Annotated in this window: 112 protein-coding genes, 4 tRNA genes, 2 pseudogenes, 1 riboswitch and 1 other annotated feature (1 of these 120 only partly in view); of the genes and pseudogenes, 54 read left to right on the top strand and 64 right to left on the bottom strand. The window is 45.7% G+C overall.

Annotation, left to right across the window (positions count from 1 at the left end; all coding sequences use genetic code 11):
- Positions 1 to 97 precede the first annotated feature (97 nt).
- Entirely contained in the window at positions 98 to 658 is a 561-nt protein-coding gene (locus MO387_RS00855; RefSeq protein WP_006082509.1) for a DUF4136 domain-containing protein, read from the bottom strand.
- 178 nt (positions 659 to 836) lie between these two features.
- On the opposite strand from MO387_RS00855, the gene MO387_RS00850 reads away from it, so the two are divergent.
- The 4 genes from MO387_RS00850 to ruvX all read left to right on the top strand — a co-directional run bounded on the left by MO387_RS00850 (position 837) and on the right by ruvX (position 2,747).
- Positions 837 to 1,154 carry a hypothetical protein gene (locus tag MO387_RS00850; protein WP_107946894.1) on the top strand — a complete coding sequence of 106 codons (318 nt, stop codon included), beginning with the start codon at positions 837 to 839 and terminating at the stop codon, positions 1,152 to 1,154.
- Positions 1,155 to 1,332: 178 nt separating this feature from the next.
- A complete protein-coding gene (gene yciH, locus MO387_RS00845) occupies positions 1,333 to 1,662 on the top strand; it encodes a stress response translation initiation inhibitor YciH (RefSeq protein WP_107946893.1) in 330 nt (109 codons plus the stop codon).
- Positions 1,663 to 1,728: 66 nt separating this feature from the next.
- Positions 1,729 to 2,292 carry a YqgE/AlgH family protein gene (locus MO387_RS00840; protein WP_006082512.1) on the top strand — a complete coding sequence of 188 codons (564 nt, stop codon included), beginning with the start codon at positions 1,729 to 1,731 and terminating at the stop codon, positions 2,290 to 2,292.
- Positions 2,293 to 2,321: 29 nt separating this feature from the next.
- On the top strand, positions 2,322 to 2,747 hold the full coding sequence (gene ruvX, locus MO387_RS00835) for a Holliday junction resolvase RuvX (protein ID WP_006082513.1): 426 nt from the start codon (positions 2,322 to 2,324) through the stop codon (positions 2,745 to 2,747).
- Between the two features lie 85 nt (positions 2,748 to 2,832).
- Here ruvX and hemH read toward each other — a convergent pair whose 3' ends face one another.
- The 4 genes from hemH to MO387_RS00815 all read right to left on the bottom strand — a co-directional run bounded on the left by hemH (position 2,833) and on the right by MO387_RS00815 (position 6,765).
- Positions 2,833 to 3,846, bottom strand: coding sequence for a ferrochelatase (gene hemH, locus MO387_RS00830; RefSeq protein WP_107946892.1), 1,014 nt, complete (start codon positions 3,844 to 3,846; stop codon positions 2,833 to 2,835).
- 32 nt (positions 3,847 to 3,878) lie between these two features.
- Positions 3,879 to 4,418: a glutathione peroxidase gene (locus MO387_RS00825; RefSeq protein WP_037392614.1), complete on the bottom strand. Its 540-nt coding sequence runs from the start codon at positions 4,416 to 4,418 to the stop codon at positions 3,879 to 3,881.
- Positions 4,419 to 4,605: 187 nt separating this feature from the next.
- The gene (locus tag MO387_RS00820) at positions 4,606 to 5,718 is read right to left on the bottom strand and encodes a PilT/PilU family type 4a pilus ATPase (RefSeq protein ID WP_028761282.1); all 1,113 of its coding nucleotides are present in this window, start codon (positions 5,716 to 5,718) and stop codon (positions 4,606 to 4,608) included.
- A gap of 9 nt (positions 5,719 to 5,727) precedes the next feature.
- Positions 5,728 to 6,765 (bottom strand): type IV pilus twitching motility protein PilT, encoded by a 1,038-nt coding sequence (locus MO387_RS00815; RefSeq protein ID WP_006082517.1) that lies wholly within the window; start codon positions 6,763 to 6,765, stop codon positions 5,728 to 5,730.
- A gap of 35 nt (positions 6,766 to 6,800) precedes the next feature.
- Here MO387_RS00815 and MO387_RS00810 point away from each other — a divergent pair, with 35 nt between their 5' ends.
- The 8 genes from MO387_RS00810 (at position 6,801) to MO387_RS00775 (ending at position 13,921) form a co-directional block, all read left to right on the top strand.
- Entirely contained in the window at positions 6,801 to 7,499 is a 699-nt protein-coding gene (locus MO387_RS00810; protein WP_107946891.1) for a YggS family pyridoxal phosphate-dependent enzyme, read from the top strand.
- 215 nt (positions 7,500 to 7,714) lie between these two features.
- Positions 7,715 to 8,533 (top strand): pyrroline-5-carboxylate reductase, encoded by an 819-nt coding sequence (proC, locus tag MO387_RS00805; protein ID WP_006082519.1) that lies wholly within the window; start codon positions 7,715 to 7,717, stop codon positions 8,531 to 8,533.
- Between the two features lie 48 nt (positions 8,534 to 8,581).
- Positions 8,582 to 9,130, top strand: a complete 549-nt coding sequence (locus tag MO387_RS00800; RefSeq protein ID WP_107946890.1) for a YggT family protein — start codon at positions 8,582 to 8,584, stop codon at positions 9,128 to 9,130.
- The gene (gene yggU, locus MO387_RS00795) at positions 9,130 to 9,429 is read left to right on the top strand and encodes a DUF167 family protein YggU (RefSeq protein WP_012587167.1); all 300 of its coding nucleotides are present in this window, start codon (positions 9,130 to 9,132) and stop codon (positions 9,427 to 9,429) included. Before MO387_RS00800 ends, yggU begins: the two co-directional genes overlap by 1 nt.
- 131 nt (positions 9,430 to 9,560) lie before the next feature.
- Entirely contained in the window at positions 9,561 to 9,995 is a 435-nt protein-coding gene (locus MO387_RS00790) for a DUF4426 domain-containing protein (protein ID WP_006082522.1), read from the top strand.
- A 139-nt stretch (positions 9,996 to 10,134) separates the two neighbouring features.
- Positions 10,135 to 10,752, top strand: a complete 618-nt coding sequence (rdgB, locus tag MO387_RS00785; protein ID WP_011847370.1) for an RdgB/HAM1 family non-canonical purine NTP pyrophosphatase — start codon at positions 10,135 to 10,137, stop codon at positions 10,750 to 10,752.
- Positions 10,752 to 11,918, top strand: coding sequence for a radical SAM family heme chaperone HemW (gene hemW / locus MO387_RS00780; protein ID WP_107946889.1), 1,167 nt, complete (start codon positions 10,752 to 10,754; stop codon positions 11,916 to 11,918). Before rdgB ends, hemW begins: the two co-directional genes overlap by 1 nt.
- 152 nt (positions 11,919 to 12,070) lie before the next feature.
- Positions 12,071 to 13,921 carry a DUF885 domain-containing protein gene (locus MO387_RS00775; protein WP_107946888.1) on the top strand — a complete coding sequence of 617 codons (1,851 nt, stop codon included), beginning with the start codon at positions 12,071 to 12,073 and terminating at the stop codon, positions 13,919 to 13,921.
- A gap of 679 nt (positions 13,922 to 14,600) precedes the next feature.
- Here MO387_RS00775 and MO387_RS00770 read toward each other — a convergent pair.
- The 5 genes from MO387_RS00770 to trmB all read right to left on the bottom strand — a co-directional run bounded on the left by MO387_RS00770 (position 14,601) and on the right by trmB (position 19,018).
- A complete protein-coding gene (locus tag MO387_RS00770) occupies positions 14,601 to 15,542 on the bottom strand; it encodes a LysR family transcriptional regulator (RefSeq protein WP_006082526.1) in 942 nt (313 codons plus the stop codon).
- A gap of 450 nt (positions 15,543 to 15,992) precedes the next feature.
- Positions 15,993 to 16,814, bottom strand: coding sequence for a YggN family protein (locus MO387_RS00765; protein ID WP_107946887.1), 822 nt, complete (start codon positions 16,812 to 16,814; stop codon positions 15,993 to 15,995).
- 193 nt (positions 16,815 to 17,007) lie between these two features.
- On the bottom strand, positions 17,008 to 17,922 hold the full coding sequence (glsB, locus tag MO387_RS00760) for a glutaminase B (RefSeq protein ID WP_107946886.1): 915 nt from the start codon (positions 17,920 to 17,922) through the stop codon (positions 17,008 to 17,010).
- Positions 17,922 to 18,248, bottom strand: a complete 327-nt coding sequence (locus MO387_RS00755) for a YggL family protein (RefSeq protein ID WP_006082529.1) — start codon at positions 18,246 to 18,248, stop codon at positions 17,922 to 17,924. The genes glsB and MO387_RS00755 overlap by 1 nt, the downstream gene beginning before the upstream one ends.
- 53 nt (positions 18,249 to 18,301) lie before the next feature.
- Positions 18,302 to 19,018 carry a tRNA (guanosine(46)-N7)-methyltransferase TrmB gene (gene trmB, locus MO387_RS00750; RefSeq protein WP_107946885.1) on the bottom strand — a complete coding sequence of 239 codons (717 nt, stop codon included), beginning with the start codon at positions 19,016 to 19,018 and terminating at the stop codon, positions 18,302 to 18,304.
- A 199-nt stretch (positions 19,019 to 19,217) separates the two neighbouring features.
- On the opposite strand from trmB, the gene mutY reads away from it, so the two are divergent.
- Positions 19,218 to 20,324 (top strand): A/G-specific adenine glycosylase, encoded by a 1,107-nt coding sequence (gene mutY, locus MO387_RS00745; RefSeq protein WP_107946884.1) that lies wholly within the window; start codon positions 19,218 to 19,220, stop codon positions 20,322 to 20,324.
- Between the two features lie 2 nt (positions 20,325 to 20,326).
- Complete coding sequence (locus MO387_RS00740; RefSeq protein ID WP_006082532.1) at positions 20,327 to 20,605, top strand: oxidative damage protection protein; 279 nt, start codon at positions 20,327 to 20,329, stop codon at positions 20,603 to 20,605.
- An 88-nt stretch (positions 20,606 to 20,693) separates the two neighbouring features.
- Here the strand turns inward: MO387_RS00740 and MO387_RS00735 are convergent, their stop codons facing one another.
- Both MO387_RS00735 and MO387_RS00730 read right to left on the bottom strand, forming a co-directional pair.
- On the bottom strand, positions 20,694 to 21,269 hold the full coding sequence (locus MO387_RS00735) for a YceI family protein (RefSeq protein WP_006082533.1): 576 nt from the start codon (positions 21,267 to 21,269) through the stop codon (positions 20,694 to 20,696).
- 4 nt (positions 21,270 to 21,273) lie between these two features.
- Positions 21,274 to 21,825 carry a cytochrome b gene (locus MO387_RS00730; RefSeq protein ID WP_006082534.1) on the bottom strand — a complete coding sequence of 184 codons (552 nt, stop codon included), beginning with the start codon at positions 21,823 to 21,825 and terminating at the stop codon, positions 21,274 to 21,276.
- A gap of 389 nt (positions 21,826 to 22,214) precedes the next feature.
- On the opposite strand from MO387_RS00730, the gene MO387_RS00725 reads away from it, so the two are divergent.
- The 4 genes from MO387_RS00725 to MO387_RS00710 all read left to right on the top strand — a co-directional run bounded on the left by MO387_RS00725 (position 22,215) and on the right by MO387_RS00710 (position 23,112).
- Positions 22,215 to 22,290 (top strand) — tRNA-Phe (locus MO387_RS00725).
- Positions 22,291 to 22,310: 20 nt separating this feature from the next.
- A tRNA-Thr gene (locus tag MO387_RS00720) sits at positions 22,311 to 22,386 on the top strand.
- 567 nt (positions 22,387 to 22,953) lie between these two features.
- Positions 22,954 to 23,029: transfer RNA gene (locus MO387_RS00715), tRNA-Phe, on the top strand.
- A 7-nt stretch (positions 23,030 to 23,036) separates the two neighbouring features.
- Positions 23,037 to 23,112, top strand: a tRNA-Thr gene (locus tag MO387_RS00710).
- 256 nt (positions 23,113 to 23,368) lie between these two features.
- Here MO387_RS00710 and MO387_RS00705 read toward each other — a convergent pair.
- Entirely contained in the window at positions 23,369 to 23,554 is a 186-nt protein-coding gene (locus tag MO387_RS00705) for a hypothetical protein (protein ID WP_006082535.1), read from the bottom strand.
- 153 nt (positions 23,555 to 23,707) lie between these two features.
- On the opposite strand from MO387_RS00705, the gene MO387_RS00700 reads away from it, so the two are divergent.
- Entirely contained in the window at positions 23,708 to 24,052 is a 345-nt protein-coding gene (locus MO387_RS00700; RefSeq protein WP_107946883.1) for a DUF3634 family protein, read from the top strand.
- A 95-nt stretch (positions 24,053 to 24,147) separates the two neighbouring features.
- On the opposite strand, the gene MO387_RS00695 is transcribed toward MO387_RS00700, so the two are convergent.
- The 12 genes and pseudogenes from MO387_RS00695 to MO387_RS00645 all read right to left on the bottom strand — a co-directional run bounded on the left by MO387_RS00695 (position 24,148) and on the right by MO387_RS00645 (position 34,565).
- Entirely contained in the window at positions 24,148 to 24,378 is a 231-nt protein-coding gene (locus tag MO387_RS00695) for a hypothetical protein (protein WP_006082537.1), read from the bottom strand.
- Between the two features lie 294 nt (positions 24,379 to 24,672).
- Positions 24,673 to 25,218, bottom strand: a complete 546-nt coding sequence (locus MO387_RS00690) for a DUF3833 domain-containing protein (protein ID WP_107946882.1) — start codon at positions 25,216 to 25,218, stop codon at positions 24,673 to 24,675.
- Positions 25,206 to 25,751, bottom strand: a complete 546-nt coding sequence (locus MO387_RS21305; protein WP_325050877.1) for a chalcone isomerase family protein — start codon at positions 25,749 to 25,751, stop codon at positions 25,206 to 25,208. The genes MO387_RS00690 and MO387_RS21305 overlap by 13 nt, the downstream gene beginning before the upstream one ends.
- Before the next feature lie 21 nt (positions 25,752 to 25,772).
- A pseudogene (locus tag MO387_RS21300) lies at positions 25,773 to 26,345 on the bottom strand (DUF2878 domain-containing protein); the annotation flags it as partial.
- Positions 26,346 to 26,426: 81 nt separating this feature from the next.
- Positions 26,427 to 27,713: a cyclopropane-fatty-acyl-phospholipid synthase family protein gene (locus MO387_RS00680; protein WP_107946881.1), complete on the bottom strand. Its 1,287-nt coding sequence runs from the start codon at positions 27,711 to 27,713 to the stop codon at positions 26,427 to 26,429.
- A gap of 1 nt (position 27,714) precedes the next feature.
- Positions 27,715 to 28,539 (bottom strand): DUF1365 domain-containing protein, encoded by an 825-nt coding sequence (locus MO387_RS00675; protein ID WP_006085722.1) that lies wholly within the window; start codon positions 28,537 to 28,539, stop codon positions 27,715 to 27,717.
- A complete protein-coding gene (locus MO387_RS00670) occupies positions 28,536 to 29,786 on the bottom strand; it encodes an FAD-dependent oxidoreductase (protein WP_107946880.1) in 1,251 nt (416 codons plus the stop codon). The genes MO387_RS00675 and MO387_RS00670 overlap by 4 nt, the downstream gene beginning before the upstream one ends.
- Positions 29,783 to 30,583: an SDR family NAD(P)-dependent oxidoreductase gene (locus MO387_RS00665; protein WP_107946879.1), complete on the bottom strand. Its 801-nt coding sequence runs from the start codon at positions 30,581 to 30,583 to the stop codon at positions 29,783 to 29,785. The genes MO387_RS00670 and MO387_RS00665 overlap by 4 nt, the downstream gene beginning before the upstream one ends.
- On the bottom strand, positions 30,583 to 31,029 hold the full coding sequence (locus MO387_RS00660) for a nuclear transport factor 2 family protein (protein WP_107946878.1): 447 nt from the start codon (positions 31,027 to 31,029) through the stop codon (positions 30,583 to 30,585). The genes MO387_RS00665 and MO387_RS00660 overlap by 1 nt, the downstream gene beginning before the upstream one ends.
- 23 nt (positions 31,030 to 31,052) lie before the next feature.
- Positions 31,053 to 32,555, bottom strand: coding sequence for a deoxyribodipyrimidine photo-lyase (gene phrB, locus MO387_RS00655; RefSeq protein ID WP_107946877.1), 1,503 nt, complete (start codon positions 32,553 to 32,555; stop codon positions 31,053 to 31,055).
- Complete coding sequence (locus MO387_RS00650; protein ID WP_107946876.1) at positions 32,542 to 33,552, bottom strand: MerR family transcriptional regulator; 1,011 nt, start codon at positions 33,550 to 33,552, stop codon at positions 32,542 to 32,544. Before MO387_RS00650 ends, phrB begins: the two co-directional genes overlap by 14 nt.
- A 59-nt stretch (positions 33,553 to 33,611) precedes the next feature.
- Entirely contained in the window at positions 33,612 to 34,565 is a 954-nt protein-coding gene (locus MO387_RS00645) for a DUF523 and DUF1722 domain-containing protein (RefSeq protein ID WP_107946875.1), read from the bottom strand.
- A gap of 314 nt (positions 34,566 to 34,879) precedes the next feature.
- Here MO387_RS00645 and MO387_RS00640 point away from each other — a divergent pair, with 314 nt between their 5' ends.
- Entirely contained in the window at positions 34,880 to 35,386 is a 507-nt protein-coding gene (locus MO387_RS00640) for a hypothetical protein (protein WP_107946874.1), read from the top strand.
- 24 nt (positions 35,387 to 35,410) lie between these two features.
- On the opposite strand, the gene MO387_RS00635 is transcribed toward MO387_RS00640, so the two are convergent.
- From MO387_RS00635 to MO387_RS00625, 3 genes are read right to left on the bottom strand one after another with little or no spacing between them, the layout of a single operon-like run.
- Positions 35,411 to 35,695, bottom strand: coding sequence for a cation transporter (locus MO387_RS00635; RefSeq protein ID WP_106649907.1), 285 nt, complete (start codon positions 35,693 to 35,695; stop codon positions 35,411 to 35,413).
- Entirely contained in the window at positions 35,692 to 36,009 is a 318-nt protein-coding gene (locus tag MO387_RS00630) for a hypothetical protein (RefSeq protein ID WP_325050876.1), read from the bottom strand. The genes MO387_RS00635 and MO387_RS00630 overlap by 4 nt, the downstream gene beginning before the upstream one ends.
- 16 nt (positions 36,010 to 36,025) lie before the next feature.
- Positions 36,026 to 37,168: a transglutaminase domain-containing protein gene (locus MO387_RS00625; protein WP_107946872.1), complete on the bottom strand. Its 1,143-nt coding sequence runs from the start codon at positions 37,166 to 37,168 to the stop codon at positions 36,026 to 36,028.
- Positions 37,169 to 37,923: 755 nt separating this feature from the next.
- On the opposite strand from MO387_RS00625, the gene MO387_RS00620 reads away from it, so the two are divergent.
- Genes MO387_RS00620 through MO387_RS00610 form a run of 3 tightly spaced genes read left to right on the top strand, consistent with a single transcriptional unit; the run spans position 37,924 to position 41,084 of the window.
- Positions 37,924 to 39,000, top strand: a complete 1,077-nt coding sequence (locus MO387_RS00620; protein ID WP_107946871.1) for a porin — start codon at positions 37,924 to 37,926, stop codon at positions 38,998 to 39,000.
- A gap of 9 nt (positions 39,001 to 39,009) precedes the next feature.
- The gene (locus MO387_RS00615; protein WP_107946870.1) at positions 39,010 to 39,420 is read left to right on the top strand and encodes a phosphate ABC transporter substrate-binding protein; all 411 of its coding nucleotides are present in this window, start codon (positions 39,010 to 39,012) and stop codon (positions 39,418 to 39,420) included.
- 44 nt (positions 39,421 to 39,464) lie between these two features.
- On the top strand, positions 39,465 to 41,084 hold the full coding sequence (locus MO387_RS00610; protein ID WP_107946869.1) for a methyl-accepting chemotaxis protein: 1,620 nt from the start codon (positions 39,465 to 39,467) through the stop codon (positions 41,082 to 41,084).
- 140 nt (positions 41,085 to 41,224) lie between these two features.
- On the opposite strand, the gene MO387_RS00605 is transcribed toward MO387_RS00610, so the two are convergent.
- The gene (locus MO387_RS00605) at positions 41,225 to 42,496 is read right to left on the bottom strand and encodes an amino acid permease (protein WP_107946868.1); all 1,272 of its coding nucleotides are present in this window, start codon (positions 42,494 to 42,496) and stop codon (positions 41,225 to 41,227) included.
- Positions 42,497 to 42,752: 256 nt separating this feature from the next.
- Here MO387_RS00605 and MO387_RS00600 point away from each other — a divergent pair, with 256 nt between their 5' ends.
- The 3 genes from MO387_RS00600 to MO387_RS00590 are packed head-to-tail and all read left to right on the top strand — an operon-like array spanning position 42,753 to position 45,145.
- The gene (locus MO387_RS00600) at positions 42,753 to 43,136 is read left to right on the top strand and encodes a RidA family protein (RefSeq protein WP_107946867.1); all 384 of its coding nucleotides are present in this window, start codon (positions 42,753 to 42,755) and stop codon (positions 43,134 to 43,136) included.
- A 24-nt stretch (positions 43,137 to 43,160) separates the two neighbouring features.
- Positions 43,161 to 44,435, top strand: coding sequence for an L-serine ammonia-lyase, iron-sulfur-dependent, subunit alpha (locus MO387_RS00595; RefSeq protein WP_107946866.1), 1,275 nt, complete (start codon positions 43,161 to 43,163; stop codon positions 44,433 to 44,435).
- Between the two features lie 50 nt (positions 44,436 to 44,485).
- Positions 44,486 to 45,145: a PAS domain-containing protein gene (locus MO387_RS00590; RefSeq protein WP_006085738.1), complete on the top strand. Its 660-nt coding sequence runs from the start codon at positions 44,486 to 44,488 to the stop codon at positions 45,143 to 45,145.
- Positions 45,146 to 45,224: 79 nt separating this feature from the next.
- On the opposite strand, the gene MO387_RS00585 is transcribed toward MO387_RS00590, so the two are convergent.
- On the bottom strand, positions 45,225 to 46,805 hold the full coding sequence (locus tag MO387_RS00585) for a hypothetical protein (RefSeq protein ID WP_107946865.1): 1,581 nt from the start codon (positions 46,803 to 46,805) through the stop codon (positions 45,225 to 45,227).
- Between the two features lie 227 nt (positions 46,806 to 47,032).
- Positions 47,033 to 47,947: a DUF368 domain-containing protein gene (locus tag MO387_RS00580; RefSeq protein WP_107946864.1), complete on the bottom strand. Its 915-nt coding sequence runs from the start codon at positions 47,945 to 47,947 to the stop codon at positions 47,033 to 47,035.
- A gap of 224 nt (positions 47,948 to 48,171) precedes the next feature.
- Here MO387_RS00580 and MO387_RS00575 point away from each other — a divergent pair, with 224 nt between their 5' ends.
- Positions 48,172 to 48,672 (top strand): DUF4442 domain-containing protein, encoded by a 501-nt coding sequence (locus MO387_RS00575; protein ID WP_006085741.1) that lies wholly within the window; start codon positions 48,172 to 48,174, stop codon positions 48,670 to 48,672.
- A gap of 216 nt (positions 48,673 to 48,888) precedes the next feature.
- Here MO387_RS00575 and xapA read toward each other — a convergent pair whose 3' ends face one another.
- Positions 48,889 to 49,716: a xanthosine phosphorylase gene (xapA, locus tag MO387_RS00570; RefSeq protein ID WP_107946863.1), complete on the bottom strand. Its 828-nt coding sequence runs from the start codon at positions 49,714 to 49,716 to the stop codon at positions 48,889 to 48,891.
- Positions 49,717 to 49,852: 136 nt separating this feature from the next.
- On the opposite strand from xapA, the gene MO387_RS00565 reads away from it, so the two are divergent.
- From MO387_RS00565 to MO387_RS00545, 5 genes are all read left to right on the top strand, one after another.
- Positions 49,853 to 50,770: a LysR family transcriptional regulator gene (locus MO387_RS00565; RefSeq protein ID WP_107946862.1), complete on the top strand. Its 918-nt coding sequence runs from the start codon at positions 49,853 to 49,855 to the stop codon at positions 50,768 to 50,770.
- A gap of 65 nt (positions 50,771 to 50,835) precedes the next feature.
- Positions 50,836 to 51,273: a nucleoside deaminase gene (locus MO387_RS00560; protein ID WP_107946861.1), complete on the top strand. Its 438-nt coding sequence runs from the start codon at positions 50,836 to 50,838 to the stop codon at positions 51,271 to 51,273.
- 167 nt (positions 51,274 to 51,440) lie between these two features.
- Positions 51,441 to 52,646, top strand: coding sequence for a DUF418 domain-containing protein (locus tag MO387_RS00555; RefSeq protein ID WP_199908794.1), 1,206 nt, complete (start codon positions 51,441 to 51,443; stop codon positions 52,644 to 52,646).
- 28 nt (positions 52,647 to 52,674) lie between these two features.
- Complete coding sequence (locus tag MO387_RS00550) at positions 52,675 to 53,214, top strand: DUF1294 domain-containing protein (protein ID WP_107946860.1); 540 nt, start codon at positions 52,675 to 52,677, stop codon at positions 53,212 to 53,214.
- 82 nt (positions 53,215 to 53,296) lie between these two features.
- Positions 53,297 to 53,764 (top strand): Sbal_3080 family lipoprotein, encoded by a 468-nt coding sequence (locus tag MO387_RS00545; protein ID WP_012587132.1) that lies wholly within the window; start codon positions 53,297 to 53,299, stop codon positions 53,762 to 53,764.
- 74 nt (positions 53,765 to 53,838) lie between these two features.
- Here the strand turns inward: MO387_RS00545 and MO387_RS00540 are convergent, their stop codons facing one another.
- On the bottom strand, positions 53,839 to 55,188 hold the full coding sequence (locus tag MO387_RS00540) for a TIGR00366 family protein (protein WP_107946859.1): 1,350 nt from the start codon (positions 55,186 to 55,188) through the stop codon (positions 53,839 to 53,841).
- Between the two features lie 234 nt (positions 55,189 to 55,422).
- Here MO387_RS00540 and MO387_RS00535 point away from each other — a divergent pair, with 234 nt between their 5' ends.
- A complete protein-coding gene (locus MO387_RS00535; protein ID WP_107946858.1) occupies positions 55,423 to 55,893 on the top strand; it encodes an FKBP-type peptidyl-prolyl cis-trans isomerase in 471 nt (156 codons plus the stop codon).
- Positions 55,894 to 55,993: 100 nt separating this feature from the next.
- Here MO387_RS00535 and MO387_RS00530 read toward each other — a convergent pair whose 3' ends face one another.
- Both MO387_RS00530 and MO387_RS00525 read right to left on the bottom strand, forming a co-directional pair.
- Positions 55,994 to 58,600, bottom strand: coding sequence for a glycosyl hydrolase family 18 protein (locus MO387_RS00530; protein WP_242325936.1), 2,607 nt, complete (start codon positions 58,598 to 58,600; stop codon positions 55,994 to 55,996).
- A gap of 114 nt (positions 58,601 to 58,714) precedes the next feature.
- A riboswitch (cyclic di-GMP riboswitch) is annotated at positions 58,715 to 58,803 on the bottom strand.
- Between the two features lie 311 nt (positions 58,804 to 59,114).
- Positions 59,115 to 59,900, bottom strand: a complete 786-nt coding sequence (locus MO387_RS00525) for an ROK family protein (RefSeq protein ID WP_071938317.1) — start codon at positions 59,898 to 59,900, stop codon at positions 59,115 to 59,117.
- Between the two features lie 382 nt (positions 59,901 to 60,282).
- Between MO387_RS00525 and MO387_RS00520 the strand changes: the two genes are divergently transcribed.
- Positions 60,283 to 62,070 (top strand): aminopeptidase P family protein, encoded by a 1,788-nt coding sequence (locus MO387_RS00520; protein ID WP_242325935.1) that lies wholly within the window; start codon positions 60,283 to 60,285, stop codon positions 62,068 to 62,070.
- A gap of 240 nt (positions 62,071 to 62,310) precedes the next feature.
- Here MO387_RS00520 and MO387_RS00515 read toward each other — a convergent pair whose 3' ends face one another.
- On the bottom strand, positions 62,311 to 63,576 hold the full coding sequence (locus MO387_RS00515) for an HD domain-containing phosphohydrolase (protein ID WP_242325934.1): 1,266 nt from the start codon (positions 63,574 to 63,576) through the stop codon (positions 62,311 to 62,313).
- A gap of 594 nt (positions 63,577 to 64,170) precedes the next feature.
- Between MO387_RS00515 and MO387_RS00510 the strand changes: the two genes are divergently transcribed.
- Positions 64,171 to 65,739 carry a methyl-accepting chemotaxis protein gene (locus MO387_RS00510; protein WP_242325932.1) on the top strand — a complete coding sequence of 523 codons (1,569 nt, stop codon included), beginning with the start codon at positions 64,171 to 64,173 and terminating at the stop codon, positions 65,737 to 65,739.
- A gap of 408 nt (positions 65,740 to 66,147) precedes the next feature.
- Positions 66,148 to 67,449 carry a DEAD/DEAH box helicase gene (locus tag MO387_RS00505; protein WP_028761337.1) on the top strand — a complete coding sequence of 434 codons (1,302 nt, stop codon included), beginning with the start codon at positions 66,148 to 66,150 and terminating at the stop codon, positions 67,447 to 67,449.
- A gap of 233 nt (positions 67,450 to 67,682) precedes the next feature.
- On the opposite strand, the gene MO387_RS00500 is transcribed toward MO387_RS00505, so the two are convergent.
- A complete protein-coding gene (locus MO387_RS00500; RefSeq protein ID WP_107946853.1) occupies positions 67,683 to 68,573 on the bottom strand; it encodes a hypothetical protein in 891 nt (296 codons plus the stop codon).
- A 360-nt stretch (positions 68,574 to 68,933) separates the two neighbouring features.
- Between MO387_RS00500 and MO387_RS00495 the strand changes: the two genes are divergently transcribed.
- The 4 genes and pseudogenes from MO387_RS00495 to MO387_RS00480 all read left to right on the top strand — a co-directional run.
- Positions 68,934 to 69,581 (top strand): peroxiredoxin-like family protein, encoded by a 648-nt coding sequence (locus MO387_RS00495; RefSeq protein WP_107946852.1) that lies wholly within the window; start codon positions 68,934 to 68,936, stop codon positions 69,579 to 69,581.
- 132 nt (positions 69,582 to 69,713) lie between these two features.
- Positions 69,714 to 70,349: a DUF2913 family protein gene (locus MO387_RS00490; RefSeq protein WP_107946851.1), complete on the top strand. Its 636-nt coding sequence runs from the start codon at positions 69,714 to 69,716 to the stop codon at positions 70,347 to 70,349.
- A 174-nt stretch (positions 70,350 to 70,523) separates the two neighbouring features.
- Positions 70,524 to 71,276, top strand: coding sequence for a transporter substrate-binding domain-containing protein (locus MO387_RS00485; RefSeq protein WP_107946850.1), 753 nt, complete (start codon positions 70,524 to 70,526; stop codon positions 71,274 to 71,276).
- Positions 71,277 to 71,286: 10 nt separating this feature from the next.
- Positions 71,287 to 71,472, top strand: a pseudogene (locus tag MO387_RS00480) (hypothetical protein); the annotation flags it as partial.
- Positions 71,473 to 71,587: 115 nt separating this feature from the next.
- Here the strand turns inward: MO387_RS00480 and MO387_RS00475 are convergent.
- The 3 genes from MO387_RS00475 to MO387_RS00465 all read right to left on the bottom strand — a co-directional run bounded on the left by MO387_RS00475 (position 71,588) and on the right by MO387_RS00465 (position 74,711).
- A complete protein-coding gene (locus tag MO387_RS00475) occupies positions 71,588 to 73,366 on the bottom strand; it encodes a flotillin family protein (RefSeq protein WP_107946849.1) in 1,779 nt (592 codons plus the stop codon).
- A 36-nt stretch (positions 73,367 to 73,402) separates the two neighbouring features.
- Positions 73,403 to 74,038: a YqiJ family protein gene (locus MO387_RS00470; protein ID WP_006085764.1), complete on the bottom strand. Its 636-nt coding sequence runs from the start codon at positions 74,036 to 74,038 to the stop codon at positions 73,403 to 73,405.
- Between the two features lie 106 nt (positions 74,039 to 74,144).
- Positions 74,145 to 74,711 (bottom strand): DsrE family protein, encoded by a 567-nt coding sequence (locus tag MO387_RS00465; RefSeq protein WP_107946848.1) that lies wholly within the window; start codon positions 74,709 to 74,711, stop codon positions 74,145 to 74,147.
- A gap of 63 nt (positions 74,712 to 74,774) precedes the next feature.
- Between MO387_RS00465 and MO387_RS00460 the strand changes: the two genes are divergently transcribed.
- The 5 genes from MO387_RS00460 (at position 74,775) to MO387_RS00440 (ending at position 78,169) form a co-directional block, all read left to right on the top strand.
- Positions 74,775 to 76,280 carry a carboxypeptidase M32 gene (locus MO387_RS00460; RefSeq protein ID WP_107946847.1) on the top strand — a complete coding sequence of 502 codons (1,506 nt, stop codon included), beginning with the start codon at positions 74,775 to 74,777 and terminating at the stop codon, positions 76,278 to 76,280.
- A 194-nt stretch (positions 76,281 to 76,474) separates the two neighbouring features.
- Positions 76,475 to 76,972, top strand: coding sequence for a GNAT family N-acetyltransferase (locus tag MO387_RS00455; RefSeq protein ID WP_107950158.1), 498 nt, complete (start codon positions 76,475 to 76,477; stop codon positions 76,970 to 76,972).
- The gene (locus MO387_RS00450) at positions 76,969 to 77,319 is read left to right on the top strand and encodes a DMT family protein (RefSeq protein WP_006082592.1); all 351 of its coding nucleotides are present in this window, start codon (positions 76,969 to 76,971) and stop codon (positions 77,317 to 77,319) included. Before MO387_RS00455 ends, MO387_RS00450 begins: the two co-directional genes overlap by 4 nt.
- Positions 77,320 to 77,348: 29 nt before the next feature.
- Positions 77,349 to 77,606 carry a DUF2960 domain-containing protein gene (locus MO387_RS00445; RefSeq protein WP_107946846.1) on the top strand — a complete coding sequence of 86 codons (258 nt, stop codon included), beginning with the start codon at positions 77,349 to 77,351 and terminating at the stop codon, positions 77,604 to 77,606.
- Between the two features lie 53 nt (positions 77,607 to 77,659).
- A complete protein-coding gene (locus MO387_RS00440) occupies positions 77,660 to 78,169 on the top strand; it encodes an RDD family protein (protein WP_006082594.1) in 510 nt (169 codons plus the stop codon).
- Positions 78,170 to 78,282: 113 nt separating this feature from the next.
- On the opposite strand, the gene lptG is transcribed toward MO387_RS00440, so the two are convergent.
- Positions 78,283 to 79,341, bottom strand: coding sequence for an LPS export ABC transporter permease LptG (gene lptG / locus MO387_RS00435; RefSeq protein ID WP_006085768.1), 1,059 nt, complete (start codon positions 79,339 to 79,341; stop codon positions 78,283 to 78,285).
- Complete coding sequence (lptF, locus tag MO387_RS00430; RefSeq protein ID WP_012197435.1) at positions 79,338 to 80,450, bottom strand: LPS export ABC transporter permease LptF; 1,113 nt, start codon at positions 80,448 to 80,450, stop codon at positions 79,338 to 79,340. Before lptF ends, lptG begins: the two co-directional genes overlap by 4 nt.
- Before the next feature lie 243 nt (positions 80,451 to 80,693).
- Between lptF and pepA the strand changes: the two genes are divergently transcribed.
- From pepA to MO387_RS00405, 5 genes are all read left to right on the top strand, one after another.
- Entirely contained in the window at positions 80,694 to 82,202 is a 1,509-nt protein-coding gene (pepA, locus tag MO387_RS00425; RefSeq protein ID WP_012197436.1) for a leucyl aminopeptidase, read from the top strand.
- Positions 82,203 to 82,658: 456 nt separating this feature from the next.
- On the top strand, positions 82,659 to 83,702 hold the full coding sequence (locus MO387_RS00420; RefSeq protein ID WP_107946845.1) for a diguanylate cyclase: 1,044 nt from the start codon (positions 82,659 to 82,661) through the stop codon (positions 83,700 to 83,702).
- A 247-nt stretch (positions 83,703 to 83,949) separates the two neighbouring features.
- Positions 83,950 to 84,447 carry a DNA polymerase III subunit chi gene (locus MO387_RS00415; protein WP_006082599.1) on the top strand — a complete coding sequence of 166 codons (498 nt, stop codon included), beginning with the start codon at positions 83,950 to 83,952 and terminating at the stop codon, positions 84,445 to 84,447.
- A 20-nt stretch (positions 84,448 to 84,467) separates the two neighbouring features.
- On the top strand, positions 84,468 to 87,344 hold the full coding sequence (locus MO387_RS00410) for a valine--tRNA ligase (protein WP_107946844.1): 2,877 nt from the start codon (positions 84,468 to 84,470) through the stop codon (positions 87,342 to 87,344).
- A gap of 348 nt (positions 87,345 to 87,692) precedes the next feature.
- Positions 87,693 to 88,142 (top strand): cytochrome c, encoded by a 450-nt coding sequence (locus MO387_RS00405; RefSeq protein WP_006080801.1) that lies wholly within the window; start codon positions 87,693 to 87,695, stop codon positions 88,140 to 88,142.
- 75 nt (positions 88,143 to 88,217) lie between these two features.
- Here MO387_RS00405 and MO387_RS00400 read toward each other — a convergent pair whose 3' ends face one another.
- Positions 88,218 to 88,910: a cytochrome b/b6 domain-containing protein gene (locus MO387_RS00400; RefSeq protein WP_107946843.1), complete on the bottom strand. Its 693-nt coding sequence runs from the start codon at positions 88,908 to 88,910 to the stop codon at positions 88,218 to 88,220.
- Between the two features lie 299 nt (positions 88,911 to 89,209).
- Between MO387_RS00400 and raiA the strand changes: the two genes are divergently transcribed.
- Positions 89,210 to 89,566 (top strand): ribosome-associated translation inhibitor RaiA, encoded by a 357-nt coding sequence (raiA, locus tag MO387_RS00395; RefSeq protein ID WP_006080799.1) that lies wholly within the window; start codon positions 89,210 to 89,212, stop codon positions 89,564 to 89,566.
- Between the two features lie 1,661 nt (positions 89,567 to 91,227).
- Positions 91,228 to 91,344: a sequence feature (Phe leader region), on the top strand.
- A 41-nt stretch (positions 91,345 to 91,385) separates the two neighbouring features.
- Entirely contained in the window at positions 91,386 to 93,380 is a 1,995-nt protein-coding gene (locus MO387_RS00390; protein ID WP_107950156.1) for a chorismate mutase, read from the top strand.
- A 165-nt stretch (positions 93,381 to 93,545) separates the two neighbouring features.
- Here the strand turns inward: MO387_RS00390 and MO387_RS00385 are convergent, their stop codons facing one another.
- The 11 genes from MO387_RS00385 to ffh form a co-directional block, all read right to left on the bottom strand.
- Complete coding sequence (locus MO387_RS00385; RefSeq protein WP_107946842.1) at positions 93,546 to 94,850, bottom strand: sodium:proton antiporter; 1,305 nt, start codon at positions 94,848 to 94,850, stop codon at positions 93,546 to 93,548.
- 43 nt (positions 94,851 to 94,893) lie between these two features.
- Positions 94,894 to 95,229 carry a hypothetical protein gene (locus MO387_RS00380; RefSeq protein ID WP_006080796.1) on the bottom strand — a complete coding sequence of 112 codons (336 nt, stop codon included), beginning with the start codon at positions 95,227 to 95,229 and terminating at the stop codon, positions 94,894 to 94,896.
- A gap of 162 nt (positions 95,230 to 95,391) precedes the next feature.
- A complete protein-coding gene (locus MO387_RS00375) occupies positions 95,392 to 96,558 on the bottom strand; it encodes a hybrid-cluster NAD(P)-dependent oxidoreductase (RefSeq protein WP_107946841.1) in 1,167 nt (388 codons plus the stop codon).
- Between the two features lie 132 nt (positions 96,559 to 96,690).
- Positions 96,691 to 98,355 carry a hydroxylamine reductase gene (gene hcp / locus MO387_RS00370; RefSeq protein WP_107946840.1) on the bottom strand — a complete coding sequence of 555 codons (1,665 nt, stop codon included), beginning with the start codon at positions 98,353 to 98,355 and terminating at the stop codon, positions 96,691 to 96,693.
- 216 nt (positions 98,356 to 98,571) lie between these two features.
- Entirely contained in the window at positions 98,572 to 99,711 is a 1,140-nt protein-coding gene (tyrA, locus tag MO387_RS00365) for a bifunctional chorismate mutase/prephenate dehydrogenase (RefSeq protein ID WP_107946839.1), read from the bottom strand.
- Positions 99,712 to 99,738: 27 nt separating this feature from the next.
- Positions 99,739 to 100,830: a 3-deoxy-7-phosphoheptulonate synthase gene (locus MO387_RS00360; protein WP_006085074.1), complete on the bottom strand. Its 1,092-nt coding sequence runs from the start codon at positions 100,828 to 100,830 to the stop codon at positions 99,739 to 99,741.
- Between the two features lie 260 nt (positions 100,831 to 101,090).
- Entirely contained in the window at positions 101,091 to 101,444 is a 354-nt protein-coding gene (gene rplS, locus MO387_RS00355; RefSeq protein ID WP_006080791.1) for a 50S ribosomal protein L19, read from the bottom strand.
- A 34-nt stretch (positions 101,445 to 101,478) separates the two neighbouring features.
- Complete coding sequence (gene trmD / locus MO387_RS00350; RefSeq protein ID WP_006080790.1) at positions 101,479 to 102,225, bottom strand: tRNA (guanosine(37)-N1)-methyltransferase TrmD; 747 nt, start codon at positions 102,223 to 102,225, stop codon at positions 101,479 to 101,481.
- A 15-nt stretch (positions 102,226 to 102,240) separates the two neighbouring features.
- Entirely contained in the window at positions 102,241 to 102,771 is a 531-nt protein-coding gene (rimM, locus tag MO387_RS00345; RefSeq protein ID WP_006080789.1) for a ribosome maturation factor RimM, read from the bottom strand.
- 20 nt (positions 102,772 to 102,791) lie between these two features.
- Entirely contained in the window at positions 102,792 to 103,043 is a 252-nt protein-coding gene (gene rpsP, locus MO387_RS00340; protein WP_006080788.1) for a 30S ribosomal protein S16, read from the bottom strand.
- A 218-nt stretch (positions 103,044 to 103,261) separates the two neighbouring features.
- Positions 103,262 to 104,635, bottom strand: a complete 1,374-nt coding sequence (ffh, locus tag MO387_RS00335) for a signal recognition particle protein (protein ID WP_006080787.1) — start codon at positions 104,633 to 104,635, stop codon at positions 103,262 to 103,264.
- 289 nt (positions 104,636 to 104,924) lie between these two features.
- Here ffh and ccsA point away from each other — a divergent pair, with 289 nt between their 5' ends.
- Both ccsA and MO387_RS00325 read left to right on the top strand, forming a co-directional pair.
- Positions 104,925 to 105,713 carry a cytochrome c biogenesis protein CcsA gene (ccsA, locus tag MO387_RS00330; RefSeq protein WP_006080786.1) on the top strand — a complete coding sequence of 263 codons (789 nt, stop codon included), beginning with the start codon at positions 104,925 to 104,927 and terminating at the stop codon, positions 105,711 to 105,713.
- 99 nt (positions 105,714 to 105,812) lie between these two features.
- Positions 105,813 to 107,087, top strand: coding sequence for a CNNM domain-containing protein (locus MO387_RS00325; protein ID WP_006080785.1), 1,275 nt, complete (start codon positions 105,813 to 105,815; stop codon positions 107,085 to 107,087).
- A 100-nt stretch (positions 107,088 to 107,187) separates the two neighbouring features.
- On the opposite strand, the gene MO387_RS00320 is transcribed toward MO387_RS00325, so the two are convergent.
- The 10 genes from MO387_RS00320 to MO387_RS00275 all read right to left on the bottom strand — a co-directional run.
- Positions 107,188 to 107,709, bottom strand: a complete 522-nt coding sequence (locus tag MO387_RS00320; RefSeq protein ID WP_107950154.1) for an Mpo1-like protein — start codon at positions 107,707 to 107,709, stop codon at positions 107,188 to 107,190.
- Positions 107,710 to 107,918: 209 nt separating this feature from the next.
- On the bottom strand, positions 107,919 to 108,302 hold the full coding sequence (acpS, locus tag MO387_RS00315; RefSeq protein ID WP_071939194.1) for a holo-ACP synthase: 384 nt from the start codon (positions 108,300 to 108,302) through the stop codon (positions 107,919 to 107,921).
- Complete coding sequence (pdxJ, locus tag MO387_RS00310; protein WP_012588260.1) at positions 108,302 to 109,039, bottom strand: pyridoxine 5'-phosphate synthase; 738 nt, start codon at positions 109,037 to 109,039, stop codon at positions 108,302 to 108,304. Before pdxJ ends, acpS begins: the two co-directional genes overlap by 1 nt.
- Before the next feature lie 70 nt (positions 109,040 to 109,109).
- Positions 109,110 to 109,820: a DNA repair protein RecO gene (gene recO / locus MO387_RS00305; RefSeq protein WP_107946838.1), complete on the bottom strand. Its 711-nt coding sequence runs from the start codon at positions 109,818 to 109,820 to the stop codon at positions 109,110 to 109,112.
- Positions 109,821 to 109,848: 28 nt separating this feature from the next.
- Positions 109,849 to 110,865, bottom strand: a complete 1,017-nt coding sequence (era, locus tag MO387_RS00300) for a GTPase Era (RefSeq protein ID WP_107946837.1) — start codon at positions 110,863 to 110,865, stop codon at positions 109,849 to 109,851.
- Complete coding sequence (gene rnc / locus MO387_RS00295; RefSeq protein ID WP_006080779.1) at positions 110,862 to 111,542, bottom strand: ribonuclease III; 681 nt, start codon at positions 111,540 to 111,542, stop codon at positions 110,862 to 110,864. The genes era and rnc overlap by 4 nt, the downstream gene beginning before the upstream one ends.
- A 1-nt stretch (position 111,543) precedes the next feature.
- Positions 111,544 to 112,461 (bottom strand): signal peptidase I, encoded by a 918-nt coding sequence (lepB, locus tag MO387_RS00290; RefSeq protein ID WP_107946836.1) that lies wholly within the window; start codon positions 112,459 to 112,461, stop codon positions 111,544 to 111,546.
- Positions 112,462 to 112,644: 183 nt separating this feature from the next.
- The gene (gene lepA / locus MO387_RS00285; RefSeq protein ID WP_006080777.1) at positions 112,645 to 114,435 is read right to left on the bottom strand and encodes a translation elongation factor 4; all 1,791 of its coding nucleotides are present in this window, start codon (positions 114,433 to 114,435) and stop codon (positions 112,645 to 112,647) included.
- Between the two features lie 181 nt (positions 114,436 to 114,616).
- A complete protein-coding gene (locus tag MO387_RS00280) occupies positions 114,617 to 115,075 on the bottom strand; it encodes a SoxR reducing system RseC family protein (RefSeq protein WP_107946835.1) in 459 nt (152 codons plus the stop codon).
- Positions 115,076 to 115,085: 10 nt separating this feature from the next.
- Positions 115,086 to 115,343 carry the 3' end of a MucB/RseB C-terminal domain-containing protein gene (locus tag MO387_RS00275; RefSeq protein WP_107946834.1) on the bottom strand. 675 nt of this gene lie beyond the right edge of the window, so only the last 258 of its 933 coding nucleotides appear in the window; the start codon falls outside the window, past its right edge; the stop codon is at positions 115,086 to 115,088.

Raw genomic sequence — 115,343 nt, 5'->3', positions numbered from 1 at the left:
ACTGCAGATCATCTAATCGAATGGGCAAAACGCATAAAAATCAGCCACAAAAAAGCGGCCCTCTGGCCGCTTGATTTTCATTCAAACTGAGTCAGAACTACTTAGTGTCAGGCTTAGGGGGATAATTTGCCATCACACTGCCCACCGCTTGATTGATGATCTGTACTCTTTCTTCTGGGGTATTTTTGTCGCGAATGGTATCGGCAACAGAACCACGCCAGATAAGCTTAGTCGTTTTATTATCAACTAAATCAATAATCAGCGTACCAACTTCATATTCTCTCACTGTAGTTTGGGTCTGCATATTGCCGCCCCAACCCCATCCTGGACCATAGTATGGGTTGTAGCCAAAATTACTATTGAAGGTATCAACATTGATTTTCTTGTCGACTTTGGTCAGGTAGTTAACCAATACATCAGCGTCTTTCGCATCGACTAATGTCATGCCTTTACTCGCTAACTGGCTATTAACCGCTTCTCTTACTCTTTGATCCATCAAGCCATCAAGATGATATCCGGCAGAATCGGCTTTCTGAGCAACCCAAGCATAGGTTTTATATTGGGTAAAATTGGCGCTAGGATCATAGTCCCAGCCAGACTTCATCGAGCTACAGGCACTTAATGCCAGCACGGCTAAAGCTACAAAAATATTTTTCATCTTAATTTCCTCAGATGTTCGAACCGAACAAAGACAAGTATCAGAGATATGAATTTAGCTTACAGAGCAATCATCTGATCTACAACTCAATTGATTAAAAAGCAGCATCTCATTCAGCTTGACTTCAGCAAAACCAAAGATGATAATGATTATCAATTGAGATTAGAGGGGTAATGAAATGTACTGGTTTATTAGCGCGTTTTTGGTTGCATCAGCCATTTTTTTCCTTGCGCCAGAAAAAATCTCACTCGAGGCAAATAACGCCAAGATAAAGCGCCATTTGCCTGTCAGCTTACTGATTTTACCTCTTCTTGTACTTGGCTGGTTGGTCATAGATACCGTCGCGAATGGCACTAATTATGCGACAGTCGCCGCATTCGGCTTTGTAACCACCGCCTGCTTAATTGCGCTACCTAAGCTGCATAAATTTATTATGCCCAGCGCCTTACTGACAGCAGTAGCGCTGATCGTCATGGTCTTTATGCGCATGAATTAAAACGGCGGATAACGCTCTCTTTTTCAAAAATATGCTTACTTCCCTGCAAAGAGTTAGCATTTTGTTCAGACCACTTAAGGATAATCCTCAAGTGGTCTTTTTTTACCTCCCAGAACCCCTGCAAATTTGATAAACTCAACGGGTATAAGTCATCTTTTAACACCAATGAATGAAATCTATGAAAGCAGATCCTAATGTATCCTTAGTGTACAGCACCGACAAAGGCCGTATTAATGCAGAGCCCGTCACTAAAGCGATTCCTGAATCCGACGGTATAGTCAGGATCCATAGAGACAGTAAGGGCCGCAAAGGCAAAGGCGTTTCGATTATCTCAGGCCTAGGTCTCGATGAAATCGCGTTAAAAGCAATGGCTCAAACCCTTAAAAAACAATGTGGTTGTGGTGGCACGGTAAAAGATTTCACTATTGAGGTCCAAACTGATAACCGCGAGCAATTAAAGCTATTGCTTGAGAAGCAGAACTACAAAGTTAAATTAGCTGGCGGTTAATCTCGCCCGACTTAGCAATATAGCAGCATGCTAGATCAACTTAGCCACATCGAACGGAGTAGTTTAATGGAGAGTTTGCAGAACCATTTCTTAATTGCCATGCCTTCACTGCACGATACGTTTTTTGAACGCTCAGTCATCTATATCTGTGAACATGATGCCAAAGGCGCCATGGGACTGGTGATCAATAAACCGCTCGGTATCGAAGTTAATTCGCTATTAGAACAAATGGATTTGCCAGCTGAGCAAGTCTCCACCGATTTAGCGTTCAATGCCAATGTCATGATGGGCGGACCCGTTTCCCAAGATCGTGGCTTTGTACTGCATACCTCTCAGCCCTATTGGGCCAACAGCACAGATCTGGGTTGTGGTTTAATGCTAACTACCTCACGCGATGTGTTAACCGCGATAGGAAGCAACAGATCGCCAGAGAAATTCCTCGTCGCCTTAGGATATGCTGGATGGAGCAAAGATCAGCTCGAACAAGAGCTTGCCGATAATTCTTGGCTAACGATTCCAGCAACCAATGCACTCTTGTTTGACATTAAACACGAAGACCGTTGGCCACAGGCCAGCCGAGCTCTTGGATTTGATGCTTGGCAGGTTTCAGCTCAAGCGGGTCACGCTTAAGCCTATTTCTTAATATAAGTCAGCACACTATGAATTCGAAAACCGTATTAGGCTTTGATTTTGGCACTAAAAGTATTGGTGTGGCTATAGGCCAAGAAATCACCGCCAGCGCCACGCCATTATTGTCAATCAAAGCCGTCGATGGGATCCCCAACTGGGATCAGATAGGCGATTTAATCAAAGAATGGCAACCCGACCTAGTGGTTGTTGGTCTGCCCTTAAACATGGATGGCACTGAGCAAGATATGACCCACAGGGCGCGTAAATTTGCGAACCGTATCAATGCTAAGTTCAAAGTCAAAATAGCCACTCAAGATGAGCGATTAACCACTACCGATGCTAAGGCAAGATTATTCGAGTTAGGCGGATTCAAGGCGCTCACCAAAGGCCAAGTCGATGCAGTGTCTGCCGTACTAATTATCGAAAGCTACTTCGAAAATAACTTCAGCAAGTAATGCCACAATAAAAAACCATATAAAAAGAAAAGGATAAGTTGCCTTATCCTTTTCAGTTTGATGTTTAACCCGATAAATTACCGGATCAAAAATGTGGCTTCACTAAGTTGGCCATCATAGTAATGTGCGCATCATCATCGTTTAGTGCAGCAATGTAACGGAACTTCTCACCACCCGCCTCGGCAAAGAGATGACCATTCTCACCAACAATTTCTTCCAGCGTTTCTAAACAATCGGCGCTAAAAGCGGGGCAAACGATAGCAATATCGCGCACGCCTTGTTGCGGCAACGCTTTCAAAGTCGCATCGGTATAAGGTTGTAGCCATTTGGCTTTACCAAAACGCGATTGGAATGTCATCACAAACTCATCTTTACCTAACCCAAGCTTTTCGGTAACCAGTCGAGTCGTTTTCATGCAGAAGCAATAATAAGGATCGCCTAAATGCAAATTACGCTCAGGCATACCATGGTAAGACAACACCAATTTTTGCGGTTTACCATGGGCTTCAAAATCAGCCGTGATCGAACTGGCTAAAGCATTAATAAAATCAGCATTATCATGATAAGTATTAATAAAATGCAACGATGGAATATAGCGCCATTTAGACAACTCTGCCGCAATCGCATCAAAAGCAGAACCCGTAGTGGGCGCCGCATATTGAGGATACAGAGGTAACACCACGATTTTATCAATGCCATTTTGATGCATAGTTTGCAAGGTAGTGGCAACCGATGGACTGCCATAACGCATTGCTAAATGGACAGAAACATCATGGTTATCGGCGTTAAGTTTATCCGCTAACTTCGCCGTTTGACGTAAACTAATGTCCATTAACGGTGAGCCGGCCGCTGTCCATACCTTCTGGTATAACGCCGCCGATTTTGCAGGGCGTACCCGCAAAATGATCCCGTGTAAAATCATCATCCACACTAATTTAGGGATTTCGACTACACGGGGATCTGCTAAGAACTCAGCAAGATAACGCCTAACAGCCGATGCTGTGGGTGCATCTGGCGTACCTAAATTTAATAACAGCACGCCCACTTTGCCGCGCTGTCCGTGTCCAACTTCTTTGGATAAGCCTGAAAATTTAGCCAATACAGCCTCTTAATTAATAAATACTTATAAGATTAAAGTACAGATTCTATTGCTTGCTTAAGCTCTTCGCTATCTGGCTTCACTTTAGAATTGAACTGTTGCACAACCGCGCCATCGCCGCTAACGACATACTTATAAAAATTCCACTTAGGCGCACCGGTTTTTTCGGCTAAGTATTTAAATACGCTATTGGCGTCACTGCCACGCACAGCTGAAGTCGACAGCATAGTGAAAGTGACACCGTAATTGATGTAACACACCTTAGCCGTGTCTTTCTCATCATTTTCTTCTTGGAAAAAATCATCCGATGGGAAACCAATAACCACTAAGCCTTTGTCTTTATAGTTTTCATGCAATGCTTCGAGCGCTTTAAACTGCGGGGTATAACCACAGTTACTCGCAGTGTTAACAATCAACACTGGCTTTCCCTGAGTCAATTCACACAGATTAACTGTCTCTTCAGAATGTAATTTTCGTACTTCAAGGTTCAAATACTCGGGACAAGTGGCCGCCATAGCGCCAACACTCATCAAGCTCGCTGTCATAGCGAATATCATAGGTAATTTTTTCATTGCTTTCTCCTTTACCGGTACATTACGTAAACGTACTAGGTAAAGATCATATTGAATTAAAAAATAAAAGCTATGGTTAACGACCGCATAGCGATGAAGTAAAACCGATTGAGCTGAACGAAAATCTAACGACACCAACAAAAAGCAGCCCATAAAGAGCTGCTTAACCTAGAACCTGACTCTCGCGTTAGTCCATGTCTAAGGTGACACCTTCCATAAAGCCTGAGCCCGTGGATTCTTTATTCTGCAATTTAATCATCAAACGTAAATCGTTCGGTGAATCAGCATGGTGCAGCGCATCGGCGTAACTAATCTCGCCATCGACATAAAGTTTGAGCAAGGCTTGATCGAACGTCTGCATGCCCTGCTCATTCGATTTGGCCATGGTTTCTTTGAGCAAATGCAGCTCGTTCTTCGCAATTAAACTCGCCACCCTTGGGGTGTTGATCAATACTTCAATCGCGGCGCGACGCCCTGTGCCATCAACTTTAGGGATCAATTGTTGCGCCACAATACCGCGTAAATTCAATGATAAATCGAACAATAACTGTTGATGCTTACTCTCAGGCACGAGATGCATAATCCGGTCTAACGCTTGGTTGGCGTTGTTGGCATGCAAGGTTGCCATACAAAGGTGACCCGTTTCAGCAAATGACAGCGCAAACTCCATCGTCTCTTGGGTACGTATTTCACCAATCAAGATCACATCGGGAGCTTGGCGAAGGGAGCTTTTTAGCGCCGCATCGAAAGATTCAGTATCTATGCCCACTTCACGCTGGGTGATAATGCTTTTTCTGTGGTCATGAACGAATTCAACCGGGTCTTCAATAGTCAAAATATGCCCACGGGCATGACCATTGCGATAACCCACCAAGGCCGCCAAGGACGTTGACTTACCCGTTCCCGTTCCGCCTACCATAATGATGAGGCCACGTTTGCTCATCACCAGATCTTTTAGAATAGGCGGCAATTTTAAATCATCGACATCAGGGATTTTAGTCTCAATACGGCGCATCACACAGCCAGGCGATTCACGCTGCCAAAAAGCGCTCACCCGAAAACGACCTAAATCCTTTGCCGCAAAAGCGAAATTACACTCACGAGTGGAATGAAACTCTTGCTTCTGGGCCTCAGTCATTAACGACTCAACAAAATCCAGTGATTGTGCTGGTGTAAACGCACTTTCTGCCAATGGACGCAATTCACCGTCAATCTTGGCACTCGGCGGAAAACCCGCTGTGATGAACAAGTCGGAGGCTTTGCGCTCAACGATCACTTTTAAAAACGGACGAACATCCATCATAAATCCTTAAAATGTCGCTTGTTTATTCGAACTCTTCGCCATTGCATCTTCACGGGTGATAAGACCGCGATTGACTAAATTCTGTAAACATTGCTCTAAGGTCTGCATTCCGTGGGCCATACCAGTTTGAATCGCCGAATACATCTGCGCCACTTTGTCTTCACGAATAAGGTTACGGATAGCGGGAGTGCCCATCATGATTTCATGGGCGGCGACACGGCCTCCACCAACCTTTTTAATCAGGGTTTGCGAAATAACCGCTTGCAGCGATTCCGACAACATAGTGCGCACCATGTCTTTTTCACCGGCGGGGAATACGTCGACCACACGGTCAATCGTTTTCGCGGCAGAAGTAGTATGCAAGGTACCAAACACTAAGTGGCCTGTTTCAGCGGCGGTCATCGCCAAACGGATGGTCTCAAGGTCACGCATCTCACCGACTAAAATCACGTCTGGGTCTTCACGTAGTGCGCTTCTAAGCGCCGCATTAAAGCTGTGGGTATGGCGATGAACTTCACGTTGGTTAATCAAACATTGCTTATTTTGGTGAACGAATTCGATAGGATCTTCAATGGTTAAGATATGATCATGTCGATTTTCATTCACGTAATCCACCATAGCGGCAAGTGTGGTACTCTTACCCGACCCCGTAGGTCCAGTCACTAGCACCAATCCGCGAGGGAAACTGGCAATTTTTTTAAAAATTTCCGGCGCACCCAATTGCTCAAGTGACAAAATGTCACTTGGAATGGTACGAAACACAGCCGCTGCACCACGGGATTGATTGAATGCGTTAACACGAAAGCGTGCAAGATTAGGGACTTCGAACGAGAAATCGATTTCTAAATGTTCTTCGTAGTCCTTGCGCTGCTTATCATTCATTATGTCGTACACTAGGCTGTGTACGCCTTGGTGATCGAGCGCGGGCAGGTTAATCTTTCTCACTTCACCGTCGACACGGATCATGGGAGATATCCCTGCAGAAAGGTGTAGATCCGAGGCTTTGTGTTTTACACTAAATGCCAATAACTCAGTGATTTCCATCGTTTGGGATATCCTTGCAACTAGATAATTACATCATGACAACAATAGCAGACAGACTCGCAATCGCCCAGCGCAGGATCGCACAAGCGGCGCAAAAATGTGCACGCCAACCTAGCAGTATTCGCTTACTTGCCGTCAGCAAGACCAAACCTATTGAAGACATTATAGCAGCCTATCAAGCCGGTCAGCGTTGCTTTGGCGAAAACTATGTCCAAGAAGGCGCGGAGAAAGTTACCGCACTAAAGGGGGATTTTCCGGACATTGAATGGCACTTTATCGGGCCACTCCAATCCAACAAAACCAACATAGTCGTCCAGCATTTCGATTGGATGCACACAGTCTCGCGCGACAAAATTGCCCAACGTCTCAATGACCAACGTCCAGCTGAATTAGCGCCATTAAACGTCTGCATTCAAATTAATATCAGTGCTGAAGACACAAAATCTGGCATAGATGCGGCGCAAATGCTGCCACTGGCCGAGCTAATCGCTCAGCTACCTAATCTCGCACTGAGAGGCCTAATGGCAATCCCAACGGCTACTGCAGATACTGAGTTACAGCTTAAAGAGTTTTCGATGTTAAACAATCTATTTCAAGAACTTAAATCACATTACCCCAGTGTAGACACGCTTTCCATGGGGATGAGTAATGACCTAGATGCAGCGATTAGCTGTGGTTCAACTATGGTGCGTATTGGCAGTGCCATTTTTGGTGAGCGCAATTACGCTGCGTAAACTCACTCGAGGCATGAAGTTCGAGGTCAGTGTGTGAGCTTGACCTTGTTTTTAGCGCTTTATGCCCAAATACTGTATTAAAGATCACGACATTTAAGTTCAATTAGCGAGAGTCAACTAATCTGGCTCTGACATTCAAATGACTAACCGTTTTATCATCTTGATTTAAGGTGAGTCTGTTACAAATTAACGGTTAACACACTGAAGAGAATCAAATGGATCAACAGAAAATCTGCTTTATCGGTGCCGGCAACATGACGCGCAGCATCATCAGTGGCCTAGTTCATAGCGGCTATCCTGCTCAACTCATCCAAGCGACCAATCCTAGCCAAGGTAAACTCGACGCACTAAAAGCCGATTTAGGGATTTTGGTTTCTCAAGATAATTTAGCCGCAGCGCAAGCTGCCGATGTCATAGTGCTGTCGGTAAAACCTCAATTGATGCAGCAAGTGTGTGAAGCATTACAAACCGTCGATATGTCGCAAAAGTTAGTCATCACTATTGCTGCAGGCATTAAAGCAAAACGTTATACCGATTACCTGGCGCAGGATATTAAACTTATTCGCGCTATGCCCAACACACCGATGCAGATTAGTGTGGGCATGACAGGCCTCTATGCGCCTCAGGCTATTTCTACCGAGCAAAAAGCCATTTGCGATCGTTTGATGTCCAGCGGCGGCGAAATTGTGTGGGTTAATGAAGAGTCAGAATTAGATCAAGTGATTGCACTATCGGGCAGTTCACCGGCTTATTTCTTTTTGCTAATGGAGTCTATGATAGATGCAGGCAAAGAAATGGGAATGGATGAAGACAAAGCCAGAACTTTAGTGCAGCAAGCCGCGCTCGGCGCTGCTATGATGGCAAAGCAAAATCCACAACTGACCTTAGGTAATCTAAGGGAGAATGTCACCTCAAAGGGCGGGACCACCGCACAGGCGCTGGCGACATTTGAAGCTGCGGATATGCGTGGTTTAGTAAAAAAAGCCATGGAAAACTGTATTAAACGTGCAGAAGAAATGGCTAAGACATTTTAATTTCCACTAACGCGTTTTTATATCGGACTTTAATAGGTAGAAATCTCGATGAATGCATTTACCTTTTTAATCACCACACTATTCGACTTATATTTGATGGTGGTGATTTTGCGGATTTGGCTGCAACTGGCAAGGGCGGATTTTTACAATCCTTTTAGCCAATTTATTGTCAAAGCGACTCACCCGCTCATCGCGCCAATGCGCCGTATTCTGCCTTCCTTAGGACGGTTTGATACCGCATCATTCGTCCTCGCGTTGCTGGTCGTGATGGTCAAAGTACTGCTGATCAGCCTTATCGCGGGCGGTGGCATAGACATACTGCTTTTTTTGATGTTTGCCGTCGTATCTGTGATCAAAAAAGCAGGGGTCTTGCTGTTTTGGATGCTGTTGATACGCGCAATATTGAGCTGGTTTAACCAAGGCTATAACCCCATTGTAATGGTCATGGGTCAGTTAACTGAACCCATATTAGCGCCAATCCGCCGTATCATACCGCCAATTGGTGGCTTAGATTTATCGGTGATGTTGGTGATTATTGGTATGAATTTCCTCAATATGTTACTTGCCCAATATATCCCTTATTGGGCTGTGATCTAATGAGTGCAGTGACTTTGCAGCAAGGTGACTTGCTGCTTAATCTCTACATTCAGCCTAAGGCCAGCCGAGATCAAATTGTAGGACTGCACGGTGATGAGCTAAAAGTAGCCATCACTGCGCCGCCTATTGATGGCAAGGCCAATGCCCATTTAAGTAAGTACTTAGCAAAAACCTTTAAAGTCCCAAAGAGCGACATTCATATAATGAAAGGTGAACTTGGCAGGCATAAGCAAATCCGCGTGATTGACCCAAAGATCATCCCAAGCGTCATTACTGAGCTGATGGGACAAACTAGCTGAGCTAATGCTGTTGAAAGGCTAAAAACCAAAAAACTTCTTTGAATGCGGTTAATTTATCGATAAACAGATAAACATAAACAATAGTCACAGCGACCTATACTCAAACATTCCCTAATATGAGGTATCCCATCATGTTCCGTAATATTCTGGCTGTATTAGCCCTCACCGCTAGCCTTTGTGGTGTTGCAAACGCAGAGCAAAAAGAAACTGTCGGCAATTTTGACATTCATTACATGGCACTTGGCAGTACATTTTTAACACCTAGCATAGCCAAATCCTATGGCATTCAGCGCAGTAGCTATACAGGCATTATCAACATTGCGGTGTTAGATATCAGCGAAGCGAATAAACCCGCAGTACCCGTTGAAATTACCGGTGTCGCCAACAACTTATTAGATGCTCGAATCAACTTAACCTTCAAAGAGATCCGTGAAGGTGATGCGATTTATTATATTGCCGAAGTCCCTTACCGCGATGATCAGGAGATCAACTTCAATATCGCGATCAAGCATGGTAATCAATTAAATACCAACTTGCAGTTCAAGCAAAAATTCTACGTTGAATAAGCCAAGCTGAGATTACCGCAAGACATAAGTAACTTTGGGACGGTACAAGTCTGTACCGTCCCGCCCTTTTCCTGTCCTTTAGCTCGCAGCTTGGGTATCATTGCCGCAGTATAAGTCGCCTCAATGATATAGGTGTTCCATGCAACAAATCGTCCTCGCCAGTGGCAACAAAGGCAAACTCGCCGAATTCGATCAAATGCTCGCCAGCTACGGTGTCACTGTACTGCCGCAGAGCCAATTTAATGTCAGCGAAGTGGCCGAAACGGGCACCACTTTTGTCGAAAATGCCATTATCAAAGCCAGGCACGCTGCCGAAATCACCGGACTTGCGGCCATTGCCGATGATTCAGGTTTAGAAGTGGATTTACTCCAAGGCGCTCCCGGCATTTATTCAGCGCGTTACGCGGGCGAAAATGCCAAAGATCAAGACAACGTATTGAAACTACTTGAGACATTAAAAGACCAGCCAGCACCTCGCAGTGCGAGATTCCAATGCGTACTGGTATATATGCGCCACGCGAAAGATCCAACCCCAATTATTTGCCAAGCCGCATGGGAAGGCCAAATCGACTTTAACCAACGTGGCGACAATGGCCATGGTTACGATCCGATTTTTATCCCTGAAAATTATCAATGTAGCGCGGCGGAGCTGAGCAGCAACGAGAAAAATGCTTTAAGCCATCGTGGTAAAGCCCTAGTGCAACTCATCGCCGCCATGCAAGCCCAAGGCGTGTTAACTGGCGGGAATGCACAATAATGTCGTCAACAGCCATGACTACTGCGATGAAGCTCGAACTGCCGCCACTCAGTCTGTATATCCATATTCCTTGGTGCGTACAAAAGTGTCCTTACTGCGACTTTAACTCCCATGGTCAAAATGGTGAGCTGCCACAGGAGGCCTATGTTGATGCGCTATTGGAAGACTTACGCCAAGACTTACATCTCGTCCAAGGGCGGCAGATCCATACCATCTTTATCGGTGGCGGCACACCATCCTTATTCGATGCTTTGCAAATCAAACGCATACTCGATGGTGCTAATGCGCTAATCCCCTTTAGTGACAATATCGAAATCACCATGGAAGCCAACCCTGGCACCTTGGAACACGATGACTTTAGTGCCTATCGTGCAGCAGGTGTTACCCGTTTATCTATCGGTGTGCAGAGTTTTTCTAAGGATAAGCTCAACTTACTTGGACGTATTCACGATCAAAACGAGGCACAAGTCGCCGCCCAAAAAGCCAGTCAAGCGGGATACTTAAGTTTCAACCTTGATTTAATGCATGGATTACCGAACCAAAATTTTGCTGAAGCCATGGCCGATATCGACACGGCAGCGGCGCTCAATCCGCCCCACCTGTCTTGGTATCAGTTAACGATTGAGCCCAACACCCTATTCCACTCAAAACCGCCGCAGTTGCCCGATGACGAAGCGCTCTGGCATATCTATGAGCAAGGTCAACAAAAGCTGGCCGCATTAGGGTATGAGCAATACGAAATATCCGCTTATGCGAAACCCGGTTACCAATGTAGGCACAATCTCAACTACTGGCAGTTTGGTGATTATCTAGGCATAGGCTGTGGCGCCCACGGTAAAGTGACGCTGCCAGAAGAAAACCGCATTTTACGCACGGTAAAAATTAAACATCCCAAGGGATATCTGAGTGCCAGCAACTACACCTTCGAATCGATTGATGTGGCAGAGGAAGATCGCGCGCTTGAATATTTAATGAATCGCCTGCGCCTGATGACACCTATCCCTAAGCAAGAATTTGAACTGCGTACCGGACAACACAGAGACACATTGACCGAAGGAATGGAAAAGGCCAAACAACGCGGTTTACTCACAGAATCCGCTGAACATTGGCAATTAACCAGCAAAGGTCACATGTTTGTTAATGATTTACTGACACAATTCTGCTAAGCCTGCCGTTAAAATAGCTATATAAATAATGTGTTAGTGGTCAATAGTGTAGTTTAACACTATTACTGCTAACACATTTTCTAACATTAATATCCATACATTCTTGTCCAGCTTCTTTAGAATTGATGCAACTCAATCCAGGAAGCCTGATCATGCCAATAAAAACTAAAATCAGCTTAGTCGCACTGACCCTTTCAGCTCTACTGACCATTCCCGCATATGCAGCATCAACTTCGCCAGCCTTACACAGTGCAAGCGAACCTATGAATGCAGTGGTGCAAACCGAGTCAGACAAAGCCAATGCGTTGTTCGAAACCATCTTCATGGAAAACATCATGGCGAGCCCCATTTCGCAAACCTATATGGGGATCAAGCAAGACTATGATAAATGGGATGAACTGGGTGATGCCGCCGATGATAAAGCCCTAGCGCGCACGAAAAAACAACTGGCGCAGGTCAATCTGATTGATGCGGCCAAACTCGATCCACAAACAAACCTCAGCCTCACCTTACTCAAACAAAATCTGCAAAATGACATCGAAGATGACCAATGGCGCTACCATAATTACCCTGTAAATCAAATGTATGGCGGCCACTCTATGATAGCCTCCTTCTTGATTAACCAACATCAAATCACAGATATCAGCGATGCCAAGGCCTATATCAGCCGCTTAAATGGCGTGCCCAAACGTTTAAGTCAATTACAAACAGTATTAGAAGTTCGCGCTGACAAAGGCATTATCGCGCCTAAGTTTGTATTCGCTTATGTGATTTCAGACAGCCAAAACATCATCAAAGGTGCGCCTTTTGATAAGGGCGACGACAGCGCGCTACTCGCAGATTTTCGCCGTAAAGTGAACGCATTAGCGATTCAAGAAACAGAGAAGCAAGCGTTAATAAAGCAAGCTGAGCAAGCACTAGTGACTCAAGTCGAGCCCGCCTACAACAAGCTCATCGATTATATAAAAACGTTAGCGGCCAAAGCTGACGACCGTGATGGTGCGTGGAAACTCCCTAATGGCGCAGCCTTCTACAACAATGCCTTAGCTCGTACTACTACGACAAACATGACCGCCGATCAAATCCATGACTTAGGGCTTTCTGAAGTGGAACGTATCCACAACGAAATGCGCGCCATCATGAAGAAGGTCAATTTTAAAGGCGATTTACAGCAATTCTTTAGCTTTATGCGTGACGATCCCCAGTTCTACTACCCCAATACCGCCGAAGGTAAAGCCGCTTATTTAGCAGAGGCGACTAAGCTCATCGACAACATGAAATCGCGCTTGGATGAAGTGTTCAAAGTAAAACCTAAGGCCGCCATGATAGTCAAACAGGTTGAAGCCTTTAGGGAAAAATCTGCGGGTAAAGCCTTCTATGAACAACCAGCCCCGGATGGTTCTCGACCCGGCAGTTATTACGCGAATCTGTATGATATGAAAGCCATGCCGAAATACCAAATGGAGGCACTGGCCTATCACGAAGGTATTCCGGGTCATCACATGCAGATCGCCATTTCCCAAGAACTGCAAAATATTCCTAAATTCCGCAAGTTTGGTGGTTATACCGCGTATATCGAGGGTTGGGGTTTATATAGCGAATCTTTCCCGAAAGAAATGGGACTCTACGCCGATCCCTATTCTGACTTTGGTCGTCTAGCAATGGAGCTATGGCGTGCATGTCGCTTAGTCGTAGATACTGGTATCCACGCTAAAAAGTGGACCCGCGAGCAAGGAATTGCCTATTACGTGGACAATACGCCCAATGCTAAATCGGATGCGGTGAAAATGGTTGAACGTCATATCGTTATGCCATCGCAAGCGACAGCCTATAAAGTAGGTATGATTAAACTACTAGAGCTAAGACATAAAGCAGAGCAACAGCTTGGCAGTCAATTTGATATCCGCGACTTCCATACGCTAGTACTTGCTAACGGCGCATTGCCACTGGACGTGTTAGAGCAACAAGTCGATCTCTGGATAGCCAGCAAGAAAAAGGCCTAATGCACTAATGCTTTAATGCTTTAATACCTAAGTGCTTAGTCGTGAAGCACGGTTAACTTGCTTCGCGACTAAAGCGACATAGGTGAATGCCTTAGCTACCCCCAATAAAAAAGCCACTCGAAAGTGGCTTTTTTATTGGTACCATTATCCCGTTAGATAACAGAACCTTTCTCACTGTGGGTCACTATATTTGTTGTATTAATTTATGCTTTAGCACTCGCCTTCACATCACTTAACACACAGTTGCGACTTTAGGGTACAGGGAGACAAAACTTGTGCCTAAAGCTGTAAACCATCAATAAAAAAATTACCTCAGCGATAAGGCTGAGGTAAACCAAAAACTAGGATGATGGTTTAAAGAGCCAACATTGTTTTAGTTCTCAAACTTCTGTTGGCTGTGATCCAAAACTGCATAAATGCCGACCTGTACACAAAAATTGAAAGGGGTCATTTCCAATAAACGTATAGGACTCAGGTCATTCCGAATCAACTGCCACCATTGTATTCAATTAAGAACAGAGTTCAAGGATGTTATAAAAAACTGCTTTAGAACACCCTAAAAAATCATTCGCAAATGTACCCAACAACTCAATCTAAAGTATTGATTTTAAATGGCCACAAAAGTACCTGTTCAATTTAAAATCACATACAACTAATTTTGAGAACAATGTTTCCTATTTTACTGACGTTTACTGAATAATTCGACATAGGGCGCATCCCAATACGGCGGCGTTCCTATGTGATCTTTGATGAATTCGATAAAAGAACTGACCTTAGGTGCTAAGTGCTTACGACGGGGATAAACCGCCTGCAATGGCAGATGGTGGGTCAATTGCCAATCCTTCAGTAAAGGCACTAATGTCCCTTTGGCAATTTCATCTTCCATCAGATAACTCGCAAGATACACAACCCCAAGACCACTGATTGCGGCGGATTTTAATGCGGGTGCGTTATCAACCCTGAAATTGCCCGATACGCCAATTTCACAGTAATCATCACCCTTCTTAAATTGCCACATGCTGTGCTCGTGCCACTCGCCTTGATAGACCAAACAATTGTGGTCAACTAACTGCTCAGGTCGAGTTGGTTCACCATGTTGAGCAATATAGCCAGGAGAAGCAACTAACAGGAATTGGCACTTCATCAGAGGTCTAGCAACCATGCCAAGCGGTAATTGCTCCGACATAGTTAACAGTAAGTCTAAGCCTTCACTCACTACATCTACTTTATGGTCCAGTAAGCTCACTTGTAGCTCAAGCTCAGGATGTTTTGCCATAAAGGATGGCAGCGCAGGAATGATATGCATCACCCCAAAGGATTGGGAAATCCCTACCTTGAGCACACCGCGAGTTGCATCATTTAAGTTATGCACGCTGGCTATCGCTTGTTCAGCGTCACGCAGCAATTCTTCACCTTGCAGATACAGCAAATGCCCTGCTTCAGTCAGGCTTAAGCTGCGGGTGGTACGTTGGATTAATTGAACACCAAGTCTATGTTCAAGATCGGCGACTTGTGTACTGACCTTAGACTTAGAGATCCCAAGCCTTCTTGCGGCGGCACTAAAACTACCTGCTCTGGCCACATGAGTAAAAATCGCAATAGGTTCTAACAGTTCTAACATGGAAGTCGCCTTAAGCTGTTTACGACAATGATATTAACTTTCGGTGAATAGCAGTGGTTAGCGTAATCATCGCTTAAAAATAACCATAGCATTGATATCTCGCATTAAAGTGATGTAACGCAGAGATTTAGACCGAAAAAGTCCACTAAAGTAGGGTGTTATATCTGACTGATATGCCAGCTTTTAATTATATTTTAAGAGTATACCAAATATTCGTCTCTAGACTGTAACATTCCGAACTAAATCGCTGCAAGCCAAGCCTAGACGCCACATCGACTTTATCCTCATAGCTTTCGCTACTAAGAATTAGCCAATAAAAAAGCCCCTAGGCGATAAATTGACTAGGGGCGTAGCATTCAAATTTGACTCATGCACAAGGAGATAGAAGTTATTGCAATTAAAACTCAGGGCTATTCACTAAAACTATTAGCAAAGGACGATTACCAAGAATTATTCACGCAGCTCCTTGGTTGAGTTTTGTGTCAAAGCATAAGGCGCGAGTTCTGGTACTTCTTGGCGTAATTGATTTTCAAGCACTAACAGATTTTCAAATCGGTCGCATAAACGATCAGCCTTAGCTTCCAGTCCCTTAGATTGACTCTCAATTTGTTGCTCAATATCTTGGCCTAAGTTGTCCATTTTCTTGGAGAAGGCATCCATCTTGGCCTCAAAACTATCACCGTCACCCGACATGATTTGGCCACCTATAGTCATCATAATAGTGCCGACTGAATTCTGAACAATTTGCTCCATTTCCTGCTCGAATTCGTCATTAAAGGTGTTCTGCATCGAGTCTTCCGTCGCACCGAGATAGAAGCTATCGCCATTACGGTAGGCCACTGAATCAACGCGCTTTTGGACACCTGCCATCATTTCATCGAACTTAGCACCGGCCGCATCGCCCATTAACGGCGTTAACGCCATGCTCACAGCTTGCGAAGCTAATGCGACGGCCTCGTTCACGACTTCAATCACTTCAGGCACTTGCGTCGACACTTCATCGGCATATTGAGTCACTAACTTTTTTTGCTTATCGGTTAAGCTTACTTGTTTGCCTTCAACAAATAACTTATCGACTTCGATGCGATACTTTTCTGTGCCCTTCTCGCTCATGACTAATTTTTTAGGCTCAACCATTACGTCATAATTTAAAGAGACTTCACAGCGGTCATCGACGTTAGGTTCAGTTTGCGCTTGCGCCAACTGTAGGCCAGATGTTCCTAAAATCACCCCGGATAACGCAAATCCAGTTAATAACTTATTTAATTTCATGTTGTTCGTCCTTTAATCTGAATAATTCGATAAACCTAAACTACTGAATAGCTTATAGTAGGAGATTAGCAGGAGACGTGCCAACTTTATAACAGTATGATTATGTTGAATTTAGGGAAGTTAGCACTAAAAGGTAATTAGCGAAATTCGCTAACTTTTAGTCTGATAGTGCTAATAAAAACCTGAAGTAAAACTAGAAAATGGAACGACCAAGGCGTTGGCTTAAATGCTCAAGCATGGCGGTGCCAGCAAGCGAATTACCATTGCCATCGAGTTCTGGCGACCAAACACAAATCGACAGCTCCCCAGGAATAACGGCAATGATGCCGCCACCGACGCCACTTTTACCTGGCATACCGACACGATAGGCAAACTCGCCCGCACCATCGTATAGGCCCGAAGTCGCCAACAGGGCATTAAGCTGCCGAGTTTGCACCTGAGAGATAAGCTCAGTCCCAGTTATGCTTTTGCCGCGATTAGCCAAGTACAACATGGCCTTAGACAAGTCAGCACAATTCATCTTCAAAGCGCAATAATGAAAATAGGTGCGTAGCACAGTATCAACATCGCCTTGAAAATTACCAAAGGACTTCATCAAATAAGCGATAGCCGCATTGCGCGCACTATGTTGATATTCAGAATCTGCCACTTGTTTGTCGAAACACACTTTATCGTTTTGGCTGAGTTGCCTGACTAATTCAAGCATTCTGTGTTTAGGTGCACCTAAACGACTCTGCAATAAGTCAGCAATCACTAACGCGCCCGCATTGATAAAGGGGTTGCGTGGCTTGCCACGTTCTAGCTCGACTTGGACTAAAGAGTTGAATGAATGGCCCGAAGGCTCTTTGCCAACACGGCTCCAAATTTCGGCTTCTTCATATAAAGTTAACGCTAAGGTTAAGCTGAAAACTTTGGAGATACTTTGAATCGAAAACGGCTCAAGGTAATCGCCCGCACCTAAGGTTTCGCCATCAATCGTTGTAACGGCAATGCCTAATTTGCCAGCATCAACGCTGGCCAGTGCGGGGATATAATCTGCAACCTTTCCTTGGCCGAGCAAGGGTCGAACTTTGTCGACCACTTCCTCAAGTAATGCCAACTCGGGCATTAACCCCACCAAATGTCGTACAGTTCGCTAACTTCAACCTGAGACACTTTTTGGTTCGCCCAGAATGCCTTAACTGCAGCAATATCTTCTTCGGTACATTTGCCGATCGTTTGGGTTGCGATAATGCCTTCCCATTCGATGTGACCGCCGCCATGGAAACCTAACTTACGGGTTTCGATCACTTCATCGATAAATTTATCAACAGTTGCATCGATATCGGCTTCTGATACTGATGCATCAAAAGTCCAAGCCATATCAAAACCTAACTCTTGGAATTCATCAACGCGCATTTTCTTACGTAAACGACGGCTACGATTAGTTGCCATAGTGACTTTCCCCGTTGTGTTAAAAAACTAATTAATCAATTGAAATATCTAGATTAAGCAATACGCTCAAACATCAGATCCCATACACCATGACCCAGTCTATGGCCGCGGGCTTCAAACTTTGTCAGTGGGCGATGATCAGGACGCGGCACCACAGTGCCATCACTCGACTGGTTTTGATAACCAGGAGCTGCTTGCATCACTTCTAACATATGCTCGCTGTATTCTTCCCAATCGGTTGCCATATGGAACACGCCGCCAATTTTTAGCTTGCGACGGATCAGTTCAGCAAATTCAGCTTGTACGATACGACGTTTATGGTGACGTTTCTTATGCCAAGGATCGGGAAAAAACAATTGCACTCGGGCTAATGAACCGTCGGCAATCGCATGTTCTAATACTTCCATGGCATCATGATGATACACACGTAAATTAGTCACACCCGCAATGGCGGCATCGCTTAAGCAAGAACCAACACCCGGTTTATGCACTTCAATACCAATAAAATTTTGCTCTGGTGCGTCTTTAGCCATTTGCACTAAAGAGGCGCCCATGCCAAAGCCAATTTCCAGCACAGTATCGGCTTCACGGCCAAAAACATCGCTCAGGTTCAGTGGCGCTGGGCTGTAATCTAAGCCCATTGTTGGCCACTGGCTTTCAATAGCTTGGGCTTGGCCTTTAGTTAAGCGACCTTCTCTTAGGACAAAGCTTCTGATCTTACGCAGATACTTGCCTTCTTCATTAAATTCAGCGGTAGTGACTTCGCTCATTTTTGCCTCGTCTAGTGGACAGCACCATCATAAAAGAAGGGCATTATCCAAAGTTCAACATACAGTGCAAGCACTAATGGGGCGAAAGTATACCAAGATTATTTGAGAGTGCGAATTTAGCAGTGATTTTCGGCTTTTTAGCCCTTATCCACTTGTCTTTGAGCTTGTCTAAGAAGATAACTGCCGCTACACTGCGCCGATGAAATCTACAGCCTCCTTCGCCACACGTATCGTCTCTTGGTACGACAATCACGGTCGTAAAACACTCCCTTGGCAGCAAGATAAAACCCCATATAGCGTATGGGTTTCTGAAATCATGCTGCAACAAACTCAGGTTGCGACTGTTATTCCCTATTACCTTAAATTTATGGCGCGTTTTCCCGATGTGTTAGCACTTGCTAACGCGCCAGATGATGAGGTGTTACATCATTGGACTGGCCTTGGGTATTACGCTAGGGCGCGTAATCTGCATAAAGCGGCCAAGATGATCCGTGACGATTATCATGGAATATTTCCAACAGATTTTGAACAAGTACTGGCTCTGCCGGGTATTGGTCGCTCGACAGCAGGCGCGGTATTGTCACTGTCTCTTGGCCAGCATCACCCGATCCTCGACGGTAACGTCAAACGGGTGTTAGCACGACACGGCGCTATCGCCGGTTGGCCGGGGCAAAAAACGGTCGAAGCGCAGCTTTGGCAGCTGACTGATGCCGTTACACCGCAGCAAGATATTCAGAAATATAATCAAGCCATGATGGATATCGGCGCCAGTATTTGTACTCGTAGCAAACCTAACTGCGCAGCTTGCCCTGTAGCGATTGATTGCAAAGCTCAGCTGATTGGCCGACAAACCGATTTCCCCGGCAAGAAGCCTAAAAAAACCATACCGACCAAAGCGGCGTGGATGTTAGTGCTAATGCAAGACAACCAAGTGTTTTTAGCTAAACGTCCGCCAGCGGGAATTTGGGGCGGACTTTGGTGTTTCCCTGAGTTTGCCACCCAAGCCGCACTTGAAACCCACCTCGAAGAGCAAGGGATTGATGCGCAGCAAATCGAATGGCTAACTGGCTTTAGGCACACATTCAGCCACTTCCATTTAGATATTCAGCCCATGATGCTTAACTTAGATAAAACTCATGGCGATAAAACCCACGTCAATAAACAGAGCATGGGCGCTGTCATGGAACAAAATCAGTCTCTCTGGTATAACATAAGTCATCCTTCCAAAGTGGGACTCGCCGCCGCCACCGAGCGCGTGCTAGCCAATTTGGGATCACTCGTTCAATCCGCAGTCAGTAAGGAATAATCATGGCGCGTACAGTCAATTGCGTATATTTAAATAAAGAAGCCGACGGCCTAGACTTTCAACTGTATCCAGGTGATTTAGGTAAGCGCATTTTTGATAACATCAGCAAAGAAGCTTGGGGCCTATGGCAAAAAAAGCAAACCATGCTGATTAACGAAAAGAAACTCAACATGATGAATGTTGATGATCGTAAGTTTCTTGAAGAGCAAATGACCTCTTTCCTCTTTGAAGGTAAAGAAGTAGAAATTGAAGGTTTTGTGCCTGAAAAAGACCAAGATTAATTTTTGTCGTTCACTTAACGATAAAGCTTACAAAAAAGCGCCTTTCGGCGCTTTTTTGTTTATTCATCTCGTGAAGAATAACTGAGCGTTACTTACGCACGCCTTCAACCACAAGATCTAACTCAACATGGCTTGATGCTGGGCCTAAATCCATTTTGATACCGAAATCTTTCATCGCAAACGTGGTTGTGCCAGTAAAACCTGCACGGTAGCCACCCCAAGGATCTTGACCTTCGCCCACTGCATGGGCATTGATCGCTAATGGCTTAGTGACACCATTTAAGGTTAAGTTGCCGTTAATCACTAAGTCGCCATTACCTTTATCTTCAACTGTCGTTGAGGTAAACGTCGCTTGCGCAAACTTACTCGTGTTTAGGAAATCGGCGCTACGAATATGCTTGTCACGCTCGGCGTGGTTTGAATCCACACTAAGCGTATTTACTGTCACATTCACTTTAGCCGCAGTGGGTTTAGCCGCGTCATAGCTAAAGTCGCCGCTAAAATCATTAAAGCGACCAACGACATAGCTATAACCTAAGTGACTCACTTTGAAAGTAATAGAGGCATGCGCTCCTTCACGGTCAATGACATAGTCCGCCGCTGAAGCCGCCATCGGAGCCAATAGAGATGCACCAATCAGTGCGCTTAACAGTTGCTTTTTCATTGTATTATCCTCGATTAAATTTAATCATTTTGAGTAAAGTTGCGTCTTTATCGATAAAGTGATGCTTTAACGCACCTGCTGCGTGGATTACCACGAGTGCGATTAAGCTATAAGCTGCGTATTGGTGGATATCGCCTGCTATATCAGCTTGGTTTTCAAAAAAAGGTCCAAATCCTGGTAGTTCAAACCAGTCAAACACCATAATTCCTCGGCCTTCTGCCGTTGAAATAAGAATGCCGGCACACATGATCACCAGCAGCAATACATAAATAGCTAAATGCGCAATATGAGCCGCCAGCCTCTCCCAAGGCTTATGATTCGCCTCTGGTACGGGCTTAGGATTCACTAAGCGCCACAACAAGCGGAATAACGTCACTGCCAAGAGTAAAATCCCGACGCTCTTATGTAGATGTGGCGCTGTCTTGTACCATGCGCTGTAGTAGGTTAACTCCACCATCCACACACCTACCGCAAACAACCCAATGACGACGATCGCACTCAGCCAATGAGTCACAATTGCGGTTATCCCATAAGCCAACTTACTATTTCGAAACATACTGCGACTCCGTATTCGCGTTTTCTTCATGCCATCCATGAAATAATATTCATTATCATAAGTCTAATTTTAAAAACTAAAATCAGTAAAAATCGCTCATATCTTTCTAAATTTTAGAAAGTAAGCAGGAAACTAGGATTTATGAGCATAAATCTATAGTAAACATCAGTATCCTTCTAACTTGAAAACTACAGTCAACGAATGAAATTGACCTGAATCCGCTGAATAAGAGATAAAAAACAAGCAAGATGCACATTAAACCGCCGAACGAGTTATTTATTGGGAAAAAGCACTTGCAGAGGTGAAACTCCCTAGCTAATATAGCCGCACTTCGAACGAGACGGCTCAGCCAACGAGTTCTAAGTAGTTAACTAACGCTTAGTTTAGTTGCCCGAATAGCTCAGTCGGTAGAGCAGAGGATTGAAAATCCTCGTGTCCCTGGTTCGATTCCGGGTTCGGGCACCATTATTTTGCAGTAAAGTTTAGCCGGCATAGCTCAGTTGGTAGAGCAACTGACTTGTAATCAGTAGGTCCCGAGTTCGACTCTTGGTGCCGGCACCATATAAACAACGAAGCCACTCAAACGAGTGGCTTTTTTGTATCTGTTTTTTGTATTTGAAATTTGTATCTGAAATTTGAAGTGTTTAGTACAAAGCGCAACTGACTTACTCTCGATAATACCGGTAGGTTTTGAGATAGACTTTTGGTCGTTCAATTCATGCCAGTTCAAAATCATAGTTGCAGACAAACATAGCTACGAAAATCTGCTGTCGATAAAAGTACCTAACACTCACTAAACTTCGCCATCAGACGATATTCCCCTCCCCTTCGCATACATTGCATGCCTTAAGTGTTAATTTTCTTTCTTAAAACATAGATTAAACGAGCACTGAAGTTAACCTTATCAGTCTAAAGGCAAGGCTATCGTCACTAAAATGCTGAAACTTTCAGCGACTCAATATGAGTAAAGTGGAAGAATCAAATAAATGTTCGATTTTTGTTTAATAGTTAATCAGTCATTTAAAAAGGGCTTGCACAGCCAAAGCGAGCACTATATTATACGCGCACTTCGAACGAACAAGGTCTTTACGACTTAGTTTGAAGTAGTTAACTAACGCTTAGTTAGTTGCCCGAATAGCTCAGTCGGTAGAGCAGAGGATTGAAAATCCTCGTGTCCCTGGTTCGATTCCGGGTTCGGGCACCACTATTTAGCCGGCATAGCTCAGTTGGTAGAGCAACTGACTTGTAATCAGTAGGTCCCGAGTTCGACTCTTGGTGCCGGCACCATATAAACAACGAAGCCACTCAATGAGTGGCTTTTTTGTATCTGAAATTTGAATTAGTTCAAAGCAAAGTGCAACTGACTTACATCAACACCAGCAGTTTGTGTTGCTTGCCCTAAAAAAAACTCACTATCGAACCCCGCCTTACTCAAGGACTCGATAAATTGCGTAAACAGAGCATCAATACTCTCCATATAAAAAAGCCACTCATTGAGTGACTTTGGGCTCTTATACAAACTATCAGATCAAGCAGCTCGCGCTTATTTAATTAGCTCGAGTGGCATAGGCCTATCACCGGCTTGAACTTGGTGTTGAACATGGCGCCACCCTTGAGTGAGCTCACTAAGATGTGCTTTTCTCTCGGGGAATTGCGCAGAAAGTTTTTCGATAACATCGATTTGCTTCTTACACAATAATGACCAACGATCTGCATTTGATAAGTACATGGCGTTTTCCTTAACTGAGGGGTTACTTTTCCTTAGCCAGTTAAGTCTAGGCGGGAATGATTTTATTGCCAATTCAAAATTGCGTGTTAGCGCACTGTTAAAACAAGTCACTCAGGAGTATCTTTGACCTATAAACATAAAATAGGAGGCGTTATGACAGCCGATATTTTCAAACTCATTTTTGTCGCTATTGGTATATTTCTCGTTTACAAACTGATATTTGGTGGCAAGAAAGGTCTGACTATTTTTGAAATGCATTTTAAAGATGGTCGCATGACTCAGCATAAGGGCAAGATCCCCGAACGATTCGAGCGGGAATGCCGCCACATTGCTAAAGCAGAAAAACTGACGTGTACTGTTAGGGCTGAAAAATCTGGAGATGTACGCTTACATATTTCTGCCAACGTGAGTGACAATGAGAAGCAAAGGATACGTAATCTGTTTCCGTTTGAATATTATGACAAAAAGTCGATAGATAACAGTCGTCAAGCAGGCTAGTTCTTCGCCTTTCCCCTAGCAACCTCAATACTTAACCCTCAATGCTTGTTGAAGGTTAAGTATTGAGGTTGCTGCGAGTCCCTAACCCACTCTTCTTATTTAAACTTAACCGGATACCTAGGTTTTAAAAAATCGGATTCTAAACGACCATCTTCCCTCGCATCTCGAATACGGCGTTCATTATCTTGCACCATAGGATCGCTGGCTGGTTGATAGGGATCGGCTTTTGTCTCAGCTTGTTCCTCAAACATAACGTCAAAAGATGAACAAGCCGTTAACGACAAACTCAACAAGGCCCCCCATAGAACTAAGTGTTTTTTAATCATTTATCTATACCAACTTAAACTCGAAATAATTAAATTAATAAACAATGAGTTACACCAACATGACTCTCATATTTATCACTTTATGCCGCTAGCAAAAAAATGCCTAGCAGCCACTTTGGTTTGAGCTGAATACTTTAGTGCAGACAAAAGGTGATTATTAGTCAAGCTATACTGTTTAACTCAAGTTAAGCCTTAATGAACATGTAAGCCATAATAGGCCTAGTTAATCCAAGACAAACTGAGATAAATGTAATTAAGCTAAGCTAAGCCAACCTAGGCAAAAATTGGCTCATGTTATTTTTGGATCACTAAAGTCACCTGGGCGACTGTGATGCCAAATTTAATAATATCGCTCTGATTTATAATGGTATTGTCATTCACTAAGAACATCCAATCGTCGAAATGAACTTGGTATTCATCTCCATCCACGGGTAATAACATATCGTATTTCCAACGTAGCGCGCTACCACTGGATTGACCATCGGCGGTGCCGATAATGTCACCTGCAGTTCCCGAGTATCGCCCTTCCCCTAACGCTTTAATGCGCCACACACGAGTTTGAGTTTCGCCATCATCATAAACAAACCATTCATTAATGACGCCCTCGTTTCCCTGCCAACTGGCTTCCATAGTGACATTGAATTTACGGATCACTTTGCCACTAAAATCATGCACTATTCCAGACGCTTTTAATGGCCCATTAAAGAATGATTCCAACACCAGTGTAGGATGAGTATCTTTATAATCCGTCACTTCCACCGATGAGCAACTCGATAGCAGCCCTATCATTATTAGGCCTAACAATAACTTTTGACCGATAAGTCGTGTTAACAATCGCATGGTTTTTCTCCGAGTAATTGCGCCCGCAAACTCGGACGGCTAGTGTCTTTCGATAACCAAATCGCTAAAAATGCCTCAGCAAAATTAGCATCTTGGATAATATCGAGTGGTTGATGATTAAAGAAAAACTGGCTCGTTTGCCCATCCATAACCTTAAAACTTAAATGGTCGCCCTGCTTCACATCGGGCCAAGTGGCGGTTAATAAACTGAGCCAACGCTGGATATCCTTTTCGGCAAACTTTAGATGCTGCCATTGATCTTTTGTCGCTTCTAACAGATCTTCAGACTCTATATCTCGATAATATTCAATATCTAGCAGCAGAGGATATTGCCCCTGTTGATAACGGCCAGTTACCGTCATCAGCCTCGCCTTATACAAACTAAACCACAGCCAATCCATTTCTGTGCGGCCCACTTCCTGAAAAGTCTGCGTCACATCTGCGGCATCATTCAGCTCGATAGTAATGTTTTCAAAGTTAGATGTTTTCGCCTCTAATGGTTTTAAAGGTGCAATCAACAAACCGAGCGCCAATAAACTTAAGCTGCTGAAATTAAAAACAGTAAAGGAGCGAGCCTTAGTGCTTCGATTAAATCCATAGGGATTAGCAAGTTGGATTAAAAATGGCAGCAAGACTAGCCAAACAAAAAATAACACCACAGCAGAAATGACATTGCCGTAGGGCAAAGTCACCGCATTAAACTGCGCGCCCGCTACATAGCTTAACGTGCCAAATATTCCTCCGAGTAACGCCTGCAATATCAGCGGTAAGGGTCGCATAAACGCTAAGCTATGATTTAAACTCAAGCCAAAGTGCAGCCATAAACAGCCAAGCCACCAAGGGAAGGCAGCAAACTCGAACAGGCCTAAAACCGACAGCACAGTGTCAATGCCGATCCCTAGGGCGGCAACCTTGAGCATTAATCGCAAATCCGCTTGACGATACTGGCGCTTACCCGACGAGGACAACAGGATAAAGTGAAGCAATAATAAAGGTATAGTTAGCAGCAGTGACAAGTTAAGCCAAAGCACACTAGACCACCACACAGCCTGAAAACTCAGGGCGTTATAGAGTATAAAACCCTGATGTTTAGGCAGATGCCGAGAGTTAGCTAACATTGACTTCATCTTTGCCTCACTTTTATCTTGCTACAACTACAGCGACAATTTCATTTAAACGGATGCACCTAAACGAACTACTCTCAACGGCTAATCTAACCGGATTGCCGCAGGAACAGCTTGGCTAGGCTGACTATTGCCTAGAACGCGATAGTCCGGACGTACGGCAACTAAATGCACTGTGCTTGTGGTGCGTTCTAAAAATCCACCTTCACAATAACTTAGGTAGAATTTCCACATGCGGATAAAGTCTTCGCCATAACCTAAGGTTTGGATTTCACCCACAGCATGATCGAAATTCTCATGCCAATGCCTCAGCGTTTTAGCGTAATCGAGCCCCATATCATTGAGCGACCAGACCACCATATCCGTCTGTTTGGCAATGTGACCGACCATTTGACTGACAGAAGGTAAACAGCCACCGGGGAAAATATAGCGCTGAATAAAATCCACACTTTTGCGATAGCTGTCGTAACGTTGATCGGCAATCGTTATCGCCTGTAGCAGCATGCGCCCATGGGGTTTTAACAGTGATTCCAGCTTTTTAAAGAAACCCGGTAAATATTCATGCCCTACCGCTTCAATCATCTCGATAGAAACAACCCTGTCGTATTCCCCCGTCAGATTGCGATAATCCTCGGTCAACAGTGTCACTTTATCGCTCAGTCCTTCGCGTTCAACGCGCGCTTTGGCATAGGCGTATTGCGCATCAGAAATCGTCGTCGTTGTCACGTGCACGCCATAATGCTTGGCCGCATAAATAGCCAGTGCCCCCCAGCCAGTACCAATCTCAAGCAAGGTTTGACCTGGCTGTAAATCGAGTCGTTCGCAGATAGTCATCAACTTAAACAACTGCGCTTCCTGCAAGCTGGCTTCCTCATGGGGATAAAGCGCACTCGAGTACAACATTTCACGGTCGAGAAACTGCTCGTACATGGCATTTCCCAAATCGTAATGGGCGAGAATATTGCGCTTCGAGCCCTCTTGAGAATTGCGATTCAGCACATGCTTAACACGGTTTATCGTGCCCGTTAACCAAGAAAACTTAGCTTCAATCCTATCGAGTAAGGCTAAATTACGGGCAAACAGTTGCACCACTTTAGTGAGATCAGGACTCGTCCAATGGCCTTGAATATAAGCTTCACCGGCACCAATGGAACCTGAAAGCATGATTTGACGATAAAAACTGGGGTGTTTAACCACCAGCGTGGCGTGTAAATCGGTATGACTTTCACCAAAACGATAGCTCTTATCGCCCTCAACTAAGGTCAAGCAGCCGTGGGGCAGACTTTCCAACGCCTTAAGCAAGACTTTACGCGCAATACTGTCGGGTAGTTTTCCTGTGGCGACTGAGGTTTGCGAAGCCGTATTTTCCATATTATTTCTCCATCTGAGCTGGATGCGGCACAAAGGGCACACGTTTGAAGAAGAGTTTCAGCGCTTGCCAATAAATCCCGAAGAAGATCTTGAGAGTCATAAAAGGAAAGCGAAACAACAGCGTCCGTAAATTGGCCGCCGTGATCGGTTGGCGTTTCATCACAAGATTGGCATTAAACAATTTTTTGCCATTTTCCTGCATCGACTTGTTTTCAATACCAATATTTAAGTCTTCCCTCGGCGCAGACACATGCCAGAGATAACGCATATCTAGGGTCATAAAAGGGGAAACATGAAACACTTTGTCAGAAGGTTTGGGCGCAGCTACATCCACTAAATAGCAATGGCGTTGATCCCAAGGCGTGTTACTCACTTCGGCCAACATGTATAAAGGCGTTTGATCTTGATAACAAAAATAGAAATTTACTGGGCTGAAATACACACCAAAATGACGGATCTGACCCACAAACAGAACTCGGTCGCACAGCTTATCAGCACCTAACTCGGCCACTTGAGCCAATACTCGACTCTTAAGCGCCGCGGCGCTTGGATCGGCTACGGCAACTTCGCTGTTATCATTGGATTTAGTCGTAAAAGACGTTAAATAGTCTTTAGGATTAAATCTCAGTAAAGCGCGGCGCTGGCTGGCAAAAATTCGCCCCATGGCACTGATCCTATCGACTTCATCTAAGTCAATCGCCAGCAGCGCCATGGCATAACTAAAGCTGTGTTTAATCGGCGTAAAACGGCTGTGGGATACAGTGCCGTAATAAATGCCGCTATTGAGCTCTGTCATATTTAAGCTTGTCACATTTACATCGGTCATAGGCTGACACCAAAATGGGCGCACACATCCAGTGCACTGCGAACACCATCTTCATGGAAACCATTGTGCCAATAAGCTCCAGCAAAATGGGTATGATTTTGCCCGGATATTTCCTCACGGCGGCCCTGCGCCTTAAGGCTAGCTTCGTTAAACACTGGGTGGGCATAATTGAAGCGGCGTATCACTTTCGCCTCATCAATCAACTCAGACTGATTTAAAGTGACACAAAATGTCGGCGCGGATGCTGGCAACTGCTGCAGTATGTTCATGTTGTAAGTCACTGAAGCTGGACGTTTTAGGTTTCCATCTAGCCGATAGTTCCAACTCGCCCAAGCCACTTTTCGCTTCGGTAAGATGCTGGTATCCGTGTGCAGCACCACATCGTTATTCTGGTAGCTAAGATCGCCTAAAATGGCACGTTCTGTTGGCGTGGGGTCGTTTAACATCCGCAGTGCTTGATCGCTATGGCAGGCTAAAATCACCTCATCAAATTCCAACCATTCACCGTGGACTTGTAACTTCACCCCATTACCATGGCGTTCAATACCTGTCACGGGGGAGTTTAGGCGAATATTGTCTTTAAAGGGCGCAATAAGATCTGGAATATAGCTGCGCGAGCCGCCTTTTAGCACATACCACTGGGGCCTATCACTGACATTTAATAAACCGTGGTGTTGGAAGAAGCGAATAAAAAACTTCAACGAAAACGCACGCATATCTTCTATGCTCGAAGACCAAATTGCCGCGCCCATGGGCAAAATATAGTGCTCGGCAAAAAAGCGCGAAAAGTTTTCACTGTCTAAATAATCACCTAAGTTGCCTTCAGGGTAAATATCCTCTTGATAGAGTCCCTTACAGCCTTTATTGAAGCGTAGAATTTCTCTTAAAAAGGCCCAAAAGCGCGGATTCAGCAGGTTACGCTTTTGGGCAAACAAACTCGCTAAATTGTGGCCGTTATATTCAAGCCCCGTCAGCGCATTGTGGACGCTGAAACTCATCTCAGTCGGTAATATGGTGACATTCAGGCGAGCCAATAAACGTTCAAATCGTGGATAGGTTCTGTCGTTAAACACGATAAAACCTGTGTCTATGGCGTAGGTTTGGCCTTGGTGCTCCACATCGACTGTCGCCGTGTGGCCGCCGATGTAGTCATTGGCCTCAAACACTGTAACCCTGTGCGACTCACTTAATAGATGGCCGCAGGTCAATCCAGAAATGCCGGTGCCGACGATGGCGATATTTTTCATAAACTCTTGTCCTTAAGCGGCTTGGCTTGAGTATCGTTTGCAATCATTTTTTGCCAGACAAAGGCAGGTAAAAACGACATCAATTTCAATAGATAAGTAAAGCGTCGCGGAAAATGGATCTCACGCTTGCCACCTTTCAGCCCATTACGTATTGCCTTAGAAGCGGTTTGTACACTCACTTGCATTGGCATAGAAAAATCATTTTTTGCGGTCAGTGGTGTCGCCACAAAACCAGGGCAAATCAAGCTCACGCCTATGTCGTTCTTGGCAAGATCGAGCGCAAGACTCGAGGCTAAATACTGCACGCCAGCTTTAGAGGCGCCGTAGGCTTGCGCGCGAGGGAAAGGTAAATAAATAGCGCTGGAACTCATTAAACCAATACGTGACCCCCTTGGCATTAAAGGTAAGAATGCGCCGAGGCAATATCCCATCGCAATTAAATTGGTATGGACGACGCGCTCGAATAACACATCATCAAAAGCCTTTGCATCGTCTATGTACTCACAGCTGCCCGCGTTCAAAATCACTAAATCGAGCTGACAATCGGTTTTCGCCAATAGCTCAGCTAAATCGTTGCCAGCTTGTTGAACTTGGTCGCGCTGGGATATATCGAAAATAAACAAGGTGGCGCCAACGAGTTCATTTAAGGCTAACGCCTCTAACCTTTCTTGCGATCGGCCACAGGCAATGACGTGCCAACCTAAGGCTAAATAATCCTGAGCCAGTCGCAGCCCAATACCTGAGCTTGCACCCGTAATCAGCACGGTATTTATTTTCAATGGCTTAACAGCGCTCATTATTTTGCCGCCCTGTCTTTAAGCAAACGGATAAGCCCGCCCATGCAAGGCAAATGCTCGTACAACATTTGCCCTAAGTCGAAGTAATCCCTGTGAAAATAAATCTTGTCGTCGAACTTAAGTTGGCTCATGCCGTCAACACGGATAAGTTCGCCTTTATTCAACTTAGGGTGGCAATACTCCATCTGCCAAAACAGCGCGGCTTGATTTGCATCCTGCTGCACTTCTTTGATCTCAAACTGAATATGCTTAACATTCTTGTATAACTTCGCGAAGTACTGAGTTAACGACGCTAGCCCTGTGATTTGGTGCATAGGATCGGTAAAACGAATATTGTCGTCGTAAACTTGCCCCAACAAATGCAAGTTATCTTTATTCAAGGCTTGATAAAGCTGAATAAAATCATCAACAAGCGTATTAGTCTCAGTCGTCGCTTGGTTTGTCATCTGGTTATTGCTCCTGATCCTATTTATTGGGCCGCGGCCTTTTTCAATACGCCTAATACGGTTAATGCCCTTGCTCTTGCTGCACTATGCTCGACAATCACACTTGGATAAGCCGTTTGAGTGTTAAATAACGGCTGTTCAAACAAGGACGGTGTCTGCGCTGTACTGGGTTGATGTAATTGCTTAATTCCCCAAGATGCGAGCTCTGGTAAGTACTTACGGATGAAGCTGCCATCTGGATCAAACTTTTCACTCTGACTTATAGGATTAAAAATACGGAAATAAGGCTGAGCATCGCAGCCACAACCGGCGGACCATTGCCAGCCGCCATTATTCGCTGCTAAATCACCATCGATGAGCTTTTGGCAGAAATAACGCTCGCCCCAACGCCAATCAATCAGTAGATGTTTAGTCAGGAAACTCGCCACCACCATACGCAAACGGTTGTGCATCCAACCCGTTTGATTGAGTTGGCGCATAGCCGCATCCACAATCGGATAGCCAGTACGACCTTCACACCAAGCGGCAAACTCCTGCGGATTATTGCGCCACTGCACATGGTCGGCTTGACGATTGAAATTATGATTCTTAGATAAGTCAGGAAACGCCACCAGCAAATGACGATAGAATTCACGCCAGGTAAGCTCATTTAACCAAGTACGGGCTGGACTAGTATCGTCGACAATCACCTCGGGGAAGTGATGCAGCAACGCGGCAACGCATTGTCTTGGGCTCACCACACCAATGGCCAGATAGGGTGAAATTGAACTGGTGCCATCTATGGCGGGGAAATCCCTATCTTGCTTATAATCCTGCACTTTCTGCTGAATAAATGCCGAGAGCAAACGCTTTGCCTGCCCTTCTCCCGCAGCCCAAAGTTCACTCGACACTTTAGTGACATGGTTAAATAAAAGCGGCCTTGGCTCGGCCAACACAGGTCCAAGTGGCGCCGGAACAGGAAGCGGCAAAATAGCATGGCGGGCGGCAATTTCTCGCCACTTACGGCTAAAAGGAGTGAAAACCTTGTACATGTCGCCAGATAAATTCAGCACTGTGCCCGGCTTTAGCAAACAATGCTCATCGGTTAGCACCAGAGGAATCCCCGCCTGAATACAGGCTTGGTCGCGCTGTTGCTCGTTAATCTCAGGCTCACTGCCGGCAAACACGCGGCCAATCCCCTGTTGCTGGCAGTAATCACTGATAAACGCTGGCACATCGGCAAAGGTATCTAACTGAATTAATTCGAATGCAATCCCCAAACTCGCCAGCCCTTGGGCAAGTAAATTAATGTGACGTTCGATAAAATCTAACTGAATGGGCGCCACATCATGGCGCTGCCACTGGGTTGGCGTAGCGATATAAATCGCCTTAAGTGCCACGCCATTCGCCCGCGCCCAATCGCAAGCTGCGGTTAATGCCTGATTATCGGCAAGGCGTAAATCTTGGCGAAACCACATCAGTGCATTATTGCCCTGCACTTCTATTCGCATTGAATCTACTGGCATTGAATCGTTAACTGATGTCATTGTTTTCTCCACTCTTGCCCTGCTCGCTTTTCCCTTTGCCTTTATGACTTCTGTTAGTCTTCCCCACTGCTCTAGACGGCATTTGTCCAATCAAGTCAGTCATCGAAGGCGCCCAGAAAGCCGATAAGGAAGTCAAGGTCGGCGCAAAGGGGCCAACAAATCGACAGGGGAAATTCATTTGTGCCAATACTGAGAGCATTTCAGCCTGCTCAGAACCCGAATGATTTGGATCAGGCATAAGCAAAAGCGCATCGACGTTAAGCCTGCCCTGCAGTAGCGGTAAACGGCCTATGGCCTGCTCTCCTAGGTCGATTACCGATACTCGAAGCGACGCTAACTCGAGCGATAGCAGCAAAGAAAACAAGCTTTTAGTACGGGTAGAATTAGGCGGCGTGGCCGCGCCACGGGATAACTGCACCACAGCCATTCGCGCCGCAACGGCTTGCCCACCAAAGGCATAGCGCCCGCCCACGCGGCTGAGTAATTCGCTTTTTAACCAAGCGACAATCAATTCGGCATCGAGCCGCTCAGCCACTAAGTCATCGAGTTGATTGAGCCAAGGTTGCAGTAACTTTTCTTTTACTAATTGAAAAGGATATAAGCCAAATGCATCGTCTAATATCTGCTGCAATTTATACTGATTGAAGTCGAACAATGCTGCATTCAGCGCAATAATTTGCTCGTCCCACAGATCGACAACTTGGGATTCAATCATTTCACTTGATAATTTGGCAGTACTCATCAGCAAAGGTTTAACCTTGCTGATCGCAACGCCTTTGGCTAACCATGCATTAATCTCATGGATTTCTTGGATATTTTCGCTCGTATATAATCTGTGTCCCTTAGGCGTACGCGCAGGGATCACTAAACCAAAACGGCGCTGCCATGCCCTTAAGGTCACGGCATTTACGCCCGTAAGTAGCGAGACTTCACCTATGGGGAGTAACACGCCATCATCGGGTTCATCGTTGGTCATAGACTGGGTATCTTGTTTCATATATCAGTAATAACTCACTCAATTCAAAGCTAAAACTTCGCAGTACGACAAAGCCAATGCTAATAGGCATAGCGCAGCTTCAACGCCTCTGGATGAGGATTTAGATACACTTGCTCTTCAATGTAAGGCGTTGGGAATTCCCGCAGATAATGGTTGATAAGCGTGATAGGCACTAACAGAGGCAATAGACCTTGGCGATATTTCATAATTGCTTCAGACAGTTCTGTCTTTTGCTCTTTGCTCAAATGCTTTTTAAAGTAGCCCTGAATATGCTGCAGCGTACTGGTATGATTTTTACGGGTCGCATTGATTTTCAGCGCCGTCATAAAGCCTTCAAAGTAACGGGTTGCGCTTTGTTCAAGATCCTCAATATTGGCCACTATCGGCCCAAGCTCGCGATACCATGTAGGGCTATGCGCCATTAACAGGTATTTATAGCGGGAATGAAACTTGACTAACTTATGCTTAGTCAGCCCTTCATGCTTCATCAGGTGCCAATCGTGGTAAGCATAAACGCGGGTGAAAAAATTCTCCCGTAGCACCATATCATGCAAGCGGCCTTCTTCTTCCACGGGCAATAATGGATATCGCTCCATCAACTTGCGGGCGAACACACCAATCCCCGACTTAGAGCCATTGTTAGTGCCAATTTTGTATTCTGTTACCCGCTCCATGCCGCAGGTTGGCGACTTGGCGCAAAGCAAATATCCGCCAAGGAAATCAAGCTCTTCAACCTTGTTTTCGCTGTATTCATTGAGCTTATCGGTCACATCTAAGCTACCGTCACCGCTCTGAACTAAGATGGTTTCACCATCACGAACTAGACGAATACTTTTACGGGGCGCACCTAGGCCAATCGCCATTTCCGGACAGATAGGCACATAATCGAAAAATTGCTTAATTTCTTGATTACAATAGGTAGAATTTTTATGTCCGCCATCAAAACGAACCTTCTCCCCTAATAAGCAAGCACTGATCCCAATCTGAATTCGCTGCGGGTTAAACTTGTACATAAGTCGACTCCTTGTATCACTATGCCTTTAATTACGGACCATAGTTGTACAAGGATCAAGTTTTTGTATAAATATTTTTTAAAAGCCTCACTCGAGCATGACTTAAGGTAAATCAATCACAGAATAACCCAACATAAGCGCCAAATTAGCCAGAGTTGGCCCCTAACTTGCTTATAAAATACAGCGTCATCATTAAATTAGTTGAAACGACCATTAGCACCATTTAATCGTGCCGTATTAAGGCCAAAGGTGGCCAAGGGACTCAATCGCAACTACTGGGCACAACTACTAGGCCATACCAAAAGGAATCGGACATGAGCACAATCAACCCCAACAGCTATACCAATCCCTATGCAAATTTGGCACTCACGCAACTCAAATCAAGCCAGAGTAATCAAGCTAATGATGCCACTTCGATTGCATTAACGGGTCCCGCTGTTAGCCAAGATACTGTCACCCTCTCCTCATCTGCGCCTGTAGCGACAGCCGATACCTATAGCCATCTCGCAGCTAACGCCAAACAAGGCTATACGGGGAATGTGCAAGCCATTGCTGGCAAACCTGAGTCAGATAAAAGCACCGACAAATTGGCTGAAGCCATGCAGGCGATCCTCGATAAGCGTACAGGTATCGATAGGGAAAAACTGAAGCAGTTAGAGGCTGAAATGGAAAAAATTGCCAACGATGAAAGCCTGTCTGAAGAAGAAAAAGCCAAACAACTAGAGTTACTACAAGCGCAAAAGATGGACCTGATTAAGGAGTCTTCAGAGAAAAATGAAGAGAGGCAGCGCAGAGTCGATCCCGAGGTGTATTACAGCTAATAAAGCCATGGTAGGCCAAAACGCTTAAGCTTGTTTCTCTATCTTGTTAATACTGCCCTTATAACCCGTTTCATCAACGGCCTTGAGCAAATTATCAAGATTAAAATCCTCTGGCACAGTCACTATTGCCTGTTCGGTTTTCAACGAAGCCTTGGCCTTAATCACCCCATCGGTTTTACGCAGGGCTTTATTCACGACAGTGACACACAGCGGACATGTCATGCCCTTTACATCTAAGGTAACTAGCACGTTTGCCGCCCAAGTGGGCGCTGAACACAAGCTCAAGGCGAGAAATAACACTAACTTCATTCGAACACCTCTAATAACCAAGGTAATACAAAAGGATATAACTGAAATGCCAGCACAATAGGCACAGTTAACCAGTACAGCCACAGCATCTGAGTACGACTCAACGTCGCAGTACAGAGTGGTTTTTTAGCAAAATAGAGCCGCCAAAATCCCATCAGGATAAGCCCAGTAGACAGTACCAACATCGGCACTTGCAGCCAGCTCAGCTGCTCAATCCCCGACAGGCTCGCGGCCGACACTCCGAACACCAGATAAATAAGCGGGGTGATACAGCATAGGCTTGAGGCAACAGCAGCAACCACTGCGGCGACCATAGTCGCTAAGAGTCCCTTAGCGTTGTTCGGTTGACTGGTAGTCATAGGCAAACACTTTTGGTTCATAATAATTCACGGGATCGCCATCGACTTCGGCATAAGGGTAGCCAAAGTTATTCAGTGGTGTCTGCTCGGCTTCAGGGAATAAATCAAAGTCGCGACCATAGTTAAAGCCAACCCAGTTCATTTCCCAGTTACCAAAGAGGTAATCATTCACCGCCTGAACCGCAGGATCGCTGTGTTCTTTTTTCTCTGTTAAGCGCATTTTAGTCACATCGGCAGGATCGGCGGGCAACCAACCATAACCCGCTAAATAGAACATAGCGCGGCAATGTTGACCGCCACTAACATCGGCAGCCCCTTTGTCATCGGCGCTCCCAAAGGCCTTTTTAGAGTAATGACCCATCTTGATCGCCTGACCTAAGCGAATGCCAAACATTTCACGGGCAGGGATACCCACAGCGCGCATTAACGCCACAAATACCGAGTTAATGTCGGTACACTTACCGCCTAACTTGCCACTTTCTAAAATGCTGGCCACATCACCTGTACCACAGCCAATCACACTATTGTCACGGAACATATTGGCACTAACCCAAAGGTAAATCAGTCGCGCTTGTTTCAGTGGATCCGTTTCGCTACCGACGATTTTATCCGCCGTTTGCTTCACAATACCGTTAATCGGCATATGTTTAGTCGGCAGTAAATAACGTTCTACATCTGCAGGATAGTGGATCTGTGTTGGTGTGCGATAGTGAGTCAAAGCGCCGCTTTTAACCGGTTCCCAATCTAAGGTTTCAATGTCTAACTCAACGGTCATTGTCATGCTGTCTTTGGCATCTGGCCAAGTCGCAAACAGCGTTTTAGCGCCATAACTGTTGTTTGAGCTGATATAGGCATCTTTAAAACTGCCGGTGAAATTCAGCTTACTGACCCGTTGGAATTGCGTGTCTTCAGGCAAAGGGATCCACAACTTAACCACGCCCTCAGAGCCTTCAGGAGCAACAAGATGGTAAGTGTTGGTTAAGATAAAACGGCGACGTCCATCACTTGAGCTATGTTCAACGACACTCGATTTAGAGGAAGATGCCAGTACCGGCGTGATAAACCCCGCAGTCGACAAAATAGCCGCACTTTTTAAAAAATTGCGTCTTTGCATTATGACATTCCTTTTATTGGATCATGTTAGAAAGAAGAGAACTCAACATCACAGAGCAAGATTATAGGTTCTATGACCCTATGCAGCAATCAAACCCAATTGAGGCTGCTCACCATACAGTACAAAGACCGTAAATCGGAGAAAAAGACGCAGTAAAATATGCCGCAGCGCTACATACTCGTGAAAATGGGATAAATGTCGACTTTTCTTAGAAGAGCAATTTTAGAAGACTAAGACGATGAAAAATTAAGAGGATTATATAAACTGAACAAATTTAAGCCGACTAAAAAAAGTATCACTCGTATTTCATTTATAATCACACCGCAAAAAAATATCAACATTAGTCGAAGTTAATATTTATGATGGAGATAATTCCTAGTTATTTATCGTGCAAACGTGCAGAGTTCTCATTTAATAAAATGAGTTATTCTCTTGGCCGAACTATTATTTACAAAAAATGAAACTGAATTCGAATTTTCTAGCTAAAATTCGAATTTAATAGCTAAAAATTATACGCTTAAATCTGCAATTTAAGTGTGTACTAAAATTGCGACCTCTAAACTTGCCCGAATTCAGGTCTAGATATTTGGCACAAATAGCGCTTTCAACTCCATAATCACAACATAAATTTCAAACTCAGCGTTCGAAATGAGAGTTAGACCACTGTGTTACAAAAATGTTCCATAAAAGTTTGCGTATGTTCACACCTGTTCTAGGCTTAAAAACGAATATACCTCACTTTAAAGGGCTTTTTTATGAAACATAAGTTTTCATTAGGTCTTTGCTCACTCTTGCTCAGCTCCACCGCTTATGCAGAAGTGAACATTTCAGGTTTTGCCTCAGTTGTCGCTGGCCAAGTTCTCGAAGGTTCTGGCGTTGCTGAGTTTGATTTAGGTCCCACCTTTCTCGCCGACTATCCACTCGTTGGTGCCTACGATGAAGATATTAGTTTTAAACCAGATACCTTATTTGGTATCCAATTTTCTGCGGATTTACTCGAAGGTTTGTCAGCCACTGCACAGGTCGTTTCACGCGGAGCCGATGATTTTTCAGCAAGTTTTGAATGGGCTTATTTATCCTACGAGATCAATGATCATTGGACAGTACAAGGCGGTAAAAAACGCCTACCTCTCTACTATTACAGTGATTTCTTTGATGTTGGATATGCCTATCCTTGGATACGTCCACCCGCAGATAACTACACATGGCAAATATTTAACTACACAGGTGTCAGCGCGCTATATAACTATTTAATTGGCGACTGGACCATGTCAGGGCAAGTCTATTACGGTAGCGAAGATAGTGAACCCAATAAACTGTTATCTGACTTTTTCTTCCTCGAAAATACCCGAGAAGTGTGGAAGGACATAGGCGGTATTGTTGTCCAATTCAATAAAGATTGGTTAGATATTCGCCTTACACATATGCAATACACGAATGAACGTTATATTGGTGGAATTCAGCAGGAATGGAATGGCAGCACCCAACGTTCAGGCAAATTTTATGGCCTGTCAGTTAACATAGATTATGAGAACTTCCTCTTTCTATCAGAGCTGAACCGCTTAGATCTCGATGGTAGCAATCTAGATACTTACTTGCTCACTTTCGGCTACCGTATCGATTCAGTGATGCCATACATTTCCTATTCGGACTTCAATGAAGGTAAAAATCTCGAAGTGCACCATACGAGTTCAGTAGGAATACGTTGGGATTTCCACCCCTCGGCAGCCTTTAAAATTCAATATGATGACGTTAAAGATGACGGTGGCCCAGGCTTGAAAATCGCAGGGGATTCTAAATCCATCAGTCTTGGTATTGATTTAGTATTTTAGGAGAGAGATATGAAAAAATTACTTTGCTCAATCCTACTCAGTTTACTCTCAATGCCATTATTTGCTGGCGTAGTTGTCATCGTGAATCCCAGTAATGCGGATGCAATAGATCAAAAATCAATTGAGAATATTTTTTTAGGAAAAACAAAGACCTTCCCCGGAGGAGTCCAAGCAGTACCGGTCAATCTTGACAGCGCTATGCCCTTAAGGGAGACATTTGACACTAAAGTATTGGGCAAGTCATCCAGCCAACTTAAGTCATATTGGTCACAGAAAGTGTTTACGGGCAAAGGAACGCCACCCAAGGAGGTCAGTAGTGGGGCGGAGATGATAAAATTAGTTGCATCTAACCCTAATATTATTGGCTATATTGATAGTAGTGAGGCCAATGATTCGGTAAAAGTTATTGCCGAGTTTTAAATTGGAGTGCCGGGCTTTAGCTCGGCACAACTTGGGGGCAAGGGATGAATTTCTTTAATAACATTTCTATTTTTAAAAAAGTTATCGCGATATTTATTTTAGCAGTCATCATTTTCGCTTTAAACTTAAGCATTAGTGTTATCTCCATAAATAAAAATCGCACCACTCTTAACTATATGGAGCAGCAAGTTTACCAAAGGGTTGAACTCGCCAATCAAAACGTGTTTTTTATCCAACGACTCGATGAGCTTTATACTCAATCCGTTTCTTTTGCCGACGAAGACCTGTTAACCAATGCAGGTACTATGTACGAATCTTTACGCAAAAACCTCCAACAGTTAGACAACGTCGATCCCTCACAAGCCAATCAACTCAACAATCTATCTGCTAAATTAACCCGTTATAACGACATGACAATTAAGCTGGCTAAAGGCATGCTGGCAGGTACGATTGATATGGCAAATATTGGCCAAATCAGCCAAGAAAAATCCCAAGCCTATGAAGCCGTACTCAATGAAATACAAAACTACAAACAAGACAAAGTACTCGAATTTAAACAATCGATAAAAGAAGCGGGTGACAGATCGGAGCAAAGTTTATGGCTCACCCTCTCCATAGGTATCGCTTTGCTGATCGTGATGTTTATTGTCACTATCGCCATTGCACGCGCCATTAGCTCTTCTGCCCGTAATGTTGCCCAGTCATTGAGTGAGCTCGCCGATGGTAAGGGTGATCTTAGCCATAAACTTAACGTATCAGGTAGCGATGAACTCGGCCAAGTATCGAGTAACTTCAATCGATTCCTTGGGTTACTCGGTGATTCGATTCGTAGAGTAGTGAATGTTACCGATCCCTTACTTGCAAGCTCGCACTCACTCAAACAGCGAATGGAAGATGCAACGCATGCAACTCAGAGACAAAGCTATGATGCTAGTGCTGTGCAAGTTTCAATGGAAGACATGCGCCACTCTGTCATCGAGATTTCGCAAAATGCGCGCCAAGCCGCCAGTGCTGCCCAGATTGCCGAAAAAGAAGCCATGCAAGGTATGACAGTCGTCCAACGGACTATCGATATTTCACAGGAATTAAATACGGGGATTCAGGCCGCTTCTAACTCGATTAATGAACTTGCCAGAGACACTGAAAATGTCACCTCTATCTTAAATGTGATTACCTCGATTGCTGAGCAAACCAACCTGTTGGCACTGAACGCCGCTATCGAAGCTGCCCGCGCGGGTGAGCAAGGACGGGGCTTTGCCGTGGTAGCGGATGAAGTCCGTGCCCTCGCCTCTAAAACCGCTGATGCGACCACAGAAATCCGTCATGTGTTGCAAAACCTTAAAACGGCGGCTATTTCTTCGGTTAGTACCATGAATGTGGCCATGTCTAAATCATCAGAAAATGAAACCAATGCCCAAAACACGGGCAGTGCATTGAAATCGATTCAGCAGCAGATTGTCAGTATCAATAGTATGAATACCCACATTGCCTCGGCAACGGAAGAGCAAGCCTCGGTCGCTTCTCAAGTGGTCGATAACGTCGTCAACATGAACGCTTCATTCGAACAGACATTGCAAATTCTGTCGCAGGTTCGCAATGTTTCTGAGGGATTAGTCGATTTTGCCGATGAACTGAAAAACGCCACCTCACAATTTAAACTTTGAGGACGACTTATGATGATTGCTTGAGATCATCGCTTGAGCTGATTGTGTGAGATAGTTTTCCTCCACAAAAAATCGGTATTGAGTAACTCAATACCGATTTCTTTATGCATCAAGGCTTAACTTCCCTCATTTTAAACCTGCTAACTAAACGCCAAGAAAGGTGATACACACAGTAATAAACCCGTGATGATAATGATGTACAGCGACATGCCCTTGTACTTATGCAGTGCGGGGACTTGATACACTAAATAAGCAGGAATTAAACAACCCACTAAACCAAAGATTGGACTGCAAATTGACGTAAAACTTAGCACTGGCGCATTCAATACAATCGCGCCCCACGACAGTAGAATCGTGAAAATCATGATGCCGTAACCGACAAGCTTTTTGTTGATGCGATCTTCAGGCATAAACCGACGCAGCATATTCATGGTTAGCCCTTGGCAAGCTTCTCTGAAACCAAGATACACGCCAAAGTAAGCCGTCATGACCGCAAAAATGTTCAGTGTCAGACTCAGTAATTTCAGCGTTTGCCCCTGCATACCTTGGGCGACCATGGCCAAGGCCGAGATATTTTCTTCCGATGCGCGCACCGCTTGTTCATGACCCATAGCGAGCGTGAATGATACGGCATAAAAGAACACCACGACAAACAAGACACCAAAGGCAATATTCATCGCGCGCATCGCTTTAAAGCGCGCCACGGCTAAAGATTTTTCCCGTGAACGGTATGAAATCACCATAGGGCTTAAGCTTTGAATAAACAGAATCGATGTCAGCGTAAAAGGCAGCATAACGACCGCATCTTTTAACCAATCACCCGTTACTGGGATAGCGCCAATATTATTGATATCCCACTTATCCACCATCAATAGCCCTAACACAGCCACAACACCCAGCTTAGTCAGCACCATAAAAGTGGAGATCTTAAACAGTAGATTTTCACCGCGGGAGGCTAAGGCAACTAAGCCGCAGATTAAGGCTAAACCATAAAAAGGATTTTCTGACAATAACGCTTTGGTGACCCCAAAACTTTGCAAAAATGAAGCACTGTCGTTTGTAATGGCCGTTGAATAAACGAACACCCAAATGACCAGCATGATGAAGTACAAGCCGCCCAACAGCATGCCCCAGTTTTTACCTAAGTAACCCGAAATCACACTCGGGTAATCCTTACACTCAGGCGATTCGGCTAAGGTATTGATAAACAACCGTTGAAACATATACATGGCAGGATAGCCAATAATGCCAGACAGTAAAAACACCCATAACCCCATTAAACCGACCTGCACAGGCAAAAACACGATCCCCGCGCCAATCGCCATTCCAATACTCATGATAATCCAGCCCCAATCCGTACTATCGAAGCGGGTATCTGCTTTCCACTGTGCAGCAGTAATTGTTGCATCCATTATTTCACCTTTACCTTGTTGCTATTATTTTATGCAAATATATTTGAACAAAACAAACTCAGCAATCAATATACTCAACTTTTGTTGAACAAAGAGTTAAAGCTCACAACTTGACTGAAAACGAGATAAATAGCGCACAAACCGCAGTGACAAATGAAATTCATTAAAAAATAATTGCAATAAAACATAAAAATACAAATAATGTTGCACATACACCGACCTAGGCATTCAATTTTATTTGCAAGTTGGAGAGACAATGAAAACTATTATTCATGCAGAACGTGCTCCCGCGGCCATTGGCCCTTATTCCCATGGCACAGCCTATGGCAACCTCATTTTTACCTCTGGCCAACTGCCAGTTTGTAAAGAGAAAGGCGGCGTGGTTGACGGTGGGATCACCGCACAATCGATTCAATCGCTAGATAATCTCAAATACGTGCTTGAAGCGGGCGGTGGTAGCTTAGACACGGTTCTCAAAACCACTTGTTATCTTGCTGAGATCAGTGACTTTGCCGCCTTTAACGAAGTGTATAAAACCTATTTTAAAACCGACTGCCCTGCACGTAGCTGTTTTGCGGTGAAGGATCTTCCACTGGGCGTTAAAGTGGAAGTTGAAGCCATAGCACACGTTAACATTTAAGCATTAACATAAGGTTGTAAGCTGATGAAACCCCAATGGCAGCAGTATATTCGCATCATCAAACAAGTCGTTAAGCCCGCATTAGGCTGCACTGAGCCCATCGCCGCTGCTTACGCCGCCGCCGTCGCCCGCGCCTTACTGGGTGTTGAACCCGATTCAATTGCAGTACAAGTGTCTGACAATCTTTATAAAAACTCTATGGGTGTGTTTGTGCCTGGCACAGGCAAAATCGGTCTGGCAATTGCCGCTGCAGCAGGCGCCATTGCCGGTAATCCAGATGCGGGGTTAGAAGTATTGGCAGTGATCACGCCGGAGCAAGTCGCTAGAGCACAGGCACTGATCGATGCGGGTAAAGTCACAGTCGAGCGCACTGAAACCGCAGAATTTATTTATTGCTGCGTTATCGCAAAAAAAGGCGACCGCGAAGCCCTAGTGAAAATCTGCGGCGGCCATACGCTGATCGCCGAGAAGCGCCTCAACGGCGAATCAGTCTTCAGTGCCAATAGCGCGCAAGCTAAAGCCACGGGTTCCATCTGTGAAGGCGTGGATATCACTATCGAATCCATTTATCGCTTCGCCCAAGAAGTCCCCTTCGAAGAGATCACGTTTATCCTCGAGGCCTCTGAGTTAAACGGCAAGTTATCCGATGAAGGCATGGCCAATCCCTATGGGCTCGAAGTCGGCCGCACCATGAAAAGCGGCATAGCCGCCGGCATTATTGGTGAAGATTTACTCAATAAAATCGTCATGTTAACGGCTGCCGCCTCCGATGCGCGCATGGGCGGTGCTAACTTGCCCGCCATGAGCAATCTTGGCAGTGGCAACCAAGGCATAGCGGCAACTATCCCTGTGGTATTAACGGCGCAATGCTATAAGGTTTCGGAAGAACGGCTCGCCCGCGCGTTGATCATGAGCCATCTCGGGGCGATTTATATTAAGTCCCATTACCCGCCGCTGTCGGCATTTTGTGGCAATACAGTCACCAGCGCCGCCGCGTCTATGGCCATGGTGTATTTGGCAGGAGGTTCGTTCGAACAATCCTGTTTCGCGATTCAAAACGTGATCAGTGACAGCTCGGGCATGGTGTGTGACGGCGCTAAAGCCTCCTGCGCCATGAAGGTTAGCACGTCCTCCAGTGCGGCCGTACGCTCATTTTTGATGGCGCTCAGTAGTCACAATGTCTCCGGCCAAGGTATTATTGCTACCGATGTTGAAAAAACCATTAAAAACATTGGCAAAATGATCCTCAATGGCATGTCATCCACAGATGTCACTATTATCGATATTATGTCGGCATAATGATTTTAACCCGCTAAATAATAGCGGGTTAATAACTAAAGGTTGAAATTGTGAAACTGCAAGATTTAACGCAAAGTGATCTGGATATTCTGAAATCGGTCGAGAATATCGTCGATGGCATCGCTGCCATGTATGGCCAACACACAGAAGTGGTATTGCACAGCCTAGATGCGAAACATCCGTCTGTAGTCAAAATTGCCAATGGCCATGTTACAGGCCGTGAAGTCGGTGCGCCGATAACCAACCTTGCCTTGCTTAAGCTCAAGACAGGTCAGGATATTTCTAACTCTTACCTAACGAAATGCGCCAATGGTAAGACGCTAAGATCGATCACGACTGTGATCCGTAACAGTAAAAATCAGCCCATAGGTTTGCTGTGCATTAACAGCGACATGGATGCGCCACTGCAATCAGTACTGCGCACTATGATGCCGGATAATCTCTTCAGCACTGAAGTGACCAGCTCACCAGAGATATTTGCCCGCAATATCGATGAAGCGCTGCATAGCACGATTGACAGTATCAACCATGAAGTGCGCTCCAACCCTGGGATTTCACCCTCACAAAAGAGCCGTGAAATCGTCAATCAATTGCATGAGTTAGGTATTTTTGAGCTCAAAGACAGCGCCCAAGTCGCTGCTACTCGATTGGGGATTTCGGTACATTCGATTTACCGTTACCTGCGGGAAATCAAAGCCAATCAAGCTTAAAGCAAGAAAAACTCGCCTAAATAGAAAGGGCTAAGGTGTAAATAACCTTAGCCCTTTGGTTTTATTGTTTTTGCGCTTGTTATTCCGTAGATTGTCCGCTATGGCCCCTCATATTCCATGCCTGCACTCGGCCATCGGCCATTAAAGCAATTGCATCAATCAAATTGCTGCGAATGTCGCGCATTTGGCTCAAATCAACGAATTGTTTATTGATGGTCAGCGCTGGATTACCTCCCATCCACACGGCAACCGAGCCATCTTGGCGTTTAGCCGTAAACCCAAAGCCAGTAGGGAAAATATCCGTTGCTTGAGTGATTCGAGTTTTGGGTCCAGAGTGGCCATCAACCACAGTGCCATCCTGTTTTAAAAAGACAAACTCCCGCTCATAAGTCACCACTTTGCTCACCTGAGTGACTTCTTGATAATGTGGTTGCTTGTCTACCAAGTCCCAACCATCCCAAGCAATCGCGGTATTATCCTTACGTAGCGCGACAAAACCCTCATCAACGGGATAAACCTTGTGCACGTCTTGCAACTTATTTTGTAGGACTGATGTATCAGCACCATTGAATTTACTGCCCCATACGTAGAGTTGACGACTGATGGTTAGGGCTGCAAATGCGCCGCGATTTGCATAAATATCAATCACTTTATCGGCGCGGTTTGTGGTAGATAAACGATCTGGAAACGCGACATGATGCTCAGTCAATTCGCCCTCACCCCAGGTATATACGCTGCCATCCGCCAGCAGCGCCGCAAACCCATAATCAGTGTTGACAACTTTCACTGCAGGCGCTAATTGGTTGAGTTTTGCCAGTTGTTCGCGGCCTTTTTGATCATCGCTGACAGCGCCCCAAGACACTAATTTTCCCGTCGCAGTCCTCGCGGTAAAGGCATTATTGTTGGCATAGAGCAGATCGACATGGTGAAGCTCAGAGGCCACGTGGCGACTATCGCCGCCATAAGCTTCTTCTCCCCAAGTTACTACAGTCCCATCCTGTTTTAAGGCAGCAAAGGCCCCTTCGTTAATCAACACAGAGTCAACATGGGTCATCGCAGGCGCTGCATATAGATCCGAGAACTGTGCAAGTGGTGTTGAATCGAGGATAGACCAACTGACTACACTACCATCTTGTTTAATGGCCGCATAAAGCCCCTCTCCCAACACAAAAGAACGAACGCCTGTCTGCACTTGCTTCCTCCCTATTCCCCTCCCCCAGGGGATAAGTTTACCGTCACGGGTTAAGGCCGCAAAACCGCAGGTGTTCTCTGTCGTGTATAGCTGTTTTACATTGACCAGAGGCTCAGCAGCATTATTGATATCGCCACCACAGTCACGATCGCCCCACGCAACCACAGTGCCATCTTGCTTAAGCGCCGCAAATGCACTGAGATTACTGTAGATTTGACTCACTTGGGCTAACTGAGCGGGCATCCGGATTTTGGACGACTCGTCAGCCACTTGAAGATTATTCGGAATGGACGTTAATGAATTATTCGCGGCGGATGGTGGTCTGTGAGCCAAGATCGTGTCAGAAATTTGCTGTTTTAATTCGGGCGATATATCAGAGCCCTGTTTATCTATGAGTAAGTTAACCACATGACCCAAGGCAAAAATCGCCAGCGCTACACCGCCCCATGAGACCTGTTTTTTATCCACAAGTATATCCTTATCGTAACTGCAAACTCTCACTGAGTTTTAACTGAAACATAACGTCGACTGAGGACGCTAAATGTGAACTGTGATTGTAACCAAAACGGGGCTAAATGACATTGCCCTAAAATCGAAAGCTGACCAGATTCAAGTAAGATGAGCATATGAGCAAAAAAATAAAAAGCAGCCTATCTCGCTGCTTTTATTGAATATGATGTTGAGGCAACAAAGAGCTAATCCCTTTTACCCACTTTCTCTAAACCCCATACCAGTGCAATCGCCGCCAACATACACACAATCGCAAAGGCGAGTTGCGAAGGTAGGCCCGTCACTTGCTCAAAATTAAGCGGCGAAATATTTTGCTCCAGCAAAGGCACTTGCTCACCGTGGGAGTTGGTCCGCCAAGTTAAAGTTTCTTTCCATGGCCAAATTTTACCTAAGGTGCCTAACATTAATCCGGTTAGAAACACGATAGTGGCATCGTGGTGCTTACGCAGCAGTGCCGACAATAGATGACTGAATGTCAGTAATCCCATCACAGCGCCAACCGCAAAACAGGCCAAAATATCCAGCTGAATATTTTTAGCCGCAGCTAAAACCACGGGATATAAGCCTAACAATAATAAGATAAAACTGCCTGAAATCCCCGGTAACACCATAGCACAAATCGCAATCGCGCCGCCGAAGAAGATATTCATATAACTGGCTTCTACCGCGACCGGATTCAGCACAGTTATCGCCCATGCAGCCAGCACACCTAAGGCAAATAAACCTAAACGTGCCATAGTGAAACCACTCACTTGCTTAAGCATATGCACGACAGAGATAAGAATAAGCCCAAAAAAGAACGACCAAATCGGGATCGGGTGCGTCACCAGTAACCAAGAGATTAACTTAGCAAAGGTAAAAATACTGGTTAGGATCCCCGCCAGCAGACTCACTAAAAAGCCACCATTGATATGGGCAAATGCCCCTTTGATGCCCTGCGACTTAATCACGCCCCAAAGGGAAGGATTGATACGTTTTACACTGTCGAGCAAGGTATCGAGAATACCGGTAATAAACGCTATGGTGCCGCCCGAAACGCCTGGCACGACATCGGCAGCGCCCATGGCCATTCCCTTAAAATACGTCAGCAAATATTTCACTGTGAGTCCTTGTAGTTAAATCAATATGCCATTGCCGCTAAACGACAAATTGGCCGCAATTATACGGTGTTACACTAAAAACCGCGAAATGAAGTTTGCTTAATTAAGCCGACTGGTATTTGTTGTTATCCTAATGTTACACTCATCCGACCAGAGCAGTCCAAACCCAACTTGGAACAGGCTCAAGATAACAATACCCTTTTGCATCATTATTAAGGATGACCATGAGCCAGACTGACTCTTCTAGCACTGCAGAACAAAAACCAAATAAAGTGCTCGCGCTCTACCATAAGACTCGCCGTTATCCCTTCGGCCAAAAACTATTTTCAATCATGGTGTCACGCATGGCGCCCTATTTTGGCACCATCAAACCACTGATCACTGAATTACGCCTTAATCATTGCGCCTGTTTAATTAAAAAACGCCATGCCGTTCATAATCATATAAAAACTGTGCATGTGATTGCGATTTGTAACGGCCTAGAAATGGCCATGGGCGTGATGGCCGAAGCCTCAATTCCAAAGCATTTACGTTGGATCCCTAAGGGCATGAGTTTGGATTATACGGCTAAAGCCGGCAGCGATATTTTGTGTATCGCCGAAGTGACGCCGGAGCAATGGACTCCCGGCGATATGCTGGTCCCCGTTACCGCATACGACACCCAAGGTGTGGTCGTAGTAAAGGGACATATCAAGTTGTGGATTTCAGAAAAACCGCAGAAATAAGCGTTTTGCATCGAGCGCTGCGCTTAATGTCAGCATCTAAAAGGGAGCTAAGCTCCCTTTTTAGCCCTAGTTAAAAAACTCGGTTAGCGCAATTGCACGGCGCCTTGCTCGCTCACTTTTAAGTAAGGACTTTTAAATCCGAGCTCTTAAATACGAGAGCTTAATTCGACCTGTTAAATACGAGCTTTTAAAATAGCAGCCCAGTTAAACCAGATGTTAAGCAAAATGACTGGCGGTAAAACGCTCAATCAAACGGATAAAGTCGGCTTCGGCAAGCTTGGCGCATGTTAAGGTTTGTTCATGGGATAACTGCACATCCCCCAATCCCTCTGCCATATTGGTAATGGCACACACAGCCAGTACTGGCAAACCACAATGCGCCGCTGAAATCACCTCTGGCACCACAGACATTCCCACCACATCGCCACCGATAATTTGCATCATGCGGATTTCGGCCGCGGTTTCAAAACACGGGCCAGAGTAAGACACAAAGACCCCTTGATTCACTGCAATCCCAGCCGCTTTTGCGACACTTAAGGCTTCTGCTCTGAGGTCTTTATCATAAGCACTGGCTAGGCTAAAAAAACGTGGACCGTAACTTTCATCGTTTGCGCCCGTCATGGGCGTACCCGGCATAGTGTTGATGTGATCGCTGAAAATCACTAATGATCCCACGCCGATCCGCTCTGGTCGTAATGACCCCGCAGCGTTAGTCACTAGTAACAATTCACACCCTAAGCGTTTGAAAGTACGTACCGGCGTAGTCATCACCTTCATGCTTTGGTGCTCGTAAAAATGCCCACGGCCTTTCATGCACACTATATCGATGCCATGTAAGCTGCCGAGCACCAGCTCTCCCGAGTGACCGACGACGGTACTCACGGGAAAGCCGTCTAAATCTTCATAGGGGATCACCACTTTGTTATCTAAATTATCGGCAAACGCGCCAAGCCCTGAGCCCAAAATCATAGCAGCACGGGGAGAGAAATTCGGTTTACGGGCTCGAATCGTCGCAAGGGCATTAATAACAGGATCATGGCTCATACAAGGTACCTCATAGCAAAGGAATGAAAGAGTAAACGACCCTCAGTATAAGCGGGCTTGGGGTTGCAAATAATCGCGATTAACCGCACTATTGTGCTGCTAAAAAGGACAATAACTAAAAAGCAGTGAGCCTGAGATGAGCAAGATAAACGCACCAGAACTCGTCACCTTGAAGATGCTGCGATATTTTCATCGAGTGGCTGAAGTAAAAAACTTTACCGCTGCTGCCGAGCAACTGCATCTATCGAAATCTCCGCTGAGCGCACAAATCAAAGAGTTGGAATCGCTCCTTGGTGTTGAGCTGTTCACTCGCAGCACTCGGCAAGTGGAGCTCACACCCTATGGCCAATTGTTAAGAGAAAAGTGCGAGCAAATATTCGCGCTGGTGAATACCTCATTGGAGCAAGTGGCTCAGCTTGGGCGACTCGATAGAAACCATATTCGGATTGGCATCATGAGCTCGCTGTTTTGGATGGGATTTGGTGACATACTGAAAAGCTTTCGCAAACAATGCCCTGATAATGAACTGATCTTTCAAGAGTTATCACCAGAAACTCAAAAAGTCGCCTTAGCGCATCAAGAAATCGATTTTGGCCTAGTGCGCTACGCCGACACCTTAAATCTGCCGCACCTAATAGCCGAAACCATCACCAGCGAACCTATGGTGTTAGCGCTGGCAAATAAACATCCCTTAGCCAGACGTAAAAGCATCGACTTGAGTGAACTCAAAGATGAGCCCTTCACCTTACTCAGCCGTGCCAACTCCGCCTCTAGCGATTTGATTATCGCCAGCTGTCAGGCCGCAGGATTTATGCCGCAACTGGTACAGGAAATGGTCGAGCCCAATAGCTTGATGGCGATCATCGCTGGCGATAACAGGGTATCCATAGTGCCGCAAAGTTATGCTTCACAACCTTGGCCTAGGGTAAAGTTTATTAAATTAAAACAAACTATTCCCGCCGATATCTGCCTGATTTATCGGCCAGAAATGGCTTCGCTGCCGATTCTCGATAGCCTGAGGGACTTATTGAAGCAACAAATCAAAACCATTTAGATTGTCTCCCAAACGAGTGCTATGCTGAGTTTAATATTCAGGGTTTATATTTTAAGGATATCAAGATGGATGAATTTTTAGCGGCAGCCATTGAAGAAGCCAAACAAGGACTGGCCGAGGGCGGTATCCCCATTGGTTCGGTATTAGTGATCGATAGCAAAATCGTCGGGCGCGGCCACAATAAACGGGTACAAAAAGGCAGTTCAGTACTACATGCCGAAATGGATTGCCTCGAAAATGCCGGCCGATTTAGCGCCGCCGAGTACCAAAGAGCAACCTTGTATTCCACCCTATCGCCCTGTGATATGTGCAGCGGTGCGGTATTACTTTATGGCATACCTAAAGTCATCGTCGGTGAAAACACCACCTTTCAAGGGCCTGAAGCCTATGTAAAATCCCGCGGCGTGGATGTCACTGTGGTCGATAATGCCGAGTGCAAACAATTGATGCAGGACTTTATCGCTAGCCATCCCACACTCTGGAACGAAGATATCGGCGAGTAGTGGATCTTCACTCTTCTCAGTCACTTGCTATATTTCACTTGCTATCTTTTTGTATTTCACTTTTTGTATTGGCTGTATTTCATTGGGGGCTAGTGCCTGCTAGGCTAGCCCTCCCAAATCCCAGTGAAAAGTCGAACATGCCTACTAGCGAAAGGAACTCAGCTAACGTGCCAGCCAACTTACCTAAAGACCCTTGGTCAAGAACAGACTCCACGCAGCCAGTCGTCATGACGATTCCTGCACAGCGTAATGCCAATCTCGATGCCATTCGCGGCTTAGCCGTGTTGGGGATATTTTTTATGAATATCTATTTTATGGGCATTACTTTTTTTGGCTATGCCCCCCACGAAACGCCGCCGCTGTCGGATCACATAATCAAAGTGTTCAGTAACTTTTTCATCGAGGCGCGCTTTATCAGTCTGTTTTCCATCTTGTTTGGCGTCGGGCTTTTTATTCAATATCAGCGATTTAGCGCCAAAGGTCTAGAAGCTTATCCTTTACTGCGCTCACGTTTGAAATGGCTAATGGTGTTTGGCTTACTCCACGGCATTTTTATTTGGTCAGGTGATATTTTATTCACCTATGGCATCAGCGGATTTTTAGCCTTGTGTTACAAAGATTTAAGTGTTGAAGCCCTTAAGCGCAAAGCGAATATTTTTATTTTAAGCGCCTTAGTTATCATTACGCTGGTTAGCCTTACGGGCAGCGATGAACCTTTCACTCGAGAATCGAGTCTATTTGCAGAGCAATACAGTGCATGGACCTCTGGCTATGCCGACCAACTGTTACTGCATTTGATGCAAGTTGGCTATATGGCATTGGTGATCCCTTTTACCATAATGTGGTTTACGGCTGGCTTGATGTTGCTCGGCATGGCCTTGTATCAACAAGGGACTTTTGAGCAAGGTTTTAGCAAATCGGTACTGGTGAAGTTAGTGCTAGCAAGCGTAACGCTATCACTGCTTGATACCATCTTAGGTTTAACGAAAAATACCATTCTCGTTGCGTTTTCAGATGTGTTAATCATGCTAAGCGCTATTCCTATGGCGCTGATTTACATTCATATTATGGTTAAAATTTGCCAAAATAATCCTAATAGACTCACGCCACTGCAAAATGTTGGCAAACTCGCCTTTAGCCTCTATATTCTGCAATCCATCGTTGGCGTGTTAGTGTTTAGACACTTCGCCCCCGAATTGCTATTGAGTCTAGACAGATGGGGATACATGGCCATGGCACTGGTTTATTCAGTAGTGCAATTATTGTTGGCCAGCCTGTACTTACGCTATTTCAAGCAAGGGCCATTGGAAAAACTTTGGCGCCACCTCGCGTTTAAAAAATACGCTGCATCACAAGAACACAAGCAAGCTTAAAACACTGACACGAGATTGATAACAGATAATGACGAACAAAAAACCAGCCAAAACGGGCAACAGCGCTTCACCTCAAACTAATCGTGCTCAAAAGAATCGACCACAAAGCAGTCGTGCTCAGAACAGTCGCACTTCAAACAATCGTGCCCAAACAAACAATCGAGCCCAAAACAGCCGCACTCAAAAGTCCAATACAGCCGCATCAGGTTCAAGCCTTATGCCGCTGTTATTGGTGGTGATTTTTCTTGCTGGCTTAATCGGCGCGGCCCAGCAACATATGCTTCCCTACGGCATTGCGGGCATGTACCTCACACTGAGCCTGCTGACCTTTATCGCCTACGCTATCGATAAATCCGCCGCAAAACGCGGTAAATGGCGCACTAAAGAAAGCACTTTGCATCTGCTCGCCCTCATGGGCGGTTGGCCGGGCGCCCTGTTTGCCCAAAATGTATTAAGGCACAAGTCAGTTAAAGCCTCATTTAGAAACGTCTTCTGGCTCACCGTTGTCGCTAACTTAACCGTGCTGGGTTATGGCATAAAAACCGGCGCCGTAGATATGTTTATCTAGCAAGCTATGGATTCTATGAAAATCTAAAGTTTGTCACTAAAACGCTTTAACTTATTTTAATATAAAAACAAAAGGTTAAATTATGAAAAAATTTTTAGTTGCAGTTTTGGGTGTTGCAATACTATCGGGTTGTGCCGCACCTCGCTATACAGCAAAACCAATAGAAACAAATACTAACAATGTAGAAATAGTCATTATTAAGGATAAAGAAACACGTGACGGCTTCCAAGAAACAATGGAGACATGGCTAAAAGCAAATAATTACACCTACACAGTGCAGCCTGATGGTTCTAAACATGATTTAAATAAACTCACATTAGAATATGAAGGTAATTGGACTTGGGACTTGGCATTATATTTAAAAAGCGCTGAAATTAACGCATTTCAGAATGGCCAAAGAGTTGGCAGTGTTAAGTTTCAAGTACCCTATACTGCGAACCCGAGTAAGTTTGGTAATGCTGCGAATCGTATTAGCTATATGATGTCAGCTCTATTTGGTCAAATCACTGCTGATGAAGCAACAAAAAAAGTAAATGGTTCAAGCGATTAATATCATTGAAACCTTAACTAAAAAACAGGGTAATCATAGAATTACCCTGTTTAGTTTTGCACTGTTTATTATCTTTAAAACCAGCTCAACGCGATACTGATAATCACGCCTGTGATCATCAGCTGCATTAAACAAAAACCCATAATATCCCGCGCTTTTAAGCCTGCAATTGCCAGTACGGGCAGTGCCCAAAAAGGTTGAATAAGGTTAGTCCAGGCATCACCCCAAGCTACGGCCATGGCCACCCGAGCAACATCGGCGCCCAAGGCCTGCGCAGCAGGTAACATAATGGGTGCCTGCACGGCCCATTGACCGCCTCCCGATGGCACAAAAATATTTACAATTCCGGCGCTGATAAAGCTCCAAAATGGCAGGCTCTCGGCGCTGGCGATGGCCACAAAACCTTCCGAAATACTTTGGGCTAAACCCGATTGCACCATCACAGCCATAATGCCCGCATAGAAAGGGAATTGGATCACAATCCCTGCGCCGCCCTTAATGGCCTCATTCAAGCTGGTTAATAAACTGCGTGGCGTTTGATGTAAGAGGATGGCGAGGAACAAGAATAAGAAGTTCACTAAGTTAAGGTTTAAGCTGCCGCCCTGTACCCAAAAGTAATAGCCCAAATATACCAGCCCAGCGCCACCGACACTCCAGCCGAGTAAGCGGCTATTTTCTAACTTATCCGCAGGACGGCTTTCAGGCTGACGCTCGCTCACATTTTCAGGGTTAAGCGCCGAAACTACAGGTTCGCTTACTTTATCGTCCAGAGCGCTTGGGTCGACATAAATGCTGTCCTTGTCTACAGGCAACATAAAACGATTCACTAATGGCATGACCACAAACAGAATCGCCACTAACAGTATGTTAAAGCTCGCGAAAATGGTGTCGCTAGTGGGGATAATACCAATTTGTGCTTCAGAGAAATGCCCCGCCGTTGCTATGGTTAATGGGATAGAACCCGCAAGCCCACCATGCCAAACCACAAAGCCAGAATAGGCGCTGGCGACCAGCAGCCGATAATCCACTTTCACTTTACGCGCTAAGGCTTTGGCAAATAACGCCCCCACCACTAGCCCGAATCCCCAGTTAACCCAACTGGCGGCCAGTGAGACCAAGGTCACTAAAATAATGGCTTGCGGTGCCGATTTAGCGAATCCTGCAATCGCATCGAGCAGCTTTTTAATCGGCGGCGAGCTTGCCAGCATGAATCCCGCCACCAGCACTAACAGCATCTGCATCGAAAAGCTCAACAAGGTCCAAAAGCCATCGCCCCAGTAATTGATGACTTCCAGCGGAGTTTTGTGTTCTGCGACCACAGCTGCAATTAACACCACTAAGGTGAGTAAAAGGACGAAAATATAGGGATCGGGTAGATATCGGTCAACGAGCTTGACCAAAGGTTTTGCCGCTTTGTTTAACATAGACTTTCCTTGTTTATTATCTAAATTCTAGTTTTTATCTGTTTTTATTGAATTTTTATTGAGTCTTAAGCCCACAGGTTAAGCGATCTCTAAAGCGGGATAAAGTCTTGAGGGGGTTTTTAAAGCGTTGAACTGGTAGCAGCAGATAGCCAGCCCTACGCACACGCGAGTGCCGATAGCATCTCAAGCTAAAAAACTGATAATATGGCCAAAATTAACTAAGGTGCTCTTTATATGAAAATGTTACTTGCCGTTGCTGTGATTGCTGGGGTGATTTTTTACTTCTTTACCTCAATGAACGGCCAAAAAGCCGCCCAAGAGAATATCCGTTTAGGCAATGATTTTTTAGCGCAAAACAAAACTAAAGAAGGTGTTATCACCACAGCTTCGGGTTTGCAATATCAAGTGTTAACTCAAGGCAATGGCACTGTTCACCCTAAAGCCAGCGATACTGTGACAGTGCATTATCATGGCACTTTGATCGACGGGACTGTGTTCGATAGTTCGGTTGATCGCGGTGAGCCCATCGCATTTCCGCTTAATCGAGTGATTAAAGGCTGGACCGAGGGCGTGCAACTTATGGTCGTTGGCGATAAAGTGCGTTTCTTTATCCCAAGTGAACTCGCCTACGGCAACAGCAGCACGGGCAAGATTGGCGGTGGTTCAGTGCTCATTTTTGATGTAGAACTGCTTAAGATTGATTAAATCAGTCTCCAATTAGCCAGTAAGATCACTTAATAAAGAAAAAGCCCTGAATCTTCGCAGGGCTTTATTTTTTAACCAATAATATCAAAACTTTGGATGATTACTGGCAGCTTGCAGCACCAATATCAACCCATACCGCCGCAACGCCCGGTACATCCCCTTTAGTCCAGTAACTCGCCTTCCATTGACGGCCGTTATAGCTGGTGGTTTGCCCGCCGGTATAGGCGACACCCGCATCCCAACCGAGAGCAACTTGGCTGAGTAGCTGCCATTGATCAGCGGTGCGAGCTGGCGTATTGCCCTGCGTCCAGTACTTGGCTTTCCATACCAACTGACTGTGGCTCACAGTATCACCCGTGTTGTACACCACACTGGCTTGCCAAGCAGGATAGTTACCTGCATTAGGATCGGTTGCATCACAACCACCACCGATTACTTTTGGCGTCACGGTCAGATTCGTCGATGCGCTCGCATCCAAGGCACCATCGGAAACTAGCACGCTCAAACCATAGCTGGTCGCTTCGGTGACATTAGGCCCAGTGACCACTAAGGTGGCACTATTTTGTCCGGTTGCCGACACGCCAGCGGGCACAGTCCAAGCGTAAGTTAAGGCATCACCGTCGGCATCAGAGGCACTCGCCACTATGCTAACAGTTTTACCCGCTTCCACTGTTGCAGTGGCAGCTACACTCACCACGGGAGCTTGGTTCGGAGTATCCGCCTTATTGGTCACTGTCACTGAATCTGTGGCTGATAACCCTTCTGGATCAGTGACTTTAAGACTAAAACTATAGGCAACATCAGTTTGCGTTGCAGCCAATTGAATTGCCGCATTCGCCATATCGGCGTTTGTGATGGCAATCGTTGGGCCAGACACTTGAGTCCAAAGATACGTTAGCGCCTCATTTTCAGGATCCCGCGATCCGCTACCATTGAGCACCACATCGGCGGGACCTGTGACATTCACATCCGCACCCGCATTGGCAATCGGCGCTTTATTCACCGGTGGCGTAGTTCCTTCGCCATGGCCTAAACCTTCGTGCATCGCATTTAGAATATCGCCGTTATCGGCATCAATTTCCCATGCAAATAAACCACCTAACTGATTGGCAAGCACATATTGGCCCTTGGCTTTAACGGAACGCGCATCATCGAAAGTGATTAAATCACCCGTAGATGCCTTGAACAGTGATGGCGCCTCGGCCGTTTCATCATAGCTGTAAGTCCAACCGCTCCCCATGTACTCGTTCACTATCTGGCGATAATCCACCACGCCATCTTCCCATGTGCCTTTCACTTTGCCCGCCGCTGTCCCTGTGAATGGGTTATTGCCCGTGTAGCCATTCACACCTGTCCAGCCGCGGCCATACATAGCGGCACCAACCACAATTTTCCCTGGGGTTACGCCTTGAGTTAACAGGGCTTTTACGCCCTTGTCAGTGGTGTAGCGGGTATCTGGGTCCCAACTCGCCTCATAAAGATTGGTTTGATGACCGAGTTCAGTGTTCGTCCAACCGCCATTGAAGTCGTAACTCATCAAGAAGATGTAATCCATGTACTGCTGAGCGGCCTGATAATCGACCTTTGCCATTTTTTGAGCATCGATACCAATTGCGGAAGTCAGTTCATAGGTACGACCCGTCTCAGCACTTAACTCGTCGAGCATGGCGCGCAGTTCACGCATCAAGGCCACATAGGTTTCACCGTCATTGGCATTACCTAAGTTTGGATTCGCACCGCCACCACCTGGATATTCCCAATCAATGTCAACGCCATCGAAGAACTTCCACGTTTGCAGGAATTCCTTCACCGATGCAACAAAGGTATCGCGCTTAGTTTTGTCGCCAAAGTAGAAAAAGGGATCAGATAACGTCCAGCCACCGACCGAAGGCAAAATCTTTAGATCGGGGTGGGCTTGCTTCAGCGCCATCAATTGACCGAAGTTGCCTTTGTAGGGATCAGAGTAGTCACTCACCCCCGCCTGTGGCATTTGAATTGCCGCCCAAGGATCGTGGATAGCGACTTTAAAATCTTCACGGCCACTACAGGCGCGTTGCAGCGCTTGGAAACTGCCGTCGATTTCTTTCAAACTATCGTTAATGCCATCACCACCACAAATAGGGGTAAAGCCATATAAAATATGAGTTAAGTTCTGTGCTGGGATCTTATCGACTGGGAACTTACGGCCGTACACACCCCATTCTACAAAGTAACTGCCGACCACTTTGCCCGACTTGTTAACGTATGGACGATTGTTTTCTTTAAGCGGAGCATTGAGTGGCACTAAATGGCTGCCATCGGTATCGGCCACGAGGATTTCTTTGGCATCGCTCGCCGTACAACCATCGCTGTTACACAGTTGCACTTGCATCTGATAACGGCCGCCTTTGTTCACCTTAAAGTTAGCGGTGCCCGAAGCGCCTGAGGGGCCCTCCCAAGCGACATTACCGTTGAGCAGCACTTGGGCTTTATTGCCCACATCGCCACTCCAAAGGTTCCAGCTGACGGACACGTCGGCGGCATCTTTAATGGTTACCAACTGATTGTAAGCCGTAGCAGCTTGATTAACTTCGATAATAGCGAACTTGGTTTCACCCCAACCTATAGTCGGTTTGCCGGGCGCTGCGGCAAATGCACTGGCACTCACGGTAGATGCCAGCGCCGATGCCACCAGCAAGGCTGATGTTGAAATTTGAGTCTTGAACATGAGATATCCCTATTGAATTTTTTATATGAATCAATAAGGCAAACAAAGCGTAGACAGGAAACAACACTCTCTTAAGACCATGCAACACGACAGACAATTGCACGAAGAAAAACCTGTGGTATCCCCGCTATCATAGGTACAGACGAACCCTTAGACCGGAGGCTTTGCGTCCCAGTTTTTCAACTGGTTTGCCTTTTACACGCAATGACAACGTTGTCATTACGATAATCAGCATAGACGTAAGCGCAATAAAAATGCAACAAAATATTATCAACTAAGGTAGTGGTCTGATAAGAAAGCAATTAAATACAGTTCAGCTATTTCTAATATTTACTTTGATAATTAAGGCTTTGCTGACTATTTTAGCCATAAAAAACAGGACACGATAAGCCAAAGGCATCACCTGTCCTGTTATCAATTTCACTATTTATGCTGCGAATACTGCTTAAATTGCTAGGGCTGAGCCGCTGAACTCTAATAATTCAAAATCATAAGCAAACAGCATCTATGATCCTTATACGCGTGGATAATCCCTTGCGAGCATCACAGATAAACCTCTGCACACTAAGGTTTCCATATCATCGACGCGGTTGATTTTCATCTCAGCTAAGGGCGCGCTCAATGCCATTTGCTTTAAGCTTTCGAGGCAGCCTTTGTAGTAAGGAGCACTGTTCATCATGTTACCCGCGAGCCAAATCCGATTGGGATTAAACAAATTAACGGTCCACGCCAGCCCCATACCAAGGTAACTGCCCGCACGGTATAAATCATCCTGAGTGGTGATGTTACGGCTGCGTACAGAATCGCCACTGGCGAGTTGTTCTAAACTAAATTCGCCTGATTCTGTCATCACGCGGCAATGGCCCAACTCCCCTGCCACCCCCGTCGCTCCAGTAAAAGCTTGCCCATTAAACGCAATTGACATCCCTATCCCAGTGCCGCACATGACCAACAACTCACAGGCATATTTGGCATCGCACGTGGCTTGCATACCCGCATCCATATCGTTGCAAATAAACTTAAGCTCGCCTTGAGTTTTCACTGTGTCAAAACTCAAACCATTGAGTCCGGGTAACGATTTACAGGCAACCAAACGATTATTTTGTACGAGTCCTGGTACGCCAATCGCTAATTGGTAATGCTGTAAATCGTAATCGCGTTCAAGTGCAGCGATTTGATTATTTAACTCTTCAATTTTAAAACCTTCGCCTGTGGGGATTTTATATTGTTCTGTATGTCCCGCGAGCTGAAGTTCGAACAGGGCTGTCGTACCGCCCACATCTATTGTTAGGATTTGCATCGCTTACTCCACTGATACATGTGCCCCACTCTGACCCCGAGCGAAGATGGCAAATGTTAGCATAGGGTCCAAATGTTAGCGATTGAATAAAACTTAAGTAGCTAATTTGTAAGGAACAAGTCTAAAAAAACATGACTGACATTTTGTTTTACTCAGGTTTTATGCTAAGAGTCACACAAATAAATTAAGGATTTAAAAGCTTAGCTTGCCCATCACCGTCAGCACAAATTCACGATTGTATACAAAATCCTTTATTCGCTCCCCTTGCATCTCGCGCGTTAGGCTTGCGATAATCCGAGCTGGTTAGAACTCAAATAAACGTATCCTTAGGCAAGCTTTGCCTACCGACTTGCACAGCGTGCCAGTCTCACTTGGAGCCCATATGTCACATTCTATCGCCAGCCGCCTCGACGCTATTCGCAGCGAATTATCTTCTGCCAATCTCGATGCTTTTATCATTCCCCGCGCCGACGAGTATCTGGGCGAATATGTGCCAGAACACAACGAACGTTTGTACTGGGCAACCCACTTTACCGGTTCGGCAGGCATGGCTATCGTATTGAAAGATAAAGCAGCAATATTTACCGACGGCCGTTATACGGTGCAAGTTCGTCTGCAAGTGGATGCTGCACTTTTCAGCTACGAAAGCCTGACAGACACGCCACAAATTGAATGGTTATGTGACACGCTACCAGCGGGATCTCGCGTTGGCTTCGATGCACGCTTGCATACTTTAGCTTGGTTTGAAAATGCCAAAGCGACCTTAAACAAAGCCCAAATCGAATTAGTGGCGGTTGAGCAAAACCCTATCGATTTACATTGGCAGGATCGCCCCGCACCCTCGAGTGCGCCAATCACGTTATTCAGTAACGAGAGTGCCGGTAAAACCAGTCTGCAAAAACGTACTGAAATTGGCGCCCTAGTGAAAAAAGCCGGTGCTGATGTCGCGTTGATCGCCGCCTTAGATTCTTTCTGCTGGTTGTTAAATATTCGCGGTAACGATGTGCCGCGTCTGCCCGTTGTGCTCGGCAGTGCCCTACTCCACGCTAATGGCGATATGCAGCTGTTTACCGATTTAAGCAAACTTCCAGAGGGCATTGAGGAGCATGTCGGTGCAGGCGTTAGCTTTAAAAGTGAAGCGTCCCTCGCCGATACGCTGGCGAGTTTATCAGGCGTTAAACTGCTTGCCGATCCAAACTCAGCTAACGCTTGGGCACAAAACCTCGCCCGTGAAGCGGGGGCTAAATTGATTGCTGGCATTGATCCGGTTTCTTTGCCTAAAGCGCAGAAAAATCCCTCAGAACTTGCCGGAATGCGCGCTTGTCACATTCGTGATGGCGTTGCTGTGAGCCGCTTCCTTGCATGGTTAGATGCCGAAGTCGCCGCCAAGCGTATGCACGATGAAGCCACGCTTGCCGATAAGTTAGAAAGCTTCCGCCTGCAAGATGAGCGCTATCGCGAGCCAAGTTTCGACACTATTTCTGCAGCGGGCCCCAATGCCGCCATGTGCCATTACAATCACAACAATGGCACACCAGCGATGATGACGATGGATAGCATCTACTTAGTGGATTCTGGCGCGCAATATATCGATGGCACCACAGATGTGACCCGTACTATTGCGATTGGCAAAGTCACTGATGAACATAAAAAAATGGTCACGCTAGTGCTAAAAGGCCATATCGCGCTAGACCAAGCTCGCTTCCCTAAAGGCACTTCAGGCCAGCAACTCGATGCATTCGCCCGCCAATATTTATGGCAACATGGCTTTGATTACGACCACGGCACAGGCCATGGTGTGGGTCACTTTTTAAGTGTGCACGAGGGCCCACAGCGCATAGGTAAAAATGTCAACGGTATCGCACTGATGCCCGGCATGGTGCTTTCCAACGAGCCGGGTTACTACCGCACTGAGAGTTTTGGCATTCGCTTAGAAAACTTAGTCGTAGTGCAACACTGTGAAGCACTGAAAGGCGCAGAGCGCGAGATGTATGAGTTCGATGCACTGACTATGATCCCTATGGATGCCCGCCTAATCGATAAGAGCTTGCTAACACAAAGCGAAATTGACTGGTTCAATGCTTACCATCAGCAAGTGTTTAATACACTTTCGCCGCTGATGTCCGGTGATGAACTCGCGTGGTTAACGCAAGTAACTAAAGCGATTTAGAGCGATTTAGCACTCCTGCGGATAAGTAGCGATTTAAGTCGTCATTTAAATCATCTTCTACATCCGTTATATGCTACAAAATAAAACGCCCAAGGCTATGAGCCTTGGGCGTTTTTTTAGCACTGCTTCTGTATTTTCAAGGCCTAGTCGTATTTCAATAGCATGCTTTCAGCTCATAGTTTCGAAACATGGTTTCAAAACACATTTTCAATTTCAAAACACGATTGTAAACTTGAGCCGCTAGACCATAGTAGGCTGCGCCATAGGCTGATAAGCATCATCCAGCGATGCCTTAGATAACACTTCAAACTCCTGATGAATTACCATAAAACAATCGACTAACTCAGGATCGAAATGCTTACCTTTACCTTCAATAATTAGGTCGATAGCCTCTTGGTGGCTAAAGGGTCGCTTATAACATCGCGGCGAAGTCAGCGCATCATAGACATCCACTAAGGCAACTATGCGTGCCGAAAGCGGAATATCCTCACCTTTCAACCCTAAGGGGTAACCACTACCATCCCACTTTTCATGGTGACCCGACGCGATATCTTGGCCCATCCGAATAAACGTACATTGGGGCGCATATTCCAACAAACTGCGTAGCACTTGCCCACCAATCACAGGGTGAGCTTTGATCTGCTCAAACTCCTGCGGGGTTAATTTACCCGGTTTGAGTAGAATCGCATCGGCAATACCGACTTTACCTATGTCGTGCAAAATGGCCGATAGACTAATATCTTGAATAAAATCATCGTTTAATTCAGCAGGTGGATTGTCGGCCTGCAACCGCTGCGCCGCGAGCATTTTCGAATACTGCCGCATACGTAGTAAGTGCGCACCCGTCTCGTTATCTCTGTATTCAGCAAGTTTGGCCAACCCTAATACAGTCGCTTGGCGCGAGGCTAAGGTTGAATCGAGTGAATCAGCCAACTTACCTAATAAATAAGTGATGGTTAAGGTCAACATGGCATTGGTTACAATAAAATTGACCACGACTACGGCCCAAATACCCAAACTGTAACCGTGAATATCAGGCCAGTTTAACCAGCCAAAGTGATAGGCAAGCCCAATCAGTACCAGACTCAACCCATTCAAATATTGGGCATATAAGCTCGCGCGACGGCCTAAAAAAATGCCCACTAATGGCGGAAAGATAAATAACCAAAAGAACCCCGCACCCGATGGACCAATCGCAATCAAAAAACCTACGCCGATAGCAAACGCTAACAAACAGCCACAGCAAAAACGCGTGCTATCAGCAAGCTTAGGAAAATACAGTAAAACCAATAAAAACAAATAAGCCAGCGTATCGAATACCACCATAGACCAAAGATCGGCGATGACACATAAATACACGCTGGTGATATATACGGGCACGCAGAGAAGCGCAAGGAAGCCAAATAGACGTTCAAAAATCAAACGTCGCCAATGGGGCAGTGCCGTTGTCGTCCCCAAGGACGCGGTAGTCAATTTCGCTACGCCACGTCTAAGTGATATCGCCATGGGAAAATCCTCTTATGTTGCATTCCCGCTATGAGCTAATGAAGCTGATCTTATGAACCTAAGCTAATGAACCTGAGTTAATAAACTAAAGGGTGCGAATAAGATGACAAAACTGAGGCAAAGCCAGATAAATCACACATCCAGCAAGCCATAGTTTATTGCCCATTAAAGAATAGACTATGACAAATAAACCGTCCGAATGAATGCCGCGATATGGCAAACGAATCAAGGACATTAGGCCAATGCCACCGCACAGATTTTGCAAATAATATGATGCCTACTTTCTACTCAATATCTGTTAAAACAATAACCCTATACAAAATACTGAAATTTGCGTTTTAGCAGGATAAACGCTCGTTTAATTCCATATTTGCACTACTTAAAATTTTTATATTTTGCAATAGCTTACAAATACAACGAACGATTGATTTTTATGGGTAAACCATCAAAAACCGCTCTCCTATACCCATACAAAAATGATAGTCTTGTCACATAACAAGCTTACCCCAATGAGAGTAAGCGCAAGAAAATTAGCGCCTAACACCGCGCCCCTGAACCCTAATGAATCACATCGGCCCTGAATGGACACACTAAATGAGCCAGAGTAACGCGTCTGCCCACAGAACACTGAATGCACAGAGATCAGATCAAGAAATCCGCTTAACACCACAAGATGAACTCATTTCCACCACCGACACTCGCGGTATCATTACTTACGTTAATGCCCGTTTTGCTGAAGTCTCTGGCTATAGCGCCCAAGAGTTAATTGGCAGTGCCCACAATATGGTTCGCCATCCCGATATGCCGAGCGCCGCCTTTAAAGAAATGTGGGAAAAGCTTAAGTCGGGCCAATCTTGGCGCGGCATAGTGAAGAACCGCTGTAAGAATGGTGGCTTCTATTGGGTCGATGCCTTTGTCTCACCATTATTTGAAAACGGCACTATCGTTGGTTATCAGTCGGTGCGTATTCAGCCTCAAGCCGCCTACGTCAGCAAAGCAAATGAGATATACCAAAGACTTAAACTGGATAAATCCATTTCTAAGCCCTTAAGCTTAATGCAGAAACGTATCCTCTCGGCGGTTGTCGCCTCGACCGGCTTACTGATCGCGGGCTACTTTTGGGGCTGGGGCGTGATTATCGCGGGGGCGGTTTTGATGAGTTTAAACTTGGCTATATTCTACGATGAGGCCTTTCGCATTCCCGCTAAACTGATTGAAATGCAAACTAAATACGACTCTATCAGTCGCTACATCTACTCGGGTGCCGATACGTCTTCTATCCTCGATTTCCAGCTCATCATGCTGCAGGCCAAAATGAGTGGCGTACTGGGGCGCACACAAGATCAAGCCAATCAATTGCACGCGATTGCCGATCAATTAGTGGTCGCGACCGAGCAAACCTATGTCAGCCTAGATCAAGAGAAAAGTCAGCTAGAACAGCTCTCTAGTGCGATGGAAGAAATGAGTTCAACCATCACTGAAGTCGCGCAGAATACCCATCTCACATCCACCAGCATCAATACCGCCTACGATCTTTGCCTTAAAAGTAGCGCCAATATGAAGGCCAACACTCAAAAAGTGGAACAACTGGCCAAGTCTGTTGCCGATGCAGCTAACAATGCCCATCAATTGAATAAAGAAGCCGAGCAAGTTGCTAATGCGATGGGCGAAATTGACTCCATCGCCGAGCAAACTAATCTTCTCGCCCTCAATGCGGCCATTGAAGCTGCCCGTGCAGGTGAACAAGGCCGTGGGTTTGCCGTGGTCGCCGATGAAGTGCGCGCGCTGTCGAGTCGAACCCAACTGTCGACCAACAGTATTTCAAAGAGTGTCGATAAGATGTTCTCTATGCTCAACATATGGGCCAAAGAAATGGAACAGAGCCGCCAACATGCGGAGCGCTGCGCTAGCGACATTCAACTGTCCGCCGACAATGTGAATACCCTTTACCAAGAAGTGAGTGATATCCACACCTTTGCCCAACAAAATGCAGTGGCAGCGGATCAACAGCGTCAAGTGGTCAACGAGATTGCCAGTAATATACATTCCATCACCCATTCAAGCGTAGAAAACTTAGCCGCAACCCATCTGATTGGTGATGCTGCTCATCTGCTTAAACACAATGCAGAGAAGGCCCTCGGCCTGAGACGCACCTTTGGTTAGTCATAAGCAAGATATAAAATGCCGCAGCCAAAACTGCGGCATTTTTCTATCGCGTTTTTTTTGTTCGTTCTTTCCGCCAGCCGTCACTCAACCTCAAATCATACTCTGCCAAGAGCATACTCAATCCAGAGCTAACTCAGCCCAGAGCGTGCAGAATTGGCCCTATCCCACCTGAGGCGTCGCTAAGGCTTTTATCTCTTGGCGATAAAATGATGCAGATAAAATGCCAAAACACTAAAAAGTTCAGGTTTTAACCGAAATTTTTGCTATACTCCGCGCCCGCCATTTTTCTTATAAAATCTGTGTGGAAGAATGAGCCAGTCGGCACGCCTCTCTCCTTAGTCGAGTAAACAATAGAGGCTCGCGCGGTGCTTGAATGTTTGAATAAGTGAACGATAGGAATCCAAAATGAGATTTGAATCTTTTAGTTTTTCCCCCGAGATTTTGCGCGCTATCTCAGATTGCGGTTATCAACAAATGACGCCTATTCAGCAGCAAGCGATACCTGCTATCCGCCGCGGCCAAGATGTCTTAGCCAGTGCCCAAACCGGTACGGGTAAAACCGCCGCTTTCGCGCTGCCGATCCTGCAAAAGATGGTTGAAAAGCCAAGCGAAACGTTAAAGTCGAATGCCCGCGTATTAATCCTTACGCCGACCCGTGAGCTTGCGGCTCAAGTGGCTGACAACGTTACGGCTTACTGCAAATACTTAAACTTCAGCGTGTTAACCATTTACGGTGGCGTAAAAATCGAGACTCAAGCGCAAAAGCTGAAACGCGGCGCCGATGTAATCGTTGCCACCCCAGGTCGCTTACTTGAGCACCTTACCGCCTGTAACTTAAGCCTGTCGAACGTCGACTTTTTAGTCCTAGACGAAGCTGACCGTATGTTAGACATGGGCTTTAGCGCCGATATCCAAAAGATCCTGCAAGCGGTCAATAAGAAACGCCAAAACCTGTTGTTCTCAGCCACTTTCTCAAGTGCGGTTAAAAAACTCGCCAACGATATGATGGTTAAACCGCAAGTGATCAGCGTTGATAAGCAAAACACTACAGCCGACACCGTCAGCCAAGTCGTTTATCCGGTTGAACAACGCCGTAAACGCGAACTGCTTTCTGAGCTTATCGGCAAGAAAAACTGGCAACAAGTGTTGGTATTTACTGCGACCCGTGAAGCCGCCGATACGCTAGTCAAAGAATTAAACTTAGATGGCATCCCATCTGAAGTGGTCCACGGTGAAAAAGGCCAAGGCAGTCGTCGCCGCGCCCTGCGTGAATTTGTGGCAGGTGATGTACGCGTACTGGTTGCCACCGAAGTTGCCGCCCGTGGTCTGGATATCCCAAGCCTTGAATACGTAGTCAACTATGACTTACCTTTCCTCGCCGAAGACTATGTCCACCGTATCGGTCGTACAGGTCGCGCGGGTAAAACTGGCGTAGCCATTTCATTTGTGAGCCGCGAAGAAGAACGTACCTTAGCCGATATCGAAAAACTGATCGGTCAACAAATTCGCCGCGTCACTGTGCCAGGTTATGAAGTGGGCAGTCGCGAATTGCTGTTAAAACAATTGCAAACCCGCCGTAGCTTTGCCAAGAAACAACAAAGAACCGACAACGTCGGCGCTCAAGTTGCTGCTGAGAAAAACATGCAAGGCCGCCGCGTAAAAATGAAGGTGGGTCAAGCACCGAGCAAAGCGAAAAAGCTGAAATAAACAACTAACATAGGCAATGCACCTCGCCTATCAGTCTCGTTATTAAAGCAAAAAAGCGTCCCAAGGGACGCTTTTTTATTGAGCCGAATTAATGAGCTACAAGCCATAGGCTATAAGAGTGACTCGCTCTAAAGATGGCTTATCTCAGTCCGAACTCTGTGACGGACTCAATCGGCAAGTTATCCCCTACCTCATTTGCACAATACTTAACCCACGGAACTGAGGCCGATCACTTATTCCAAAAAACCACCAAATAACTGTTTAAGCCTTTGCTCATCAATGGGATTTCCGCCGCGCCAGCCCGCAAGCGGTAAGATGATGTCAGAGCGAATACTGCCCGGGTATTTGATATTGCAGATCTCCTCAAATGGCGTAAATGCTTCATAAAGCGGCTCAACATAGGAATTTGGCATGATGCCAAGCTCAGCTAACACCATCAGTTGGCCACGGAAACTGTACTTATTAAAATTGGGGATAATCTTGGCTTTCTTCACCCTTTGCTCGAGTTTTCCGGGTGTTTCATCTAAAGGAGCCTGACGGATAACTTCAATTAATGCACTGAAGATGGCCACATCCTCTGCATTGGGTTTACAAGGCGATAGCGTACAAAATTCTTGTAATTCTAGGAGGTTGTGCGCCCAGCGCTCGTTCCACACACTGCCAGCGTAACAGGAAAAGATTTTTTGCCCCTGCTCAATCCAGTTAACGCGCCTGATGGAACACATAGGACAAATGTCACTATCGGTTGCCATCGAATGTTCTGGTAGCGCCTTCGCAAACAGATAGCTGAGAATGGGTTGACGACCGCGCGGGAAACTTGAAAAACCACATAAATAGGCCGCCAACAGATTTTCCAGTGACAAATTAGGCTCTAGGAGTAGTTTTTTATAGGCAAGAACGGCCTCATCATGGCTTAGCTTAACCCTGTTATTGACCGGATAGCCACTCTGTTCAATCAATGCGATTTCGGTATCAGATAGGCCTTGATAGGAGTAGATATTAGTTCCCGTATCGACATCAAACACATCGCCATTATCGATTCTTTGTTGATAACCATGCTCGTCTTTGCGGTACGACTTTTTATAATAGACTTTCTTTAACGCCTTAAATAATCCCTTATCCATTTACCACTTTCCTATTGAAAAAATTACCAAACATCACTTCAGCCTTTCAAGGCTGTGGCAATATTATCACTTTCGCGTTCGGCGCCCCACCTTAGCTCACTCGATCTGCTGACTCGATTAGCTCACTCAATTAGCCCACATTATCGGTTCACACCATTGACTTATATGAGACTAAAACGAGCTTTTGGGAGATTGAGCTGCATTGCTTTAAAAACACCACTTAATCTGGATACACACTGCAATAAATTGCAGCATTCGCCGTTCTTATAACAGTCTTCCCCATTCACGCCCCAACAAGCGTACAAACCAGAGCCAATCGCTTGAATTGATAGAATAACCCATAACAAAGAGAGATTACTTATGCCGTCCCTACTACAGCGCTTTTTACTGACCACCAGCCTACTGCTTGGCAGTTTTACCACACTAGCTCAACCTATCGCTAAGGATGAATATTCGGTTAGCCCACTGCTCAATGGCGAACAAATTCCCGCAATTACCTTACAAGATATGAATGGCCAAAGCGTTGATTTAGCAAAATTAACCGCACAAAAACCGACCATTTTCTTTTTTTACCGCGGCGGCTGGTGTCCCTTTTGCAACAATCAAATGGGACAGCTAAAGGCGATTGAACCTGAATTATTAAAAATGGGCTTTCAATTAGTGGGTATTTCACCCGATACACCAGCTCAACTTAAGGCTTCGGCGGCAAAAAATGAGCTTAAGTATCTGCTGCTTTCCGATGAAGAAATGCTGGCAGCGCAAGCCTTTGGTCTTGCCTTTTACACCAGCAAACAAGTCACTGATACTTATTTGAGTCGCTTAAAACTGGATAACCCACTGTGGACAACGCCCGAAGGCGATAAGCGCTTAGTTCTGCCTGTTCCGGCAATTTATATCGCTGACACTCAAGGATTAATCCATTTCCAATATGTGAATCCCAACTATAAGGTGAGACCCGCACCTAAGTTGATTCTGACGGCTGCCAGCCTCGTCGGTGCACCAGAATAATCCATCCCTCATTAAAGCAGCCGCTAAGAATCGTTATCGATTTAGCGGCCGCTTTGCTAAACTAGCTCCGCCGCAATCAATATCGTCCAAGTTCAAATAGATAACATCACTTCAGCCCGCGGCGGAGTCATAATGAATTCTCAAACCTATAACCAAGCTGTGCTCGAACTCGCCCTTGCGGGTCTTGCCGATTTAACCGCTTCAGCACAGACCAAGAAAGCCCAGCGCACCTCTGCGCAGGAAAGTCATTTTTTGTGTAATTGGATGGTCGAGTCCCTAAAGGAAAAACGCTTTTCTAAACTGGTAGCCGACGATCTCACGGCTTGGATACGTTTGGCTCGCAGCCAAGGTGCGGGCGCCGAACTCAAGCGTTTGCTAGAAAGGATAGTGCATCAATATCAAACAGTTGAGACATCTGAGCAAGCGTTAGGTACGGCATTAAATGCTATGATAGCAACTTTAAAGCAAGCCGAATGGTTGGTCTTTACTGACACTGAAATCAGCGCCAAGCTCAAACTCGATGCTGATGGCCAATCTAGCTTAGTAATTGATGCAAAAGAATTTAATCAACATATTAAAGACAATCAGTTGCTAAAACCAATCAACTTATATGTCCGCGCCGATGAACAGACCCTAACGCGTATCGCCCTATCCCATGGGTTATTACTCAGCCAAGGCAATAAGAAAACCAGCTTGGTTAAGCACCATAAAACCTACCAAATTTTCCCGCATAATCAACAGCCAGCCCTGTGTCAGCTATTAGCTTAGGTGTCATAGCGTAAAGTGTAATGGCGTAAAGTGTAATGGCGTAAAGGTGAAAACAGTTTAACTATGGCTGATGTGAGTGATTGTGACCCAATAAACAATTTATTCACACAGTTTAGGTAGAATGGCCATCGGATAGGCCTTGGCTAAAGCAGAGATAACAAGGATAAAAGCAATATGGTTAAGCGATGTTTGCAGTATAAACACTTAGTTCGATTTGCCTTATTTGCCCTTTGCTTTACTCAACCGCACGCCTATGCGGAGCAGCTCAAATACAATATCACTGGCTCCTATTCTTGGTATCCGTATTTTATCGGCGATCAAGCCGAGGCGCCGGGGATGATCACTGAACTTATCCCGATGATTCTATCCCTAGCTAAAATCGACGGTGAAATCCTCACCTTGCCGCCAAAGCGCACTAATAACGCTCTGGAAACCGGTCAACTCGACTTTGATATCGTCAGCCCGAGTTGGTTTGAAAAGCAGGATTTGGGGCCGCTGTTTGTCAAATCCGCCCCCATAATGCAAATCACCGAATATGTGGTCACCCTGCCTGAAAATGTCAGTAAATATAAGGATATCGACCAGATTAAAGGCAAACAAATCGGGACAGTGCGCGGTTATTTATACCACGACGATAAGGACTTTATCCGTGCCGACTTTACCTCTGAGCAAGAGTTAGTCAAAGCCTTAGATAAACACAGAGTCGATGCGATTATTTCCGGTAATTACCCAGCCTTGTATTGGTCGACTCAGTTGCGGATCCCTGTCGCCCTTGCGGCGGTGCATTCCGATGGAGACTTAGTGTTTAGGTTACGTAAGGAACATGCCGATTTGCTGCCTGCCATCAATCAAGCGATTGCGACACTGAAGGCCAATGGTAAAATTGACGAAATCATCAAAAAGTACACTCAAACGCTGGCAAGCTGAGCCAATACGGCCAACCTTAGCAACCTGCACGGCTTGTCACACGCTTATCGATAGTTTAGTCGTCCATGCACGCAGCTTTGGCGGAGTTTACCAAAGTGATGCCAGCGGTGGTCGAATTTAGCAATCAGGACAGGAGTCATGCGCAACCTGTCATGCCGAAGGTCGCTCATCGGGGGTCGACAAGGTACACAAATAAGCCGTTAGATTTTATTGGCCTCAAAATAAAACGCTCGCAAAAATGCGAGCGTTTTTAGTTAATCAAGCAGATTTAATCTCATAAAGCTAACCTCGTAAAGTTAGCTAAGTCGACCTTACAGCTTAGGCACGCTTTGACTCTCGACCACATGCGTTTGGCTGTAATCTTTAAGCTCTGCATGAGACGACTTCACACCACTTAACGCCTCGGCGGTTAACGTATTATTGCCGTTCAATAAATCATTCAAGGTGCCTGTATCGCCGTTCACTAAGCCCAGCTCTCTGAGCATGGCATCAACCACCGGCGCATTAGCGCGATAGTTTAATGCGGCACTGGTGACTTGCTCGGCAATGCCGCCTTGATGGTGAGCACCTTCGCCACCCGCGGCAAATTGATTGCCAGCGCCATAGCCTTGAAGAATTTTAATGCCTTCGATGTTTTCCAACGGTTTAACGGCTTGTGCCACAATGTCAGGCAGCGCTTTCAAAATCGCGAGGGACTTTTGCAGGGCAATTTGCTCATCACTCAAGACGTTTTCAGCTTCGTAAAGTGCTTGCTTACCCGCAGCTTCAACGGCATAGACTTTCTCATCCGCTTCGGCCTGCAATTTTTTCGCATCGGCACTGGCGCGCGCTTCAATCAGAATCGCACTCGATCTGTCTTCGGCGGCACGTTTCTCGGCTTCGGCTTGTACCGTTACGCCTACCGCATCACGCTCAGCTTCTTTACGGGCATCAATCACTTCAATCTCTTTGCGACGATTCGCTTCAGCCACTTGGCGCGCTGTGATTACCGCTTCTTCTTTCTCAACTTTCAGTTTTTCGGCTTCAGCAGCACGGGCACGGGCAGCAGATTCTTCTTCAGATTTCGCCGCAACCGCAATGCGTTTTTCCTGCTCAGAAACTTCGATATCCCTTTGCTGTTGAATGCGCGATTGCTCAATCGACTTATACTTTTCAATCTCGCGGGTTTCGATATCTTTCGTCTTTTCGATTTGAGCCGTTTCGATAGCGCGTTCTTTAGCAATTTCGGCTTCGCGTTCTTCACGGGCCTTGTTTTCTTTCTGCTTAATGATTTCCGCTTTTTGATCGGCGCGTTTAAATTCCAAAGACTGTTGCTGGATCAGGCGTGCTTCTTCTTCCGACTTTTCAATCTCTAGGGATTCTTTTTCGGCTTCGAGGTTACGTTGCTCGATCTTAATCCGATTATCCTGTTGGATATCGTTGGTTTCTTTACGTTTCTCTTCAATGATTTTCGCCAGACGTGCACGACCTTCGGCGTCGAATGCGTTGTTTTCATTGAAGAACTGTAGATCAGTTTGATCGAAACCCGTTAACGAAACCGACTCGAGTTCGAGACCATTTTTCTCCAGATCGTTAGCCACGTTATTTTGCACACGTTGCACAAAATCGGCACGCTGCTCATGCATTTCTGTCATGGTCATTTCAGCGGCGACAGCGCGGAGTACGTCGACAAACTTAGACTCCATCAGCTTTTTAAGCTCTTCAACGCGGTTTGTGCGCGTACCTAAGGTTTGCGCCGCCATCGAAATACCATCGGAATTTGGGGCAACACGTAGGTAGAAGTCGGCCTTCACATCGACACGCATTCTGTCTTTAGTGATCAGCGCATCTTTCTGAGTTTTTTCCACTTCGATACGCAGGGTATTCATGTTGACCGAAATGGTTTCATGCAGCACTGGCAGTACGATAGCGCCGCCATCTTTAATGATTTTCTCACCGCCAAAGCCGGTACGCACAAAGGCCATTTCTTTGGTTGCACGTTTATATAACTTGGCAAAAATTAACCCGATCACGATAAAGCCAAGTAACACCATACCGGCAACGAGCAAAATAAAACTACCGGATGAACCGATATCAGTTAACACATCCATTTGATTTCCTTTCAATTGATTTATGGCTGGGGACGATTAATTATCAAAACGCGTAGCAGACCAGACACGGCCTTCACGCTTAAGTAGCACTACTTGAGTGCCAGAGGCAAACTCGATACCCGAGGTTTCAGGCTCGACTAAGACGTAATGTTTTTGTTGGTGTTTATCACGCACAACGGCTTCAGAGGGCATGCCTTTGATGGCGCAGCCTAAGGTAATAGTCGCGACATAGCCGCTCAAATCATCAAGCGAAATCGCGCTCGATTCATTTTTGGGCAGATGTTCGGCCAGCACTCGACCGAAATAACGGCAAGAAAAGGCACTCGCAACTATGGCTATGGGTAAAGTGAACAATTGCGGCAGTAAAAGGCCAGCGACATTGAAACTGATAAAATTGACGATATAACCCGCTATCGCAAAACTGGTCAGCGCGAGCACAAACCAAATCAATAACGGCAGTCGATTGAGGCACAGCCAACCGGCAATGCCAGTAAGTCCGCCGGGGCTCACATCTGCGTCATAATCCGCATCGATAGGCACCCATTGGTCTAGCGCACTCATCATGCTTAAGCCAATGACTAACGCGAAGGCTTCAAACACACCGAGGGCCAGAACACAGGCAAAAGCTATGGTGTAAGGTAAATTAGGCTGTTCAACTAAAAACGCCCACATAGTCATCTCCTTGAACAATACAGCATTCCATTTATTTCACTGTAATTATCGACTTATGCGCCACAGAATAGCAAGCCAAGCCTTATTTCCAAACTAAAAATTTACCCTAAAATGGATTTTCACTGTAATCCTGCTGCGCCAAAATAGCGTGGGCTGTCATCGCCGATAATGCCATATCAACACCAGGTAATAATGAGGTATTGGTTAAATCAAAATAAGCGGCGCTCTGTCCGCAGATATAAAACTTCACGCCGTGATCAACTAGAGCCTTAACCAAAGCGCGATTAGCGTTTACGGCACCTGAATGCTGCTTGGCATAAAAAACATCATCAGCTAAATCGCTGATGCCGCCACCGTGCACCACCATAGCCAGTTCGATATCAGTTTCTTTAACGCCTGCCGCCACATGCATGTTGATAAAACGCGCTAAACTTTCGAGCTGACGATTCGTCTTGCCCACATCGGCCGCCTTACTCATATCAAAAGCCACTTTAAACTTCATGCCCTTAGGAATGGGCATCATGCTATCGACTTTAGCAATCTGACCAAACTCAGGAATAGCAGGCCCAGCCACAAATTTATCGACACCCGCCTGCGCCGTCGAAGCGATAGCGGCGAGGGTCAGGCACAGCGCGGCCTTTAGCGTTTTAGTGCTATATGATTTTGACTTCATTGTATTATCATCCTGTTATTGTTATTTATTCGCGCAGATTTTATGCGCCAGAAGGGAAATCCCATGGGCACACCTAAGACTAAAGTACCAACGCCAAGTTACGACAAACTGACGGCACATTTCCAGAAAATTTCTCACTTTGAACATTTCAGCGCTTTGGGTGACTGGGATCAAGCGGCCATGATGCCTATGGGTGGTGGTCAAGATCGCGGCGATGCAATGGCAGAACTGGCGCTGCATATCCACGGTCTCAAAACCTCAGCCACCTTAGCCGAGCACTTACACGGCGCGGCGGATGAATCACTCTCAACAGAGCAAGAAGCCAATCTGCGGGAAATACTGTACCAGTATCAACAGGCCAACTTAGTGCCCGGCGACCTAGTACAAGCCAAAACCAAGATGGCCTATCAATGTGAGAATGCGTGGCGCGAGCAGCGTAAAAATAATGATTGGCAGGGCTTTAAGCCAAATCTAAAAGCGGTCATCGACCTTGCCAAGGAAGAAGCGCAGATCCGCGGCGAAGCGCAAAATATCACGCCCTATGACGCCCTGCTCAATAAATTTGAACCGGGAATGACCACGGCAAAGCTAGAACAAACCTTTGGCGGCCTGAAAGATTGGCTACCGACACTCATCCAAGAAGTGCTGGCTAAGCAGGCAAACGAGCCTAAGCTTGTGCTCAATGGCCCCTTCGATATCAGCGCGCAGCAAGCCCTTGGCCGTGACGTCATGGCGTTTTTGGGGTTTGACTTTAATCACGGTAGGCTGGATATGAGTAGCCATCCATTTTGTGGTGGCGTGCCAAGCGATGTGCGGATAACGACTCGCTACAATGAGGCCGATTTCAGTAGCGCAATCATGGGCATAGTTCATGAAACTGGCCACGCCAGATACGAGCAAGGTTTACCTCAAGCGTGGCGCGGTCAACCCGCTGGGCTTGCACGTTCTATGGGCGTCCACGAAAGCCAAAGTCTATTTTGCGAAATGCAGCTTGGGGCAAATCCGGCATTTTTACGTCAGTTGCAGCCTAAAATCGCGCAGCATCTTAACTGTCATTTCAGTGCCCAAGGATTAGCGCAACATTATACCCGCGTAAATCCCGGACTTATTCGCGTCGACGCCGATGAAGTCACCTATCCTTGCCACATTTTGCTGCGGTTTGAGGCAGAAAAGGCCTTTGTCGACGGCAGCTTAACCGTCGATGATTTACCTGATTTCTGGTCGACGCAGATGCAACAATTACTGGGGATCAATACTGATGGCAATTACCGCGACGGTTGCATGCAGGACATCCATTGGGCTGTCGGTGAACTAGGATATTTCCCAAGTTACACCTTAGGCGCCATGTATGCCGCCCAATGTCGCTTTGCGATGGAAAAAGCCTTAGGGCCGATTGAAGCCCTAATCGACGCAGGCAAGTTGGACTCGGTATTCCAGTGGCTGCGCGAGCACATTTGGTCGAAGGGATCCTTGCTCACGACCGATGAACTGATCCGCCAAGCAACGGGCGAAACCTTAAATGGTCAATATCTTGAGCGTCACCTGCGTCAACGATATCTGGGCATTTAACCGCTGCGAACACTTAAAAGCGCTGAAAGCTCAGTTTATACGGGTTTTAAAGCGCTTTATATTGCCGCTGATGCCTGCATTTTGAAGCCGCTTGAGGTTATAATGCCGAGCTTATTTGAATCAGGGCTCTTTTAACGGAGTGCCTTCAATAGAACTCTTGAAACGGGACTCTTGAAACAGGATAAATGTCTGCCATGTTACTGCGAGCAATCACCCCACAGGATTGGGATGCCATTTTAGCAATCCAAGATGAGTGTTACTCACAACTGGATCCTGAGCCCTTGCACGTGCTGCAAAGTAAATGGCAGGTATCACCACAATCCTGTTTTGTGTTCGAAGTGGATAAGTCGGTTGTCGGTTATTGCTTGGCTCACCCATGGACCACCAATATGCCGCCCGCGCTCTATCAGCCCATTACCCATTTACCTAAGGCTGATACTTTATATCTGCACGATATTGCGCTTTCAGCCAAAGCCCAAGGTTTAGGCGCAGGTGCTAAGGCGCTAACCCGCTTAACACTACTGGCAGATCGATATAATCTCAATTCCTTGTCCCTCGTTGCCGTTCAAGGCGCCGACAGTTATTGGCTAAAAATGGGCTTTAAACCTCAGGCCATAGACAAGTGCCTTGGCAGCTATACCGACGATGCCATGTACATGATTTATACAATTAATCATAGAGATGAAAGATGAATCCAACCCTGACGACTATCGGTTTACTTTGCCTAAGCAATATCTTTATGACTTTTGCTTGGTACGGGCATCTAAAAACCTTAGGCTCAAAACCTTGGATTATTGCCGCCTTAGTGAGTTGGGGCATCGCCCTATTTGAATACTTGCTGCAAGTACCTGCTAACCGTATCGGTTACACGGTTATGAATGTCGGCCAGTTAAAAATTTTACAAGAAGTCATCACCTTAAGTCTGTTCGTCCCCTTTGCCTATTTCTATATGAAAGAGCCATTGAAGCTCGATTATTTGTGGGCAGGATTGTGCATATTAGGTGCTGTGTATTTTATTTTTAGAAGTGAATTTAATTAATTTCAGACTTATTTCAGGAGAGCTCCCCCATGGCCCGTCAAGTCACTTATACCTTCAAAGGTAAGACTAAAATCATCGCCTTTAGCTACGATAAACACCATGATTTATATGAAGCCGTGGCCGAAGCCGAAGGCATCGATCTGACCAAATTTTTAGCCATGGAGCAACAAGTCGCCATGACGTCGCGCAAGGGTGCTAAGGCTGAAAAAGAATTCAGAAAAGTAGAATTTGCCCGCTTTGGCTTTAGCAATATCCACTTTATTAGAGACGAAGAACCCGAAGCCTAGGCAGGTATCCATATTTGTATTCGCTTTAAGCACTTTAAAAACAGGACACTGTGATGCTCAATACCGAACATGCTAACTTTCCCCGTGCGGGATTCTTTCGCCGCTTAGGTGCTGCCGTTTACGATTCGCTGTTAGCTGTGGCCGTTTATATGGTTTCTGGCGCTGTGGGCTTTGGCATTTTCTACGGCCTTACCGCTTCAGGATTGGCTGGCATGAATGGCTTTGAGCATGTCTCTGACGCGCTCAATGGCACACCGATTTACCACGGTATTTACCAACTCTGGCTCGTCTTGTGTGTCGGCACTTTCTACGCATTATTCTGGAGTAAGGGCGGTCAAACCTTAGGGATGCGCGCTTGGCGGCTTAAAATTCAACATCCTAATGGCCAAAACTTAAGCATGATCACTGCCTACGCTCGCATCGTTTGGTCACTGCTCGGCATTGGTAATCTGTGGATCCTCATCAATGGCAACAAGCTTGCACTGCAAGATAGTATGACCCGCTCAGAAGTGGTTGTATTGTCTAAAGAAGCCAACCAAATGCGTAACTGGCACGGTGCCTAAGTTTAGTTTCTAGTAAATTGTCAGCATAAAAAACGACGCAAAAGCGTCGTTTTTTATGGGCTATTTTTTAGGAACTGTTCTTATAGACTAAATGGGGAGTAATAAGATGAGTATCATCGCCGGATAAAGTAGAAGGCAACGCCGGTAAACAGCAAGCTTGGTGCCACAGCCCCCACATAGGCAGGTAACTCATACACTATGCTCATAGGGCCGAAAATCTCATTACTGATATAAAAACTAAAACCCGCCACAACCCCGAGCAATACCCGCGCGCCCATAGTCACAGTCCGCAGCGGCCCAAATACAAACGACAGTGCAACTAACATCATCACAGCGACCGTCACTGGCTGCATCACCTTGCGCCACAGCGCTAGCTCATAACGGCTCGGATCTTGGCTGTTGGTCTTAAGGTAATCGAGATAACCGACCAGACCGCGGATAGATAACGCCTCAGGTTTAATCGAAACTACACTGAGTTTATCCGGTGTTAAACTCGACTGCCATTGATCTTCTTCCAGATACTCAAGCACGACTTTCTCATAGCTTAAATCGGTACGTTTGACGTCGAATAAACGCCAGCGGTCTTGGGAAAACACCGCGCGGTCCGCATGCACAACGTTGGTGAGCTTAAGTTCGCTATTGAACTTATAAAGCGTAATGTTGTTGAGTTTATTGATGTTTTCAACTTCACCAATGTTCACGAACAAATCACCGTCCTTTGCCCAAATGCCGCGATGGGACTTAATTAAACTCCCGCCTGAGAGTTTAATGGCTTGCAACTCATTAGCTTTTTGCTCGGCAATCGGTGCCCCCCACTCCCCTAACACCATCACCAGCAACATCAAGGGCACAGCGGTTTTCATCGCCGACATAGTGATCTGCAAACGTGACATGCCAGAAGCTTGCATCACTACAAGTTCAGAGTTCGATGCCAACATTCCCATGCCAATCAAGGCGCCCAGCAACACGGCCATAGGGAAAAACATTTCAATATCCCGTGGCACTAAAAACAACACATAGATGCCCGCATCCATCATGCTATAGGTGCCACGACCGACTAAGCGCAGCTGGTCAACCCATTTAATGATGCCCGACAAGCCAGTCAACACCAGCAAACACAGCGCTGAAGTGCTTAACAATACTCTGGCGATATAAAGGTCTAATATCTTCATGCCGCCACCTTCTTATGGGCAAACAGGGTCGAGATACGACTAAATATAGGCCTATCTTTGCCGAGCAAGAACAGCCCCATCAAGAGCGCCGAAATATGGATCCACCACATACCTAAATACAATGGAATAATCCCATCTTGCAATGCCTTACGTCCGGCGACCATGAGGCCAAAATAGCCAAGGTACAAGAGTACTGCAGGGAACATTTTAGCGAACTTACCCTGACGCACATTCACCCGCGCCAAAGGCACAGCAATCAAGGTCATGATAGGAATCGCCAGCGGAATGGCAAGACGCCAATGGAATTCGGCAACGGCTTCCGCCCCTTCGACTTTTACGAGTTCATCGACGGGCAACGCAGATAACTTACGCCGACGCTCGTCGACTTGCTGCTCTTTAATTTGCATTTTATAACCACCAAATTCGATCATTTGGTAGTCCTTCGCCTTCGGGCTGCCTTGATAACGCACGCCATCATTCAGGTTCAATTGCTGCGCGCCTGAACTATCTTCCTGCACTCGCCCACCCTTGGCCACCACCACATTGGTGACGCCAGTTTCGTCATCAGGGTCTGGCAACTGGGCCACAAACACTTTATCTAACTCGTTATCTTTACCGATACGTTCTACAAATAATACCGCGCGGCCATTAGGGCTCGCCTGAAAACGCCCTTGTACTAAGGCCGCAAGCCCGGCTTCGGACTGGGCTTTTTCGAGCACTTGGTTTTGCTGCTCTTCTGCCCAAGGGGCGACATAAAGGGATAAATAGCCGGTAAACAACATATTGATCACGGCAAGAATCAGCGTCACGCGGGTGACATACCACTCACTGACCCCAACACCGTGGAGAATGACCATCTCATTTTCGGAATACATACGGCCGTGGGCCAGTAAAATCCCCAAGAACAAACTTAACGGCAGGACTAAGATCACCAGATAAGGCAAGTTAAGCCCAATCAGGGTCATGATTAAAGAGGCGGGAAAATCGCCGTCGGAGGCATCGGCCAGTATACGCACGAAATGCTGGCTAATAAAAATAGTTAACAGCACTAAAAGTACCGCAATTTGTGCCTTTAAAACTTCTCGAATAAGGTATTTAAATACAATCACAGGCAGGATCCGGTCTCTAAACTTATCTTTTTGCTGGTAACAGACTAACTTTCATGTAAACTGTTTACTTTTGATAGTTTTCTGACCAGCTTCAGGGGTTCTAGGTAAACTTAACGTCACGAAATGCGTGACTCAAGCGCCGAGAATAAATCACCTTTGGAGTAATAACTTAGGCCCTTTTCGGGACAAGCAGACATTATCCAATAAATATAAAAATTTGTCTTTAAGAATCTAGGAGTGCTCATGGAGTTTAGCGTAAAGAGCGGTAGCCCCGAAAAACAACGCTCAGCCTGTATCGTGGTCGGTGTTTATGAACCCCGTCGTCTGTCGGGTATCGCCGAGCAATTAGATAAAATTAGCGAAGGTTATATCAGTAACCTACTGCGTCGTGGCGATCTGGAAGGTAAACCTGGCCAGATGTTGTTGCTGCACCATGTTCCTAACGTATTGAGTGAACGTGTATTATTAGTGGGTTGTGGCAAAGAACGAGAACTAGACGAACGCCAATACAAACAAATCATCACTAAGACAATCAACACCCTTAACGAAACAGGTTCAATGGAAGCGGTTTGCTTCTTGACTGAACTGCACGTGAAAGGCCGCGATACTTATTGGAAAGTACGTCAGGCGGTTGAAACCACCAATAGCAGTCTTTACAGCTTTGATGCCCTGAAGACCCGCAAAGGTGAAACTCGCCGTCCACTGCGTAAATTAGTGTTCAATGTCCCAACTCGCCGTGAATTAACCTTAGGTGAGCGCGCTATTGAGCATGGTATGGCAGTGTCTGCCGGCATGCACTTATGTCGCGATGTGGCCAACATGCCACCGAACATCTGTAATCCAGCCTATTTAGCTTCTCAAGCTCGCCAAATGGCTGAAGTACACGACACACTGCATGTCACCACTATCGGTGAAGAGCAAATGGCCAAACTGGGCATGAACTCATACCTTGCAGTCGGTCGCGCCAGTGCCAACGAATCCATCATGACTGTGATGGAATACAAGGGCGCTGTCGATAGCACTGAAAAACCCATCGTATTAGTCGGTAAAGGGTTAACCTTCGACTCGGGTGGTATTTCATTGAAACCAGGCGAAGCCATGGACGAAATGAAGTACGACATGGGCGGCGCAGCGGGTGTTATCGGCACCATGAAAGCCATTTGTGACATGAAGTTACCTATCAACGTTGTGGGTATTCTTGCTGGCTGTGAAAACATGCCATCGGGTAATGCTTACCGTCCAGGTGACATTCTGACCACTATGTCAGGCCAAACCGTTGAAGTGTTAAATACCGATGCAGAAGGCCGTCTAGTTCTGTGTGACGTGTTGACCTATGTTGAGCGTTTCGATCCTGAATTGGTTATCGATACAGCGACTCTGACTGGCGCATGTGTGATTGCCCTTGGTAAACACGCATCGGGTCTGTTCTCATCGCATAACCCACTGGCACACGAGCTATTAAGTGCCGGTGAGCAAAGTGGTGACCGCGCATGGCGCATGCCATTGTGGGATGAGTATCAAGATATGCTCGACAGTCCATTTGCTGACATGACCAACTTAGGTGGTCGTCCAGCAGGTGCTATCACAGCAGCATGTTTCCTCTCACGCTTTGCTAAAAAGTACAACTGGGCTCACTTAGACGTTGCAGGTACAGCTTGGAATAGCGGTGCTAACAAAGGTTCTACTGGTCGTCCAGTGCCACTATTGACTCAGTTCCTGATCAATCGTGCTGGCGTTGAACTCGGCGAATAAGATTATTCAGCTTTAATTTGACTCACTCAAACAAAAGACTGGTATCGCTCTAAGAGACTTGAAGTTTTCAAAAGAAGCCAGTGACATTCGGTCGCTGGCTTTTTATATGTCATTATTTCCCCAAATACAGGCTTAACTGCCATGTCTGCAATACAGAACTAATCTCCCTAATCCCTAACTCATTTGCCTTGATATAAAAGAGTATTTTAAGCCTGATGACTTAAGTTTGAGGCTATAAAACAATAACCGCATAATGAGTTCATCAGCATAAAAGGCTCCCCCCCTTATTCGCAACTTGCGAACCACAGTATTAGCACTAATACTTAATGTTCGCGCGGCGAAGCACTACCACTAGACTCCATAACTCTCAGGACGAAATTACGATATTCAAACTGGGCACTGAACGCTCATTAATGGAAGAGTCTGCTAATTGCTGAATGCATTACAGGTGATCTCATGAGCGATAAACCAATAAACGATCTGCATATCATCCAACGCCTACGTAGCCAGATTGAGCAATTAGAAAATCTCGAGAAACGCATTAATACCCTTGAACAAGAACGCTCTACGCTTACTCACACGACTGAGTGCCTACAAGCAGAGTTAATCCGTCATCAGCAAATTAAAGCAGACTGGGAGTGGTTTTTTGAAAACTCACTCGATTTACTCTGCATTGCGGCACTTGATGGTTACTTTAAAAGAGTTAATCCTGCTTTTGCGGCGACACTAGGTTTCACTCAAAACGAATTATTAGCCAAACCTATTACTGAGCTTATTCATCCGGATGACCTGGAGATTACAGTGCAAGCCTTACAAGGTTTAGGTTCTGGCCAAGATTGCATTAATTTTGAAAACCGCTATATCGATAATCAAGGTCAGTGGCACTGGCTCTCTTGGCGCTGCCCCGCACTGAGCGAGAACACGAGCCAACTCTACGCCATTGCACGTGATGTTACCGATTATAAACGCAGCGCCGCCGAAATTATGCATCAAGCCACCCACGACCCGTTAACCGACTTGTATAATAGAGCCGCATTCGACAATGAACTAAATAATTGCTTGCTCAGGGCACAACGACACCCAACCAACCATGTAGCCTTGTTGCTGATCGATTTAGACGATTTCAAACAAGTTAATGATAACTATGGCCATCAAACAGGTGATCAATTACTGCAAGCATTGGCACAACGATTTAAAAACATGCAACGGAAAAATGATTTTGTGTGTCGCTTAGGTGGGGATGAATTTGCTTGGTTGGCCGAAGCCAATAACATTATCGCCGTAGAAGCCCTATTAGCTCGTATCCTCAAAGAGTTACAAAAACCAGTACCTTTAGAAAAGGTGACCCTCAAGGTAAGTTGTAGCATAGGAGCATCACTCTTCCCCAACTTAGCCCAGGATGCCAAAACCCTATTTCATCAAGCTGATAGCAGCATGTATCAAATTAAGCGCAGTGGTAAAGGTGGTTGTTTCATTTATCACTCATCTATTGATGCATAACCGACTCACATGCTAGACAGTGCCCACTCTCAGAGCCTAGATGGTAGTAATCGAGACAGAGACCTGTAATGGTCACAAGCATTTTCAATCTGTCTCTGTCGCAAATACACTGAAATAAAAACAAGTCAGCTAAGCTTGCTCACACTCTAGCCTTAGGCCAATACTGCACCATTAACCCCTAGCAACTTTTAGTGTAAACTGTTGCTTTCGTTCGCCACTAAAACAAGTGAAGCAAGGCATTGAAATCATGACTCAAGTGCTGTTTTATCTCATGCCGCCAGTGGCATCAACGGCCAAGGCTGATTCATCTGTTGCAACCGTGAATGCGAACCCTGCACTTTGCGAGATGCATCTTCTGGCATGCCAACTGGCGCAGCAGGCTTTTGTGAAACAACAATGGGTCTATATCCATTGCCAAGATAAGCAGCAAGCCCATGCGATTGATGAACTTTTATGGCAGTTTGAGCCAAGTGCCTTTGTACCTCATAACCTCAAAGGTGAAGGCCCGATGACGGGATCGCCGGTAGAAATTGGTTTTGATCGCCTCGGCGCCAACAAAAGTCGCCAAGTTCTGATTAATCTTGCAGACCAAGCGCCCCCATTTGCGGTAAACTTTGGCCACATTATCGATTTTGTTGCCAATGACGATCAGCATAAAGCGGTCGCTCGCGAACGTTATCGACAGTATCGCGGCTTAGGGGTCAATTTACAGACCCAAGACTTAGCAACACATCCACTTAATTAGTTTGAGACAGACACGTTCCCATGGAAAAAACATACGATCCGCAGTCCATCGAGCAAACGCTTTACCAAAACTGGGAAGAGCAAGGTTACTTCAAGCCACACGGCGATGAATCCAAAGGCAATTATTGCATTATGATCCCGCCACCTAACGTGACGGGCAGCTTGCACATGGGCCACGCCTTCCAAGACACCATTATGGATACCTTAACCCGTTACCAACGGATGAAAGGCAAAAATACCCTATGGCAAGTCGGTACTGACCATGCGGGTATCGCCACCCAAATGTTGGTTGAGCGTAAGCTTGAAGCCGAAGAAGGCAAAAATCGCCATGACCTAGGTCGCGATGCCTTTATGGATAAAGTGTGGGAATGGAAAGCGCAATCGGGCGGCACTATCACTAAGCAGCTACGTCGTATGGGCGCTTCTGTTGATTGGGACCGCGAGCGTTTCACTATGGACGAAGGCTTGTCCAAGGCCGTGCAAGAAGTGTTTGTACGTCTGTACGAAGACGAGTTGATTTATCGCGGTAAGCGTTTGGTCAACTGGGATCCAAAGCTGCACACGGCTATCTCTGATTTAGAAGTGGAAAGCAAAGAAAAACAGGGCCACATGTGGCATCTGCGTTATCCACTGGCCGACGGTGAACTGACAGCCGATGGTAAAGACTATTTAGAAGTCGCTACCACGCGCCCAGAAACCATGCTCGGCGACAGTGCGGTTGCAGTGCATCCCGATGATGAACGCTATCAAGCGCTGGTCGGTAAGTTTATTCTGTTGCCGATTGTTAACCGCCGCATTCCTATCGTGGCCGACGATTACGTCGACATGGCCTTTGGTACTGGCTGCGTGAAGATCACTCCAGCCCATGACTTTAACGACTATGAAGTCGGTAAACGTCACAACCTGCCAATGTTCAACGTACTGACCTTAGATGCCGCCATTCGCGTGAGCGCCGAAGTGGTGAACTCTGACGGTACTTTCAACAAAACGCTCGATGGCAGCCTGCCTGAACGTTTTGCCGGACTTGACCGTTTTAAAGCCCGCGATGCTATCGTCGCCGAATTTGACACCTTAGGTCTGCTCGAAAAAATCGCACCTCATGCCTTGAAAGTGCCTTACGGCGATCGCTCAGGTGTGGTTATCGAGCCGATGCTGACCGACCAATGGTATGTAGCTGTTGCGCCAATGGCGAAAACGGCTATCGAAGCCGTTGAAAATGGCAGCATTAAATTTGTACCACAGCAATATGAGAACATGTACTTCTCGTGGATGCGTGACATTCAAGACTGGTGTATTTCACGTCAATTATGGTGGGGTCACCGCATCCCAGCTTGGTACGACGAAAACGGCAAAGTCTATGTCGGCCGCAACGAAGCCGAGGTACGTGCTAAGCACAATATCGCCGACTCAATGACATTACGCCAAGACGAAGACGTACTGGACACTTGGTTCAGCTCAGCCCTGTGGACTTTCTCTACACTAGGTTGGCCCGACAATTTAGAAGATTTAAAAACCTTCCACCCAACCGACGTGTTGGTGACAGGTTTTGACATCATCTTCTTCTGGGTTGCCCGTATGATCATGATGACCATGCACTTCATCAAAGATGAAGACGGCAAACCACAAGTCCCGTTCAAAACCGTGTACGTAACCGGTCTTATCCGCGATGAAGCGGGTAACAAAATGTCAAAATCTAAAGGTAACGTACTCGATCCATTAGACATGATCGACGGTATCGGACTTGAAGATCTCGTTGAAAAACGTACCGGCAACATGATGCAGCCACAACTGGCCGCCAAGATTGAAAAGAGCACTCGCAAAGAGTTTGCCGACGGTATAGAAGCCCACGGCACTGATGCACTGCGCTTTACGCTTGCGGCAATGGCATCAACGGGTCGTGACATCAACTGGGACATGAAGCGCTTAGACGGTTACCGTAGCTTCTGTAACAAGTTATGGAACGCCTCACGCTACGTGCTGATGAACACAGAAGATCAAGATTGCGGCCCAGGCTCACCAGAGCACAAAGGCGGCGAGATGGAACTGTCGTTGGCCGATCGCTGGATTATCGGCTTGTTCAATCAAACCGTTAAGACCTTTGACGATCACATGACAGCCTACCGTTTCGACTTAGCGGCCAATACCCTGTATGAGTTCACTTGGAACCAGTTCTGTGACTGGTACTTAGAGTTAACCAAACCGGTATTGCAAAACGGCAGCGAAGCGCAAATGCGCGGCACCCGTCACACCTTAGTGACAGTGCTCGAAGCGATGCAACGCCTGATGCACCCTATGATGCCGTATATCACTGAAACCATTTGGCAGCGCGTTAAACCGTTAGCCGGTGTCACAGGTGATACCATCATGCTGGCACCGTTCCCAACATTTGATGCCGCTAAAGTCGATAGCGCAGCAATGGCCGATTTAGAATGGGTTAAGCAAGTAATCGTCGCGGTGCGTAACATTCGCGCCGAACTGAACATTGCCCCATCTAAGCCGCTAAATGCCCTACTTCGTGGTGTTAGCGCGCAGGATAAAGCCCGTGTAGAAGCAAACCAAACCTTCTTCACTACGCTTGCCCGCTTAGAAAGCATGACCATTTTAGCCGATGGCGAAACTGCGCCTATGTCGACCACAGGTTTGATTGGCGAAATGGAGCTGCTGATCCCTATGGCAGGCTTAATCGATGTCGCCGCCGAAATGGCCCGTATCGACAAACAGCTTGAAAAACTCGGCCAAGAGATCGCTCGCATTGAAGGCAAATTGTCGAACCAAGGTTTTGTGGCAAAAGCTCCAGTCGAGGTTATCGACAAAGAGCGCGCTAAGATGACCGATCTCAAGCGTGACATGGACAAGCTCAACGAACAAAAATCAGAGTTCGCTAAGTTAGAAGCTTAAGCTTCTCATTTACTCTGATTCACTTGTTATGATTGGTTCTAACTGAATGAAGGGCAGCCACTAGGCTGCCCTTCTTGTATCTATGACTCATTACAAAATTAGACGTTTATTTTAAATCCATATAAAACTAGAAGGGTCTTAAACTACGACTGACTTACATAATAAAAAATCCCCCGTTCCAGAACAGTCGTTGCTTATTAAACCAACATCAGCCCACATACATATAACTTGTTACGTTTAGTCATCTTATCCAAACAAAAACTGACAAAAATGCTTCTAGTACATCAAGTTAATTTGTGTACAATAGAAGCGCAATGTCACACTTCGACGCTAATTTGTGAGAATACGATGAAAAAATTACTACTTACTCTCGTTGCCAGTACTCTATTGGCTTCAGCTGCACAGGCACACAATTTCGAAGATTCTAAAGATGCGATTGAATACCGCCAATCTGCATTTGGTCTTATTGCTTATAACTTCGGCGATATGGCTGCCATGATGAAAGGCAAAAAACCTTTCGAAGCGGAAACCTTCGCAATGCGCGCAACGAATGTTGCTGCATTATCAAAAATTCCTTTCGAAGGTTTTATTGATGGCTCAGACAAAGGCGACACTGAAGCCTTAGCCAAAGTTTGGCAAGACAGAGCTGATTTCGATGCAAAAATGAAAACTTTCCAAGAGAATGCCGCCATTCTTGCAACTGTTGCTCAAAAAGGTGATCAAGCTGAAATCAAGCAAGCCTTTATGAACACAGGAAAAAGCTGTAAAGGTTGTCACGACGTTTATAAGAAAGACTAGTTCTATTTAGTTTTTCGTCCATCAAAAAGCCTGCTAATTAGCAGGCTTTTTGTTGCTCAAACACTCAGCGTAAAACTATAGCACTTGCACTATCGGCCACATTAAATACACAAAGACCACAGCCGCTAATACAGCCAGCAGCACTAAGGCAAGCCACTCTGACTTGAATGTAAGATCACGATTCACGCTTGATGACAGTGCCACCTTAGAGACCTTCTTGTAGCCACTGAGCATAGCACCAACTAACTTATCGCCCTTGATAGCATGGATAACCACTGCCAGTACATGAATGGCACTCAGCGCTAGGATAAGGTTAAAGTTCATCTTATGTAGCCAAGTCAAAAATCCACTGGTATCTGAACTGACATAGCTATAGAGCGGACCTTCGGTAAAAATATCATCAGTCGCAAAAAGGCCTGTGACTAATTGCAGGCTAATGATCCCAATCAGTGCGACAACCATGTAGCCACCAATAGGATTGTGCCCCAGCACAACGGACATTCCCTTAGTTTTGATTGCTTTCAAGTAGTCGAGCACAACCTTAGGGTGATGAACAAAGTGGCTAAACCTTGCCGTATCGCTACCAATGATCCCCCAAAGGATCCTAAATCCAATGAGGATCAGCAAACTATAAGCAAAAATTTGATGCCACTGCATTTCGCCAGCGTCAGCACTCCACCATAGAAGCGCCAACAGACACACCATGCCCCAATGGAAAATTCGCGTGGGTAAATCCCAGACCTTAATCTTAACGTGTTCAATATTCATAAAATGGGCAAACTCAAAGTGAACGAATGAAATAAGTTGAGGTATTTTATCGGGATTTAGGATGAAACTTAAAGTAAATATAAGTAAATAAGGGCAAAGACTGCGGAGTTATCCCATCGAATATGACCCGATTTAGCAGGTAATACAAGGCTTTTTGGCTAGGAATTATTGATATTTGTCTAAGTGATCAAATATCCAACGAACAGTAACTAACCGGCACAAAAATGTGATCTTGATCTCGTTTTATAGTGCAGACCTTGGTAATCTGAAATCCAAGGAAACAACAGAAGGTTCGAAATATGCTAAAGATTACTAGCAAGCAACTTGAAGTCACATCTCCTATTCGTGAACGTATTGAAAGCCGTTTCGAGAAACTTTCAAGGCATGATGTGCAAATGATAAATCCCCATGTAATCATTACGGAGGAGAAACCTGGTTTCAAAATTGAAGCATCGGTTGGCATCCCAAATGGAGAACTCTTCGCTCAAGCAAAACATGAAAATTTATATACTGCGATTAACGCCATGGGCCAAAAATTAGAGAAGCAGCTCAATCGCATAACACATAAACCGGAAGCACAACGTTCCACATCATTAACACCGACTAATAATATTGTTGAAGTTGACGACGAGTACGAGGAGGAAGATGCGGCATAATTTAAGTTTTGTGAGTGCGAGAAACGCATCACTTTGAGAGCAATAAAGTAGAAATATTTAATCAGATCACAGTTTTTACAAAAGCTTAGTGCAATCATTTTAATGATGAAAAAAACAGTTCGTTTGACTAAATACCTACTACACTTTACAAAGTGACAGCAAGAATCGAAGTGGTGCGAATTTAAATCGTTTCAAATGTTGATTTACTTTAAATTTTGATTTACACATATGGTTAACAGATATTAATTTATAAATAACGTTACTGGATATAACTAAGGAGAACGACCAATCTAAGCTATATAGTTTTAAGTACTAAGATTTTAAGCACTAAGGGTTTTAAGTTCTAAGATTTACTGTTAATGATTAATTTTACTTATAATTTCCACGTTCAAAAGCTCAACGTTATACTTTCAACTAGGTTCCACTTTCAATAGTGAGTTAGGAAAGGAGGCAACGCAAAGCGAACAATTTGATAATATTGATATTGTTGATATTAGTTACAATCAAGTATGTTGGCATTCACTAAAAGTAGTGCTCAATTTTGACCGAATAACAGGATTACCACCAGAAACAGGCGGCATTGCTGAACACCAGAGTTAACATAAGGAGCCGAGTACAGCGCAACGAGTACATTAGCGAAACCTTTAACTATCCAATTTTTTATATCCACAATGGAGGCCTAGGTAAAAATAAACAAAAGTCACATGATCAAAAGCTAAATTACCAAAAGTGCTTATTGTAAGACGGGTCGGCACCAATGCGTGCTAAACACTGAGATAAATGAGGTAACAACTGTCACATTTAGTTAGAAGTAGATTAGTGATTTGAAGTGAGTCATATTTACACTGATATACAAGTTAGCGTTTTTAGCGTGAGATTTAATGTAGGTGTTTAATGTAAGTGCAATACGTTGGTTTTATTGAAAGTTATTAGTTTACTTAGTGTTATTTGTATAGTAAAAACTGTAAATCGTATAAATATTTATTTATGTAATGCGTTAACTTTTACCGTTAGTTGAGTTTTGATACTTTATAGACACCTTAAATAATTTTTAATTATCAACTAAAAAGGAGGACATCTAGACTTGACGAAAAATGTAATAACAGTAAATGAGAGTTTGTTATACGCTCCATGTATTAACACGTTAGGTTTTAAAGTAAAAAGTAATAACGTAAGTAGCAAGACCTAAACGCATGACAAGGCTAAGCTGTTTTTACAGCAATATGTACCTAGTACAACTAATGAGCCGTAAATCGTTTATTTTAAATGTTCGTTTTGTTAGTTTTAGTTTTTAATGTTATAGAACCATGTAAGTGTTAATTGTTAAAATATAAGTGCAAGATATGTCAACGTAAGTTCGCTGGTACTGCAAAACAGCATAGTTTCAATGTTATACACTATGCCGTATAAAGTACTTGTTAATGTTCATTGTAAATGCAAGTCGTTATCTAGTGAGTTGTTAACGTTTTACTGTTACACGTAAATGTAAGATAAACGAGTGTTTTACCTTGTCCCACACTGACCATAAGGAGGATAAACTCGCTTGACCATATATTCATACTCAAACCAGCGCACCCCCGGGTGCGCTTTCTTTTTAGTCTGTCTGTGAGAAAGTTTTGATTGACAGCTAAGCCCTAGCCCTTTAGTTTTAAGACCATGAAAATGATAACAGCAGCTTTTTTTACTTTCTTTTTTACACCCCCACTCTAGGAGGCGGATTTACTGTGTAAAAACGAAAGTAAAAATCCAAAGCCTCCCAACTGGGAGGCTTTTTTGTCTTAAACGATTGATAAAATACATGGCGGCAATTGAGGTCAGAATGCATACACCACAGCCTTTAAATCAAACCCGAGAGCAGATCACCAATCTGGATAATGAACTGCTGGCATTACTCGCAGAGCGCCGTCGCTTAAGTCTAGAAGTGGCCCGTAGCAAAGAAGTGGATGTCAGACCCATCAGAGATACTCAAAGGGAAAAAGAACTGCTCGCTAGACTGGTGAAAGAAGGCAGAGAAAAGGGATTAGATGCCCACTATGTTATCTCCCTTTATCAGAGCATCATTGAAGATTCAGTATTGAATCAACAAGCTTACCTTCACGGCCGTGCCAACCCAGAAACACAAAAACAGCAGTATTGTATCGCCTACCTAGGTGCACGAGGCTCTTACTCATATCTTGCAGCAACCCGCTATTGCCAACGCCGCCAAGTTGAAATGCTGGACTTAGGTTGCCAAAGTTTCGATGAAATAGTGCAAGCCGTTGAGTCTGGGCATGCTGATTATGGTTTCCTGCCGATTGAGAACACTTCCTCGGGTTCAATCAACGAAGTCTACGATGTACTGCAGCACACCAGTCTATCGATCGTTGGTGAAACGACGATTGAAGTCAGCCATTGCCTACTAGGAAAAGCTGGCAGTAAATTAGCTGACATCAAAACTGTCTATGCCCACCCTCAGCCTATTAGCCAATGCAGCAGATATTTAAGTCAGCACAAAGACTTGAGACTGGAGTACTGCTCAAGCAGCGCAGAAGCGATGGACAAGGTAAATCAAAGTCCAGATAACAGCGCTGCAGCCATTGGTAGCGCCGAAGGTGGTGCTCTTTATCAGCTAGAGTCTATAGAAGCGAGCTTAGCGAATCAGAAGATCAACCAAAGCCGCTTTATTGTTGTTGCCCGCAAAGCCGTTGCCGTGCCAGAGCAGTTACCCGCTAAAACCACATTGATTATGGCGACGGGCCAAAAAGCCGGTGCTTTAGTGGAAGCTCTGCTGGTTCTGAAGGCGCATCAGTTAAACATGAGTAAATTAGAGTCACGCCCGATTCCAGGAACACCTTGGGAAGAGATGTTCTATTTAGATATCGACGCGAATATCTCCAGTGAATCTATGCAGGCGGGTTTAAAGCAACTCGAGCGGATCACCCGTTTTATCAAAGTATTAGGCTGTTATCCTTGTGAAACAGTCAAGCCCACGCAGCTAAGCAACAGCCAGTTACTGATTGAACCTAGCACCTCTAAGGATCAAGTCATCAGCGAGAATGGAGCAAATACCAGCCCTGTTCGATATAGCAAAGCCTATAAAGAGCAAGCTAGTGAGATCAACTGCGGTGCAATGACAATCGGTGCCGGGCATGTCGGTGCCATAGCGCAAATCACGCTGAATAATGATATTTCACACTTAGCGTTATCGGCTTTCGAGCAGCAAGTGAAACAGCTTAAAGAAGCGGGATTCCAAGCGGTTCTACTTAATGCTGTTAATCAAATGGCTATGGCGGAAGTGACCCTCGCTAAACTGCGCCAAATCCTGCATCAATATGGTCTAGTGTGCATTATTGCCATAGAGCAAGAAGCCGATATGCCATTAGCCGTTCAACACGCCGATATGCTGTTTCTAGCGGGTAAGCAGATGTTTAATCAAACCTTACTCACCCAAGCGGGCACCTTACCAGTACCTTTAATACTTGAACGTAACGATATGGCAAGTTTTGAAGAATTACTCACGGCAACAGAAGTGATCTTAAGCCAAGGCAATCAGCAACTTATCCTGTGTGACTCTGGCATTAGAACCTTAAATAACGCCAATCTACCCTCACTCGATTTAGCAAGCCTGATCCAGATTAAAGCCACGAGTCATTTGCCCATTTTGATCAACCCTAGCTATGCCGTATCAGATGATGCCCTACTGGTTCAAACCCAAGGTATTAAGCAGCTTAAAGTGGATGGATTGATACTCAATTGCCCACTCGATAGCAATAATGACTCTGAGTCGCTTAACTTAATTAGCGCTGTAGTGCGGGAATTATATCGGGCTAACTAAAGCTTTGATCTTGAGTGATTTAATCTTAACTGAAATGTGGTTAGTTCGAAGTGTATTCAGGGATAAATGAGACTTCTTTTATCCCTGATTGACTGAAATAAGCCTGCAAGTCGGCGTGATGACTAGCAGGCTTAATATTGTTTACTATCGCTGCCCAATCATCCTTTATGCATTTTCAGAAGAGCCGACAGCCCTCGATGGTTCGGTAACCGCATTACTCCTGCGGATAAGCCCTGTCATAGTAGAGCCCTGCACTAGAATCGAAAATACGACGACGGCATAGGTCATCACTAACAACAACTCCCGCAGCTCCACACCACCAATGGCATCTATGATAATCCCCTCAGGTAAACTCATCGCCATCGCGAGTGCTAATCCTCCCCTTAAACCACCCCAAATCAGAATCGTCTCTGCATAGGGGTTGTAAGACTTAAACAACCTAAAGCCCAGATAAGGCAATAACACACTCACGGCACGCGCCAATAATACCAATGGAATCGCCACAAACATAAACCACCACAATGGTGCTTTAAAAGTAACTAACAAAAGCAGTAAGCCGAGCAGTAGGAAGAGTAAAGCATTGAAGAAGGATTCAATCAGCGACCAAAATGTCAGTAACTTCACTCGCTCGTTGCGAGCAAAAAATTTAGGCACACTGAAATTACCTATGATGATCCCCGCGCTAACCATAGCTAAAGGCCCAGAAACCCCAAACACTTCCGCCATCACGTATCCCGCGGTTGGGATCAGCAAAGTGACCAACATCAATTGCGTTTCTTCCTCGCAATAGCGGAAAAAATGATGCAGCAGAAAACCAAGAACGCCACCATAAATAACCCCGCCTACCGCCTCACGAATAAATAACTCAGAGATATGGATAACCGTCAGCGGTTCAGTAGAGAAGGCTAATTGCGATATCGCCACAAAAATCACTAACCCTATGCCATCGTTAAATAAAGATTCACCTTCCACTTGGATAGCAATATCTTCCGGCGCGCCCATTTTCTTTAAAATAGCCAAAACGGCGATGGGATCGGTTGGCGAGATCAAGGCGCCAAACAGCAAGCAGTGGCTGAGTTGTAGCGGTAGACCCAACATAGGTGCGACCCAAAATAACAGTCCTCCTATGATAAAGGTCGATAATAAAGTGCTGACAAAGGCGAGGATTAAAATTTCCCACTTCTGATGCCTCAGTATTTTTAAACGGATCTGCAATGCGCCGGCAAAGAGTAAAAAACCTAACATGCCATTGAGCAGCAAGGCTTGAAAATCAAGCTTCTCTAAGCCTGATACAAAATACAGATAAACATGCCCGCCTAAGGCCTTTCCCCCTAGGAGTAATAACAAACTCATGCCTAGGGCGATAGCCGTAATGGCCACAGTTTCCTGCAGTTTATGGACGCGTGAAGAGACAACTGAAGTGACTAGCGCTAAGGCGCAGAGGATACACAGAATTTGGTAACTGGACATAAGAGCCTCTAAAAATCATCAATTTAGAGACTCTAGCACAAGTTTAGATTTCTAAACCATCCAATAGACTTAACCACCCTTTAATGATCCTGTGGCAAAACCAAATGATCCCAAAGAGATAAATCGAAAGACTGAGCCAAGTTAACGGCACGCAATAGCCGAGCACTAACAAGCCAAGAAAGGCGACATTGGAATGCCGTTGCCAACGTAAATGCGACGCCAATAATGGATTACCATGGGATTGACGTTGGGAAACATTAATGAACAAACTTAGCAGCACGGGAAGTAATAATAAGGGAAAGCCCGACATCAAGGCGTACAACAAATGCCCAAGAGAACGGTCTTCAATTTTTGCGGCATAAGTGGTTGTCATTGTCATTGAGAAACTCCAGCCAGACTAATGGACTGGGCGCAAACATCATACGCCCTTGTCATTAACCTTACGTTCTCACTGAGATAAGCGCAACTAAGGATTAGAAATATTTCCATCCATTTAAGAATAAACCTGATAAGCCCTGTATAACTATCACTAATCAGCGCGCTAGAGTTTTAGTCTCACATCGGACGTTAACGTTGTAGAGCACGCCAGCACAAACCCCGCGTCAATTTCCGCAGGACTCAGTGTCATCACACTCGTTGATGTGGTTTCTCCCTCCAATACTTGGCATTTACAGGCGCCGCACACGCCCGAACGACAGGCAGCAATAATCGGTAATCCTTCAGACTCTATTCCCTCAAGTAGACTCTGCCCTTGCGTTAGCCTTGTGCTGCGATCGCCAATGGCTAAGTTAAAAGTAGGCAAAGTAAAAGCCTCTGCTTGCGGATTTTCATCTGTTTCAGACGACTTTGCTTGCATGAGCTGATTACGTGCGGCTTTCTCTGCGGTGGCAAAACTCTCATGGTGCAACCGACTTATATCAAAGTTGAGTTCGGCCAATAACGCTTTTACCGCCTGCATATAAGGCTCGGGCCCGCAGAGATACACCGTTCGCTCAGCAACATCAGGCACTAAGGTTTGCAGCATCTGTGCAGTTAATCGCCCTATATCAAAACTTATCTTTGGGGAGAATAAAAGTGATGCTGCCGCCGACTCCAGCGCATAACTGAGTTTGAATGCGTTAAAGCGGTTTGCCATCGTCTCCAATGACGATTTAAAAATGATATCAGCGTCTGAGCGCGCGCTGTGCACAAAGGCAATATCGGCATCAATTTGAGTATCAGTCAGATAACGCGACATAGAATACATGGGCGTAATGCCGCAACCGGCACTCAAAAACAAATATTTCTGCGCAGGGATATCAACTAAGTTAAATTGCCCCATAGGTGGCAGCACTCGCACACGCTGGCCTGGCTGCAAGTGGTCAATAAGATAATTAGACACCAGTCCACCCGCCACACGCTTAATCGTCACCATCAAGGAATAGGGTCTCGATGGTGATGAGGACAAGGTATAACTGCGGCACACTTGCTCGCCGTTAATGTCGAGCACAAAGGTCATAAACTGGCCGGGTTTATAGTCAAACTTCATCGGCTCGCCCGCTTGAAAACGAAAACTCACCACATCGATAGTTTCATTCCAGCGTTCAACGCACACCAGCTCACTTAGCCCTGCTCCGATTTGCGCTGGCCCACCGTCTACTGGGTTAACACTTTTGGGTTTATGGAGCGCTTTCGCCCCTGCCATCACACTCAAATTTATCGCATTCATTACATTTTTACCTGCAACACACTGCGGTTTTAACCCTCGGCAAAATCGAAATTAAAACCGCAGTTAAGCAACCACTCATTGCTGATTTAAGCCACAATATTCAGCGGACTTCAGCAATGAGCACCGACTGATTTACGCCACGTTCAACATGGTCTTTAAATCGGCCTCAACTGTGGTGGTATTGCGTAAGCCAAACTTCTCCTCCAAAATTTTGGCGAGATTGGCGGTTAAAAATGCAGGTGGTGTCGGGCCTGTGCGAATGTTTTTCACACCGAGTGACAACAGTGTCAGTAACACCACAATGGCTTTTTGTTCGAACCAAGAGAGCACTAAACTCAATGGTAATTCATTGATATCACATTCGAATACTTCAGCTAACGCAATCGCTAACTGAATCGCAGAATAGGCATCGTTACACTGGCCCACATCGAGCAAGCGTGGGATACCGTTAATATCACCAAATTCGAGCTTATTGAATTTGTACTTACCGCAGCCTAGCGTCAGGATTATTGAATCCTTAGGTGTGGATTTAGCAAGTTCAGTAAAGTAGCTTCTGTCGGCCTTGTCACCATCGCAGCCGCCGACGAGGAAGAAATGCTTAATCGCACCACTTTTTACGTTTTCAACCACAGCTGGCGCTGCCGCCATCAAGGCATTATGGGCAAAACCAATGGTGATAGTGTGGGGGATTTCATCGTAGATAAAACCCTCTAATGCCAACGCTTTATCAATCACAGCCGAGAAATCATCGCCTTCGATATGCACCACACCAGGCCAACCCACTATGCTACGAGTAAAGATACGATCGCTATAACTGCCAACATTGGGGTCGATAATACAATTGGACGTCATCACCACAGCGCCAGGGAAATTGGCAAATTCTTGCTGTTGATTCTGCCAAGCACTGCCGTAATTTCCGACAAGGTGCGGGTATTTTTTAAAGGCTGGATACGCCAGAGCGGGCAACATTTCGCCGTGGGTAAACACATTAATGCCCTTACCGACTGTCTGCTCAAGGATAAGCTCTAAATCCTTCATATCATGACCAGAGACTAGGATTGCCTTGCCCTTAACTGACTTAGTGTTAACCACTGTAGGTTCAGGGTGACCGAACGCTTGGGTTTCACCCGCATCAAGCATGGCCATAATGCGGTAGTTCAACTGACCAATATCCATCGCCGTGGTAAATAGCTTATCGCCATCGACACTTGGCTCACCTAAGAAAGACATGATTTCGTGAAAACGCCCTGCTACATCGGCATCAGTTTGACCCAACACGCGGGCATGCTCCATATACGCAGCGGCACCTTTAAGGCCATATAAACACAATAGTCTTAACCCCATGATGTCTTCATGAACGTCATGCTTATCTTTATTTAGCAGTGCAATCGGTGCCTGCGCTAACATTTCAACCTTACTGGTCCCCAGCACTAACTGAGCGACTTGCGGCACTTGCTCAGCAACAATGCCCGCTTGTTCACAAGCCGCTTCGTAGGATGCCTTTAGCTGAGTTCGATACTTAGCCGCCTGCTGCGCATAGTCCATAATGCGCTCATCATCAAAGTTGACGTTGGTAAGGGTAGAGAAAAAGGCTTTAGGCACGAAGCTGTCAATTTCAGCATCGATAATGCCCAGCTCGCGAGCTTTAACCGCATATACAGACACGCCTTGCAGCATATAAATCAGCAAGTCTTGCAGATCTGACGTTGCCGCCAACTTGCCACACATACCTTGGGAATAACTACAACCATTGCCAGCGGGTGTACGAATGGTTTGCTCACATTGAATACAGAACATGGATAGACTCCTAATTTAAATTCATGCTTTATTTTTGCATGTTTAAAACTAGTCTACCTAAACACGCCATAAGCGACAGTCATTTCTAGAATGGAATGCTAAATGTTAGAGAACGATCACCTTAAGCAATCACTAATAAAGGCAATAAGACCTGCCAAAAATCCATAAAAAAACGCCCGTCAATGATGGGCGTTTTTAAGAGTAACTTACTCTTTATTAATTGGTTTTCATATCATTGACCGATTGCAGCATAATACGGCTTTCACGCTGGAATTGAGGGGCAAAATCCCCAAACCATTTAGCGACGGTTTGGAACTGCTTAATAAACTCGTTCCTGTCGCCGCGTTTTAGCAGCTCTAACGCTTCACGGTAGTTATCTAAGTAATCACCAATAGCATGCTGGCTATCTTGCTGGGCAAAAATAATATCGGCGTAAAGCTCTGGGCTTTGGGCGAATAAGCGCCCTACCATAGCCAATTCTAAGCGATAAATTGGCGAGCTAAATTGCAGTAAAGTATCAATATCTGCCTCTTCCTTGCACAGATTCAAACCATACACAAAGGTCGAGAAGTGGCGCATCGCCTGCACTAACTGCATTGCACTGTCGTGACGTTCGGGCTCTGCTTCGACAATCCGCACGCCCCAAATAACGATCTGCTCAAGCAACCATTGGTATTTCTCTGGCGAGCGACCGTGGCACACCACCACGACTTGTTTCGCCAGACTGCCCACATCGGGACCAAACATAGGATGGAAACCGACGACAGGACCAGAATGCGCCTCAAGCATGGCTTTAACCGGCTCTGTCTTGATGGAGGTCAAATCTGCCAGAATGCAGTCTGCCGGTAATTGGCTCAGCTTTTCGCGAATAAGCTCGCAAGTAATCGCAATAGGCACAGTCACTAACACCATGCCCGCATCGGTAAATAGGCTATCTGCTTGCTGCCAATCATCTTTATCTAGCAGATTCACTTGGTAGCCAGATAAGGTCAGCATTTGTGAAAACAGTCCACCGAGTTGCCCTTTACCGCCGACAATCACCACTGAGCCGAGATCTTTTTTAACTTGCTTAAAGCCTACATCTTTTTCATTGAGATAAGACTCGCGCATCAGACGACGTAAAATATCCTCAATTAATTGCGGCGCAATCCCCATGTTTTTCGCTTCTTCGCGGCGTTTAGCGAGCATGGCGGCTTCACGCTGCGGTGCATAAATCGGTAAACCGGCGCCGTGTTTCACTGTGCCCACTTGCGCCACGAGATCCAAGCGCTTACGCAGTAAATGCAGTAATTGCTGATCGACACCATCAATCAGGCCGCGAAGATGTTCTAATTCGGCCGTTGTTTTTTCATTCATACCTGAGTCCATTAAGCTGTAGCCAATTTAAGCGTTAGCTACTTTAAGCATATCGAAGCGTGCCGGGAGTATTGAAGATAACTTCACCGCGCCGTCACGTAAAATGGTTTCTGTTTTTTCCCAGTTAATACAGGAATCTGTCACAGATACACCGTAAGCTAACTCGCTTAATGGCTTATCGCAGCTTTGATTGCCTTCATTTAAATGGCTTTCAAGCATGACGCCGATGATCGATTTATTGCCGTTATAAATCTGCTCGAACACATCTTCACACACAGGCTTTTGGCGGCTGTAGTCTTTGGATGAATTGCCGTGGCTGCAATCGATAATCAAACGTGCATTGAGTTTGGCTTTATGAAGCTGCGCCTCACATTCAGCCACGCTTGCGGCATCGTAGTTTGGTGTTGCACCGCCACGTAAAATCACATGACCATCGGGATTGCCCGCAGTTTGTAATAAGGCGACTTGGCCCTGTTGGTTAATGCCCATAAATCTGTGACTGCTGGCTGCTGATTTTAGCGCATTAATCGCCACATCGAGCTTACCATCGGTGCCATTTTTAAAGCCAACTGGCATAGAAAGACCCGATGCCATTTCCCTATGGGTTTGCGATTCTGTGGTGCGGGCACCAATGGCCGACCAAGTCACTAGCTCAGAAATGTACTGAGGGCTGATAGGATCAAGCGCTTCAGTGGCGACTGGTAGCCCTAATTCGGCCAACCAAATCATCAGCTCACGGGCCATTTTCAGGCCTTTTTCGACATCGAAGGATTCATCCATATCGGGATCGTTGATCATGCCTTTCCAACCTACCGTAGTTCTCGGCTTTTCAAAGTACACTCGCATTAAGATGTAAAACTCATCGCTGAGTTCATCGTGCAGGGTTTTAAGCCTTAAAGCGTATTCTTTTGCGGCGGCGATATCATGGATGGAGCAAGGCCCCGTGACGATCAATACTCGATTGTCGCGTTTATGGACGATATCAGCCACGGTTTTGCGGGCATTGAGGATATAACGATAAGCATGCTCAGAAAGTGGCAAGGCATTTTTAAGCTCTTGCGGCGTGATTAAAACTTTCTCTGAACTAATGTGTACGTTGTTAATCGTATCTTGTTGCATGCTTACCACCTAAGACTTAGTGTTTAACCCAGTTATCGAAGCAGGACTTCAAGTCAGCTTGGGCATTCATTTCGGAAGAAAAATAGCGTAAATCCATCGCAATGTACTTTTGTAATGCTACACCATTACAATTAGGCGACCACTATGCCTGTTCATTCTCTTTAGATCAAGTATAAATACTCAAAAAACAGCAACAAAAAACCGCCACTAGGGCGGTTTTCTGTGCGAACACTACGTCTTGTTTTCTGTAGCGGTAACTATTACTTAGTTGCCAGCTTCTCACGGATACGAGCAGATTTACCTGAACGATCACGCAGATAGTACAGTTTGGCGCGACGAACGCGACCACGACGCTTAACTTCAATGCTAGCGATCAGTGGGCTGTGCGTTTGGAAAGCACGCTCAACACCTTCGCCATTAGAGATTTTACGTACTGTGAATGCAGAGTGCAGACCACGGTTACGCTTAGCAATTACAACGCCTTCAAAAGCCTGTAAACGCTCTTTATCGCCTTCTTTAACACGAACCTGAACTACTACTGTATCACCAGCACCAAACGCAGGTACGTCTTGTTTCATTTGCTCATCGTTGAGCATTTTAATGATGTTGTTCATAACTTACTCCGTTCTAGAATTAACTGAGCTACGACTAAGCATGCTTGTTCATTGCTTCAACGAACTGCGCTAATAGAGTCGTTTGTTCGTCAGTCAGAGCTAGATTTTGCAATAATTCTGGCCGTCTCAGTAAAGTCCTACCAAGGCTTTGCTGTAAACGCCAGAGTCTAATTTGTTCGTGGTTGCCACTTAGCAGCACTGCCGGTACGTCAACACCATCAAGGCTTTCAGGGCGAGTGTAATGTGGACAATCCAGTAAACCGTCGGAGAAAGAATCTTGCTCCGCCGAAGCTTGTTTTCCTAGCACGCCAGGAACCAATCTCGATACTGAATCTATCAGAGTCATCGCCGGTAATTCGCCGCCCGAAAGCACGTAATCCCCTATCGACCACTCTTCATCCACTTCCGTTTGAATGATGCGTTCATCAATACCTTCGTATCGACCACAGACCAAAATCAAACGTGATGATTGAGCCAACTCAGTGACGCCTTGCTGATCCAGCTTGCGTCCTTGAGGTGACAAGTAAATCACCTTCGCACCTTCACCCGCTGCGGCTTTCGCTGCATGGATGGCATCGCGCAAGGGTTGCACCATCATCAACATTCCGGGACCACCGCCGTAAGGCCTGTCATCTACCGTATTATGTCTATCATGGGTGAAATCACGGGGATTCCACGTGTGCAACTCGAGCAGGCCGTTTTTCACGGCTCGACCCGTAACTCCAAAGTCTGTCACGGCACGGAACATCTCTGGGAACAGGGTTATTACCCCTAACCACATCTGTTGTACCTCGACTTAGAAGTCAGGATCCCAATCCACTAAAATCTGTTTACCTTGCAGGTCCACCGTTTTGATGAACTGCTCAGGGACAAAGGGGATCATACGTTCCACTTTGCCGAAACTATCTTTAGCGTTGGCCTTAACGAGTAATACGTCGTTCGATCCTGTTTCCACGATCTGATCGACAATCCCCATGTTATAGCCAGTTGTATTGACCACTTCGCAACCGATGAGATCACGCCAGTAGAATTCATCTGCTGGCAAATCGTTCATCTGTTCCGGCAAAATCGCAATCTCACAATTTGTGAGCATTTGCGCTTGCTCCCGTGTTTCTACGCCATCAAGTAAGGCAACAACGGCCTTGCCTTGATAACGCCACTGGGTGACCTTTATTTCGCGCCACTCACCATTTTCTTTAATAAGCCAAGGCGAGTAGTCAAAGATACCTTCAACAGAATCGGTATAGGCGGTGATTTTCAGCCAACCTTTAATGCCATGACAGGAGCCTAATTTCCCCAGTACGACTGGCTGTTGGTTACTGCTCATCAATCTATACCTTAACGCTATTAAGCAGTTGCTTTACGAGCGTCTTTGATCAATTTTGCTACGCGTTCTGTAGCAGCTGCACCGTTAGAAACCCAGTGCTCAACGCGAGCTAGGTCTAAACGTAATGTTTCTTCTTGGCCACGGGCCAATGGGTTGAAGAAACCTACACGCTCAATGAAACGACCGTCACGAGCGTTACGGCTATCAGCAACAACGATGTTGTAAAATGGACGCTTTTTTGCGCCGCCACGAGCTAAACGAATGGTAACCATGCGTTTTCAATCCTCTAATGATTTGCTTTGAAGCAAAAATAAAAACTGGAACCCCGTGTTCGCGAAGAGTCCCAGATAGAAAGCCGGAAGATTTTACCTGAGTTTCCAACTAATGCAACCAAAGATGGCGATTATTACGCCTGCGTCCTTCGTTAGCGGTTCATTGTTACCAGAGTCAACCGACTGATAAAGTGCTAGGTTTAACTAAAAATGTCCGATTAACGGCCTGGAAATTTCATTCCAGGCGGCATCATGCCACGCATTCCGCGCATCATTTTTTGCATGCCGCCCTTAGCAGACATTTTTTTCATCATCTTTTGCATTTGCGTAAACTGTTTCAATAAACGGTTTACGTCTTGGATTTGCGTGCCAGAACCCGCAGCAATACGACGCTTGCGTGAACCCTTGATTAAATCAGGGTTCTTACGCTCTTTGGACGTCATCGAATTAATGATGGCCTCCATTTGGCCTGTCATCTTGCCGTCTTGGATTTGCGCTAAGGCTTCTGGGGGCAATTGACCCACACCGGGCAGTTTTTCCAGCATGTTCATCATGCCGCCCATGTTTTTCATTTGCTGTAACTGCTCACGGAAATCTTCTAAATCGAAACTGCCACCCTGCTTCACTTTCGAAGCCAGTTTCATGGCCTTTTCTTTATCGACGCCGCGCTCAACTTCTTCGATCAGCGATAACACATCGCCCATACCCAAAATACGCGAAGCAATACGATCGGGATGGAACGGTTCTAACGCATCGGTTTTTTCACCGACACCGAGGAATTTAATTGGCTTGCCGGTAATATGGCGAATCGATAACGCTGCACCACCACGTGCATCACCATCGACTTTGGTTAAGATAACCCCTGTCAGTGGCAAAGCTTCGTTAAACGCCTTAGCCGTGTTCGCCGCATCTTGACCTGTCATAGCATCTACAACGAACAAGGTCTCAATAGGCTTGACCGCAGCGTGTAAGCCTTTGATCTCGTCCATCATGGCTTCGTCGACGTGCAGACGACCCGCGGTATCGAGGATCACCACATCGATGAACTTTAATTTAGCGTGGGCAATCGCCGCTTTCGCAATGTCGATTGGCTTTTGGCTGACGTCCGATGGGAAAAACTCCACCGCGACTTCTTGCGCTAACGTCTCAAGCTGTTTAATCGCCGCTGGGCGGTAAACGTCGGCACTGACCACCAATACCGATTTTTTATGGCGTTCGCGTAAAAATTTACCCAGTTTTGCCACACTGGTGGTTTTACCCGCACCTTGCAGACCCGCCATCATGATCACGGCTGGCGGCTGAGTGGCTAAATCTAAGGCTTCATTCGCCTCGCCCATGGATTTTTCAAGTTCACTTTGAACTATCTTAATGAAGGCTTGACCAGGGCTTAAGCTTTTAGAGACTTCTTGGCCAACGGCACGTTCTTTTACATTATTAACGAATTCGCGCACCACAGGCAGGGCAACATCGGCCTCCAGCAGTGCCATACGCACTTCGCGCAGGGTTTCCTTAACGTTTTCTTCAGTTAAGCGACCACGGCCACTGATATTTTTCAGTGTGCGTGACAGTCTGTCGGTTAGGTTCTCAAACATCGTCCTGTTCTATACCTTTAAGAATCTCGATTGATGGGCTGTATTATAACGATGCATGCGCATTATGCTACTGCTGCACCCATCTTGATTGTGGTTAAGTGTTTTACTTGCGCTGAGTCATGTTTTATTGTCGTTAACACACTATTTAACCCTAACAATAAGAATCTGCTAAATTTTGCAACTCATGTCACTGCCCATTTGCCGACAGCTCATGTTATTCTAGGGAAAATATTGATCTGTATGCCCCGTTTATAAGGCACCTTTAACTACACAAATAGGTTAATTACCCATGGTCATCTTTTCTGCCTCAGCCATGTTTTTTTATTGCATTGCATTGGTACTAGTGACGAGTCGATTGTTCCACCCCGACGGTCCGAATCGCCGCGCCGTCGCAGGCATAGCGGCCATTGCGGTCATTCTGCATGCTGCTGCATTATCCCAAGTGATTTTCACCACCGATGGGCAAAACTTTAGCCTGACGAACGTGATTTCCTTAGTGAACTGGATTATCGCCTTTACTTTTACTGTGTTGATGTTCAGGCTGAAGGTGATTGTTGTAGTGCCCGTGGTTTACGCCTGCTCTGTGCTCTCGGTCGCCCTACTCTGGTTATTGCCGCCTAAGTTCATCACGCATTTTGAGCTTTATCCTGAAGTATTAGCCCACGTCGTATTGTCACTCATGGCCTACAGTGCCCTGATGATTGCCGCCCTGTATGCGATACAACTGGCGATGATCCAAAATAAGCTGAAGAAAAAACAATTTATGCTGAGCCCAGGCATTCCGCCGCTTATGACAGTTGAGAAACAACTTTATCATTTAGTGATTATCGGCGTTATCTTGCTCAGTTTGTCACTCGCAACCGGCTTTATCTTCCTTGAAGACATGTTCGCCGATGGCAAAGGTCATAAGGCTATCCTGTCGATAATGGCTTGGTTTGTATACATAACTATGTTGTGGCAACAGTATTGGGTCGGCTGTAAAATTCGTACCGCAGTCATTTACACTTTGACTGGCGCCACCTTACTTTCGCTCGCTTATTTTGGCGCGCGCATTGTCAAAGAGTTAATCCTCAACTAAACATTTAAGTCGGCAAAGGCAGTTAATGCCGCTGCCGACTTGACACTTTTTTTAAATGTCGGTATTTACTTAAGTTTACTGGCCATATTGGAGCCTTTTTTGGACGCTATATCGACAAGCGCACTCCTGATCGTTTTACTAGTGCTTATCCTATTCTCTGCCTATTTCTCAGGCTCAGAAACCGCCATGATGACACTCAACCGTTACCGTCTACGTCACTTAGCCAGCAATGGCCATAAAGGAGCGATTAGAGCTTTGAAGTTGCTTGAGCGTCCTGACCGTTTGATTGGTTTGATCTTAATCGGCAATAACTTAGTCAATATTTTAGCATCGGCTATCGCCACTATTATTGGTATGCGTCTCTGGGGGGACTTAGGTGTCGCCATCGCTACCGGTGTGCTGACACTCGTTGTATTGGTATTTGCTGAAGTCACCCCCAAAACCATCGCCGCACTAAATCCCGAACGTATCGCCTTCCCCTCCAGCATACTGCTGCGATGGTTGTTGATCCTATTAGCGCCCTTCGTAAAAGGCGTTAACCTCATCACGTCAGGCTTTTTACGTTTGATGGGAATTAAAACCGTCAATAGTAGCGATGCGTTGAGCCAAGAAGAGTTGCGCACTGTCGTACATGAAGCTGGGGCTCTTATCCCCCAACGTCACCAAGAAATGCTGTTATCTATCCTAGATTTAGAGAAAGTCACCGTTGAAGACATTATGGTGCCGCGCTCAGATATCTACGGGATTAACGTCAATGACGAGTTTAAGGTCATCAATCGGCAGGTCATCCAAAGTCCACACACCCGAGTGTTAGTGTATCGCGACACAGTTGACGATGCGGTGGGCTTTATTCATTTGCGCGATGCCCTGCGATTACAATCGAAAGAGCAATTTAGTAAGTCATCTCTGCTGCGCGCGGTGAAAGAACTCTATTTTGTGCCTGAAGGTACGCCGCTCAATGTGCAGTTGGCTAACTTTCAACAGAACAAAGAGCGCATCGGCTTAGTAGTTGATGAATATGGTGACATTCAAGGTCTGGTGACGCTCGAAGATATTCTCGAAGAGATTGTCGGCGACTTTACTACTTCAATGTTAACCACGCCGAGTGAAGATATCAAAGTGCAGCAAGATGGCAGTTACTTAGTCGATGCCAGCATTACCATTCGCGATTTGAATAAAGAAATGAAGTGGAACTTCCCGACCGACGGCCCTAAAACCCTCAACGGTCTGATCCTAGAATACCTAGAGGAAATCCCCTCAGCTAACACCAGTTTACGTTTAGCCGGTTATCCCTTAGAGATTATCGATGTAGCAGAAAATATGATTAAAACCGTGCGTATCATACCGCTGCATTATCACCCGCCCAGAGCTTAGCTTTCGATTTGCCCCATAAAAAATCGGCCGAACCACATACTAATATGTAGTCCGGCCGACTGCTCCCCCGAGCAATACTTTTCCCAAGTGATGTAACGAGTTAAATCTTTTTCGCCTCAAGTGCGCGGCGCTTTTCAATCGCCATCGGCGTTATCTGGGCATTGAGCGCCTTCTCTAAGCCCAACATAAAATACACTTCCGCCATCAAGAAGAATGGCCCAATTAATAACTGATTCAAATCATCTACAAAGGCAGGCTTGGCTTTTTCACATTTATGGCCAATTAACTGGAACACCCAGCCCACCACAAATACCCCTAGGGCAAGCCAAGTGGCACCGGCAATATGCGCCGCCCATTCAGTTGTGAGCAGTACAGGAACCATAAATAATATCAGCCCCATTGAGAGCCTTAAGTGTAAACGGACATAGTAGGCCGACACTAACACGCCGACAATCACGGCTAAACTGGTCTCACCCAGACTGCCCAGCGGAATACGTACAGTGGCCAACAACAAGAAAGCAGACCAAATAATCAGTGGGATACCAATAAAATGGGTCTGAATATTACGATGATTTAAATGCACACTTTTGTAGGTCGATAACTGCTCTGCGGCGGATTTCATTTTGGGTTCCTCTTCATTTGCCCCTGCTTTTAACTGCGCCAAATTGAGCGACGCGCAAGCCATAAACTAGCGCAAAACAATTAAGCTGAACAGTAAAAGTAAACGAATTGTTGCACTTTATTGTTTGGTACTTATTTTGATACCCATCCAGAAATGAAAAAAGGAACCCTAAGGTTCCTTTTTGATAGACGACAAACACCAACTCGGGTTTATTGAGACTCTATGATTACCGTCGCAATCGCATAGGATTTTTCATCGGCAATAGAGATATGCCCAACCGTCGCTTTAAGCTGCTGTAAGCGCGCTAAAGCACCCTCGGTAAAGTGAATCGTCGGCGCACCATCCGCATTGTTGCCAATGTGAATATGCTGAAACGACACGCCGCGGCCAATGCCCGTACCGAGCGCTTTGGCTGCAGCTTCTTTGGCGGCAAAACGCTTGGCAAGATAACGGCTTGGCTGACTATGGGAAGTATATATGGCCAACTCAGCCTCGGTCAGCACACGTTTCGCCAGCTTGTCGCCTGCGCGCGCCACATGCGCCTGAATACGCTCAATCTCGACGATATCTGTGCCTAGGCCGACAATTGCCATTATTCGCCTCGACGACCTTCAAGCATTAACACTTTCATGTCCTTCACTGCTGTCGCTAAACCGTCAATGGCGGCACGGGCGACAATCGCATGGCCGATATTGAGTTCATATAACTCAGGAATCGCCGCAATCGGTTTCACGTTGTGGTAATGCAAACCATGACCCGCGTTAACCACTAAACCTTTGCCATGGGCGTATTTGGCCATTTCGCTAATACGCGCTAACTCAGTGGCTTCTTCTGCTTCCGTTTTCGCATCGGCATAACAGCCAGTGTGGATTTCGATAAGCGGTGCGCCAGCGGCAACAGCGGCATCGATTTGGGTTTTATCGGCATCGATAAATAAGGAGACTTGAATGCCCTCAGCGGCTAAACGAGTAACCGCAGCAGTGATTTTATCTAACTGCCCCGCCACATCTAAACCGCCTTCAGTGGTGACTTCTTGACGCTTTTCTGGCACTAAACAGACATAGGTCGGCTTAATTTCACAGGCGATGTTAAGCATTTCTTCGGTCACAGCGCATTCGAAATTCATGCGAGTTTTCAAGGTTTTCGCCAGCAGATACACATCGCGGTCTATGATATGGCGTCTGTCTTCACGCAAATGGATAGTGATGCCATCGGCGCCCGCATGTTCAGCAACGGCGGCGGCATGCACAGGATCAGGATAACTGGTGCCACGCGCCTGACGCAGAGTAGCAATATGGTCGATATTCACGCCCAATAAGATACGGCTCATCGGGAACTCCTTAATGTTGAACGCTGATATTGCGGCTTATTGTACTTAGGCTTACACAAAAAAACAGGAGCTAGGGCGAATTATTCCCATCAATCTTGGTTGGCGTGGCAGCGCTGACGAACAATTGTCGACTCAGCAAAGGTTTAGTCCCGAGTAATGGCTTTAACAGGGAGCGCATCAATAACTTAGCGCTCAAAAAATGCACATCGGTGAGTTGGTTATCGTTAAACGCCGTCAACATGGCACCTTGATAGGCATTGCGAGCACGGGAGTTGAGCACAAATTGAAAGCCTAACTCAGGCACGAGCTGGTAATAATCTTCAGCAACGAGTGGTTCGCCCTGAGTATCCCGGCTAAGCGAAGGCATAAAACCTAATTCTCTCAGCAAGGCGAGCTCAATATAACGCAGTTGGGATTGGCAAAACTTCGCGGCAAGGCCGACTAAAGCTTGATGATAAATGAGGAACAACTCTTCGGCGTTGTGCTGCACAGACAAAGTGCGAACCAATAACTCATTGATATACATGCCAGCAAACAAACTTTGGCCTGATAGAGGCACAGCAGGCGCAGCAGCTTCGACTTGAGTTAAGGTTTTTAATTCAGACTTACCGCTAAATTCGAAGATCAGCGGTTGAAAGGGCTGGAGAATACTCTTGATAGAGCGCTTACCGCTGCCGGTTCGGGCAACCACATCGACCCGTCCAATGCCGTCAACTAAGAGGTTAACTAAGACACTGGACTCTCGATACGGACGATGATGCAGAACATAGCCACGTTTCATCGGTAAGCGCACTCGCTGGAATTAATGCTTAATCGTCGCCGTAACCTAAGCTACGCAGGGCGCGTTCATCATCGGCCCAACCAGATTTCACTTTCACCCACACTTCGAGGAAGACTTTATTATCAAACAAGGTTTCCATGTCTAAGCGGGCTTGAGTCGCAATAGTGCGAATACGTTCGCCCTTGCTACCGATCACCATACGTTTTTGACCTTCACGCTCAACGAGGATCAGGGCATTGATTTGATAAACGCCATTTTCCATCATCTTAAACTGTTCGATCTCAACCGTCGCATCATAGGGTAATTCATCACCGAGGAAGCGCATCAGTTTTTCACGCACAATTTCCGACGCCATAAAACGTTGCGAACGGTCAGTAACATAATCTTCAGGGAAGAAGAAAGGCCCCTCAGGAATCGATGTCGCTGCCAGCTCTAAAATTCGCTGGACGTTAGTGCCCTTGCTGGCTGAAATCGGCAAAATTTCATCGAAAGGATATTTTTTGGCGACTTCTTCCAAATACGGGAATAATGATTCTTTGTCTTTGATATTATCGACTTTGTTGATCGCCAGAATCGTCTGACGCTCTTCGCCGCCACGGCGTAACTTGCTGAGCACCATCTCATCATCGGCGGTCCATGTCATGCCATCGACCACGAAAATGACCATAGCCACATCGGCAAGCGAACTGGCCGCTGCGCGGTTCATCAGGCGGTTAATCGCCCGCTGCTCTTCAATGTGCAAACCCGGTGTATCGATAAACACGATTTGCTTAGGACCATCGGTATGAATACCCATGATACGGTGGCGCGTCGTTTGCGGCTTTTTAGAAGTAATACTCACCTTCTGGCCAAGCAAACGATTGATTAACGTCGATTTACCGACGTTAGGGCGACCAATGATCGCCACCATGCCGCAATAAGTGACATCGTAATGGGCCGACGGCGTTGGCGCGGCCGCATTCATCCTTGCCAGTAATTCATCTAAACTCGGCTCAGTTGCCGCTTTTGCAGCATCGATACCTGACAAGTCTGTTTTTTTGGTCATTTCTTTAGTAACTCCAATACTTGAGCGGCCGCGATTTGCTCGGCTTTACGGCGTGAACTCGCCACACCAATGACGCTTTGGCTCAAGTCTTCAATACGACATTCAACGGTAAATGTCTGATCGTGGGCATCGCCTTCTATGTTGATTACTTGGTAATCAGGCAGTGGCTTTTTAAACCCTTGTAAATGTTCTTGCAGTAAGGTTTTCGCGTCTTTCTGGCTGATCCCAGGTTGAATTTCGGCCAAACGCTCGGCATACCATTTCAGCAATAATGCACGGCAAACTTCGAGATCGGAATCAAGGTAAACGGCGCCAATAATGGCTTCAACTGCATCGGCAAGAATCGACTCGCGTCTAAATCCGCCACTTTTTAATTCACCAGGACCAAGATATAAATAATCGCCGAGCTTAAATTCTTGGGCGATGATCGTTAAGGTATCACCGCGCACTAAGGTAGCGCGCATCCGGCTTAAATCGCCTTCGGTCGCCTTCGGAAACTGATGATATAAGGCATCAGAAATCACAATAGATAAAATTGAATCACCTAAAAACTCTAAGCGTTCATTGTGTTTATTTGCCGCACTTCTGTGGGTCAGCGCTTGAGTCAACAGCTCAATATTCTTGAACTCATAACTTAAAGTACGACACAAACGTGGCAAATTTTTAATCGGTTCCATGCTATTTAATTCCACCTACACGCTCAAAACGCACGCCGCTCGGTACCCAAGTTGGGAGGAAGTCGGCTTTTGAGCGGTCAAATTCAAAACTAATCCAAATCGCTACCGCTTTACCAACAAGGTTTTCTTCTGGCACAAAGCCCCAGAAACGACTGTCGGTGCTGTTATCGCGGTTATCACCCATGGCAAAGTAATGGCCTTCAGGCACTAAAAACTCACCCGCGGGTAAGTTACCTTCGCGCTTAAAATATCCCAGCATGTCGGGACGACTTGGGTTGATCAAAATATCGTGGGCGACTTCGCCCAGTTGCTCCGTGTAACGCAGTAATGGCACGCCATCTTGGCTGTAATCACCACGACTGATTTCAGTGCGGGCGATAACTTGTGGTTCTGGGCAAGCTGTTTGCTCAACGCCACAGGCCTTCTGGATCATCAACTGCTTATTACGGTAAATAATTCTATCACCCGGTAAACCGACAACACGTTTGATGTAGTCAATTGTCGGGTTTTCAGGGTATTTAAACACGATCACATCACCGCGTTTGGGCTCGCCGGTTTCAACCAGTTTAGTGCGCCATACGGGATCTTTAAGCCCATAACTGAATTTTTCCACCAGAATGAAGTCACCTACTAAGAGGGTTGGCATCATAGAACCCGATGGGATTTGAAATGGTTCATAAATGAATGAACGCAGGATCAACACAAAGGCAATCACAGGGAAAATAGAGTGCGCGGTTTCGACTATGGTCGACTCACGAATGATTTGGTACTCGGCTTCTTCGGTTAACGTCGCTTGCGAGGCCTTGGCTAACGCTAAACTCTCACGACGCTTAGGGGCGAATGCGAGCACGTCGACTAACCAAATAAGTCCCGAGATCAGGGTGATTAGCACTAGAATAATGGAAAAATACGCTGCCATTGCTTATTGAACTCCTGCTTTAAAATCATTTAAAGGTGCCTAACTCAGCGAATATCATACTTTAGTTAACTTACCGTATTCGACCTTGGTAAACCAAAGTGATAAACCAATGCGATAACCTAACTAAAGCGCCGCAAACAGCGGCGCAATAGTCAACTAAATGGTCATTTCTTATGCTAACGATTACTCGTTTAGCTTAAGTACCGCTAAGAATGCCTCCTGTGGCACCTCAACGTTACCCACTTGCTTCATCCGTTTCTTACCCTCTTTTTGTTTATTTAAGAGTTTTTTCTTACGAGAAACGTCGCCGCCATAACATTTAGCCGTTACGTCTTTACGCAGGGCTTTCACGGTTGAACGAGCAATAATTTGACTGCCCACAGCCGCTTGAATCGCGATATCAAACATCTGACGCGGGATCAGCTCTTTCATCTTATCGACTAAGGCTAAACCACGGTGACGAATGTTGGATCTATGGATAACCATAGCCAAGGCATCGACTCTGTCGCCGTTGATGAGAATATCTAAACGCACCATGTCAGCGGGATCAAAACGAATAAAGTTATATTCGAGTGATGCATAGCCACGGCTAGTGGATTTCAAACGGTCGAAGAAGTCCATGACCACTTCCGCCATTGGCAGATGATACGTCACAGCCACTTGGTTACCGTGGTAAACCATGTTCACTTGCGTGCCACGTTTTTCAATACACAAGGTAATCACGTTACCTAAGTATTCTTTTGGCACTAAAATGTTGGCCTCAACAATCGGCTCACGCATTTCTTCGATGTTGTTAATCGCTGGTAGATCAGACGGGTTATCAACGTAAATCGTTTCACCGCTGGTCATCACCACTTCGTACACTACGGTTGGCGCTGTAGTGATCAACTCTAGGTTGTATTCACGCTCTAAACGCTCTTGGACGATTTCCATGTGCAGCAGGCCTAAATAGCCAATGCGGAAACCAAAACCGAGTGCCGATGAACTTTCTGGTTCGAAGAATAATGACGCATCGTTCAGGCTGAGCTTATTCAGCGCATCACGGAAGTTTTCATATTCGTCAGTAGAAATCGGGAATACGCCAGCGTATACCTGTGGCTTCACTTTCTTAAAACCAGGTAACGGCTTTTCAGCACCGTTTTTGGCTAAAGTTAATGTATCGCCCACAGGCGCGCCGTGAATTTCTTTCAGACCCGCAATCACAAAGCCTACTTCACCGGTTTTAAGTTCGGTTTTATCAGTTTGTTTTGGGGTGAAAATACCGACGCGATCCGCAGTGTGGTTTTGTCCTGTAGACATCACCTTAAACTTGTCACCTTTTTTCAGGCTACCGTGTTTAATTCGCACTAAAGACACTACGCCTAGGTAGTTATCAAACCAAGAATCGATGATCAAGGCTTGCAATGGTGCGTTAGGATCGCCTTCTGGCGGTGGAATTTTGGCAACAATGACTTCTAAAACCTCGTCGACACCGACACCGGTTTTAGCCGAACAACGCACAGCATCCATGGCATCGATACCGACGATATCTTCAATCTCGGCAGCAACGCGTTCTGGATCGGCTTGTGGTAAGTCAATCTTGTTTAAAATAGGTACCACATCTAGATTCATATCCAGCGCGGTGTAACAGTTTGCCAGTGTCTGAGCTTCAACGCCCTGACCCGCATCAACCACCAGCAAAGCGCCTTCACAGGCTGCTAATGAGCGCGAGACCTCATAGGAGAAGTCAACGTGACCTGGGGTATCAATAAAGTTGAGTTGATAGACAAGGCCATCTTTGGCTTTGTAATCCAAAGTGACACTTTGTGCCTTAATCGTAATACCACGCTCACGTTCTAGATCCATAGAATCTAAAACTTGAGCATCCATTTCACGGTCGGTTAAACCGCCACAAACCTGAATAAGACGATCTGATAGCGTCGATTTACCATGGTCGATATGGGCAATAATTGAGAAGTTTCTAATTTGTTTCATTATGCTGCAATGACTAATACTGAAAATGGATACGGTTCAAAGGAGCGAAATTGTACCTGATTGCGGTTTCAATACCAATCACATTCACTCCTACTTAGGACAGACCGATAAAACAACGCCCAAAACCGCAGTTAGCTGTTATTTGATAAAAAATAACATATTGAAATTATTGAGCTAATTCTTATAAATTGATGCTCATGCCCAAATAGGCCAAAATCACAGGTTGAGCATCAACTTCTAAGCGTTTGGCCTGTTGCTTACCAAAAGACCACGCAAGCAAGGCACCAACGGCCGCAAAGCCCATGGCACCTAGGTTAGGATTAAACTCAAGCAACTGGCCTAAAAATTGTCCTAACGCCGCGCCAACAAACAAACCAAACAGCGGCATTAAATAGATTAATGCCGCGGCTTTGAGGATTACGCTCTCGGGAAGTCCTAATTTGAGTAACTCACCTGCCTCGCAGCGGCGCTCACTCTGAATCGAAAATTGCTGGGTTTTCGAGGAAAAAGCCTGAGCCACAGCAGAGGTCCCGCAAGACTCACTGTTACTGCAGCTCTTGCAGGTACTCTTAAGTTCGACTTCAACCGTCAACCAGCCTTGGCTATCACTGGCGACGACTCTGGCAATTTCTTCCATCATAATCGGCGTCCTACTCTAGCGTCAGACTTTTAGCAATGCGTGTTAGGGTTTGTGTCGGCACTTTACCCACTGCAACCACTTCGGCATTACCGACTTTTTCTGAAACTAGCGACAAGCCGTTACGAGTAATTAATTCTTCGGGCAATGGACTCGCCCCAGCTCGCGCAACATAAACTGAAATATTTGCCAGTCCATCGGTCAGTGCTATGTATTCCACCGCCTCATGGCTGCCAATCAATCTATGGTGATCACGCACTACCACAGTAAA

This window comes from Shewanella sp. N2AIL (genome assembly GCF_022690845.1).
In the GTDB taxonomy this organism is placed as follows: domain Bacteria; phylum Pseudomonadota; class Gammaproteobacteria; order Enterobacterales; family Shewanellaceae; genus Shewanella; species Shewanella baltica.
This window is presented reverse-complemented; position numbering and strand designations above follow the sequence as displayed.

What these genes read in the sequence shown, in the direction of transcription:
- MO387_RS00855 (WP_006082509.1), bottom strand. Translation starts at nt 658, where the DNA reads ATGAAAAATATTTTTGTAGCTTTAGCCGTGCTGGCATTAAGTGCCTGT.
- MO387_RS00850 (WP_107946894.1), top strand. Translation starts at nt 837, where the DNA reads ATGTACTGGTTTATTAGCGCGTTTTTGGTTGCATCAGCCATTTTTTTC.
- yciH (WP_107946893.1), top strand. Translation starts at nt 1,333, where the DNA reads ATGAAAGCAGATCCTAATGTATCCTTAGTGTACAGCACCGACAAAGGC.
- MO387_RS00840 (WP_006082512.1), top strand. Translation starts at nt 1,729, where the DNA reads ATGGAGAGTTTGCAGAACCATTTCTTAATTGCCATGCCTTCACTGCAC.
- ruvX (WP_006082513.1), top strand. Translation starts at nt 2,322, where the DNA reads ATGAATTCGAAAACCGTATTAGGCTTTGATTTTGGCACTAAAAGTATT.
- MO387_RS00825 (WP_037392614.1), bottom strand. Translation starts at nt 4,418, where the DNA reads ATGAAAAAATTACCTATGATATTCGCTATGACAGCGAGCTTGATGAGT.
- MO387_RS00820 (WP_028761282.1), bottom strand. Translation starts at nt 5,718, where the DNA reads ATGGATGTTCGTCCGTTTTTAAAAGTGATCGTTGAGCGCAAAGCCTCC.
- MO387_RS00815 (WP_006082517.1), bottom strand. Translation starts at nt 6,765, where the DNA reads ATGGAAATCACTGAGTTATTGGCATTTAGTGTAAAACACAAAGCCTCG.
- MO387_RS00810 (WP_107946891.1), top strand. Translation starts at nt 6,801, where the DNA reads ATGACAACAATAGCAGACAGACTCGCAATCGCCCAGCGCAGGATCGCA.
- proC (WP_006082519.1), top strand. Translation starts at nt 7,715, where the DNA reads ATGGATCAACAGAAAATCTGCTTTATCGGTGCCGGCAACATGACGCGC.
- MO387_RS00800 (WP_107946890.1), top strand. Translation starts at nt 8,582, where the DNA reads ATGAATGCATTTACCTTTTTAATCACCACACTATTCGACTTATATTTG.
- yggU (WP_012587167.1), top strand. Translation starts at nt 9,130, where the DNA reads ATGAGTGCAGTGACTTTGCAGCAAGGTGACTTGCTGCTTAATCTCTAC.
- MO387_RS00790 (WP_006082522.1), top strand. Translation starts at nt 9,561, where the DNA reads ATGTTCCGTAATATTCTGGCTGTATTAGCCCTCACCGCTAGCCTTTGT.
- rdgB (WP_011847370.1), top strand. Translation starts at nt 10,135, where the DNA reads ATGCAACAAATCGTCCTCGCCAGTGGCAACAAAGGCAAACTCGCCGAA.
- hemW (WP_107946889.1), top strand. Translation starts at nt 10,752, where the DNA reads ATGTCGTCAACAGCCATGACTACTGCGATGAAGCTCGAACTGCCGCCA.
- MO387_RS00775 (WP_107946888.1), top strand. Translation starts at nt 12,071, where the DNA reads ATGCCAATAAAAACTAAAATCAGCTTAGTCGCACTGACCCTTTCAGCT.
- MO387_RS00770 (WP_006082526.1), bottom strand. Translation starts at nt 15,542, where the DNA reads ATGTTAGAACTGTTAGAACCTATTGCGATTTTTACTCATGTGGCCAGA.
- MO387_RS00765 (WP_107946887.1), bottom strand. Translation starts at nt 16,814, where the DNA reads ATGAAATTAAATAAGTTATTAACTGGATTTGCGTTATCCGGGGTGATT.
- glsB (WP_107946886.1), bottom strand. Translation starts at nt 17,922, where the DNA reads ATGCCCGAGTTGGCATTACTTGAGGAAGTGGTCGACAAAGTTCGACCC.
- MO387_RS00755 (WP_006082529.1), bottom strand. Translation starts at nt 18,248, where the DNA reads ATGGCAACTAATCGTAGCCGTCGTTTACGTAAGAAAATGCGCGTTGAT.
- trmB (WP_107946885.1), bottom strand. Translation starts at nt 19,018, where the DNA reads ATGAGCGAAGTCACTACCGCTGAATTTAATGAAGAAGGCAAGTATCTG.
- mutY (WP_107946884.1), top strand. Translation starts at nt 19,218, where the DNA reads ATGAAATCTACAGCCTCCTTCGCCACACGTATCGTCTCTTGGTACGAC.
- MO387_RS00740 (WP_006082532.1), top strand. Translation starts at nt 20,327, where the DNA reads ATGGCGCGTACAGTCAATTGCGTATATTTAAATAAAGAAGCCGACGGC.
- MO387_RS00735 (WP_006082533.1), bottom strand. Translation starts at nt 21,269, where the DNA reads ATGAAAAAGCAACTGTTAAGCGCACTGATTGGTGCATCTCTATTGGCT.
- MO387_RS00730 (WP_006082534.1), bottom strand. Translation starts at nt 21,825, where the DNA reads ATGTTTCGAAATAGTAAGTTGGCTTATGGGATAACCGCAATTGTGACT.
- MO387_RS00705 (WP_006082535.1), bottom strand. Translation starts at nt 23,554, where the DNA reads ATGTACTTATCAAATGCAGATCGTTGGTCATTATTGTGTAAGAAGCAA.
- MO387_RS00700 (WP_107946883.1), top strand. Translation starts at nt 23,708, where the DNA reads ATGACAGCCGATATTTTCAAACTCATTTTTGTCGCTATTGGTATATTT.
- MO387_RS00695 (WP_006082537.1), bottom strand. Translation starts at nt 24,378, where the DNA reads ATGATTAAAAAACACTTAGTTCTATGGGGGGCCTTGTTGAGTTTGTCG.
- MO387_RS00690 (WP_107946882.1), bottom strand. Translation starts at nt 25,218, where the DNA reads ATGCGATTGTTAACACGACTTATCGGTCAAAAGTTATTGTTAGGCCTA.
- MO387_RS00680 (WP_107946881.1), bottom strand. Translation starts at nt 27,713, where the DNA reads ATGGAAAATACGGCTTCGCAAACCTCAGTCGCCACAGGAAAACTACCC.
- MO387_RS00675 (WP_006085722.1), bottom strand. Translation starts at nt 28,539, where the DNA reads ATGACCGATGTAAATGTGACAAGCTTAAATATGACAGAGCTCAATAGC.
- MO387_RS00670 (WP_107946880.1), bottom strand. Translation starts at nt 29,786, where the DNA reads ATGAAAAATATCGCCATCGTCGGCACCGGCATTTCTGGATTGACCTGC.
- MO387_RS00665 (WP_107946879.1), bottom strand. Translation starts at nt 30,583, where the DNA reads ATGAGCGCTGTTAAGCCATTGAAAATAAATACCGTGCTGATTACGGGT.
- MO387_RS00660 (WP_107946878.1), bottom strand. Translation starts at nt 31,029, where the DNA reads ATGACAAACCAAGCGACGACTGAGACTAATACGCTTGTTGATGATTTT.
- phrB (WP_107946877.1), bottom strand. Translation starts at nt 32,555, where the DNA reads ATGACATCAGTTAACGATTCAATGCCAGTAGATTCAATGCGAATAGAA.
- MO387_RS00650 (WP_107946876.1), bottom strand. Translation starts at nt 33,552, where the DNA reads ATGAAACAAGATACCCAGTCTATGACCAACGATGAACCCGATGATGGC.
- MO387_RS00645 (WP_107946875.1), bottom strand. Translation starts at nt 34,565, where the DNA reads ATGTACAAGTTTAACCCGCAGCGAATTCAGATTGGGATCAGTGCTTGC.
- MO387_RS00640 (WP_107946874.1), top strand. Translation starts at nt 34,880, where the DNA reads ATGAGCACAATCAACCCCAACAGCTATACCAATCCCTATGCAAATTTG.
- MO387_RS00635 (WP_106649907.1), bottom strand. Translation starts at nt 35,695, where the DNA reads ATGAAGTTAGTGTTATTTCTCGCCTTGAGCTTGTGTTCAGCGCCCACT.
- MO387_RS00630 (WP_325050876.1), bottom strand. Translation starts at nt 36,009, where the DNA reads ATGGTCGCCGCAGTGGTTGCTGCTGTTGCCTCAAGCCTATGCTGTATC.
- MO387_RS00625 (WP_107946872.1), bottom strand. Translation starts at nt 37,168, where the DNA reads ATGCAAAGACGCAATTTTTTAAAAAGTGCGGCTATTTTGTCGACTGCG.
- MO387_RS00620 (WP_107946871.1), top strand. Translation starts at nt 37,924, where the DNA reads ATGAAACATAAGTTTTCATTAGGTCTTTGCTCACTCTTGCTCAGCTCC.
- MO387_RS00615 (WP_107946870.1), top strand. Translation starts at nt 39,010, where the DNA reads ATGAAAAAATTACTTTGCTCAATCCTACTCAGTTTACTCTCAATGCCA.
- MO387_RS00610 (WP_107946869.1), top strand. Translation starts at nt 39,465, where the DNA reads ATGAATTTCTTTAATAACATTTCTATTTTTAAAAAAGTTATCGCGATA.
- MO387_RS00605 (WP_107946868.1), bottom strand. Translation starts at nt 42,496, where the DNA reads ATGGATGCAACAATTACTGCTGCACAGTGGAAAGCAGATACCCGCTTC.
- MO387_RS00600 (WP_107946867.1), top strand. Translation starts at nt 42,753, where the DNA reads ATGAAAACTATTATTCATGCAGAACGTGCTCCCGCGGCCATTGGCCCT.
- MO387_RS00595 (WP_107946866.1), top strand. Translation starts at nt 43,161, where the DNA reads ATGAAACCCCAATGGCAGCAGTATATTCGCATCATCAAACAAGTCGTT.
- MO387_RS00575 (WP_006085741.1), top strand. Translation starts at nt 48,172, where the DNA reads ATGAGCCAGACTGACTCTTCTAGCACTGCAGAACAAAAACCAAATAAA.
- xapA (WP_107946863.1), bottom strand. Translation starts at nt 49,716, where the DNA reads ATGAGCCATGATCCTGTTATTAATGCCCTTGCGACGATTCGAGCCCGT.
- MO387_RS00565 (WP_107946862.1), top strand. Translation starts at nt 49,853, where the DNA reads ATGAGCAAGATAAACGCACCAGAACTCGTCACCTTGAAGATGCTGCGA.
- MO387_RS00560 (WP_107946861.1), top strand. Translation starts at nt 50,836, where the DNA reads ATGGATGAATTTTTAGCGGCAGCCATTGAAGAAGCCAAACAAGGACTG.
- MO387_RS00550 (WP_107946860.1), top strand. Translation starts at nt 52,675, where the DNA reads ATGACGAACAAAAAACCAGCCAAAACGGGCAACAGCGCTTCACCTCAA.
- MO387_RS00545 (WP_012587132.1), top strand. Translation starts at nt 53,297, where the DNA reads ATGAAAAAATTTTTAGTTGCAGTTTTGGGTGTTGCAATACTATCGGGT.
- MO387_RS00540 (WP_107946859.1), bottom strand. Translation starts at nt 55,188, where the DNA reads ATGTTAAACAAAGCGGCAAAACCTTTGGTCAAGCTCGTTGACCGATAT.
- MO387_RS00535 (WP_107946858.1), top strand. Translation starts at nt 55,423, where the DNA reads ATGAAAATGTTACTTGCCGTTGCTGTGATTGCTGGGGTGATTTTTTAC.
- MO387_RS00530 (WP_242325936.1), bottom strand. Translation starts at nt 58,600, where the DNA reads ATGTTCAAGACTCAAATTTCAACATCAGCCTTGCTGGTGGCATCGGCG.
- MO387_RS00525 (WP_071938317.1), bottom strand. Translation starts at nt 59,900, where the DNA reads ATGCAAATCCTAACAATAGATGTGGGCGGTACGACAGCCCTGTTCGAA.
- MO387_RS00520 (WP_242325935.1), top strand. Translation starts at nt 60,283, where the DNA reads ATGTCACATTCTATCGCCAGCCGCCTCGACGCTATTCGCAGCGAATTA.
- MO387_RS00515 (WP_242325934.1), bottom strand. Translation starts at nt 63,576, where the DNA reads ATGGCGATATCACTTAGACGTGGCGTAGCGAAATTGACTACCGCGTCC.
- MO387_RS00510 (WP_242325932.1), top strand. Translation starts at nt 64,171, where the DNA reads ATGAGCCAGAGTAACGCGTCTGCCCACAGAACACTGAATGCACAGAGA.
- MO387_RS00505 (WP_028761337.1), top strand. Translation starts at nt 66,148, where the DNA reads ATGAGATTTGAATCTTTTAGTTTTTCCCCCGAGATTTTGCGCGCTATC.
- MO387_RS00500 (WP_107946853.1), bottom strand. Translation starts at nt 68,573, where the DNA reads ATGGATAAGGGATTATTTAAGGCGTTAAAGAAAGTCTATTATAAAAAG.
- MO387_RS00495 (WP_107946852.1), top strand. Translation starts at nt 68,934, where the DNA reads ATGCCGTCCCTACTACAGCGCTTTTTACTGACCACCAGCCTACTGCTT.
- MO387_RS00490 (WP_107946851.1), top strand. Translation starts at nt 69,714, where the DNA reads ATGAATTCTCAAACCTATAACCAAGCTGTGCTCGAACTCGCCCTTGCG.
- MO387_RS00485 (WP_107946850.1), top strand. Translation starts at nt 70,524, where the DNA reads ATGGTTAAGCGATGTTTGCAGTATAAACACTTAGTTCGATTTGCCTTA.
- MO387_RS00475 (WP_107946849.1), bottom strand. Translation starts at nt 73,366, where the DNA reads ATGGATGTGTTAACTGATATCGGTTCATCCGGTAGTTTTATTTTGCTC.
- MO387_RS00470 (WP_006085764.1), bottom strand. Translation starts at nt 74,038, where the DNA reads ATGTGGGCGTTTTTAGTTGAACAGCCTAATTTACCTTACACCATAGCT.
- MO387_RS00465 (WP_107946848.1), bottom strand. Translation starts at nt 74,711, where the DNA reads ATGAAGTCAAAATCATATAGCACTAAAACGCTAAAGGCCGCGCTGTGC.
- MO387_RS00460 (WP_107946847.1), top strand. Translation starts at nt 74,775, where the DNA reads ATGGGCACACCTAAGACTAAAGTACCAACGCCAAGTTACGACAAACTG.
- MO387_RS00455 (WP_107950158.1), top strand. Translation starts at nt 76,475, where the DNA reads ATGTTACTGCGAGCAATCACCCCACAGGATTGGGATGCCATTTTAGCA.
- MO387_RS00450 (WP_006082592.1), top strand. Translation starts at nt 76,969, where the DNA reads ATGAATCCAACCCTGACGACTATCGGTTTACTTTGCCTAAGCAATATC.
- MO387_RS00445 (WP_107946846.1), top strand. Translation starts at nt 77,349, where the DNA reads ATGGCCCGTCAAGTCACTTATACCTTCAAAGGTAAGACTAAAATCATC.
- MO387_RS00440 (WP_006082594.1), top strand. Translation starts at nt 77,660, where the DNA reads ATGCTCAATACCGAACATGCTAACTTTCCCCGTGCGGGATTCTTTCGC.
- lptG (WP_006085768.1), bottom strand. Translation starts at nt 79,341, where the DNA reads ATGAAGATATTAGACCTTTATATCGCCAGAGTATTGTTAAGCACTTCA.
- pepA (WP_012197436.1), top strand. Translation starts at nt 80,694, where the DNA reads ATGGAGTTTAGCGTAAAGAGCGGTAGCCCCGAAAAACAACGCTCAGCC.
- MO387_RS00420 (WP_107946845.1), top strand. Translation starts at nt 82,659, where the DNA reads ATGAGCGATAAACCAATAAACGATCTGCATATCATCCAACGCCTACGT.
- MO387_RS00415 (WP_006082599.1), top strand. Translation starts at nt 83,950, where the DNA reads ATGACTCAAGTGCTGTTTTATCTCATGCCGCCAGTGGCATCAACGGCC.
- MO387_RS00410 (WP_107946844.1), top strand. Translation starts at nt 84,468, where the DNA reads ATGGAAAAAACATACGATCCGCAGTCCATCGAGCAAACGCTTTACCAA.
- MO387_RS00405 (WP_006080801.1), top strand. Translation starts at nt 87,693, where the DNA reads ATGAAAAAATTACTACTTACTCTCGTTGCCAGTACTCTATTGGCTTCA.
- MO387_RS00400 (WP_107946843.1), bottom strand. Translation starts at nt 88,910, where the DNA reads ATGAATATTGAACACGTTAAGATTAAGGTCTGGGATTTACCCACGCGA.
- raiA (WP_006080799.1), top strand. Translation starts at nt 89,210, where the DNA reads ATGCTAAAGATTACTAGCAAGCAACTTGAAGTCACATCTCCTATTCGT.
- MO387_RS00390 (WP_107950156.1), top strand. Translation starts at nt 91,386, where the DNA reads ATGCATACACCACAGCCTTTAAATCAAACCCGAGAGCAGATCACCAAT.
- MO387_RS00385 (WP_107946842.1), bottom strand. Translation starts at nt 94,850, where the DNA reads ATGTCCAGTTACCAAATTCTGTGTATCCTCTGCGCCTTAGCGCTAGTC.
- MO387_RS00380 (WP_006080796.1), bottom strand. Translation starts at nt 95,229, where the DNA reads ATGACAATGACAACCACTTATGCCGCAAAAATTGAAGACCGTTCTCTT.
- MO387_RS00375 (WP_107946841.1), bottom strand. Translation starts at nt 96,558, where the DNA reads ATGAATGCGATAAATTTGAGTGTGATGGCAGGGGCGAAAGCGCTCCAT.
- hcp (WP_107946840.1), bottom strand. Translation starts at nt 98,355, where the DNA reads ATGTTCTGTATTCAATGTGAGCAAACCATTCGTACACCCGCTGGCAAT.
- tyrA (WP_107946839.1), bottom strand. Translation starts at nt 99,711, where the DNA reads ATGAATGAAAAAACAACGGCCGAATTAGAACATCTTCGCGGCCTGATT.
- MO387_RS00360 (WP_006085074.1), bottom strand. Translation starts at nt 100,830, where the DNA reads ATGCAACAAGATACGATTAACAACGTACACATTAGTTCAGAGAAAGTT.
- rplS (WP_006080791.1), bottom strand. Translation starts at nt 101,444, where the DNA reads ATGAACAACATCATTAAAATGCTCAACGATGAGCAAATGAAACAAGAC.
- trmD (WP_006080790.1), bottom strand. Translation starts at nt 102,225, where the DNA reads ATGTGGTTAGGGGTAATAACCCTGTTCCCAGAGATGTTCCGTGCCGTG.
- rimM (WP_006080789.1), bottom strand. Translation starts at nt 102,771, where the DNA reads ATGAGCAGTAACCAACAGCCAGTCGTACTGGGGAAATTAGGCTCCTGT.
- rpsP (WP_006080788.1), bottom strand. Translation starts at nt 103,043, where the DNA reads ATGGTTACCATTCGTTTAGCTCGTGGCGGCGCAAAAAAGCGTCCATTT.
- ffh (WP_006080787.1), bottom strand. Translation starts at nt 104,635, where the DNA reads ATGTTTGAGAACCTAACCGACAGACTGTCACGCACACTGAAAAATATC.
- ccsA (WP_006080786.1), top strand. Translation starts at nt 104,925, where the DNA reads ATGGTCATCTTTTCTGCCTCAGCCATGTTTTTTTATTGCATTGCATTG.
- MO387_RS00320 (WP_107950154.1), bottom strand. Translation starts at nt 107,709, where the DNA reads ATGAAATCCGCCGCAGAGCAGTTATCGACCTACAAAAGTGTGCATTTA.
- acpS (WP_071939194.1), bottom strand. Translation starts at nt 108,302, where the DNA reads ATGGCAATTGTCGGCCTAGGCACAGATATCGTCGAGATTGAGCGTATT.
- pdxJ (WP_012588260.1), bottom strand. Translation starts at nt 109,039, where the DNA reads ATGAGCCGTATCTTATTGGGCGTGAATATCGACCATATTGCTACTCTG.
- recO (WP_107946838.1), bottom strand. Translation starts at nt 109,820, where the DNA reads ATGAAACGTGGCTATGTTCTGCATCATCGTCCGTATCGAGAGTCCAGT.
- era (WP_107946837.1), bottom strand. Translation starts at nt 110,865, where the DNA reads ATGACCAAAAAAACAGACTTGTCAGGTATCGATGCTGCAAAAGCGGCA.
- rnc (WP_006080779.1), bottom strand. Translation starts at nt 111,542, where the DNA reads ATGGAACCGATTAAAAATTTGCCACGTTTGTGTCGTACTTTAAGTTAT.
- lepB (WP_107946836.1), bottom strand. Translation starts at nt 112,461, where the DNA reads ATGGCAGCGTATTTTTCCATTATTCTAGTGCTAATCACCCTGATCTCG.
- lepA (WP_006080777.1), bottom strand. Translation starts at nt 114,435, where the DNA reads ATGAAACAAATTAGAAACTTCTCAATTATTGCCCATATCGACCATGGT.
- MO387_RS00280 (WP_107946835.1), bottom strand. Translation starts at nt 115,075, where the DNA reads ATGATGGAAGAAATTGCCAGAGTCGTCGCCAGTGATAGCCAAGGCTGG.